Origin of the sequence: uncultured Sanguibacteroides sp. (assembly GCF_900543425.1) — a bacterium.
In the GTDB taxonomy this organism is placed as follows: Bacteria; Bacteroidota; Bacteroidia; order Bacteroidales; family Marinifilaceae; genus Gabonibacter.
The window spans coordinates 1-115,343 of the sequence record NZ_UQRQ01000003.1 but is presented as its reverse complement, the minus strand read 5'-3'; the positions used below and the strand labels follow the sequence as shown (position 1 = coordinate 115,343).

The 115,343-nt window shown below is 41.3% G+C and carries 105 protein-coding genes, 3 tRNA genes and 1 riboswitch (1 of these 109 running past the window's edge); of the genes, 50 read left to right on the top strand and 58 right to left on the bottom strand.

Annotation, left to right across the window (positions count from 1 at the left end; all coding sequences use genetic code 11):
* The 9 genes from QZR76_RS02550 to QZR76_RS02510 form a co-directional block, all read left to right on the top strand.
* Positions 1–466, top strand: partial view of a DUF4292 domain-containing protein gene (locus QZR76_RS02550; RefSeq protein ID WP_294140091.1) — the 3' portion only. 389 nt of this gene lie to the left of the window's left edge; 466 of the gene's 855 nt are visible here — the last part of the coding sequence; its start codon lies off the left edge, out of view; the stop codon is at positions 464–466.
* Between the two features lie 197 nt (positions 467–663).
* Positions 664–1,656, top strand: a complete 993-nt coding sequence (locus tag QZR76_RS02545; RefSeq protein WP_294140088.1) for a peptidoglycan DD-metalloendopeptidase family protein — start codon at positions 664–666, stop codon at positions 1,654–1,656.
* A gap of 180 nt (positions 1,657–1,836) precedes the next feature.
* Positions 1,837–2,235, top strand: coding sequence for an ATP-binding protein (locus QZR76_RS02540; RefSeq protein ID WP_294140087.1), 399 nt, complete (start codon positions 1,837–1,839; stop codon positions 2,233–2,235).
* 6 nt (positions 2,236–2,241) lie between these two features.
* Positions 2,242–2,670: an rRNA maturation RNase YbeY gene (ybeY, locus tag QZR76_RS02535; protein WP_294140085.1), complete on the top strand. Its 429-nt coding sequence runs from the start codon at positions 2,242–2,244 to the stop codon at positions 2,668–2,670.
* A 1-nt stretch (position 2,671) separates the two neighbouring features.
* Complete coding sequence (mnmG, locus tag QZR76_RS02530) at positions 2,672–4,558, top strand: tRNA uridine-5-carboxymethylaminomethyl(34) synthesis enzyme MnmG (protein ID WP_294140083.1); 1,887 nt, start codon at positions 2,672–2,674, stop codon at positions 4,556–4,558.
* 76 nt (positions 4,559–4,634) lie between these two features.
* Entirely contained in the window at positions 4,635–6,251 is a 1,617-nt protein-coding gene (gene ade / locus QZR76_RS02525; protein WP_294140081.1) for an adenine deaminase, read from the top strand.
* Positions 6,251–8,050 carry an excinuclease ABC subunit UvrC gene (uvrC, locus tag QZR76_RS02520; RefSeq protein WP_294140220.1) on the top strand — a complete coding sequence of 600 codons (1,800 nt, stop codon included), beginning with the start codon at positions 6,251–6,253 and terminating at the stop codon, positions 8,048–8,050. The genes ade and uvrC overlap by 1 nt, the downstream gene beginning before the upstream one ends.
* 169 nt (positions 8,051–8,219) lie before the next feature.
* Positions 8,220–9,155, top strand: coding sequence for a cysteine synthase A (gene cysK, locus QZR76_RS02515; RefSeq protein ID WP_294140079.1), 936 nt, complete (start codon positions 8,220–8,222; stop codon positions 9,153–9,155).
* 2 nt (positions 9,156–9,157) lie between these two features.
* On the top strand, positions 9,158–10,063 hold the full coding sequence (locus tag QZR76_RS02510; RefSeq protein ID WP_294140076.1) for a serine acetyltransferase: 906 nt from the start codon (positions 9,158–9,160) through the stop codon (positions 10,061–10,063).
* Here the strand turns inward: QZR76_RS02510 and QZR76_RS02505 are convergent.
* Positions 10,060–10,719 (bottom strand): response regulator transcription factor, encoded by a 660-nt coding sequence (locus QZR76_RS02505; RefSeq protein ID WP_294140075.1) that lies wholly within the window; start codon positions 10,717–10,719, stop codon positions 10,060–10,062. The genes QZR76_RS02510 and QZR76_RS02505 overlap by 4 nt on opposite strands.
* A 17-nt stretch (positions 10,720–10,736) precedes the next feature.
* Positions 10,737–11,828: a bifunctional 3-deoxy-7-phosphoheptulonate synthase/chorismate mutase type II gene (locus QZR76_RS02500; RefSeq protein ID WP_294140073.1), complete on the bottom strand. Its 1,092-nt coding sequence runs from the start codon at positions 11,826–11,828 to the stop codon at positions 10,737–10,739.
* A 157-nt stretch (positions 11,829–11,985) separates the two neighbouring features.
* On the opposite strand from QZR76_RS02500, the gene polA reads away from it, so the two are divergent.
* From polA to QZR76_RS02465, 7 genes are all read left to right on the top strand, one after another.
* The gene (gene polA / locus QZR76_RS02495) at positions 11,986–14,682 is read left to right on the top strand and encodes a DNA polymerase I (RefSeq protein ID WP_294140218.1); all 2,697 of its coding nucleotides are present in this window, start codon (positions 11,986–11,988) and stop codon (positions 14,680–14,682) included.
* 26 nt (positions 14,683–14,708) lie between these two features.
* Positions 14,709–15,539: a DUF4271 domain-containing protein gene (locus tag QZR76_RS02490; protein ID WP_294140071.1), complete on the top strand. Its 831-nt coding sequence runs from the start codon at positions 14,709–14,711 to the stop codon at positions 15,537–15,539.
* A gap of 12 nt (positions 15,540–15,551) precedes the next feature.
* Positions 15,552–16,313: a uroporphyrinogen-III synthase gene (locus QZR76_RS02485; protein ID WP_294140068.1), complete on the top strand. Its 762-nt coding sequence runs from the start codon at positions 15,552–15,554 to the stop codon at positions 16,311–16,313.
* 42 nt (positions 16,314–16,355) lie between these two features.
* On the top strand, positions 16,356–16,787 hold the full coding sequence (gene rnpA / locus QZR76_RS02480; RefSeq protein WP_294140066.1) for a ribonuclease P protein component: 432 nt from the start codon (positions 16,356–16,358) through the stop codon (positions 16,785–16,787).
* On the top strand, positions 16,744–16,968 hold the full coding sequence (yidD, locus tag QZR76_RS02475) for a membrane protein insertion efficiency factor YidD (protein ID WP_294140216.1): 225 nt from the start codon (positions 16,744–16,746) through the stop codon (positions 16,966–16,968). The genes rnpA and yidD overlap by 44 nt, the downstream gene beginning before the upstream one ends.
* Positions 16,969–17,024: 56 nt before the next feature.
* Complete coding sequence (locus tag QZR76_RS02470; protein ID WP_294140065.1) at positions 17,025–18,674, top strand: S41 family peptidase; 1,650 nt, start codon at positions 17,025–17,027, stop codon at positions 18,672–18,674.
* Between the two features lie 52 nt (positions 18,675–18,726).
* A tRNA-Gln gene (locus QZR76_RS02465) sits at positions 18,727–18,797 on the top strand.
* A 226-nt stretch (positions 18,798–19,023) separates the two neighbouring features.
* Here the strand turns inward: QZR76_RS02465 and QZR76_RS02460 are convergent.
* The 4 genes from QZR76_RS02460 to QZR76_RS02445 form a co-directional block, all read right to left on the bottom strand.
* Positions 19,024–20,655 carry a Zn-dependent hydrolase gene (locus QZR76_RS02460; RefSeq protein ID WP_294140063.1) on the bottom strand — a complete coding sequence of 544 codons (1,632 nt, stop codon included), beginning with the start codon at positions 20,653–20,655 and terminating at the stop codon, positions 19,024–19,026.
* Between the two features lie 137 nt (positions 20,656–20,792).
* Positions 20,793–21,566: a hypothetical protein gene (locus tag QZR76_RS02455; RefSeq protein ID WP_294140061.1), complete on the bottom strand. Its 774-nt coding sequence runs from the start codon at positions 21,564–21,566 to the stop codon at positions 20,793–20,795.
* 253 nt (positions 21,567–21,819) lie between these two features.
* Entirely contained in the window at positions 21,820–22,641 is an 822-nt protein-coding gene (locus QZR76_RS02450) for an outer membrane beta-barrel protein (protein WP_294140059.1), read from the bottom strand.
* Positions 22,642–22,695: 54 nt separating this feature from the next.
* The gene (locus tag QZR76_RS02445; protein ID WP_294140057.1) at positions 22,696–23,214 is read right to left on the bottom strand and encodes a hypothetical protein; all 519 of its coding nucleotides are present in this window, start codon (positions 23,212–23,214) and stop codon (positions 22,696–22,698) included.
* Between the two features lie 92 nt (positions 23,215–23,306).
* On the opposite strand from QZR76_RS02445, the gene dusB reads away from it, so the two are divergent.
* A complete protein-coding gene (gene dusB / locus QZR76_RS02440) occupies positions 23,307–24,338 on the top strand; it encodes a tRNA dihydrouridine synthase DusB (RefSeq protein ID WP_294140055.1) in 1,032 nt (343 codons plus the stop codon).
* Here dusB and QZR76_RS02435 read toward each other — a convergent pair.
* Together QZR76_RS02435 and glpK are read right to left on the bottom strand one after the other, a co-directional pair.
* A complete protein-coding gene (locus QZR76_RS02435; protein ID WP_294140051.1) occupies positions 24,288–25,028 on the bottom strand; it encodes an MIP/aquaporin family protein in 741 nt (246 codons plus the stop codon). The genes dusB and QZR76_RS02435 overlap by 51 nt on opposite strands.
* Positions 25,029–25,160: 132 nt before the next feature.
* The gene (gene glpK / locus QZR76_RS02430) at positions 25,161–26,657 is read right to left on the bottom strand and encodes a glycerol kinase GlpK (protein ID WP_294140049.1); all 1,497 of its coding nucleotides are present in this window, start codon (positions 26,655–26,657) and stop codon (positions 25,161–25,163) included.
* Between the two features lie 230 nt (positions 26,658–26,887).
* On the opposite strand from glpK, the gene QZR76_RS02425 reads away from it, so the two are divergent.
* Positions 26,888–27,427, top strand: coding sequence for a nitroreductase family protein (locus QZR76_RS02425; RefSeq protein WP_294140212.1), 540 nt, complete (start codon positions 26,888–26,890; stop codon positions 27,425–27,427).
* 38 nt (positions 27,428–27,465) lie between these two features.
* Here the strand turns inward: QZR76_RS02425 and gltX are convergent, their stop codons facing one another.
* The 8 genes from gltX to pyrH all read right to left on the bottom strand — a co-directional run bounded on the left by gltX (position 27,466) and on the right by pyrH (position 35,565).
* Positions 27,466–28,986 carry a glutamate--tRNA ligase gene (gltX, locus tag QZR76_RS02420; protein WP_294140047.1) on the bottom strand — a complete coding sequence of 507 codons (1,521 nt, stop codon included), beginning with the start codon at positions 28,984–28,986 and terminating at the stop codon, positions 27,466–27,468.
* Between the two features lie 15 nt (positions 28,987–29,001).
* Positions 29,002–29,286 carry a hypothetical protein gene (locus tag QZR76_RS02415; protein ID WP_294140045.1) on the bottom strand — a complete coding sequence of 95 codons (285 nt, stop codon included), beginning with the start codon at positions 29,284–29,286 and terminating at the stop codon, positions 29,002–29,004.
* Complete coding sequence (locus QZR76_RS02410) at positions 29,286–29,465, bottom strand: hypothetical protein (protein ID WP_294140043.1); 180 nt, start codon at positions 29,463–29,465, stop codon at positions 29,286–29,288. Before QZR76_RS02410 ends, QZR76_RS02415 begins: the two co-directional genes overlap by 1 nt.
* A gap of 10 nt (positions 29,466–29,475) precedes the next feature.
* Positions 29,476–30,615: a 1-acyl-sn-glycerol-3-phosphate acyltransferase gene (locus QZR76_RS02405; protein ID WP_294140041.1), complete on the bottom strand. Its 1,140-nt coding sequence runs from the start codon at positions 30,613–30,615 to the stop codon at positions 29,476–29,478.
* 179 nt (positions 30,616–30,794) lie between these two features.
* A complete protein-coding gene (locus QZR76_RS02400; protein WP_294140037.1) occupies positions 30,795–31,994 on the bottom strand; it encodes a pyridoxal phosphate-dependent aminotransferase in 1,200 nt (399 codons plus the stop codon).
* A gap of 213 nt (positions 31,995–32,207) precedes the next feature.
* Positions 32,208–32,906, bottom strand: a complete 699-nt coding sequence (locus tag QZR76_RS02395; RefSeq protein WP_294140035.1) for a Crp/Fnr family transcriptional regulator — start codon at positions 32,904–32,906, stop codon at positions 32,208–32,210.
* A gap of 18 nt (positions 32,907–32,924) precedes the next feature.
* On the bottom strand, positions 32,925–34,808 hold the full coding sequence (dxs, locus tag QZR76_RS02390; RefSeq protein ID WP_294140033.1) for a 1-deoxy-D-xylulose-5-phosphate synthase: 1,884 nt from the start codon (positions 34,806–34,808) through the stop codon (positions 32,925–32,927).
* A 52-nt stretch (positions 34,809–34,860) separates the two neighbouring features.
* Positions 34,861–35,565: a UMP kinase gene (gene pyrH, locus QZR76_RS02385; protein WP_294140032.1), complete on the bottom strand. Its 705-nt coding sequence runs from the start codon at positions 35,563–35,565 to the stop codon at positions 34,861–34,863.
* A gap of 140 nt (positions 35,566–35,705) precedes the next feature.
* On the opposite strand from pyrH, the gene QZR76_RS02380 reads away from it, so the two are divergent.
* Both QZR76_RS02380 and QZR76_RS02375 read left to right on the top strand, forming a co-directional pair.
* Positions 35,706–36,434, top strand: a complete 729-nt coding sequence (locus QZR76_RS02380) for a glycosyltransferase family 2 protein (protein ID WP_294140030.1) — start codon at positions 35,706–35,708, stop codon at positions 36,432–36,434.
* 40 nt (positions 36,435–36,474) lie between these two features.
* Complete coding sequence (locus tag QZR76_RS02375; protein ID WP_294140028.1) at positions 36,475–37,089, top strand: lipid-A-disaccharide synthase N-terminal domain-containing protein; 615 nt, start codon at positions 36,475–36,477, stop codon at positions 37,087–37,089.
* A 4-nt stretch (positions 37,090–37,093) separates the two neighbouring features.
* Here QZR76_RS02375 and QZR76_RS02370 read toward each other — a convergent pair whose 3' ends face one another.
* The gene (locus tag QZR76_RS02370) at positions 37,094–38,635 is read right to left on the bottom strand and encodes a glycosyltransferase family 39 protein (RefSeq protein ID WP_294140027.1); all 1,542 of its coding nucleotides are present in this window, start codon (positions 38,633–38,635) and stop codon (positions 37,094–37,096) included.
* A gap of 188 nt (positions 38,636–38,823) precedes the next feature.
* Between QZR76_RS02370 and QZR76_RS02365 the strand changes: the two genes are divergently transcribed.
* Positions 38,824–40,461: a glycosyltransferase family 39 protein gene (locus QZR76_RS02365; RefSeq protein ID WP_294140026.1), complete on the top strand. Its 1,638-nt coding sequence runs from the start codon at positions 38,824–38,826 to the stop codon at positions 40,459–40,461.
* Positions 40,462–40,463: 2 nt separating this feature from the next.
* Here the strand turns inward: QZR76_RS02365 and QZR76_RS02360 are convergent, their stop codons facing one another.
* The 8 genes from QZR76_RS02360 to QZR76_RS02325 all read right to left on the bottom strand — a co-directional run bounded on the left by QZR76_RS02360 (position 40,464) and on the right by QZR76_RS02325 (position 47,834).
* On the bottom strand, positions 40,464–41,084 hold the full coding sequence (locus QZR76_RS02360) for an HAD family phosphatase (protein ID WP_294140025.1): 621 nt from the start codon (positions 41,082–41,084) through the stop codon (positions 40,464–40,466).
* Positions 41,085–41,170: 86 nt separating this feature from the next.
* Positions 41,171–41,848 (bottom strand): HAD family hydrolase, encoded by a 678-nt coding sequence (locus tag QZR76_RS02355; protein WP_294140023.1) that lies wholly within the window; start codon positions 41,846–41,848, stop codon positions 41,171–41,173.
* 53 nt (positions 41,849–41,901) lie between these two features.
* Positions 41,902–42,720, bottom strand: a complete 819-nt coding sequence (gene tsf, locus QZR76_RS02350) for a translation elongation factor Ts (RefSeq protein WP_294140021.1) — start codon at positions 42,718–42,720, stop codon at positions 41,902–41,904.
* A gap of 81 nt (positions 42,721–42,801) precedes the next feature.
* Positions 42,802–43,602 carry a 30S ribosomal protein S2 gene (rpsB, locus tag QZR76_RS02345; protein WP_294140019.1) on the bottom strand — a complete coding sequence of 267 codons (801 nt, stop codon included), beginning with the start codon at positions 43,600–43,602 and terminating at the stop codon, positions 42,802–42,804.
* 93 nt (positions 43,603–43,695) lie between these two features.
* The gene (gene rpsI, locus QZR76_RS02340; protein ID WP_294140017.1) at positions 43,696–44,082 is read right to left on the bottom strand and encodes a 30S ribosomal protein S9; all 387 of its coding nucleotides are present in this window, start codon (positions 44,080–44,082) and stop codon (positions 43,696–43,698) included.
* Between the two features lie 6 nt (positions 44,083–44,088).
* Positions 44,089–44,544 carry a 50S ribosomal protein L13 gene (gene rplM / locus QZR76_RS02335; protein WP_294140014.1) on the bottom strand — a complete coding sequence of 152 codons (456 nt, stop codon included), beginning with the start codon at positions 44,542–44,544 and terminating at the stop codon, positions 44,089–44,091.
* Between the two features lie 259 nt (positions 44,545–44,803).
* Positions 44,804–45,595: a DUF4249 family protein gene (locus QZR76_RS02330; protein ID WP_294140012.1), complete on the bottom strand. Its 792-nt coding sequence runs from the start codon at positions 45,593–45,595 to the stop codon at positions 44,804–44,806.
* 1 nt (position 45,596) lies between these two features.
* Positions 45,597–47,834: a TonB-dependent receptor gene (locus QZR76_RS02325; protein ID WP_294140010.1), complete on the bottom strand. Its 2,238-nt coding sequence runs from the start codon at positions 47,832–47,834 to the stop codon at positions 45,597–45,599.
* Between the two features lie 108 nt (positions 47,835–47,942).
* On the opposite strand from QZR76_RS02325, the gene hemW reads away from it, so the two are divergent.
* The 4 genes from hemW (at position 47,943) to QZR76_RS02305 (ending at position 52,883) form a co-directional block, all read left to right on the top strand.
* Positions 47,943–49,073: a radical SAM family heme chaperone HemW gene (gene hemW / locus QZR76_RS02320; RefSeq protein ID WP_294140009.1), complete on the top strand. Its 1,131-nt coding sequence runs from the start codon at positions 47,943–47,945 to the stop codon at positions 49,071–49,073.
* A gap of 190 nt (positions 49,074–49,263) precedes the next feature.
* Positions 49,264–50,709, top strand: coding sequence for an asparagine--tRNA ligase (asnS, locus tag QZR76_RS02315; protein ID WP_294140008.1), 1,446 nt, complete (start codon positions 49,264–49,266; stop codon positions 50,707–50,709).
* Between the two features lie 61 nt (positions 50,710–50,770).
* Positions 50,771–52,264 carry an RNA polymerase factor sigma-54 gene (gene rpoN, locus QZR76_RS02310; RefSeq protein ID WP_294140006.1) on the top strand — a complete coding sequence of 498 codons (1,494 nt, stop codon included), beginning with the start codon at positions 50,771–50,773 and terminating at the stop codon, positions 52,262–52,264.
* Positions 52,265–52,283: 19 nt separating this feature from the next.
* On the top strand, positions 52,284–52,883 hold the full coding sequence (locus tag QZR76_RS02305; RefSeq protein ID WP_294140004.1) for a PAP2 family protein: 600 nt from the start codon (positions 52,284–52,286) through the stop codon (positions 52,881–52,883).
* Here the strand turns inward: QZR76_RS02305 and QZR76_RS02300 are convergent.
* On the bottom strand, positions 52,880–53,341 hold the full coding sequence (locus QZR76_RS02300; protein ID WP_294140002.1) for an SPOR domain-containing protein: 462 nt from the start codon (positions 53,339–53,341) through the stop codon (positions 52,880–52,882). The two genes, QZR76_RS02305 and QZR76_RS02300, sit on opposite strands and share 4 nt — an antisense overlap.
* A 9-nt stretch (positions 53,342–53,350) precedes the next feature.
* On the bottom strand, positions 53,351–53,758 hold the full coding sequence (locus QZR76_RS02295) for an SPOR domain-containing protein (protein ID WP_294140000.1): 408 nt from the start codon (positions 53,756–53,758) through the stop codon (positions 53,351–53,353).
* A gap of 111 nt (positions 53,759–53,869) precedes the next feature.
* On the opposite strand from QZR76_RS02295, the gene QZR76_RS02290 reads away from it, so the two are divergent.
* Positions 53,870–54,673, top strand: coding sequence for a peptidylprolyl isomerase (locus tag QZR76_RS02290; RefSeq protein WP_294139998.1), 804 nt, complete (start codon positions 53,870–53,872; stop codon positions 54,671–54,673).
* A 183-nt stretch (positions 54,674–54,856) separates the two neighbouring features.
* Here the strand turns inward: QZR76_RS02290 and mutS are convergent, their stop codons facing one another.
* Positions 54,857–57,472 carry a DNA mismatch repair protein MutS gene (mutS, locus tag QZR76_RS02285; RefSeq protein WP_294139996.1) on the bottom strand — a complete coding sequence of 872 codons (2,616 nt, stop codon included), beginning with the start codon at positions 57,470–57,472 and terminating at the stop codon, positions 54,857–54,859.
* A gap of 228 nt (positions 57,473–57,700) precedes the next feature.
* Between mutS and deoC the strand changes: the two genes are divergently transcribed.
* Complete coding sequence (gene deoC / locus QZR76_RS02280; protein WP_294139994.1) at positions 57,701–58,561, top strand: deoxyribose-phosphate aldolase; 861 nt, start codon at positions 57,701–57,703, stop codon at positions 58,559–58,561.
* 76 nt (positions 58,562–58,637) lie between these two features.
* On the opposite strand, the gene QZR76_RS02275 is transcribed toward deoC, so the two are convergent.
* From QZR76_RS02275 to QZR76_RS02260, 4 genes are all read right to left on the bottom strand, one after another.
* The gene (locus QZR76_RS02275) at positions 58,638–61,013 is read right to left on the bottom strand and encodes an MMPL family transporter (RefSeq protein WP_294139992.1); all 2,376 of its coding nucleotides are present in this window, start codon (positions 61,011–61,013) and stop codon (positions 58,638–58,640) included.
* Between the two features lie 43 nt (positions 61,014–61,056).
* Entirely contained in the window at positions 61,057–61,386 is a 330-nt protein-coding gene (locus tag QZR76_RS02270; protein WP_294139990.1) for a nucleotide pyrophosphohydrolase, read from the bottom strand.
* Between the two features lie 90 nt (positions 61,387–61,476).
* Positions 61,477–61,929: a D-aminoacyl-tRNA deacylase gene (gene dtd, locus QZR76_RS02265; protein WP_294139988.1), complete on the bottom strand. Its 453-nt coding sequence runs from the start codon at positions 61,927–61,929 to the stop codon at positions 61,477–61,479.
* A gap of 97 nt (positions 61,930–62,026) precedes the next feature.
* Entirely contained in the window at positions 62,027–63,247 is a 1,221-nt protein-coding gene (locus tag QZR76_RS02260) for a PLP-dependent aminotransferase family protein (protein ID WP_294139986.1), read from the bottom strand.
* Between the two features lie 352 nt (positions 63,248–63,599).
* Here QZR76_RS02260 and QZR76_RS02255 point away from each other — a divergent pair.
* The 5 genes from QZR76_RS02255 (at position 63,600) to QZR76_RS02235 (ending at position 67,640) form a co-directional block, all read left to right on the top strand.
* Positions 63,600–63,671 (top strand) — tRNA-Arg (locus QZR76_RS02255).
* Between the two features lie 203 nt (positions 63,672–63,874).
* On the top strand, positions 63,875–64,849 hold the full coding sequence (locus QZR76_RS02250) for a polyprenyl synthetase family protein (RefSeq protein ID WP_294139984.1): 975 nt from the start codon (positions 63,875–63,877) through the stop codon (positions 64,847–64,849).
* 4 nt (positions 64,850–64,853) lie between these two features.
* Positions 64,854–65,279 (top strand): dCMP deaminase family protein, encoded by a 426-nt coding sequence (locus QZR76_RS02245; protein WP_294139982.1) that lies wholly within the window; start codon positions 64,854–64,856, stop codon positions 65,277–65,279.
* Positions 65,280–65,293: 14 nt separating this feature from the next.
* Complete coding sequence (locus QZR76_RS02240; protein WP_294139981.1) at positions 65,294–66,892, top strand: S41 family peptidase; 1,599 nt, start codon at positions 65,294–65,296, stop codon at positions 66,890–66,892.
* A gap of 1 nt (position 66,893) precedes the next feature.
* Positions 66,894–67,640 carry a DNA/RNA non-specific endonuclease gene (locus QZR76_RS02235; protein WP_294139980.1) on the top strand — a complete coding sequence of 249 codons (747 nt, stop codon included), beginning with the start codon at positions 66,894–66,896 and terminating at the stop codon, positions 67,638–67,640.
* A 355-nt stretch (positions 67,641–67,995) separates the two neighbouring features.
* Here the strand turns inward: QZR76_RS02235 and QZR76_RS02230 are convergent, their stop codons facing one another.
* Complete coding sequence (locus QZR76_RS02230; protein ID WP_294139979.1) at positions 67,996–68,520, bottom strand: TlpA disulfide reductase family protein; 525 nt, start codon at positions 68,518–68,520, stop codon at positions 67,996–67,998.
* A gap of 24 nt (positions 68,521–68,544) precedes the next feature.
* Positions 68,545–68,751, bottom strand: coding sequence for a hypothetical protein (locus QZR76_RS02225; protein ID WP_294139978.1), 207 nt, complete (start codon positions 68,749–68,751; stop codon positions 68,545–68,547).
* Positions 68,752–68,831: 80 nt separating this feature from the next.
* On the opposite strand from QZR76_RS02225, the gene QZR76_RS02220 reads away from it, so the two are divergent.
* Positions 68,832–69,794 (top strand): tRNA-dihydrouridine synthase family protein, encoded by a 963-nt coding sequence (locus QZR76_RS02220; RefSeq protein WP_294139977.1) that lies wholly within the window; start codon positions 68,832–68,834, stop codon positions 69,792–69,794.
* Between the two features lie 4 nt (positions 69,795–69,798).
* Positions 69,799–70,182, top strand: a complete 384-nt coding sequence (locus QZR76_RS02215) for a YbaN family protein (protein WP_294139976.1) — start codon at positions 69,799–69,801, stop codon at positions 70,180–70,182.
* Positions 70,183–70,375: 193 nt separating this feature from the next.
* On the opposite strand, the gene leuS is transcribed toward QZR76_RS02215, so the two are convergent.
* Positions 70,376–73,147 carry a leucine--tRNA ligase gene (gene leuS, locus QZR76_RS02210; protein WP_294139975.1) on the bottom strand — a complete coding sequence of 924 codons (2,772 nt, stop codon included), beginning with the start codon at positions 73,145–73,147 and terminating at the stop codon, positions 70,376–70,378.
* A 148-nt stretch (positions 73,148–73,295) separates the two neighbouring features.
* Between leuS and QZR76_RS02205 the strand changes: the two genes are divergently transcribed.
* Positions 73,296–74,762: a sodium:solute symporter gene (locus tag QZR76_RS02205; RefSeq protein WP_294139974.1), complete on the top strand. Its 1,467-nt coding sequence runs from the start codon at positions 73,296–73,298 to the stop codon at positions 74,760–74,762.
* Here the strand turns inward: QZR76_RS02205 and QZR76_RS02200 are convergent.
* Both QZR76_RS02200 and QZR76_RS02195 read right to left on the bottom strand, forming a co-directional pair.
* Entirely contained in the window at positions 74,726–75,589 is an 864-nt protein-coding gene (locus QZR76_RS02200) for a VIT1/CCC1 transporter family protein (RefSeq protein WP_294139973.1), read from the bottom strand. The genes QZR76_RS02205 and QZR76_RS02200 overlap by 37 nt on opposite strands.
* Positions 75,590–75,812: 223 nt before the next feature.
* On the bottom strand, positions 75,813–76,532 hold the full coding sequence (locus QZR76_RS02195) for a pirin family protein (protein ID WP_294139972.1): 720 nt from the start codon (positions 76,530–76,532) through the stop codon (positions 75,813–75,815).
* Positions 76,533–76,659: 127 nt separating this feature from the next.
* Between QZR76_RS02195 and QZR76_RS02190 the strand changes: the two genes are divergently transcribed.
* Positions 76,660–77,301: an ElyC/SanA/YdcF family protein gene (locus QZR76_RS02190; RefSeq protein ID WP_294139971.1), complete on the top strand. Its 642-nt coding sequence runs from the start codon at positions 76,660–76,662 to the stop codon at positions 77,299–77,301.
* A gap of 73 nt (positions 77,302–77,374) precedes the next feature.
* Here the strand turns inward: QZR76_RS02190 and QZR76_RS02185 are convergent, their stop codons facing one another.
* Positions 77,375–78,313, bottom strand: a complete 939-nt coding sequence (locus QZR76_RS02185) for a ribose-phosphate pyrophosphokinase (RefSeq protein WP_294139970.1) — start codon at positions 78,311–78,313, stop codon at positions 77,375–77,377.
* A gap of 163 nt (positions 78,314–78,476) precedes the next feature.
* Between QZR76_RS02185 and QZR76_RS02180 the strand changes: the two genes are divergently transcribed.
* Positions 78,477–79,850, top strand: a complete 1,374-nt coding sequence (locus tag QZR76_RS02180; protein ID WP_294139965.1) for a dipeptidase — start codon at positions 78,477–78,479, stop codon at positions 79,848–79,850.
* Between the two features lie 100 nt (positions 79,851–79,950).
* Here QZR76_RS02180 and QZR76_RS02175 read toward each other — a convergent pair whose 3' ends face one another.
* The 6 genes from QZR76_RS02175 to QZR76_RS02150 all read right to left on the bottom strand — a co-directional run bounded on the left by QZR76_RS02175 (position 79,951) and on the right by QZR76_RS02150 (position 85,129).
* Entirely contained in the window at positions 79,951–81,405 is a 1,455-nt protein-coding gene (locus QZR76_RS02175; RefSeq protein ID WP_294139963.1) for a hypothetical protein, read from the bottom strand.
* Positions 81,406–81,430: 25 nt separating this feature from the next.
* Positions 81,431–82,027, bottom strand: a complete 597-nt coding sequence (locus QZR76_RS02170; RefSeq protein ID WP_294139961.1) for a penicillin-binding protein activator LpoB — start codon at positions 82,025–82,027, stop codon at positions 81,431–81,433.
* Positions 82,028–82,179: 152 nt separating this feature from the next.
* The gene (locus QZR76_RS02165) at positions 82,180–83,028 is read right to left on the bottom strand and encodes an N-acetylmuramoyl-L-alanine amidase-like domain-containing protein (RefSeq protein WP_294139959.1); all 849 of its coding nucleotides are present in this window, start codon (positions 83,026–83,028) and stop codon (positions 82,180–82,182) included.
* 87 nt (positions 83,029–83,115) lie between these two features.
* Complete coding sequence (gene pheS / locus QZR76_RS02160) at positions 83,116–84,138, bottom strand: phenylalanine--tRNA ligase subunit alpha (RefSeq protein ID WP_294139955.1); 1,023 nt, start codon at positions 84,136–84,138, stop codon at positions 83,116–83,118.
* Between the two features lie 95 nt (positions 84,139–84,233).
* The gene (locus QZR76_RS02155; RefSeq protein ID WP_294139953.1) at positions 84,234–84,818 is read right to left on the bottom strand and encodes a sugar O-acetyltransferase; all 585 of its coding nucleotides are present in this window, start codon (positions 84,816–84,818) and stop codon (positions 84,234–84,236) included.
* Positions 84,819–84,829: 11 nt separating this feature from the next.
* Positions 84,830–85,129, bottom strand: coding sequence for an MGMT family protein (locus QZR76_RS02150; RefSeq protein ID WP_294140210.1), 300 nt, complete (start codon positions 85,127–85,129; stop codon positions 84,830–84,832).
* Between the two features lie 240 nt (positions 85,130–85,369).
* On the opposite strand from QZR76_RS02150, the gene QZR76_RS02145 reads away from it, so the two are divergent.
* Entirely contained in the window at positions 85,370–86,293 is a 924-nt protein-coding gene (locus tag QZR76_RS02145; RefSeq protein WP_294139951.1) for a DMT family transporter, read from the top strand.
* Positions 86,294–86,296: 3 nt separating this feature from the next.
* On the opposite strand, the gene QZR76_RS02140 is transcribed toward QZR76_RS02145, so the two are convergent.
* From QZR76_RS02140 to rbfA, 4 genes are all read right to left on the bottom strand, one after another.
* Positions 86,297–86,704, bottom strand: coding sequence for a VanZ family protein (locus tag QZR76_RS02140; protein ID WP_294139950.1), 408 nt, complete (start codon positions 86,702–86,704; stop codon positions 86,297–86,299).
* Positions 86,701–87,528, bottom strand: a complete 828-nt coding sequence (locus QZR76_RS02135; protein ID WP_294139948.1) for a peptidylprolyl isomerase — start codon at positions 87,526–87,528, stop codon at positions 86,701–86,703. Before QZR76_RS02135 ends, QZR76_RS02140 begins: the two co-directional genes overlap by 4 nt.
* 4 nt (positions 87,529–87,532) lie before the next feature.
* Positions 87,533–88,741 carry an ABC transporter permease gene (locus tag QZR76_RS02130; protein WP_294139946.1) on the bottom strand — a complete coding sequence of 403 codons (1,209 nt, stop codon included), beginning with the start codon at positions 88,739–88,741 and terminating at the stop codon, positions 87,533–87,535.
* 67 nt (positions 88,742–88,808) lie between these two features.
* Positions 88,809–89,144, bottom strand: coding sequence for a 30S ribosome-binding factor RbfA (gene rbfA / locus QZR76_RS02125; RefSeq protein WP_294139945.1), 336 nt, complete (start codon positions 89,142–89,144; stop codon positions 88,809–88,811).
* Positions 89,145–89,235: 91 nt separating this feature from the next.
* On the opposite strand from rbfA, the gene QZR76_RS02120 reads away from it, so the two are divergent.
* Positions 89,236–89,311: transfer RNA gene (locus QZR76_RS02120), tRNA-Pro, on the top strand.
* 329 nt (positions 89,312–89,640) lie between these two features.
* Positions 89,641–91,533, top strand: coding sequence for a biosynthetic arginine decarboxylase (gene speA / locus QZR76_RS02115; RefSeq protein ID WP_294139944.1), 1,893 nt, complete (start codon positions 89,641–89,643; stop codon positions 91,531–91,533).
* A gap of 211 nt (positions 91,534–91,744) precedes the next feature.
* Here the strand turns inward: speA and dinB are convergent, their stop codons facing one another.
* The 4 genes from dinB to QZR76_RS02095 form a co-directional block, all read right to left on the bottom strand.
* Positions 91,745–92,821 (bottom strand): DNA polymerase IV, encoded by a 1,077-nt coding sequence (gene dinB, locus QZR76_RS02110; protein WP_294140208.1) that lies wholly within the window; start codon positions 92,819–92,821, stop codon positions 91,745–91,747.
* Positions 92,822–93,103: 282 nt separating this feature from the next.
* Entirely contained in the window at positions 93,104–94,126 is a 1,023-nt protein-coding gene (locus tag QZR76_RS02105; protein ID WP_294139943.1) for a deoxyhypusine synthase, read from the bottom strand.
* A gap of 140 nt (positions 94,127–94,266) precedes the next feature.
* Positions 94,267–95,130, bottom strand: coding sequence for an agmatinase (gene speB, locus QZR76_RS02100; RefSeq protein WP_294139942.1), 864 nt, complete (start codon positions 95,128–95,130; stop codon positions 94,267–94,269).
* Between the two features lie 180 nt (positions 95,131–95,310).
* Positions 95,311–96,612, bottom strand: coding sequence for an amidohydrolase (locus QZR76_RS02095; protein ID WP_294139941.1), 1,302 nt, complete (start codon positions 96,610–96,612; stop codon positions 95,311–95,313).
* Positions 96,613–96,850: 238 nt separating this feature from the next.
* On the opposite strand from QZR76_RS02095, the gene QZR76_RS02090 reads away from it, so the two are divergent.
* Positions 96,851–97,117: a hypothetical protein gene (locus QZR76_RS02090; protein WP_294139940.1), complete on the top strand. Its 267-nt coding sequence runs from the start codon at positions 96,851–96,853 to the stop codon at positions 97,115–97,117.
* On the opposite strand, the gene lepA is transcribed toward QZR76_RS02090, so the two are convergent.
* On the bottom strand, positions 97,114–98,901 hold the full coding sequence (gene lepA / locus QZR76_RS02085; RefSeq protein ID WP_294139939.1) for a translation elongation factor 4: 1,788 nt from the start codon (positions 98,899–98,901) through the stop codon (positions 97,114–97,116). The genes QZR76_RS02090 and lepA overlap by 4 nt on opposite strands.
* Positions 98,902–99,068: 167 nt before the next feature.
* Here lepA and QZR76_RS02080 point away from each other — a divergent pair, with 167 nt between their 5' ends.
* The 8 genes from QZR76_RS02080 (at position 99,069) to QZR76_RS02045 (ending at position 106,189) form a co-directional block, all read left to right on the top strand.
* A complete protein-coding gene (locus QZR76_RS02080) occupies positions 99,069–99,554 on the top strand; it encodes a sigma-70 family RNA polymerase sigma factor (protein WP_294139938.1) in 486 nt (161 codons plus the stop codon).
* 11 nt (positions 99,555–99,565) lie between these two features.
* Positions 99,566–100,168, top strand: coding sequence for a hypothetical protein (locus QZR76_RS02075; RefSeq protein WP_294139937.1), 603 nt, complete (start codon positions 99,566–99,568; stop codon positions 100,166–100,168).
* 138 nt (positions 100,169–100,306) lie between these two features.
* On the top strand, positions 100,307–101,068 hold the full coding sequence (locus QZR76_RS02070) for a hypothetical protein (RefSeq protein WP_294139936.1): 762 nt from the start codon (positions 100,307–100,309) through the stop codon (positions 101,066–101,068).
* Positions 101,069–101,159: 91 nt separating this feature from the next.
* Positions 101,160–102,038 carry a YicC/YloC family endoribonuclease gene (locus tag QZR76_RS02065; RefSeq protein WP_294139935.1) on the top strand — a complete coding sequence of 293 codons (879 nt, stop codon included), beginning with the start codon at positions 101,160–101,162 and terminating at the stop codon, positions 102,036–102,038.
* A 233-nt stretch (positions 102,039–102,271) separates the two neighbouring features.
* Positions 102,272–102,874 (top strand): nicotinate (nicotinamide) nucleotide adenylyltransferase, encoded by a 603-nt coding sequence (nadD, locus tag QZR76_RS02060; protein ID WP_294139934.1) that lies wholly within the window; start codon positions 102,272–102,274, stop codon positions 102,872–102,874.
* Positions 102,875–103,034: 160 nt separating this feature from the next.
* Positions 103,035–103,228, bottom strand: a riboswitch (cobalamin riboswitch).
* Positions 103,229–103,500: 272 nt separating this feature from the next.
* Positions 103,501–104,412: a YitT family protein gene (locus QZR76_RS02055; RefSeq protein WP_294139933.1), complete on the top strand. Its 912-nt coding sequence runs from the start codon at positions 103,501–103,503 to the stop codon at positions 104,410–104,412.
* Positions 104,413–104,660: 248 nt separating this feature from the next.
* The gene (locus tag QZR76_RS02050; RefSeq protein WP_294139931.1) at positions 104,661–105,398 is read left to right on the top strand and encodes a DUF5668 domain-containing protein; all 738 of its coding nucleotides are present in this window, start codon (positions 104,661–104,663) and stop codon (positions 105,396–105,398) included.
* 2 nt (positions 105,399–105,400) lie between these two features.
* Positions 105,401–106,189, top strand: a complete 789-nt coding sequence (locus QZR76_RS02045; RefSeq protein ID WP_294139930.1) for a LytTR family DNA-binding domain-containing protein — start codon at positions 105,401–105,403, stop codon at positions 106,187–106,189.
* Between the two features lie 217 nt (positions 106,190–106,406).
* On the opposite strand, the gene QZR76_RS02040 is transcribed toward QZR76_RS02045, so the two are convergent.
* The 5 genes from QZR76_RS02040 to QZR76_RS02020 all read right to left on the bottom strand — a co-directional run bounded on the left by QZR76_RS02040 (position 106,407) and on the right by QZR76_RS02020 (position 113,113).
* Entirely contained in the window at positions 106,407–106,700 is a 294-nt protein-coding gene (locus tag QZR76_RS02040) for a PG0541 family transporter-associated protein (RefSeq protein WP_041503278.1), read from the bottom strand.
* A 59-nt stretch (positions 106,701–106,759) separates the two neighbouring features.
* On the bottom strand, positions 106,760–109,924 hold the full coding sequence (locus QZR76_RS02035) for an efflux RND transporter permease subunit (RefSeq protein ID WP_294139928.1): 3,165 nt from the start codon (positions 109,922–109,924) through the stop codon (positions 106,760–106,762).
* Positions 109,925–110,022: 98 nt separating this feature from the next.
* The gene (locus QZR76_RS02030) at positions 110,023–111,069 is read right to left on the bottom strand and encodes an efflux RND transporter periplasmic adaptor subunit (protein ID WP_294139926.1); all 1,047 of its coding nucleotides are present in this window, start codon (positions 111,067–111,069) and stop codon (positions 110,023–110,025) included.
* Between the two features lie 28 nt (positions 111,070–111,097).
* Positions 111,098–112,384, bottom strand: a complete 1,287-nt coding sequence (locus QZR76_RS02025) for a TolC family protein (RefSeq protein WP_294139924.1) — start codon at positions 112,382–112,384, stop codon at positions 111,098–111,100.
* Positions 112,385–112,492: 108 nt separating this feature from the next.
* The gene (locus tag QZR76_RS02020; RefSeq protein WP_294139922.1) at positions 112,493–113,113 is read right to left on the bottom strand and encodes a TetR/AcrR family transcriptional regulator; all 621 of its coding nucleotides are present in this window, start codon (positions 113,111–113,113) and stop codon (positions 112,493–112,495) included.
* Positions 113,114–113,326: 213 nt separating this feature from the next.
* On the opposite strand from QZR76_RS02020, the gene dnaG reads away from it, so the two are divergent.
* Entirely contained in the window at positions 113,327–115,258 is a 1,932-nt protein-coding gene (dnaG, locus tag QZR76_RS02015) for a DNA primase (RefSeq protein ID WP_294139920.1), read from the top strand.
* The last annotated feature ends 85 nt before the right edge of the window (positions 115,259–115,343 follow it).

The window sequence follows — 115,343 nt, the reverse complement described above, 5'->3', positions numbered from 1 at the left end:
AAGTTTTGATTGTTTTCAGCGGATTCTTTCAAATTACTTTTTTAATTTTGAATCCTGCACTTCTTTGAATGATAGGACTAAACGATATAAATTCGATAAGTCTGGAAATAATTATTTACTTTATACTTTGGAAGAAAAAGCATTGGGTAGAAAATTAAAGAAATTATATAAGAAAAGAAGGAAAAACAAGGAGTACTCTTTAATTTTGCAAGAGATTCAAATAGATCCTGATTATTTCAGACCTTGTTTCGTTTCTATTAAAGATATAGAAGAACAGATAGGATTGAACGTAAAGTATGATGATTTTAAGGATTTCGGTGGGTATTTGTATCCTGGAAAAATTCTTTTTAATCTTTATATGGAATCGGATCCGATTGAAGTTAAAATTGTTTTTGACAGATTGGAGTTTGATGTAAAAGTAGAACCAAATTTTAAAATATCCAGTAAATACAAACGAATTTATTGATGGTGGTTGTGCGGTATATATTGATTTTTTTGATTCTGCATGTTTCAATTTTTTCTTTTTCTCAATCTATAAATGAGGTAAAGAAAAAGAAAGAACAGGCAGAAAAGGAGATTTCATATTTAAATAAATTGTTGAGTTCTACCCGGAATAATCGTATGACCACTTTGCAAAAGCTTACTATAATCAATCAAAAAATTGTGAAGGGCAAGGAAATTATTCAAGGATTGAATGATGAAGTTTCTTATCTTGAAAAATTAATTACCGATAATGAACGAGTAAAGACCCATTTGGAGTCAAATAGACAAAAAATGTTGGATTTTTATGCAAAGATGGTTTATGAAACTTGGAAGAAGAGAAATCAATCGGATAAATTAGCCTTTATTTTTTCTTCTACGACTCTTATGCAAGCCTATGCGCGTTATAAATACTTCGATCAGGTACAGGACTATTCCAAACGACAAATAGAGCTTATAAAAGTGACTAACGATTCTTTGACGACAGTTAATAATAAATTGAATCTTTTGGTTTCGGAAAAGAACGAAAAGCAAAGCCTTATTGTTGCTAAAAATGCAGAATTGACAAAAGAACAAAATCAGGCTAATAGCTATGTTAATGAGTTAAAGAAGAAAGAGAGAGAATTAGATAAAAAATTGAAGGCCGAAATCAAGAAAAGAGAAGTTTTGGCTAACAAGCTGAAGTCTTTGATCGCCGCACAGGCTAAAAAATCAGGTAGTAAAAATTCTAACTATAAATTAACGCCTGAAGAGAAACTTATTTCGGATGATTTCGCTAAAAATAGAGGAAAATTACCTTGGCCTGTTGAAGAAGGATTCGTATCGGAGAAATTTGGAGTTAATGTTCACCCTCTTTTCAAGCAGGTAAAGTTGACAAACGATGGAATAACCGTTACGACATCAGCCGGTGCGGATGTCAGATCGGTTTTTACGGGTACTGTCGTCGAAATCATGTTTATACCGGGTTATAATAATGTAGTCATGATCAGACACGGTAATTATTTGACACTTTATTCGAATATGATAAAAGTTTACATCAGGAAAGGAGATGTAATTAAGCTGAAACAAAAAATAGGTAAGTTGGCTTCTGACAATGAAAGTAGCAGTACTTTAAATTTTCAGATATGGAGGGATAAGGAAAAACTGGATCCTCAGTTATGGTTGTCTCCCTGGTAGGTTTTATAGAGGCAGACTTTAAAATTTTTATCTATTTGATGAATTGATATTTAATTTTTTTTTGTTTAAATTCGCTATACGTTAAGCTGTGTATATGCGGTTTAAGTTGTGATCGAGATTTGAGTGGATATTGTTATTGTGTTGGTAAATTTAATATGAACTATTTCATTTTAGTTGGTGATGGACAAATTAGAATTTTCAATTACTTCAGAGATTGGAAACATCGTTAAAGTAGAAAATTTCATTGATTACTTTGTCGATGTGTATCATGTTGAACCTGAGGTATTCGGTAAAATCAGTCTGTGTGTTATAGAAGCGGTTAATAATGCTATTTTATATGGAAATAAGCTTGATCCTTCTAAGCATGTAAAATTTTTTGTACGCGAAGATGACAGTAAGCTTTGCGTAACGGTAAAAGATGAAGGAGAAGGATTTGATTACAATTATATTCCGGATCCTACTTTACCGGATAACATCGAAAAAGATGCCGGACGCGGACTTTATTTAATGAAAACCTTGTCGGATGATTTGATTTTTGAAGATAACGGTTCGAAGGTAACATTGGTTTTCAATTTATAAATTGTAATGAGTGAGATTTTCTTTTTTAATGAAGGGTGTGAACTGCCGCCTTTTCTATTGGCGGAAAAGATAAAGAAATGGTTGGATTTAGTGGCTTCCGATTATTCTTGCTGTATAGGGACTATTTCTTTTATTTTTTGTGATGATTCTTATATATTAAACGTGAATCAAAAATATTTGAATCACGATTATTATACCGATGTGATCACCTTTGATTATAGAGAAAACGACATACTTTCAGGCGACGTTTTTATTAGTTTGGATACTGTACGGTCCAACGCATCGGAGTTTAATACGACTTTTGAAAACGAGCTGAATCGTGTTATAGTACATTCGGTTCTTCATTTAATAGGTTTTAAGGATAAAACGGATGAAGATGCTAAGTTGATGAGAAAGAATGAAGATCATTGTTTAGAATTGCTTAAAACACTATAATATGTCGTCTTTATTTCCTCTATATGATGTTATAGTTGTGGGGGCTGGTCATGCAGGATGCGAAGCAGCATGTGCTGCTGCTAATTTAGGCTCTAAAACGCTACTTATTACATTGGATATGAATAAGATAGCTCAGATGTCATGTAATCCTGCCATTGGAGGAATAGCTAAAGGACAGATTGTTAGAGAGATAGATGCATTAGGGGGATATACAGGTATTGTGACGGACAGGAGTTCCATTCAATTTAGAATGCTAAATCTTTCGAAAGGGCCGGCCATGTGGAGTCCGAGATCTCAGTGCGATCGGATCTCTTTTTCTCAAAATTGGAGAAGTATCGTTGAAAACACGATTAATTTGGATATTTGGCAAGATCATGTGAATGAGTTGTTGTTGGATGCTGAAGGGAATGTAAGCGGTGTAAAGACAGCTTTGGGGGTTTATTTCTCTGCCAAGAAAGTTATTTTGACTAATGGAACCTTTCTCAATGGATTGATGCATGTCGGAAGAGTGAGTTTCCCGGGTGGAAGAATTTCGGAACAAGCTTCTTTCGGGTTGTCGGAGCAATTGATAAGTTTGGGTTTTACGATAGGGAGGATGAAGACAGGTACTCCTGTACGAATTGATGGCCGAAGTATTGATTTTTCTAAATTGACTCGTCAGGATGGAGATAATGATTTTCATAAATTTTCTTTTCTCCACTTTGATTATGAAAATGACTTGAAAAAGCGTCCGTGTTATATTGCGTACACGAATAAAAAGGTACACGATATATTGCGTACGGGTTTTGATGATAGTCCTTTGTTTAACGGCACGATTAAGAGTATAGGTCCTCGTTATTGTCCCAGTATTGAAACGAAATTAGATACTTTTTCCGATAAAGAGAGCCATCATCTTTTTTTGGAACCGGAAGGAGAAACGACTACTGAATATTATTTGAATGGTTTCTCTTCTTCTTTGCCTTTGGATATACAATTGAAAGCTCTGCGTTCTGTAGAGGGTTTCGAGCATGTTAAAATATTCCGGCCGGGTTATGCTATAGAGTATGATTTTTTCCCACCGACCCAGTTGTTTTCAACCTTGGAAACGAAATTGGTTCCGGGGCTCTATTTCGCGGGTCAAATCAATGGCACTACCGGTTATGAGGAAGCTGCGGCACAAGGTTTGATGGCTGGTATAAATGCTCATTTATCGCTTCATGAAAACAAAACTTTCGTGTTGAATCGTGATCAGGCTTATATTGGTGTTTTGATCGATGATTTAGTAACGAAGGGAGTAGATGAACCTTATCGTATGTTTACTTCCAGGGCGGAGTATCGTATTCTCTTACGCCAGGATGATGCCGATGTAAGGTTAACTCCTTTAGGATACGAAATGGGTTTGGTATCAGAAGAACGAAATCTTATATTTCGGGATAAAATGGTAAAAAGGGATCGTTTAATAGATTTTGTTCGAAATTATAGTATTTCTCCTGAAGAAATTAACGGAGTTCTCGAGACTTTGAATTCATCTCCGATCAAACAAAAAATAAAGTTGGTTGACTTAATTTCTCGGCCTCAAATCAACTTAATGAATATTATTGATTTTATACCTTCTTTAAAATCATTTGTTTCCGATCATTTTATTCGTGAGGAGATCATTGAGGCAGCCGAAGTTTTGGTGAAGTATTCGGGTTATATAGAGAGAGAAAGATTGATGGCGGATAAATTGAATCGTTTGGAAAATTTAATTATTGCCGATAAATTCAATTATATGGAGATAGCTGCACTTTCTATTGAAGCCCGTGAAAAACTTACAAAAATTAAGCCTAAAACAATTGGTCAGGCTTCTCGTATTATTGGAGTATCTCCTTCTGATATTAATGTTTTACTCATTTTAATGGGGAGATAAAGGAAGATGTTTCACGTGGAACATCTTAAAATGATGCGAAGGGTTGATATGCGGTTAATCGTTTAAAAAATGCATTATGAAAACAATAGAAGGTAATTTAGTGGATATCATCAATAGAGAAATTTATCCTTCTACTATTAAAATTTCGGGGGGAAGGATTGTATCTATTGAAAGGAATTCTAATTCCTACGATCGGTATATTATGCCTGGTTTTGTCGATGCTCATGTGCACGTTGAAAGTTCTATGCTTTTACCTGTTGAGTTTTCAAATATAGTTACTCAATTCGGTACGGTTGCAGTCGTCAATGACCCGCACGAAATAGCAAATGTGTTAGGGGTAGAAGGGGTGAAAAAAATGATGGAAAATAGTGAAGGAGCCGCTTTGAAATTTTATTACGGAATCCCTTCTTGTGTACCTGCAACTTCATTTGATCGGATAGCGAAAAGAATAGATGCTAAAGATGTAGAGGAGATGGCTGCTACGGGAAGATTTGTTGCATTGTCGGAAATGATGAACATACCCGGAGTTTTGAATAATGATCCAGAGGTGGTAGCAAAATTGTCTATTGCGAAAAAATATAATTTGAAAATAGACGGTCATGCGCCTGCGTTAAGGGGAGACAGTTTAAGCTTGTATATAGGACATGGGATAGAGACAGATCATGAATGCGTGGCTTTGGATGAAGCGGAAGAAAAAATCATGAAAGGAATGAAAATTATTATTCGGGAAGGTAGTGCCGCAAAAAATTACGATGCATTGAAATCCTTGATCGGAACACATACGGATGATGTTATGTTTTGTACGGATGACGCTCATCCCGACGATCTTCTGCAGTTCGGGCATATCAATTATATGGTGAAAAAGGCTTTATCGGATGGGTTTAGTATTTTTGATGTGTTACAAGTTGCTTGTTTGAATCCGGTTTATTTTTATCATTTGGATGTGGGGACTTTAAATATAGGAGATAAAGCTGATTTTATTATTACGGATGATATAGAGAAAATGAATATTATTTCTACTTTTATCGATGGGGAGGACGTTTTTAAAAAGAGATCTCTTCCTGATCTAAAAGAGAAATGGAACTTATTTAATTTTTTCCATCATGAAAAATTGAATGTTTCGGATATAGAAACGACAATATCGAATCAAGTGGCTTGTATTAAAATCACGCCGGATGAACTTGTAACCGAAAAAATGATTTATTCACTCGACAATGAAAAGGATAAATTTGAATCTGATCTTTCAGCTGATGTATTGAAGATTGTTTATTTAAATCGTTATTTGAACGGAAAACCTCAGGTCGGATTTATTTCCGGATTCGGTATAAAGCAAGGTGCTTTTGCTTCTTGCATTTCTCATGATTCACATAATATAATTGCTATCGGTTGTACAGACGAAGATTTAGTCACCTCCATTAATGCCGTGATTGAACAAAAAGGAGGTTTGTCGGTTAAAAACAAGGGTAAACTTTTAACTTTACCCCTACCCATAGGGGGAATTGTTAGCGATCTGTCTTGTGAAGAAGTTGCCGGTCGATACTTGAAATTGAACGATGAGATAAGAACGATGGGATCACCTCTGAAATCTCCGTTCATGACTCTTTCATTTATGTCGTTGATTGTAATTCCTTATTTTAAAATAGGAGAAAAAGGAATGTTTGATTATAGTAAGTTTGATTTTGTACAAGAATGATGGAAGATGATCTTCTGAAAGAAAAAGTAAGCAAACTGCCTACTAATCCCGGTGTTTATCAATTTTTAGATGCCAATGGTACCATTATATACATTGGGAAGGCTAAAAGTTTGAAAAACAGGGTTTCATCTTACTTTATCAAAACGAATCAATCATCTAAGACTATGGTTTTGGTGAAAAAGATCCGGGATTTAAGGTATGTAGTCGTTGATAGCGAGCAAGATGCACTTCTTTTGGAGAATAATTTGATCAAAAAATACAAACCCCGCTATAATATTTTATTGAAGGACGATAAGACTTATCCGTGGATTTGTATTACCAATGAACCTTTTCCTAGGGTTTTCATTACTCGAAAATTCGTACGAAACGGTTCGGAATATTTTGGTCCTTATACTTCGGTGAAATTCGCACATACTTTAATTACACTGATCAAATCACTTTATAAACTGCGTACATGTAATTTATCTATCAATAAATCAAATATTTATGATGGAAAATATAAGGTTTGTTTGGAGTATCATCTGGGAAATTGTTTAGCTCCTTGCGTGGGGAAAGTGTCGGAAGAGGAATATTTGGATTTTATCGTTCAAATTCGTTCTATCCTGAAAGGGAATATCTCTACAGTTCTGGATACCATGAATAGCAAAATGAGAGAATTTTCTATTTCCATGCAATTTGAAAAAGCTCAGGAATTGAAAGAGGCAATAGAAGCGTTGAAGACTCATCAGACGAAATCGACGATTGTGCGTACTTCTATCAATGACATGGATGTTTTTTCTTATATAGAAGAGGATAAATACGCTTATATAAATTATTTACGAATTATACATGGAGCTGTAAATCAGGTTCATACTATTGAATTGGAACGTAAGTTAGATGAATCGAGAGAATCCCTTCTCTCTTTTGCCATTCTGGAAATCAGACAATTGGTCAATAGTCATTCGAGGGAGGTTTTGGTTCCTTTTTATCCCGATGTTTTGATGGATGGAATTAATTATTTTATTCCGCAGCGAGGAGAAAAAAAACAGTTACTGGAACTTTCCGAGCGAAATGCCAAATTCTTTAAAATGGATAGGGAGAGACAAAGAGGAGTTTTTCGGAAGGAAGATAGTAAATTCACGGTGTTGAACACGATAAAAACGGAATTGAAATTACCTCGTATTCCGCATCGGATGGAATGTTTTGATAATTCGAATATACAGGGAACTAATCCTGTGGCTTCCTGTGTCGTTTTTATAGACGGTAAGCCTGCTAAACGGGAGTATAGGCATTTTCACGTGAAAACGGTAGAGGGACCTGATGATTTTGCCTCTATGGAGGAGATTATTTATCGGCGATATCACCGGGTTTTAGACGAAGGGAAAGAGCTTCCGGATCTAATTGTAATCGATGGAGGCAAAGGACAGTTGCACGCTGCTTTGAATAGTTTGGAAAAATTAGGTATTCAGGGACAAATTCCCATTATAGGTTTGGCAAAACGGATGGAAGAGATCTATTATCCCGGAGATACGGACCCTTATTTATTGGCTAAAAACTCCCTTGCCCTAAAAACCCTGATGCACATCCGTGACGAGGCTCACCGTTTTGGTATCACATTTCATCGGAAGTTAAGGGAAAAAGGACAGATCAATAGTGTTTTAAGTGAAATTGAAGGTATTGGAGAAAAGACTGAAATTACTTTGTTTCAATATTTTAAGACAATAGATATGATAGCAAAAGCTTCTTTGGAAGAGCTATCCGGGGTTATCGGAAAAGCAAAGGCTAAAATCATACGGAATTATTTCAATTCCATGGTATAAACCGTTATTTCTATCTGTTTACGAAGCATTTAATATAATTTGTTTTTTAAGAAACTTTTTTGCAGTTAAAAACGAATACCATAAATAGGGTATGGAAATACCTTATTTATGTGATTTTTGTTTAAAAAATAAACTTATAGTTTTGATACGATTTAATTAGACAGGCATTATGGGAAAAATAGCAAAACGATTAACGGATTTAGTAGGGCATACCCCTCTATTGGAATTATCTAATTTCAACCGAAATAAGAAGTTGAAAGCTAAAATTATAGCTAAGTTGGAATACTTTAATCCGGCCGGAAGTGTGAAAGATCGTATTGCTCTGGCAATGATCGAGGATGCGGAACGGGCAGGTCTATTGAAACCGGGTTCGGAAATTATTGAGCCTACAAGTGGAAATACCGGAGTCGGATTGGCCATGGTTGCCGCTTCCAGAGGTTATAGGCTCACTTTGACCATGCCGGAGACGATGAGTGTGGAGCGGAGAAATTTATTGAAGGCTTTAGGGGCGAATTTAATATTGACCCCGGGATCTGAAGGCATGCGGGGGGCTATTGCCAAGGCGGAGGAATTGCAGCAGGCCAATCCGAATTCAACCATACTGCAACAGTTTGAGAATCCTGCGAACCCTGCAATTCATGAACGGACAACGGCAGAAGAGATTTGGGAAGATACGGATGGTAACGTAGATATTTTTATTGCCGGAGTAGGAACCGGAGGAACAATCACTGGGGTTGGTCGTCGCTTAAAACAATTGAAGCCGGGGATAAGAATTATTGCCGTGGAACCGAGTGATTCTCCTGTTTTATCCGGAGGAATAGCCGGTCCTCATCAAATTCAGGGAATCGGTGCTGGATTTGTTCCCCGAGTTTTTTCAAATGAGGTGGTGGATAGTATCGTGCAGGTTGAGACGGAGAAGGCTTTTGAAACGGCACGGGAATTGGCCAAAACGGAAGGCGTGTTGACCGGGATTTCCTCCGGGGCAGCTCTGCATGCGGCTGTTATGGTTGCTAAACATCCCGATAATCAAGGGAAAAATATAGTGGTATTGTTACCGGATACCGGGGAAAGATACCTTTCGACACCTTTGTATAATTATGAATAGACATGAAACGAACCGATACTTTTGATATCTTACAGAAAAACGTGGAGAAGCTTTCCCTCCCTTTGGGAGAGGACGAATACATATTGCAACATGAGATGCCACTTCCTTCTATCGAAAAATTGAAGGAGGTGGTCAATTTGTTGCGTTCTGTCATTTTTTACGGTTACTACGGGGAACCTTGTGTGCATCCGGAAACTATTCGATATCATATAGGAGTGAAAATGGAACGTTTGTACCATTTGTTATCCGAACAAATCTTGTATGGGAGTTGTTTTAATATCCAGGGGCATTGTAGTGCTTCGTCGGAATGTGCGGAAGATCTGGCTTTGTTATTCATTAACCGGATACCGGAAATAAAACGTCTGTTGCATACCGATGTCCGGGCAATTCTGGAAGGGGATCCGGCAGCTAAAAGTTACGGGGAGGTTATCTTTTGTTATCCGGCAGTACGGGCTTTATTGAATCATCGGGTAGCCCACGAGTTGTTATTACTGGGAGTTCCTATATTGCCGCGTATTATTTCTGAGATGGCTCATTCCGAGACAGGTATTGATATACATCCCGGTGCAAAGATCGGGGAATCTTTTAGTATCGATCACGGAACCGGAGTTGTAATCGGAGAAACTTGTATTATCGGTAATCGGGTTCGCTTGTATCAGGGGGTGACTCTCGGTGCCAAACGTTTTGTATTGGATGAAGAAGGAAGCCCGATGAATATTCCTCGTCACCCGATTTTGGAAGATAACGTAGTAGTTTATGCTAATACGAGTATTTTGGGGAGAGTGACGATTGGCAGAGATTCCGTTATCGGAGGTAACGTTTGGTTAACGGTTAGCGTTCCCCCCGGTTCTCACGTTTTACAACAGAAGGCGTTATCCAATACTTTTTCCGATGGTCTCGGCATTTAATCTTCTTTTTCACCCAGGTATTCGTTGGGGTAAATAATACGTGTACGTATAGCGTATTTTGTCGCTTCATAAGCATTGCGTACCCCGATTTTCCTGAAGATATTCTTCCGATGGGTCAGTATCGTATGAAAACTTAGATTTCGTTCATGTGCAATCTCTTTTGTCGTTTTACCGGAAGCGATCTCTTTCAGAATGTCCCGCTCCGCGGGAGTAAGCTTGTTTTGTGTATGAAGCCCGGGATTGTTAATCGTAAGTAATTTGTTACATATGCGATTGCATATAAAACGCTCCCCGCATGTTGAACATTTTAAAGCACAAGTAATCTCTTCGTTGGAACAGCTTTTTAAAATAGCGCTGAAAGAGTGGGTGTTGAAAATCAATTTATTTAGAATATCGTCGTTCAAATTCTCTGAAAATAAAATCCATTTGGCTTGTTGAAAGCGTTCTTTTATTTCCAATAGTTCTTCTATATCAACGAAATCGAATAATATATAATCTATAACGACAACAGCCTCTGGATCCAAGGTGAGCCGTTGAATCAATTCTTCTTTGTTTTTTACTTCTGAAATGGTTTTGAATCCATTCAGTTTTTGCGATAAGAAGAGAAGTCCCGCTTTAGTAATATCTTGTTTGTCTGCTATGATTAATTCACTCATGGAAAAAGTCAATCTGTTTATTCATTCATGATTTCAGTCTGCCGGTCTATGGAGGCTTGGTGGATAGCCTTAAACACTTTTTCTACCAGTTCGGGGTTCAATCCGTTTTGCCTGGCTTCCGCCATGACCCGGTTCAGTATCTTTTCCCATCGGTCGGGTTGTAAGATCGTGATATTGTTTTGTTTTTTATACTGCCCGATTTCTTCTATGATTTTCATCCGGTTGGTTAACGTTTCCAGTATCATATTATCCAGGTTATCGATTTTTTCTCTAAGTTCTTCAATTATATATTGATAGTCGGAATTTAAGGATTGCTCTGCCCGAATAATTAATTTTGATAAAATATGTTTAAGTATTTGCGGGGTAACTTGTTGTTCCGCATCACTTAATGCTGAAGCCGGACAAATGTGGGATTCGATAATTAATCCGTCAAATCCGAGATCCATGGATTTTTGAGCTATTTCCTGAATGTATTCGGAATGTCCGCTGATATGACTGGGATCACAAAATAGGGGTAAATTTTTAATCCTTCGTTTTAATTCAATCGGGATCTGCCATTGCGGAGAATTTCGGTAGATTAAATTATTGTACGAAGAAAATCCCCGGTGAATGGCCCCTAATCGGGTTAAGCCACATAAACTCAAACGTTCGAAAGCCCCGACCCATAATTCGATATCCGGGTTAATCGGATTTTTTATTAGTACGGGGATATCCACTCCTCTTAATGCTTCCGCAATCTCTTGGACTGCAAAAGGATTAGCCGTCGTACGTGCTCCGATCCATAATAAATCGATCCCGGCAGAGAGCGCCATCTCCACGTGGTGAACGTTGGCGACCTCGGTAGAGACCTTCATGTCCAACTCTTCCTGAATACGTTTCAGCCAGGAAAGGCCCTTGCTTCCGACTCCCTCGAAACAGTTGGGACGTGTACGCGGTTTCCAAAGCCCGGCTCGTAAAATATCGATACCGTTATTTTTTAATTCTTGTGCAGTCTGAAATAATTGAAATTCGCTTTCCGCACTACAAGGACCTGCGATAATCAATGGCCGACGGGTGTCGGAGAAGAAATTCCATTCCGTGTATGGATATATATCCGGTTTGGATAACATATTATAATTGTTTTGTAATCAATATTTTGTATACCAGATGTATTTGATTTTATTCGTTAGAAAGAAATCACTCAAAGATATTCTTTTCTTTTTTAATAGATGCCGAATTGCATATTATTTCTAACTTTGTAAAAACTAATTTGAAAAGGAAACGATGATGAATGAAGAAAAAAAGTTGTATTTGTTGGATGCTTACGCGTTGATTTATCGCTCGTATTATGCGTTTATTAATAATCCGAGGATAACAACAACAGGGATAAATACTTCGGCAACTTTTGGTTTTTGTAATTTTTTGTTGGAACTGTTGGAAGAGGAAAGACCGACTCATTTGGCTGTCGTTTTTGATCCGGAAGGACCCACCTTCCGGCATGAAATGTATCCTCAATATAAAGCTCAGCGTCCTCCTATGCCGGAGGATTTAAAAAAATCGGTCCCTTATATAAAAAGAATCATTCAAGGATTAGGAATCGGTTTGATTGCCGTGGATGGTTTTGAGGCGGATGATGTTATCGGAACCTTAGCCAAAATCGCCGAAAAAGAGAATTTTCAGGTCTATATGATCACTCCGGATAAAGATTATGCCCAGTTGGTGAGCGAGCGGGTGTTTATGTATAAGCCGGGACGGGCTGGAAATAAATCGGAGGTGTGGGGAATCGCGGAAGTTTTGGATCATTTCGGAATAGAGCGGGTGGAACAGGTCATCGATATTTTAGGATTGATGGGGGATTCTGCCGATAATGTTCCGGGATGTTCCGGGGTAGGGCCGAAAAGCGCTTCTTCTTTGATTTATAAATACGGGAGTATTGAAGGTATATACCAGCATATAGAAGAGTTAAAAGGGAAACAAAAAGAAAATTTACTGGCTTGTCAATCTACGGTGTTTTTATCGAAAGAGTTGGTTACGATCAATAGTGAGGTTCCGGTAGATATCTCTATAAAGGATTTAACTCGGAAAGAGATAAAAGAGGAAGTGTTGGAACCGATATTTAAGGAGTTAGAGCTCTTTTCCTTGTCTAAACGGATATTTTCGATCGAGCATACTGAATCCCTGGTTGAATCTCTGCATGAAGAAGAGGTTGCTTATCAGGAAATTCAAAGTGAAAAAGAGTTGAATGAATTGATCGAAGTGTTGGAAAAGGCTCCGGAGTATGTTTTGAATTCGGTATTTGGGGATGGGACTCTTTATAATTCTTACCCGGCTTACCTTGCTTTTTCGGTTCGGGCCTATCGGGTGCGTTACCTGCGTTTACCTTTAGAAAAAGGGGCTGCCGAGAAAATGATCGGAAGGCTGAAATCCGTCTTTGAAAATTCGGATAAGATTTTGATATCTAATGATGTGAAAAATGATATCATCTGGTTACGACGGGCGGGTATTGAAATAAAAAACCGGATTTTTGATATAAAGATTGCACATTACGTGTTGCAACCGGATAGCTCTCATGAGTTGGAACGAATTGCGCTGGAATTGTTGAATTATCGGTTGATTAAGGGAGGAGACGGTGAGAGTCAACAGCTTACGTTGTTGTTTGAGGATGATACCGTTCAAAATAAAGATTTTGAAGAGAGAACCGATATCCTTTTCCGGTTGAAAGGGAAACTTAAGGAAGCTTTGGAGCAGGTCGGCTTATATACACTTTTCGAGCAGTTGGAGATGCCTTTGGTTTTTGTTTTGGCGGACATGGAGTATGAAGGTGTCGCGATTGACAAAGAGGCATTGAAAGAGTTGTCTGAGGAGTTGAAGTTAAAGATTGCGGGGTCCGAAAAGATTATTTATCAGATGGCAGGAAAGGAGTTCAACATCAGTTCGCCCAAACAACTGGGAGAGGTGTTGTTCGACGATATGAATATCGGGGGGACAAATAAAAAGACCAAAACGGGTCAATACAGTACGTCCGAACAAGTTTTATCCAAGTTGGAGGGAGAGCATCCGATCATAGAACATATATTGACTTACCGGGGATTGAAGAAATTGTTGACGACTTATGCAGAGGCTTTACCGACCTATATTGATCCCGGTACCGGAAAAATTCATACGCGTTTTAACCAGGCAGAAGCGGCTACCGGTCGTTTAAGTAGTTTGAATCCCAATTTGCAGAATATCCCCGTCCGGACCGAAGAGGGAAGAAATATTCGGAAAGCTTTTATTACCGGGGATCCTGATTATTGCTTCTTTTCGGCCGACTATTCTCAGGTCGAACTTCGTTTGATGGCTCATTTAAGCGGAACGAAGGAGTTGATAGATGCTTTTTTGAACGGGGAAGACGTACATGCTGAAACGGCCGCAAAAATTTATCACGTACCTTTGAACGAGGTTACACCGGAGATGAGACGTCGGGCTAAGACGGCTAATTTCGGTATTATATACGGTATTTCGGCTTGGGGACTAGCCGAACGATTAAAGATACCGAGAAAAGAAGGAAAAGAGTTAATAGACGGTTATTTTGATCTTTATCCCGGGGTGAAGCAATATATGGAGAAATCTGTCGAAAAAGCCAGAAAACAAGGATATGTGGAGACCATCATGGGACGGCGGCGTTATTTGCGAGATATTAACTCCCGGAATGCCGTGGTTCGCGGGGTTGCGGAACGAAACGCAGTGAATGCCCCGATTCAGGGGTCTGCTGCCGATATCATTAAAAAAGCGATGATCTGTATCCATCAGGAGATCATACGGAGAGGGTTAAAGTCCAAAATGATATTACAGGTACATGACGAGTTGAATTTCAAATGTTACAAGGAGGAGTTGGAAGAGTTAAAAGGATTGGTCGTGGATTGCATGGAGAATGTGGTTAAACTTGCTGTCCCCTTGACCGTGAGTACCGGGTACGGAGAGAACTGGTATGAAGCCCATTAAATGTTGTATACGAAATAATTTTATTCATGCGTGGAGAACAAGTTGATACGTTGCATTTGCCATTAACAGGAACATCGGCAGATTCTATTATCCGGCCTGTTTCTCTTTTTGAAAAAAAGGTGTCCGTAAGGGAAGAGTTTCTGTTTGATACCATTACTCCCGCAACGGGTTATACCGATTTATGGAAAGATATTCCTTTAAAAGGACAACAGGATGTAGATTTTATGTCCGGGGTGTTGTTGTATACGATTATTTTTTTAGGCTTGCTTGCTTTTATCCGGTTGAGGGGGAAAGGGATGTTCTCCAGTTTATTCAGCTTCTTTTTTAAACAGAAAAATCAGGAGAAGATATATACGGAAGGGCTACGTCCCAATTATTTTTTTCTGTTTCTGACATTTTGTCTTTCCGCTTCCGTTCTTTCTATATTTTTTGTTTACGTGATTCGTCGCGATGTTATTTTTGACGATACTGTTCTTGTCTTTACTTTATTTGCGGGATATCATTTGTTTCTAATCGGTTTTATTCGTCTTTTAGGCTGGACCTTTAATGCCCGTCATTGTGCCAAAGAGATGGTTACAAACTTGTGGGTTTACAATACGGTGATTGGATTAATGATCTCTCCTTTCGTTATCGCTTTATTTTATGTTCGGCCTACTTCCGTTCAACCCTTAATTTATTTCATTTTCACAATATTTTCTATCTATTTGATTTTTAGATTTATAAGATTGATTAAAATATTATTTGAATATAGAGTTTCAATTTTATATATGATTTTGTACCTTTGTGCGCTCGAAATATTGCCATTTCTTGTATTATACAAGATGTTGGAAGAAATTATAGAAGCAAGTGTTAATTAAAAACCTACAGCATTGAGGATCAAGAAAATATTAGTTTCGCAGCCTAAGCCAACAACAGAAAAATCTCCCTATTTTGATTTGGCTGAGGAGTATGGTTTGAAATTAGAGTTCAAATCTTTTATTAAAGTGGAAGGTGTCTCCGGGAAAGAATTTCGGCAACAACGAATCAACATACTTGATTATACGGCGATTGTTTTTACAAGTCGGACGGCCATCGATCATTTTTTTAGAATTTGTAACGAACTGAGAGTTGTCGTACCGGACACGATGAAATATTTTTGTATTTCCGAATCGGTGGCTTTCTACCTGCAGAAGTATATCGTATACCGGAAAAGGAAAATTTTCTATGGCGATAAGAAGGTGGAGGATATGACCAAGATCTTGTTAAAGCATAAGACGGAAAACTTTTTCGTTCCTCTCTCCGATGTGCATAAAGAAAATGTGCCGGGATTATTAGACGAATTGCATTTAAAATACACGAAGGCTGTTTTATATAAAACGGTTGCCAACGATCTTGTAGATGAAATTCCGGATTTAAAGGAGTTCGATATCATTGTGTTCTATACTCCGGCAGGAATAAAATCTTTATTTCATAACTATCCCAATTTCGAACAGGGTACGACCGTGATTGCCGCTTTCGGTCCGGCGACGACCGAAGCCGTGGAAGAGGCGGGCTTAAGACTGGATATTAAGGCTCCCACGGAAAAGGCGCCATCTATGACGATGGCTTTGGAACAGTTCATTAAAGCTTATAATAAAGAGAATAAAAAGTAATGAGATGGACATCAAACGATGTCCATTTTTATTCTGTTTGTGATGATGAAGCAAGAGACTATAGGATATACGTTTTGCAAGGCCGAGCGCTTGTGTAGTAGAAGTCGTTTCGAACGTCTCCTATCGTCTGGTTTTAGTTTCGTTTCTTATCCTTTGCGGGTGGTGGTATACGTGTCGGAACGGCAAGAAGAGGAATTTCCCGCACAGATGGCAGTTAGTGTTTCTAAAAAACGTTTTAAAAGAGCGGTGAAGCGGAATCGGGTAAAACGTTTGGTACGGGAAGCCTATCGATTGAATAAGTTTCGTTTGTATGAAAATATTCCGGAAAACGAGGCATGGAATATGCTGTTTATTTATCTGAATGATTCGATTGTAAAATACGATAAAATTGAAAAAGCAATAATAGGTGCCTTTAAAAAAATGGAAACTCATATTAAAAAGGATCGTGATAGGAATATTGTTGATACCCATTAAGTTTTATCAGTATTGTTTATCGCCGTTGAAGCCTCCCACTTGTCGTTATACACCCACGTGTTCCCAATACGCGATAGAGGCCCTGCGAAAGCATGGTCCTATAAAAGGGTTATGGTTGGCCATCAAACGGATATGTTCCTGTCATCCTTGGGGAGGTTCGGGATACGATCCTGTCCCGTGAATTTGTAATATTCCGGAATATATATTATTTTCGTTCTTACGTAATAAAATAAAGTTATGAATAAAAATACACGTATTGTCCTGATCATTCTCGGTGTTTTCATCTTGACATTGGGGATTTTAAGTTTAAAGGAAGATGAAAAACGTTTTGAGGTTAGTAAGGGTTTGAATATTTTTGCGACCCTTTTTCGGGATGTGAATCTTTTCTATGTCGATGAAATAGAACCGGAAAAATTAGTGCAGACGGGAATTGATGCTATGTTGAAGTCTCTGGATCCTTATACGGTCTATTATCCGGAATCGAAAATGGATGAGTTTAAGATGATGACGACGGGAGCTTACGCGGGTATCGGTTCGATTATCAGTATGAAAAACGATTATGTGGTAATTCGGGAGCCTTATCGAAACTCTCCGGCCGATAGGGCCGGGTTATTACCGGGAGATTTGATTCTTGCCATAGACGGCATGGATATGAAGGGAAAGAATACGGAATTTGTTAGTCAGCACTTGAAAGGACAGCCGGGGAAAGAGGTTACGATAAAGATCAAACGTTTGGGAGTAGAAAAGCCCATGGAGTTAAAGGTGGTTCGGGAGAATGTTCAGTTACCGAGTGTTCCTTATTACGGTATGTTTAACGATAAGATCGGTTATATCTATTTTACCAGCTTTACGGACAAGTCGGCAGAAGATGTACGCCGGGCTATTATGGATTTGAAGCAAAAGGGAGCCGAATCTTTGGTCTTGGATCTCCGCGGAAATGGAGGAGGTTTATTGGATCAGGCCGTTGAAATTGCTAACTATTTCTTGCCTCGCAACACGTTGGTAGTAAACACGAAAGGGAAGATCAAACAATGGGATAAGGAGTATTTTACTTCCAATAATCCGATTGTTCCCGATATGAAATTAGCTGTTTTGATCGACCGTTCTTCTGCTTCTGCCTCCGAGATCCTTTCGGGTTCGTTACAGGATTACGACCGGGCGGTGATTGTCGGGGAACGTTCTTTCGGTAAAGGATTGGTTCAGACGACGCGAGATCTGGTGTATAATACGAAATTAAAGGTAACCACGGCGAAATATTATATTCCGAGCGGACGTTGTATTCAGGCGGTGGATTACGCTCACCGGAATCCGGACGGGAGCGTGGGAACCATACCCGATTCTTTGATTACGGCTTTTAAAACGAAGGCGGGACGAACCGTATATGACGGGGGAGGAATTACTCCGGATATAAAAATAGAACCGGAAAAATACGCTAAAATTACGCAGGAGCTGGTCATTAAGGATATGATTTTCGATTTTGTCAATGAGTATGCGTTGACACATCCCTCTATTCCTGCTCCGGCGACCTTTGAGTTAACGGATGATATCTATAATGACTTTAAAAAGTACCTGAAGGAACATCAATTCGAGTATGAGACCGCTTCTCAAGCCGTTTTGGAGAAGTTAGCGGAGACGGCTAAAGCCGAGAAATATTATGACCAGGTAAAAGGTCAGATCGATCGCTTAAAATTGGAATTGGGTCATTCGGTAGACCGGGATCTGGATTTGTTCCGGAAAGAGATCAGCGAAATCCTTTCCGACCAGTTGATGAGCCGTTATTACATGCAAGAGGGAGTGGTCGAGTTCAGGATGCGGCATGACTCCGATGTGGCAAAAGCGGTCGATGTGCTCTCCGACGAGGAGGTGTACCGGAAAATTTTAAAATAAAACGGGTAGTAGTTTTTGGTTTTTCAAAAAACTACTATATTTGCAGCGCAATTGCCCTATGGTGTAACGGTAGCACTCCAGATTCTGGTTCTGTCTGTCTGGGTTCGAATCCTAGTGGGGCAACAAGCTGAAAAATATCCCTTGTAACGTCAAAGTTACAAGGGATATTTTTATACTCGGAACGATTTTCATGTTTATTTTTTGCTTATAAATTGAAATTTGAATGGCTAAAATTATGGCCGTAATTTATCTGCTTGATGGTTGTAGTGTAGAATAAAAGAGGATATGAAAATGAAAGCGCTATCCCGACGGACAGCGCTTTATAAGTTAAGTAGCCTTAGAGCGACTGTTATTCCAACCCCAAAACGGTTTTACCTTGTTTGAAGAAGATATCTTTCGGTATTCCGGCTCCGGCGATTTTATCCAAATCTTTTTGGAGGGAAGGAGGGATAACTCCTTTGGCTGCAATCAAGGCTTGTGCTCCGGCGATGTCTCCGTTACCTTGCAAGGTGATGTATTCCCCGGCAATAACCCCGATATCCTTCTTCATTTTTTCGAAATCGATGGTGTAATATCCGGTAGTTTCGTCTTTCGTGATGGCTCCGCTTTCCATGAAATGGTTAAATTGAAGCATGTTGGCCTTTCCGTGTGCGCTGGCAGCACCGAACCGCACGGAACGGAAAATACCGGCCACGAAAGTAACATAGTTATCCATCAGATCTTTGTCTTTCAGAATGCCCCAATCGGCTAATTGCGTGAGGCAATATAGTCCGAGGATATCGGCTTTGGCTTCTTCGATGGAGGTATAGGTGTTCTGCAAGACGGCCCGAACCTCCTGTTTGTCTTTGATCGTGTAATTGACACCGAGACCGTGAGCCACTTCATGGAACATGGTATTTTCGAAGAAAGCATCTCCTTTCACGTGTTTTTGTTGTTCCGGGGTGATCACCAATTTGGAGATGGGAACCACCATGGTCTGGAATTTGGCATCCATAGAGTTTTTTAATTGCAATTTGCGGCTTCCTTTTGCGGCATGTACCCTCGGATCGTTCGGGAGGTTGATGGCTATATTTTTACTGCCTGCATTGCAATCTCCTGCATAGTAGATTACGTCATAAGCATTCAGGTCTGCATTGGCATTTGCTTTTTCTTGTTTGTAGGCAGCCTCTACCGGAAGGTTTTCCTGTAGTTTCGGTAGATATTGAGCGTATAAAGAGAGTTTTTTGCTCCACTCTTTGTCTTTTACCAGAATCTGACCGGAATGGGAGGCTTTATAACCGAATAGTTGGTCTTCATAAGTTTCTATCGGGCCGACAACGAAATCCAGCGTGTTGTTTTGCATATCCATCCATGCCAAATCACTGGCGAGATAATCATCGGTCAATAAGGCTTGAGACCGTAATTCCAGGTATTTTTTCAATCCCGGATCTTCTGCCAGTTCTGCTGCTTGTTTCAATAGTTCTGCTGCTTTGGCAATCTCTTCCGGATAGGCTTCGTGGAAGGGGACAACGATCAGTTGACCGGAAGTGTCCCGCCTGATAACGCTATACCAATCCGTCTTCCGGGGATCTTTCAATGCCTGAAACTCTTCTTTGGTCATATCGGCCGGATAGAAGTTAGCTCCTAAGGGTTTGGGGCCGACGCCTTCGATAAAAGGTTTATTGTCGTTTAGCCTGTCCCACGGACCATAGTTGATCTTAATGTATTTCTGGGCGTAGGGATCGGGATTTTGGGCGAGTAATTCTTCTTTATCTCCATAAGCATTTTGCCAGAAAATTTCTTCCATGATGTCCGCTACTTCAATAAAGATGGGAATCATTTTTTTCTCGTTTTCAGTTAGCTTGCTCATATCTGTCGTGAGTGTAAACTCAGCGTATTGGTCGGCAAGCGGCTTATAAGGGCTTTCTTTGGCTTCTTTTTTTGCCTCTTTACAAGAGAACATAAAAGAACCTAAAAGTAAAAATAGGAATAGTTTTCTCATTTCGGACTGTGTTTTTAAGTTATGTTGGCGAATTTATAAAAAGGAGGGGATTAATTATTATAAAATGAGAAAAAATTACTTTTTGAAAATCCTCAGAAAATGGGAAAAAGTAGCGGATTATGTTGTTACAAACGTACTTAAAAGAGGATAGAGGCTCCGAAACTGAGTTGATGGAGCTCCGGCCCTTTATCTTTTTTAAAGAGAGGCGTCAAACCGTAACGACTCCACACGGCAAAATGATTACCTCCCATTTGGGCCATCAGGTCGAATTTGAACCGGGATAGATTGATCGATTGGGTACTTTTCATTGTTTTGACCGGGTGAGGGAATTGGTCTTCGACCAGCTTTATTTTGGTTTGGGAAAAGAAGTTGTAAGAACAGACTGTTCCGAAAGCCATATGGAAGCGGCTTTTTACCCGGGACGGCATCTGGAATTCTAACATTACCGGTATGTTGGCCGTGGCGAGCATCAAGCGGCTGGATTTGATTTTACCTTCTGTCGGGGTAAGGGGAGCGGTCCTGCCACTTTTCTCTTTTTGAACCGAGATTTTATGATCCAGTTCCATATTTTGAAATTCGGCTCCGATTCCGGCAACGATCCCGATATTATTCTTTACTTTTTGTAGTCCGATATTGATTTCTATCAGATTCAAGGCCAGGGTGTAAGAGTGGGTTATTTTCAATTTCATGAAATCTTTCTCCTTATAAGCGGAATAATCCGTTTGAATGAAATGAATAAATCCGGCGTAGATTCCTGCCACATGTCCGTTGAAACGAATCTTCTCGCCTTTTTCGTTTACGTACGGACTTTGAACAGAATCCGAGGGATGACTCACCCGAAGGGTGTCCTGTGCTTTGAGACTATTTATTCCGATAAAGGAGATAAATAGAATGAATAATGTCGTTTTCATACGATTAAAACTTATTGGTTGATGTATAACATAAATAGGTTATTCTATTCGTCCGTAAAGAGTAGAGCGACAAGATCAACCCATTTTGATCTTGTCGAGTTTGTGAATGTAGGATCAACCTGCAAGTCTCTGAAGGGGAAATGTATTTACGTTATCGACAATAGGAAGTTGTCGTATAAGGAATTAATAAATATGAAAACAAAGTATCAAAAGTTATTTCCGGTAGTGGCCTATTTTTAGATTGAACGGCGGATCAGAAGGTGAGGCCTAATCCTATGCCGTAAGGGTGTACTTCCGGTCCTTTATTGGTTTTAAACATCCGGTTCAGGGAATAACTTCCCCATACGGCGACATGTCCGTATCCGGCACGAAGGGTGGCGTCTACCTTGACCGGGACCGTACTGAAATTCCCGGAATCTTTTAAACGGCGATTTTTCCCATCGTCTTTTTTATAGGCGACCTTTGTTTTCGTATGTAAACGCAGGCCTCCCATGAATCCGCCGGATACAAAGGCCTTGGTTTTGCTTTCACCGGGGAATTGTGCTTCTAACAGCAAAGGGACGGTAAGGTATAGATTTTTGAAAGAGCTTTTTTTCACGTGTAAATCGGTTAGCGGATCGGAATGAATCACTCCGTGTTCGTCTTTTACAATGGTATTTTTATGTTTGAAACGAAAACGCTGATACTCCAAACCAAGTCCGGTTACCAACCCGATAGTGTTGGATGGATTCAAACGTATGCCCTTCTGAATGAGATTAAATTGCATAACCCATGAATTTCTCTTGTCCAGCTCCATGTAATCCTTGTCTCCGAGCTCGGTGTAGTTTGTATTAAAATTAACGAATCCGAAGAAGAAACCGCTCCAATGACCTTTGAAATAGAGGTAATTGTTATTTTGATAGGAGTGACGATGTAACGGATCGCTTAATATTTCCGTCGTATTGACTCTTCTTTTTTTCCGTTTTTCCTGTAAATAGATTTGTTTAAATTGCCCTTTCACCGTGTCGGATTTGGTGTTTTGAGCCCATGCGGGACAGGCGATAAGGAGGATCATAAAGAAAAGTATTGTTTTCATGGCGATGAATGATAGTTTATGTTGCTGTATTTTTCGTTTTGTTTGATATAAAGGTTACAATTCCGGATTAAAGGAGATAGAATTGAAAAATTTTTCTTTTTGGACAAGGATTTCATTCAGAAGTTTTGACTTTCCCCCGATGACGATTTGGTACATGCAATTATTTCTGAATATAAATCGTTTATAGTAAGTCATATTATCCTTGTCTTTAGTTATCGTGTAACAAATTTCTTTTATCTCCATGTCTTTATGCGGAATGTTTTTTTCTTCTTTTAGAATGGCCGATTCCATCGCCAGCGTCTCTTTTTTCATTTGTTGATACAATTGCGCTGTCGTCAGGTCTTTGAACGCTCCTTTTTCTGTATTCAATTTCGTGCATACGACGCCGAAGACACTGGTTAAGTTTTTCGTCTGAAAAATCCACGATTGAGCGCCTTCTGTCTCTTTTTTCAAACGTTGGGCATGGTTGGGAAATAGAAACGAGAGATGATCCGGACCTTTAATCCGTATCCACTCGTCATTTGCTGAACTAAAAGTGAGTAAGCCTGCCAGAAGAATATGAAGTATATGCATATGAATCTTTTTATTTTGAAAGTTAAAGATATTAATTATTATTTTTGTGGCCAAACTTATAAATAAGAGATCTCTAAAATTACGAATATCTTATGATTATTGGAGGAAAAGACGTGGGAGAAAGGCCATTGATTTTGGCACCGATGGAGGAGGTTACGAATCCCCCCTTCCGTAAATTTTGTAAGCGTTATGGCGCAGACTGGTTGTATTCCGAGTTTGTTTCGGCAGATGCTTTGGTACGCTCTGTGAATAAGACCGTAAAAAAACTGACGATAGAGGATAGCGAACGACCGGTTACCATACAGATATATGGTCGCTTCATCGATTCGATGGTAGAGGCGGCTAAGATTGTAGAGACCGTACGACCGGATTTTATCGATATTAATTTTGGATGTCCGGTGAAGCGGGTTGCCGCAAAGGGTGCAGGGGCGGGCATGTTACGGGATATACCCTTAATGGTAGAGATGACCCGGCAGATCGTACGGGCGGTAAACATTCCGGTGACGGTAAAAACCCGTTTGGGATGGGATTGTGATCATATTATTATCGATGAGGTGGCGGAGCGGTTGCAGGATGTCGGAATTAGTGCTTTGGCCATTCACGGAAGGACCCGCTCTCAGATGTACAAGGGAGAGGCCGATTGGGAGCCTATCGCTCGGGTTAAAAATAATCCCCGGATAAAAATTCCTGTTATCGGAAATGGGGATGTGGATTCTCCTCAAAAGGTGAAGGAAGCTTTTGAACGTTACGGCGTCGATGGCGTGATGATCGGGCGGGCGACTATTGGAAAACCCTGGATTTTCAAACAGATAAAACATTATCTCTCCACGGGGGAAGTATTACCCGAGTTGACGGTAGCAGAACAAATCGAGATCATTAAAGAACAGATACTCTTGTCTATGGAGTGGCTGGACGAGGTTCGCGGACTATTTCATATGCGTCGGCATATGGCCTGTATGTTTAAGGGCTTGTCTCATTTCAGGGATTTAAGGATAGAAATGCTACAAGCCCCTAACATAAAAGTTTTATGGGAAGTCTTTGACCGAATCAACGAGAGATACGGTTCCGGAGTATTAAACGGAGAGAATAGCATAAACGAGAGCGGCGATTCCGCTTCCGATTAAAGGCCCGAAGACCGGAATCCACGCGTAGTCCCAATGGCTGCTACCTTTCCCCGAAATAGGTAAGATGGCATGCATGATTCTGGGAGCAAGATCTCTTGCCGGATTAATCGCGTACCCTGTAACTCCTCCTAACGAAAGACCGATGGCCCATACGATAAAGGCAACGGGGATGGCCCCGATAGAACCTAAGCCTATGGGAGTGGTCGTATCCACGTCAGCGATGAGTTCTGCTCCGGTAATGTAAAAGACGGAAAACATCAGGACAAAAGTACCGATTATCTCACAAGAAAAATTGATGATGTTATGTCGTATTTCCGGGGCTGTACAGAATACACCCAATTTTGTACCCGGATTGTCCGTTACGTTAAAATGGTCGTAATAGATAATCCAGACAAGTAGGGCTCCGAGAGCGGCGCCGATCATTTGGGCAATGATGTAAAACGGTACGTCACTCCAGGGAAATTTTTCCGTAATGGCAAAGCCGATCGTGATGGCCGGATTCAGGTGAGCCCCGCTATAAGGTCCTGCAATTACGACTCCGGTGAATACGGCCAATGCCCAAGCCGTGGTAATGGTAATCCAACCCGCACCGAATCCTTTGGTTTTGTTCAGTACTACATTGGCAACCACTCCATCTCCGAGGAGAATCATGACCATTGTTCCGATAAGTTCAGCTGCAAAAGGAGACATGATAATTTGATTTTAGATTATGAATATTCAAAGTAAAAAGATCCAAAATGGATCAGAGATTAGGTGATTCCGTGATGAAGTATTCAAATCAATGATAGAATCACTTCGTCACGGAAATTTAGTCGTTTTGCATCACTCTTCCCAGTTTCTTACCCGTTCTACGGCTTTATGCCACATGTGCAGAAGTCGCTCTACATGTTCCTCGGTATCTTGAGGCTCGAAGACCCGGTCGATACTCCATTGTTCTTGAAGTTCTTCTGTGTTTTCCCAGTAGCCGGTTGCCAATCCTGCCAGATAGGCGGCTCCGAGAGCTGTTGTTTCCAGCACTCTCGGACGTACGACGTTAGCTTTGCAGATATTACTTTGGAATTGCATCAGGAAATTATTGGCGACAGCACCTCCGTCTACCCTTAATTCCGTCGATGCCTGTTTCATATCGTGTCCCATGGCTCGAATCACATCGTACACTTCGAAAGCAATACCCTCCAGGGCGGCTCTTGCGATATGTTCGGGCGTGGTTCCCCGGGTAATGCCTATGATACCCCCTCGGGCGTATTGGTCCCAATAAGGAGCTCCTAAGCCTGTCAGAGCCGGGACAAAATATACGCCTCCGTTATCGGACAGGGAGGTGGCCATTGCCTCGCTAAGGGAGGCAGAAGAGATGAGTTTGATACCGTCTCTCAGCCATTGAATAACAGCTCCTCCTACAAATACGCTACCTTCGAGAGCATAAGTAACTTCTCCCTTAATTTTCCAAGCGATTGTGCTCAGTAGGTTATTCTCCGATTTAACCACCTTATTGCCGGTATTCATCACCATAAAACACCCTGTTCCGTAAGTCGTTTTCGTCATTCCGGGCGTAAGGCAGAGTTGACCGAAAAGAGCCGCCTGTTGATCTCCGGCAATTCCTGCAATCGGTATTTTGGTGGAGAACAAAGTCGTCGCCGTTTCGGAATAGATCTCGCTACTGGCTTTTACTTCCGGTAATAAGGATTCGGGGATATGAAATAACTCCAATAACTCTTTATCCCATTCCAGCGTGTGAATATTGAATAACATGGTTCGGGAAGCGTTGCTGACGTCTGTAACGTGTACTTTCCCGTGGGTGAATTTCCAGACGAGCCAGCTGTCGACCGTACCGAAACAAAGTTTCCCTTTCTCTGCGCGTTCCCGTACTCCTTCGACATTATCTAATATCCATTTGATTTTTGTGGCAGAAAAATAAGCATCGATAATTAAACCTGTTTTTTCCCGGATCATGTCGCCGTATCCGTTTTCCTGTAACTCTTTACAAACATCGGCCGTCCGCCGGTCCTGCCATACGATGGCGCGATAGACGGGAATAGAAGTTTCGCGATCCCATATGATCGTCGTTTCCCGTTGATTGGTTATCCCGATACAGGCAATATCCAATCCGGTCAGGTTGGCTTTGGCGATAACCTCGGCGGCAACTGAGGATTGGGAATACCAAATTTCCGTGGGGTCATGCTCCACCCATCCGGGTTTCGGAAAGTGTTGTTCGATCGGTTTTTGTGACATGGCAATGACATTCCCGTTGTGATTGAAAAGCATTGCCCGGGAAGAAGTTGTTCCCTGATCTAAGGCCAATACGTATTTCTCGGTTTTCATAATTTTATTTGTTTTATCATTATGACTTGTTTTTTTTCTACGGGATTTAGGATTTATCGTTACAAATTTTATTATGGAAAGCGAATTTAACAAAAACATAAGCCATATGGAAGAAAAATTTGTTCTATCTTAGAATCGTTTTATAAAAGAATATAGAGATGAATAAACGAAGTGTTTTTTATATTTTATTGGTCATCGTATTACTTATTGTAGTTTTTAAAACATGGCATATGAAAGAGGTAAAGGGAAATGATCCTGTACTCCGGGAAAAGGGAGTACTGGAGACTATATTGGAACGAAAAAGTGTGAGGAAGTATTTGGATAAACCTGTGGAGGAAGAAAAGATAATGACTCTTTTAAAAGCCGGAATGGCCGCTCCTTCCGGAAAAGATGTTCGTCCGTGGGAATTCATTGTCGTGACGGACCGGGCGAAACTGGACTCGATGGCAGTTGGATTACCTTATGCGAAAATGTTGTCTCATGCTCCGATGGCGATTGTGGTTTGCGGGGATTCGGTAGCTTCCTCTTACTGGTATTTGGATTGTTCGGCCGCAACTCAAAACATTCTATTGGCAGCGGAAGCGTTGGGGTTGGGAGCTGTTTGGACTGCGGCCTATCCTTATGAAGAACGAATCGACGTTGTTCGTCGTAATACGGATATACCCCGAAATATCATTCCTTTATGTGTTATTCCGGTTGGATATCCCGACGGACCTCAAAAGGTGAAAGATAAATTTGACGAGAAAAAGATTCACCGGAATAAATATTAAAAAAATCCCCAAAGTCTTTAAGATTTTGGGGATTCTTTTTAAAGTGTATTTAGAATTCGATGTAATCGGGCTAATGTCTCTTCTTTTCCGAGGATTTCGATAATGTCAAACATATGCGGGCCGTCGGACGATCCGATAATAGCTAAGCGGAATGGATTCATGACTTTCCCGAATCCTATCTCTTTTGTCGTGATCCAAGCTTTAACGGCCTCTTCTGTCTCTGAAGAGGTAAAGTGTTCTACTTTTTCCAAGACATCAATAAGTTCCCGTATGAGGGCAGGCGTCTCTTCTTTCCAACTTTTTTTCACCCCTTTTTCGTCATATGTCTCCGGAGCTTTGTAGAAATATCCGGATGACTGGTATATGTCGGATATGAAATCGGCTCTCTCTTTTAATAGACGACAAATCTTTTCCAGCTTTTCCATATTGTACGTAATCCCGTTACTTACAAGTATTTCATTCAATTGGATGGCCAAATCTTTATCGCTTTTCTGTACCAGGTATTTGTGGTTAAACCATTTGGCTTTGTCAGGATTGAAACGAGCTCCCGATTTATTAACCCGCTCCAGCGAGAATTGTTCACAAAGTTCCTGTAAGGAGAAAATTTCCTGCTCCGTTCCCGGATTCCATCCCAGTAAAGCCAGCATATTGATAAAGGCCTCCGGCAGATAACCGTCCTCTTTATAACCATGCCATTTTTCACCTGTCTCCGGATCGGTAAATTCCATGGGAAACACGGGGAAACCCATTTTATTACCGTCTCTTTTGCTCAATTTTCCGTTACCGACAGGTTTCAAAATTAAGGGGAGGTGGGCAAATTCCGGCATAGTCTCTTCCCAACCGAAAGCCCGGTATAAGAGTACGTGAAGAGGTAGAGAGGGTAACCACTCTTCTCCCCGGATCACGTGAGATATTTTCATTAAATGATCGTCGACGATATTGGCCAAGTGATAAGTCGGCATACCGTCGGACTTAAACAAAACTTTATCGTCCAGAAGCGAGGTGTTGAAATGTACGTCTCCCCGGATGATATCGTGTAAATACAGATCTTCGTTTTCAGGCATTTTAAAACGAATCACGTAATGGATGTCGTTTTCCAACAATCTCTTAACCTCGTCGTCTTGCATGTTCAGCGAGTTCTTGAGATTTTTTCGACTGGCGGCATTATACATGAACGTTTCTCCTTTGGCCTCACTTGCGGCTCGTAGTTCGTTTAGTTCTTCCGCGCTATCGAAAGAGTAATAAGCATTGCCGGATTCTACTAATTGTAAGGCGTATTGTTTATACAGGGATTTGCGTTCGCTTTGACGATAGGGACCGAATTCTCCGCCAACGCCGACACCTTCGTCTACGGTCAATCCGCACCATTTTAATGATTCTATAATATATTCTTCAGCTCCGGGTACATACCGATTTTGATCCGTATCTTCTATTCTTAAAAGGAAATCACCGCCGTGATGGCGAGCAAATAAATAATTGAATAGGGCCGTCCTGACACCTCCTAAATGGAGTGCACCCGTGGGGCTGGGAGCAAATCTTACTCTAACTTTTCTGTCCATTTTTCAGTTTATTTATTATAGTTGATTGTTATCGTCTTCTTCTTTTTCTTTTGGTTCTTTCTCCCGATCCAATAAATTTCGGAAGAGCTCTTTCGCGTATTGAATGGCAAAACGTTCGGCGTCGGCCTTTGCGTGAAAGCCACTTCCGATTTGTTCCGCGTAACTAAAGGGTGAATCGGGATTCTCTGTTAAGAGAAACAAGGTAAAATTCGAATGATGATCCCGGCTTTTACTGGTTAATCCAAACCAAAATTCCATGCTTTTTTCTCCGACATAGATTCGACGTCTGAATTTGTACATTACAGGTTACGTTTATTAGGGTTTTTAAAGCTTATGATCGATACGGCAATAGCGATGGATGCCATTGCGGCGATGTTAACGTAAACGGCGGTACGATCTCCTCCGTGAAACAGAGAGAGGACACTTGAGATCATAATTAGAAATGCTGCAAGTATCAATAGATATCGAGATATACGCATAGGATCGGGGTTATTGTTTATTTTCTGTTGTGGCGTTTTTAACCGGATTGGCATAAATTTCCAGAAAAATGTTATTTAAAACAGAGCGATTTCCGTTAAGACGTTCCATCTTTTCCGTCATCACTTGAATAAATTTTTCCTTTTCTTCAGTAGAATATTTCGAGGAAAAACGTGTTGTCCCGTGGAGAAGATCGTAAGCGATATAGTTATTCGGCCATAATTTGAATCCGGAATGGATTTTAGAGTCGATGTAAGTTGCCAATTCCGCTATCCGATCTCCATTATTCGATTGAGCATCGAGTTCATCGAGTTCATGCTGAATAGGAGGACAGACCGTAAAATGTACTCTTCCTTTATAGCCCGAAAGTCCCTGTTGCATACTTCGCATATCTGCTGCCGGGGTCTTCACGTAATCACCGATACTTTTTTGATAAAGTTCATCGGTTTTCAGATCGTCACAAGGTTCCCATTCATAAGAGATCGCAATCGGAACAATACGTAGTTCTTTGAAGTTGTCGACGAACTCTTTGGGACCACTCATCTTAAACATTTTGAGTAAACTATGTTGTGTCCGGTCGTCTCCGTTCTTTGTTCTTCCCTCTTTCTGGGCGATCCACACGGAGTATTCATTTTCATGAATAATATCCCGGATGTAATGAGAACGTAAGGAAGCACTTGAAATCATATCCCTGACCGGTAATCCCCGTTCAATAATAAAGCAGGCATTCAACTTTACCAGGTCCGTGACCCATTTATTTATTAACAGGTTGCTCCCGATCGCTGCTTCACAGTAATGGTCTCCCCGTTTCCTTAATAGCACATTAAGGATAGCGGAATCGAGGATAATGTCCCTGTGATTGGTCACAAATAGATAGGATTTATCTTTTTCTATATGTTCCAGACCTACAGCTGTAACACCGTCTGTTGTGCCGGCGATGAGCCTTTCCATTACCGGCCCGAAGAACCGGGCTTGGAATTCGTCTCTGGTCGTAATGCCTTCAAGTTGTTTTGCGATAAGATTTTTATCGACTTTGGTCATATGAGAAAAAAGTTGCAAAAATTCTTCTGCTTGGCTGAGACGTTCAACGGCTTCCGGAATCTCTGATCCTATATATGGCCTGATGCTATCAAATTGGGGATCTGAAGTCATGTCTTGATCTTAAATTTAGAAATCTTTGGACAAAGATAGATAAAATGTTTGATAAACGAGTATTTGGTTTGCGATATTAAACGAAATGGACATTCGTTTTACCGGATTTCTAAAGGAGAAAATAAAAAATAATCCTGAAAGACCGGAGTCATCCAGGATTAATATCGTATAGAAAAATGTTATTTTACTCTTCCGGGGTATACCTCTAACGCTTTGGCCAAGGTTTCCATCGCTCCTTTCAGTTCGGAAATCTTTAAAACATAAGCGATCCTTACCTCGTCTTTACCTAATCCGGGAGTGGAATAGAAGCCGCTGGCAGGAGCGACCATTACGGTTTGCTTGTTGTATTCAAAATCTTCCAGCAACCATTGAGCAAATTTATCCGCGTCGTCTACGGGAAGTTTTACTACCGCGTAAAAAGCTCCTTTCGGTTTGGGACAAACGACTCCCGGCATTTTATTTAAAGCCTCTACCATGAAGTCTCGTCTTTCGATATACTCGTTGTAAACATCTTTAAAATATTCTTCCGGGGTATCCAAAGAAGCTTCCGCCAGGATCTGACCGATAGCGGGGGCACACAAACGAGCCATTCCGAATTTTAGTGCGGCAGCCAGAACTTCTTTGTTCCGGGTAATCAGAGCTCCTACGCGTAAACCACATTCGCTGTATCTTTTGGAAACAGAGTCCAATAATATGACATTTTGCTCTATTCCTTTCAATTGCATCGTGGAGAAATGTTTGTGTCCGTCGTAACAAAACTCCCTGTATACTTCATCGGAATAAAGATAGAGGTCGTATTTTTTCACGATGGAAGCCAGTTGCTCCAGCTCTTCCTGTGAATATAAGTAACCCGTGGGGTTATTCGGATTCACGATAACGATACCTTTGGTACGGGGAGTGATTAGCTTTTCAAACTCGCTAACGGGAGGTAAGGCAAAATTGGTTTCGATACTGGATGTGATCGCTTTTACTTTTACACCGCACATCAGCGCAAAAGCCGTGTAATTGGCATAGAATGGTTCCGGAATAATAATCTCATCTCCGGGATTTAAGGTAGACATAAAAGCAATGGTGATCGCTTCCGAACCTCCTGTTGTAATCATGATATTGGTTTCGTCGATCTGGATACCAATATTTTGATAATATTTAGCTAATTTTTTCCGGTAAGAGAGATTTCCGGCGGAATTCGTATAAGCAATGACCTTTTCCGTGCAATGTTTTAGTGCGTCTAACGCAACATCCGGGGTTTGAATATCCGGTTGTCCGATATTCAGGTGGTATACTTTTATTCCTCTTTCTTTAGCTTTATCCGCAAAGGGAACTAATTTCCGTATGGGCGAAGACGGCATCGCCATTCCTTTTTCTGATATTTGTGGCATAGATTCGTATTTTAAGATGTTAAGTTTTGTGCACAAATATAACGCTTAATAATTAGAATTATCCAAAAGATGGAGATTTTAAATTGATGATTTTAGGTTGTGCGATTCGGATATTTTGGCATTCTGATTTGCAATTGTCGAGGAATAGCACATTGTACCCGTCCCCGGGTGCTATAATTTTTAATTATGATGGGAGGGTAGGTTTGGTAAAGGTTATTCTGCCAATTTTTTTAATTTATCGATATTCAGTAATTTAATTTTTCGTCCTTTGGATTCAAGGAGTCCTTCGTTTTTCAGATCCGAAAGCAGCCGGATAAGGGTTTCTGTTGCCGTGCCTACAAAATTGCTTAAATCTTCCCGGGTAACGCTTAGTTTTAATGTTCCGTCGTCCTCCATGCCGAAATCTCCGGCAATTAATAGCAAGATTTCTGACAGTCTTGATTTCACGGATTTTTGAGCGATATCTTTGATGTAGCGATTTGCGTCACCTAATTCTTTACAGGCTATTTGCATCATCTCGTAGGCAAAGTTAGGGCTATTGGTGATCATATGTACCAAGGACGCATCCGGTATATAACATAAGATACAGTCCGATAGTGTCTCTACGGAAGTACAAGCTGACTCTTTACGGATAACGGACCGGAACCCGAAGATGTCTCCTTCTTTCCCGAACCGAATGATCTGATCCTTTCCTTCGTTACCGGTCTGGAAAATCTTTACGATTCCGGAATACAGGAAATAACAACCCTTTATTCGAGAGCCTTCGTTGTAGATAAATTCACCCTTTTTATAGTGTTTGATTACGTTATCTGCAAGTAACTTTTCAATTTCCTGATCGGCCACATTCTTAAATGTCTTCTTGAATTTGGCAATACATTCGATGTTGTCCGGTAATAAGATTTCTGCTTTCATGGCCTGGTTGAATAAACGCTATATCGAACAAATATAATTATAAATTGTTTCCGCGTCAAATCCGCACTCGTGATATAATTGCTGTTGACTACCGTGTTCTATAAAATGATCGGGGATACCTAATCGAATTACTTTGGCCGAATACCCGTGGTCGGCCATAAATTCGAGAATAGCACTGCCTAAACCGCCGATGGTTGTTCCGTCTTCCAACGTGATGATTTTGGAAAATTTTTTGAAAACCGAATGCAGTAGCTCCGTATCTAAGGGTTTAAGAAAGCGCATATCGTATAATGCAACCGACCGGGAGGGATTTTTTTCTATTGCCTTTATAGCTTCTCGCCCGATGGCACCGATAGACAGTATGGCTATGTCGTCTCCTTCGATGAGGCATCTTCCTTTTCCTATTTCGAGCTCTTTGAACGGAGTCTTCCAATGAAGCATGGAACCGTTACCGCGCGGATAACGGATCGAAAAAGGACCTTTATCCGGAAGTTGAGCCGTGTACATCATATTGCGCAACTCTTCCTCGTCGAACGGGGCGGCAATCGTCATATTCGGGATGCAACGGAAGTAAGCCAAGTCATAGGCCCCGTGGTGCGTGGCTCCGTCTGCTCCGACCAGCCCTCCCCTGTCAAGACAAAAAATAACGTGTAACTTTTGTAACGCCACGTCATGAATAACCTGATCGTACGCTCTCTGCATGAAAGAGGAGTAAATATTACAAAAGGGGATATATCCCTGTGTGGCAAGTCCGGCAGAAAAAGTTACGGCATGTTGCTCGGCAATACCGACATCAAAACAACGGTCCGGCATCTCTTTCATCATAATGTTGAGAGAACAACCCGTAGGCATGGCCGGTGTAATGCCCACGATTTTTTCATTGTTCCGGGCCAGTTCTAAAATAGTATGTCCGAATACATCCTGAAATTTGGGGGGTGTATCGGGTTTGTTTTCTTTGATCAGTTCACCTGTTTCCTTGTTGAATTTTCCGGGGGCGTGCCAGGTTGTTTGATCCAATTCGGCTTGCTTGAACCCTTTGCCTTTAACGGTAATGCAATGTAATAATTTGGGTCCCTGAATCTCTTTCAGATCCCGGAGTACTTTAATCAGGTGATTTACATCGTGACCGTCTACCGGCCCGAAGTACCTGAATCCTAAAGCTTCAAACAGATTACTTTGTTTAAGTAAGAGCGATTTTACGCTATTGTCAACTTTTTGGATAAAATTACGCGCTCCCGGACTGATTTTATTCAATCGCCCTAAAATTCGCCAAACGTCTTCTTTTAGCTTATTGTAAGCTTTAGATGTGGAGATATCCAATAAATATTCATTCATACCACCGACATTCGGATCGATGGCCATATTATTGTCGTTTAAAATAACCAAAAGGTTGGCATTGTTTATTCCCGCGTTATTCAATGCTTCAAAAGCCATTCCTCCGGTCATGGCCCCGTCTCCGATTACGGCCACGGAAAGTCTGTCTTTTTCCCCGTTTAATTTGGCTGCTACAGCCATACCTAATGCGGCGGAAATAGAGGTCGAAGAGTGCCCGGTCCCGAAAGAATCGTATTCGCTTTCACTTCGTTTCGGGAATCCGCTAATTCCTTTATATTGACGGTTCGTGTCGAAATTTTCTCTCCGCCCGGTTAATATTTTATGAGGATAAGCCTGATGTCCGACGTCCCATATCAGGTTGTCGTAGGGGGTGTCGAAAACATAATGTAAAGCTACCGTAAGCTCAACAACCCCCAGACCTGCACCGAAATGGCCGGGGTGTTCGGAACATTCGTCGATAATTTTCTGACGGAGTTCCTGGCAAAGTTGAATTAAATCGTCTTCTGGGACTTTCTTTAAGTCGGCAGGCGAGTTGATAGTTTCTAATATATTTTTATTCACGATCAAATAGTCTCTAAAGCAGGAAAAGAATGCTCTCTTTTCCGTTTAAACTCTTAATTTAATAAACGATAGTTCCGATGTTTTCACCTGTCATGACCTTCTTCAGATTACCGGGGACATCCATATTGAAAACGATGATAGGGAGATGATTCTCTTTACACATGGTCGTTGCCGTTAAATCCATTACCTTCAATCCCCGGGTGTAAATTTCATCGTACGTGATTTTGTCGAATTTTACGGCAGTCGGATCCTTCTCCGGGTCTGCGGTATAGATGCCGTCTACCCGCGTTCCTTTTAACATGGCATCGGCTTCGATTTCAATAGCCCGGAGACTGCTTGCCGTATCTGTGGTGAAATAAGGATTACCCGTGCCGCCGCTGATAATCGTGACGTAACCTTCTTGCAGATATTCCACGGCTTTTGCTTTTGAATAATATTCTCCGATTGGTTCCATACGTATAGCCGTAAGCACCTTATTTTTACAACCTTCGTTTTCTAAGGCGGAGCTCAAGGCAAGACTGTTGATAACGGTGGCCAACATGCCCATGCTGTCGCCTTTTACCCGATCGAACCCCTTGTTTGTACCGCTTAAACCCCGAAAAATATTTCCTCCTCCGATGACAATCCCAATCTGAATGCCTAAACTTGCTATTTCATGAATTTGGCGAGCATAGCTTTCTAAACAAGCGGTATCTATGCCGTATTTTTGTTCTCCCATTAAAGATTCTCCGCTGAGTTTTAATAAAATTCGGTTATATTGCATATCTTTGTCCGTTTAGTTTTGAAAACAAAATAATCTGAATATAGTAATATTACGATATTGAATGACCGTAAAACAAACAACAAAGCTAAACAATTTTGTCGTAACTATAATTTAATTCGAGCATTTAAATTTTTGAGCTTATGAATAAAACCGCAAACTATCAGTTAACCATTATCGTTCCGGTATATAATGAGGAGGGAAATATTTTGCGATTGGAAGAAGAGTTGGGTGATTTTTTGAAAACGGCGAAAGTTTCTTCTTGTGTTTTATTTGTTAATGACGGCTCGAAAGATGATAGTGAGCGGCTGATTCGTGAAGTATGTTCCAGGAATGCGAATTTCTTTTTTATGAACTTGGCTCGTAACGGAGGGTTAAGTGCGGCTATGAAAGCGGGAATCGATCACTCTTTTTCACCGTGGGTCGGTTATATTGATGCTGATTTACAAACGACACCTGCCGATTTCAACCGTTTATTGGAATATGCGGATGAGTACGAGATGGTAATGGGAATTCGGACCGGAAGAAAGGATAGTCTGGTAAAAAACATGTCTTCGAAAATTGCCAATGGCTTTCGCCGGATGATGACTCATGACGGAGTGGAGGATACCGGATGTCCTTTGAAGATTTTACGTGCGGATTACGCGAAAAGGATTCCTTTTTTCACAGGGATGCACCGCTTCCTTCCGGCTTTGATTCAACTTCAAAACGGGAAAGTAAAACAGGTTCCCGTGAAACATTTTCCTCGAATTGCGGGTAAATCTAAATATAATTTGGCAAATCGCCTGGTAGGACCTTTTAAGGATTGTTTTGCTTACCGTTGGATGAAAAAGCGTTACATCAATTACCAAATGGCGGAAAATAATTTGTAATCAAAAGGTAAATTAAAGGTTTAATTTAAAGCGTAACGGCATGGTGTATGTCATCGGTTTTTTGGCCCAACTGTTTTTTTCAGCCCGCATATTACTGCAATGGATTTTATCGGAAAGGGCGAAACGGGTTATTTCTCCGACTATTTTCTGGCAGCTTAGTTTAGTAGGCTCCTATCTTTTGTTTATTTACGGATGGATTAGAAATGATTTTGCCATTATACTCGGGCAGTTTGTTGCTTATTACATCTATATCTGGAACCTGGATAAAAAGGATCAATGGAAAAAATGGCCTGGGATCGTCCGAATGCTTTTATTGGTAACGCCCGTTGTGGCCGTTCTTTATCTATTAAAGGATGCACAGGCGTTTGTAGAACAGTTTTTCAGAAATGATTCTATTCCGTTATGGTTGTTGATATTTGGATCGTTAGGACAAATTATTTTTACCTTACGGTTTGTTTACCAATGGTTTTATTCCAGACACAAAGACGAGTCTTTGCTTCCTTTGGGATTTTGGGTAATCAGCCTGGTAGGGTCGCTCATCATTGTCGCTTATGCTATTTATCGACGTGATCCCGTGTTAATTCTGGGGCAATCAACAGGTTTTATCGCTTATAGCCGAAATATTTACCTCTCTTTTTCTTGTAAAGAGAATTGATTTCTCAGTTCGGTTTTTCGATGATGTAAAATTTTCCGATGGCTGTATAGCGCGTACGAGATAACCATTCTCTTAATTCCGGAGATTTTTGAACATCCCATATCTTAATGAAGATGAGATTTTTTCCTTTATCGTAAACGCGGAACATCTCCTCTTTTTCTTTTATTTTAAAAAGGGGACGGTGAAGGTAAACATCCATGTTTTCTCCGCTTCGGAAGCGGTAAAAATAAAGGTCTTCAATCGAGCCTTTGTTAATGATTTCTAAGGCTTTTTGGGTTAAAGCAGAAAAACCGAGAGTCGGGTTCAGCTTCGGAAAAGCAAAAGAGCTGACAAAAATAGAGATCAATAATCCTAAGGCTGCCGCTTGAATTGCCCGAAGAATGTTATGTCGACGTAAATAAACAAAGGCAAACAGGGCACTAACGGATAAAATTCCGATACCCAGGCGAATACAAAAAGGCCTGATAAATTCGATTTGATCGGTTAGGAAAAAGGAGACCGGAAGAGCAAGAATAAATAAGATAATGGGAATATACAGGGTGAAACGGATCCATTTCTCTTTTATTTTGGGAAAAAGCAGTATGGAAAGATAGGCGACAAAAGGATATATCGGCAGTAAGTAGATGTCTAATTTAGAGCTGAATAACGATAATATAATGAATGTTGTGGCGATAACGGAAAAGAAAAATTTTTCTTTGTCGGTTGTGATGAGTCTTTTCCAAATACCCGTGACAAGAATCAGGATATAGAAGAGAGACCAGGGGGCTAAGGCATACCATATGGTTATACCGTAGTACCAAAGGGGTTCTTTATGTTGGAAAGAATCTACGGCCCGGTTTATGGTTTGGTGAAACAGCAGGTCGTATAGATATTCATATCCCCCTTCCCGGAATACACATCCGAACCATACAAGGCACAATGTTGCTAATACGGTAAATTCTTTCCATCCTAAAAATTTTCCGAATTGGCGAATCTCCTTTTTTAGTATTAAAAAAACGACGATGGAGCATACGGGAACGATAATGCCTATAGGGCCTTTTGAAAAAAGAGCCATAAATATGCAGAAGGGTAACCAGAAATGATTGGGTTTCCGCTCCTGATCCGTGTATCGCTTGTAAAAAATATAGAGAGATAACGTGATAAACATACACATCATCATGTCCATTCTTAACACGAGGGCAGATCCTAGGAAAAGTCCGCTGGTAAATAATAGTAATGCTACGCTCCAACGGGATGATAAGGAACACTCCCGAGTCCAGCGATCCATTATGCCTATGGTTACAAGAGCTGGAATAACCGAAAACAGGGAGAGAAGGAACATGGAATGTTTGCCCCACAAGATTTTGCAAAGCATGATAATCCAGAAATACAAGGGAGGTTTATCCGCGTAAATCGTTCCGTGATTATAGAAGGTAAGCCAATCTCCGTTTCGAATGGCTTCATCCGCGATGCTTAAGTATTTTAATTCATTATTCGGTGTAAAGTCTCGTAATAATAAGGCCGGTAAAACCAATATGAACAGAAGAAAATACCGTTCGATCTTCATATTTTCCTTTTTTTGTCAGATTTAAAAACGAAGTACAAATTTATATACTAAAACATTCCTTTTTTGTTACATGGATTAATTTTTTTGCAAAAAAATATTTGCGTTCATTTCTTCCCTCATTCTATCGCTTCTCTATTTAATTTATTTTAAATTTGCGCTCTGGCTCAAACAAATAATTATTTGGTGTTATGCAAAAAAGAAATTTGATTCATATATTATTTATTCTTGTTGTTTGCTGGTTTGCTTTTTTTGTGAACAATGATGCGATATTCGTCGATATAATGGAATCGCGCAACCTCGTAACGGCTCATGAGATGGAAACCTACGATAATTGGTTAGTGCCTACCATGAACGGAGAACTTCGTCTGGAAAAGCCTCCTTTACCTACTTGGATAGCAGCAGGTATTAATATGATAAGCCCGGATAATATTGCGTTACAACGGGGGGCTGCCGGACTCATGGCAACGATAATGGTCTTTTTCCTTTATTTTTTTGCTTCTGCATTGACTCAAAATAAATTATTCGGATTACTGTCGGCCTTGGTACTTGCGACGTCATTTAATGTGATCATGCAGGGAAGGGTTGCGACGTGGGATATCTACTGTCATAGTTTTATGTTAGGAGCCATATTCTTTTTTTACCGCGGAATGGCGGCGATACGGACGAGGTGGTGGGATTTTTGTGTGGCCGGGATATTACTGGGATTATCTTTTTTAGGCAAAGGGCCGGTTTCGTTTTATGCGCTTCTTTTACCTTTCCTGATATCCTATTTCTTTATTTATCGTCCGAAATTCGGACATAAATTATGGCCTGTATTACTGATGGTTCTGATTTGTATTCTGATCAGCTTCTGGTGGCCGCTCTATTTATATGTTTTCCATAAAGATATGGCTTTATTCGTGATGGCTAAAGAGTCCACGGCCTGGATAGAACGGAATGTTCGTCCCTGGTATTATTATTGGAAATTCTTTACGGAGTCCGGTATTTGGTCCTTGTTTTTATTGACAGGACTATGTTGGCCTTGGTTAAAGCGTAAGATTATCTTAAAGAAAGAGTATAAGCTGGCTATTGTTTGGACGCTGCTCTCTTTGGTTTTGCTTTCTTGTTTTCCGGAAAAGAAAACGCGCTACTTATTACCGTTGCTTATACCTTCCGCTATGGTGGTTGCACATTATGTGATGTATATTTTTATGGCCGTCAAGGGAAAGAGTTTGACGAAGAGCGACAAGATCGTGTTCCGGATAAATGCTTTCCTGCCTGCGGTCATTGCATTGGGGATGCCCGTTGCATTGTATGTATTGTTTTTTCAAACCCGGCAAATCGGTTGGGTTTACTATATCGTGGTCTCTTTTTTCTTTTTGTTAGTCTCTTATTCTATTTTTGTGGGAGGAATAAGGTTAAAGCCTTTGAAAGTTTTTACGGGAATGGTCATTTTGTTGATTCTTGTGGAGACCTTGTTGATGAATTCGGTGGCGACGATGTTTAATAATGAGGAGATAAAAAGTATACGTGCAGTCAGGGAGATCGAAAGTATTAATAAGTTACCTTTTTATTATCCTCAGGATGAAGAATTGCGAATGGAGTTGGTATACGAAGCCGGTCGCCGGATTTTACCGTGGGATGCCGGGAAGGATACGACTCTTCTGGATTCGCTTCCTATCGTACTTGTTTCCGGCCGTCCTGCCGAAGATGTATTGCCCGGATCCGTACGGGAACGGGTGAACCTTCGATTGGTAGACGTATATGACAATAACGCCAGAAAGAAAAACACGAAATGGCATTCTCCGAAATTTGTACGTTACGTTACGGTTATTGAAAAGAGATAAGCCTACTTGTTGAATAGGAACCGAAAGTCTTCGTGTGGTTGAACCAGATAGGTTTTAAGCCCGAAAGATTTTCCGGCTTCTATATTTTGGGGGGAATCATCCAGGTAGAGGGTGGTTTCGGGATGAATCCCGGAGCGACGGATTACCTCCTTAAAGATAGCGGGATCCGGTTTGGTCATTTTTAGTTCGTAAGAAAGAAATAAGTTGTCGAAATAATATTTCCAGCTTAACCCTTCGTCCTTAAAGTAGGTATCCCGGACATAATTCATCATGATCGGATTCGTGTTGCTTAACAATAATATTTGATACTGTTCCTTTAATTGTCTCAACATCTCCATTTTGTATTCCGGTATGCCAGCCAGCATCTCCCGGTAAGCATGGTCTATACTTTCGTCTGTTACCGATCTGCCGATAAGTTCTCGGACTCCTTCATGAAATTCATCGATGCCGATTTGCCCTTGTTCTAACTGTTTAAAGACACCTTCCTTGGGAACATAAATATCTAAATATTCATCTATATTTTTAAAGCCTATAGCTTGAAATGCCCGTATACAAGCATTTTTATCCAAGTCCATCAATACCCCTCCCAGGTCGAAAATTATCGTTGCAATCTCTTTTATCATTTTCTTTCATTATAATGTGAATGAAAGTTATACGGATTACGATTCCTTTCAGATACAAAGAGAGGATGTTTTTCTCTTGGAATGATTTATCTTTCGTTTAACAGTAAATAAGAAAGTTCTTTGATATCCTGTACGATATAGTTAGCTCCGGCCAGACTCAGTTCTTGCCGGTCTCCGTATCCGTATAGAACTCCCACGGAGTCAAGTCCCGTTTTTTTTGCTCCTTCTATATCGTGTTTTCGGTCTCCCACCATAACGGCTTTATTTTTGTCGTTTATCTTATTTCTTTCCAGAACAAGGTGGATGACCTGATCTTTTTGAGAGATGGAGCCGTCGAGACTACTTCCTCCGATAAATGTAAAATAGGGGGTAAGATGAAAGTAATCCAGTATTTGCCGGGCATAGATTTCCGGCTTGGAAGTGGCTAACATCACTTTCTTTTTTGCTTTGTTTAACTCCTTCAGTAAAGATTCTATGCTCGGATATACGCTATTTTCATATATCCCGATTTTTTCAAATCGTTTTCTGTAAGCCTCAATAGCCTTCATGGCCATCTTTTCGCTGAAGTGATAGTATTCCATGAAGGATTCTTTCAGGGGTGGGCCTACAAATTTTTGTAGGGTGTTGATATCCGTTACCTGAATATCGAAACAGGATAAAGCATATTGTACGGATCTGGTGATGCCTGGCATGGAATCCGTGACGGTTCCGTCTAAATCTAATAATATGTAAGTGTAATTTTTCTGTGACACGGCGTTTTTCATGAAAAAAACAGGCCTATGCAGCCTGTTTTTATATGGATTAATCTGACCTGAGATTAAGCGTTCAGTGTGAAACGTAAAAATCCGGTTGCAGTTAAATCTTTGTCGATACTCTTCAAGTATTCTCTCACGGACATTTTTCCGTCCTGTTCGTAAACTTGATTTAATAGAGTTGATTCCTGGAAGAATTTGTTCAGACGTCCTTGTGCGATTTTATCCAACATAGCTTCTGGTTTTCCTTCTTCCCGAGCTTTCTCGCGACCGATTTCCACTTCGTGATCGATCACGCTCTGAGGAATATCTTCTTTATCCAATGCGACAGGGGCCATTGCCGCTACCTGCATGGCGATGTTTCTCATCGCTTGCATGTCGGCCTCTTTGTTGAAGCCTACTACCGTAGCCAATTTGTTTCCCGGGTGAATATATACGACGGAAGCTTCGGCTTCTAATTTTCCGTAATAGCTCAGCTCTAACTTTTCTCCGATAACACCTGTTTGCTCGGCAATCTGTTCTGCAATCGTTCTTCCGTCTAATGGGATGTTTAACAGGGCTTCCAGATTTTCCGGCATATTAGCAAGAGCTGCTTCCAGAATACGGGTTGTAAAAGCGATGAAACCTTCATTCTTAGCCACAAAGTCCGTTTCACAATTTAGTGAAACAATCACGGCTTTTTTTCCGTTGGTTTTAGCTAATACACATCCTTCTTTAGCATCTCTGTCAGCACGTTTGCTGGCAATAACCAGACCTTTTTTACGGATGATGTCTACTGCTTTGTCAAAATCACCTTCAGCTTCCTGAAGAGCGTGTTTACAGTCCATCATTCCGGCGTTTGTTGCTTTACGCAACTTCATTACGTCTGCTGCTTTTATTTCCATTTGTCTCCTTTTTTTAATTTGTAAATGAACATTTACAGAGGCAGACTTACGATATTAATCGTAAGTCTGTAAGATCGTAAATTAATTTTCTTCTTCAGAAGCTGATTCTTCTACCTCTACTTCCTCCTGATCTTCTACTTTCTCTGCTTTTTCTACCACCGCTTTTTTATCTCCGCCTTCTTTTTCCCGCTCTACTTTTCTTTCGGTTAATCCTTCTTTAATGGCAGAAGCAACTTTGTCAATGATCAATGAGATAGAAGTCGAAGCATCGTCATTACAAGGTATTACGAAGTCGATTCCGTCCGGATTTGAATTCGTGTCAACCATCGCAAATACCGGAATTCCGAGAGTATTTGCCTCTTTAACGGCGATGTATTCTTTCATAACATCAACAACAAAAAGGGCTGCCGGAAGACGGGTAAGATCAGCGATACTACCCAGGTTCTTCTCTAATTTAGCTCTTTGACGAGAGATCTGGAGTTTTTCCCGTTTTGAAAGATGATCGAAAGTTCCGTCTTTTTCCATTTTGTCAATGGTCGTCATTTTTTTCACGGCTTTCCGGATTGTCGGGAAGTTGGTTAACATTCCACCCGGCCATCTTTCCGTTACATACGGCATGTTGATATTAGAAATTTTTTCAGCAACAATGTCCTTAGCCTGTTTTTTTGTTGCTACAAACAGAATTTTTCTACCTGATTTAGCGATTTGTCTTAAAGCGGCACTTGCTTTATCCAACATAATAGCTGTTTTGTTCAGGTCGATGATGTGGATATCATTACGCTCCATAAAAATATACGGAGCCATTTTGGGATTCCATTTACGGGTAAGGTGTCCGAAGTGACAACCTGCATTTAATAATTCGTCGAAATTTGTATTTGACATTTTTGTTTTTTTATAAAGTTTACATTCTTAAATTGAATCAATTGCCGGGTAGTTCGCGTTAGAAGTCCCGCCAATTTAGATACTAAACCTCCATTAACGTTTAGAGAACTGGAATCTCTTACGAGCACCCGGACGACCTGGTTTCTTACGCTCCACTTCGCGCGGATCTCTGGTCATGAATCCTGCTGCTCTTAATTTTGATTTGTCTTCTGCATTGATTTTCACCAATGCTCTGGCAATTCCTAAACGTAATGCTTCTGCCTGACCGTTAAAGCCACCTCCATCAAGATTTACTTTGATATCATATTGTCCGGTTACTCCTAACAATTCAAGCGGTTGTTTTACGATATATTGAAGGGTCGGCAAGGTAAAATACTCTTCCAAATTTCTTTTGTTGATCGTAATATTGCCTTTTCCTTCGCTGAGATAAACACGTGCTACCGCTGTTTTTCTTCTACCGATTGCGTTAATTACTTCCATACCTTGTTATTTAAGTGAGTTTAAATCAATTACTTTCGGCTGTTGAGCCTCTTGCTTGTGTTCCGTACCGGCGTACAAGTAAAGGTTTTTCATAACAGCTCTGCCAAGGCGACTTTTCGGAAGCATTCCTTTAACGGCGTGCTCGATGATTCTTTCCGGGTGTTTTGCCAGCAACTGTTGCGGCGTTGAAATTCGTTGTCCACCGGGGTACTGGGTGTGTCTGATGTACTGTTTGTCGGTCATTTTTTTACCGGTTAACTGTACTTTTTCTACGTTGATAATGATTACGTTGTCTCCGCAATCCACGTGAGGTGTGTAGCTGGGTTTATACTTGCCTCTTAAAAGTTTCGCAACTTTTGAAGCAAGACGTCCCAAAACCTCATTTTCCGCGTCAATTAAAACCCACTCTTTTTTTGCGGTGGCTTTATTGACGGAAACTGTTTTGTAACTAATCTGATCCACTTCTTTTTTAATTAAAATTATACTTCTGTTTGTCTTTTCTTTGTGGTTTATTGTAGCATCTCCTTTCGGTGAAAACAAACGAGGTTAGTCGGGCGACTGTTGAACGTTTTCATCCTCGGATCTGTGATGCAAGGTAAATGGCTAAGGTTCACTCCTGCATTCTTTTTGAATAGACCACTCCAAAATGAGGGGCAAAATTACATAAAATTTCCGGTATTCAAAAAGTTTGCGGTAAAAAGTTTGAATATGAAGTGTTTGTTTATTTGAGGACGACACTTTGAGTGTCTTCCGTGTAACAGGTGAAGATCCCCAGAGCACCCTTGATATTTCCCTCTAAGGGAACCGGAGTAGTGATACTTCCCTGATTCGCACTATTGGCTTCATTTAAGGATATCTGATAGTTGTAACAATCTTTCGTGATGCGCATCAAACTGATAAAGGCTACATCCGCATCCGCGATTTGTGAACAGACGATACGACGTTTTATGGTGGAAGCCGATTTGTAATGACTGAGATTCAGGTAGGAAACCTCTTTTCTGAATATCGAATCGTTGGCAGAAAGTTGAAGCGTATAGATATAGTAATTTTGTGTCGGGTCTTCCGAAGTAAAAAAACGGATGCTGGCAACGTTATCTTTAATTTGATATGAATTTATTTTGATCGGTTCCGGGACGGCTGTTTGAGCTGTTATCTGATTTTTTTCGGGTGTTATTATTTTTAAATAAAGGGTGTCGTTACCGGGCGCCAGTCTTTTTTCACTCCCGTAATTGTAAATGAAATCAGAGCCCGGGAGAGTGAATATAACGTGTTCCATTTTGATCAGCTCGTTTGCCTGTATGGAGACATCGAATTCTATCGAAAAATCCGGAGCCAGATTGCCCGATATGGGTAAAACGGGAATAGCACTTAAAGAGAAGGCTTCTTCCGGTTTACAATAACACTCGATAAAGTAGCCGGAAACACTTCCCATATTTTTTATGGGGAGGTCTTCTTCCGGGATACAAGCGTAAACGGAGAATAAAATTCCTAACAGTATACTTTTTTTCATCATGTTACCATCTTAAACGTAGCGAAATATACGGAATAAACGGCAACATTACCTTGGATTTGGGTACAAATTTTGTCCCCGTCTGTCCCGTACGTTCCGGTCTGAAATAAATAAATGAGGGATTGGACTGATTGTATATATTATAGGCACCTAATGTCAGTTTGAAAAAGAGACTCCGGAAATTGAACTTGTAATTAATATCCGCGTCTAATCGATGATTGTTCGGGAGTTTATAATTATAACGATCTGTATAGACCGGGATAAGAACAGGATGATCCAGAATATCCGTAATATTATGTGCGATAACCGCTCCGACGGGGAAAGTGGTGTAAACACCAGAGGAGAAAGACCAGAGCGCATTCAATGTGATGCGCGGCGAGAGGTTGTAGGAGAAGTTGATAATGATATTGTGTTTAACATCGTAAGGAGGGTAAAAAGATCTGCCGTTATTGATCTCCTTAAATTGCCTTTTGGATTCCGATAAGGTGTAGTTGGCGTGAGCATAAAAGGCTCTGTTACTCAAGGTGAAATCTATTTCGAATCCTTTCGCGTGCCCTTTCCCTTCGATCTGATTGTCCGTTAATGCCGTGTATTCCGTTTTTATATCGGAAGCGAAATCTTTTACGTGGCGCATGTCTTTATAAAAGACTCCGGCGTAGATGGAGAAAATTTGACTAATGGCCTGATTTATTCCGATGGAATATTGATGGCAGATCGCCGGTTTCGAGTCTTTTTCCAGCGGATACCAGATGTCGATGGGGGTCTTCACCGTAAAATAGGGGTAAAGACTCAAATATTGAGCGGTCTTGGCATAATCCATCCAAAGGGTAAAACCTCCTTGGGTATAGCTGATTTTGAAACGGGGAGAGATTGTATGTTGACGGGTCGCCCCTTGGTAAAATTGATAATTAACCCCTCCGTTCATGCTAAAGTAAGAGTTTATCTGGTAGTTTATATCTGTATATAACTCATATAGATTAAATGATTTATCCGAACTTTTAATTAATACGTTGTGGTAATCATCCATTTTGTTTGCCGTTTCAAAGCGGGAATACTCGAATTTACTTCCGGCATTGAATTGTACCCGTTCTGAAAAGGAACGGGAATAGGAGAGCTTCGAAAGAAAGGAGTAATGTTGATTACCTCCTCCCATCGGGATGCTGCCGGTTGCATCCCCTTTGCTGTAAGCTGTATTCATTCCGACCTGCAAACTCCAAAGTCGGTCGGAGGATGGGGCATAAGTTGTGTTTACGATACCGGATAAAGTATGCCAATTGAATTTGTATTGGATATGGTCGCTTAGCTTCATTTTTAAATTATCAATGGTGAACAATCCGAATGCATTCATTCGCCATTTGTCGGAAATCCTGGAATCCAGACTGACGGTTGCATCGCTGAAACCATATTCCGGCATATAGTTGGGCTCTTGTTGGTCTTTAATGGTTTGATTATATACGTTAGCAATGTGCTCAAGATAGGATGTCCTGAGAGATACGGCGAAAGAGGTCTTGTTTTTTATAATCGGTCCCTGAGCCTTTATAGATGAAGAGACTAATCCTAACGTGATTTCTCCTTCGTAATTTTGTTTGTTTCCTTGTTCCGGCCTCATGTTGATATAAGACGAGAGGAAGCTGTTGTATCGGGCCGGAAACCCGCTTTTATACAGGGTCGAGTTGTTGATGATGTAAGGGTCGAAAGTGGAAAGGATGCCGGTCAGGTGATCCGGATTGGCAATAGGCATATCATTAATTAGAAATCCGTTTTCGTTGCTGTTGCCTCCCCGGACGTATATCCCTGAATTTAAGGCGTTGGTAGTAATGATACCCGGTAAGGTTGCCAGGTATTTCAGGATGTCTTGTTCTCCGAGGATGGCCGGGATTCGTTCTATGTTGTTCGATGAGGCGAAAATTTTACCGCTGGCCGGAAAGCCGGTCACGATGACCTCTTTTAAATTGTTGTGTTTATTTCGTAAGACAATCACGAAGGAAGTACGGTTGTTTAGAAGTTTATAGGTCTCTTTTTGGTAATTCACATGCGATAATTCGAGGGTACATGGCAGTTCGCATTCCAGTCGGAAATGTCCGGTTGAGTCTGTCGTCGTTCCTGTTTTTCCTTCCACGTAATAGATATTTACCCCACGGACGGCTTCTCCCGAATTGGACACCACTCTTCCCAGAATTATGGTTTGTGCCTGAAGATAGATAGGGCTTAATAAAAATAAGAAGGTGATAAACTTGAACATGATTATAATTTTAACTTACACATCCCCCAGAATTTTACAAATGTAGCAAACAATTCATAATTCAATGTGAGAGATACGCAATAATTGTTGTTAAATTTGTCGGCAATAATGGTTTCATTCATGGGAATATACGTGCATATACCTTTTTGCCGGAGTAAGTGTTTTTATTGTGGTTTTTACTCCGTGGCTTCTCTGCAACTGAAAGAAGGATATATTCGGGCTTTGTGCCGGGAGGTTGAACTGAGGAGGGAGTATTTACCGTCTCGACAGACTGATACGCTTTACTTCGGAGGGGGTACTCCCTCTTATCTGGAGGTAGAAGAATTGGAAATAATAGTAAGGGAAATAGAGTCCGGTTGGGAATTTTCTCCCGACTCCGAGCGTACATTGGAGGTGAATCCCGAAGATGTCACGGTTGAAAAATTGAGGTTTTGGAAAGAGATGGATTTTAATCGTCTGAGTATCGGTGTGCAGTCATTCGACGATAGAGTACTGAAGCAAATTAATCGGACTCACTCGGCTCGTCAGGCAGAAGAGGCGGTATGCCGGGCTGCTGATTCCGGATTTGAAAATATCGGAATTGATTTGATTATCGGCCTCCCCGGGAGCACCTCTTCAAATGTGGAGCATCACTTGAAAATACTTGAAAAATTGCCGGTGTCCCATGTTTCGGTTTATCTGCTGAGTATCGATTCGAATACCGTTTTCGAGCGTTTGATGACCCAGGGAAAGTTTATTCCGTTAGATGACGACCTCCTGGCGGAACAATACCTATTAGTTTCCGATTACTTGAAACATATCGGTTTCGAGCATTATGAAATATCTAACTTTGCCAAAGAGCGTAAGTATTCAAAACATAATACTTCTTATTGGATGCAACGTCCCTATCTTGGCTTGGGAGCTGCGGCCCATTCTTACGACGGGGTATCCAGGCAATGGAATGTAGCTCATTTGAAAAAGTACATGGATGCTCTGCGGGAAAATCGGCTATGTTTCGAACGGGAAGAACTAAGCGATAGGGATAAGTATAACGAATGGATAATGACGCATCTGCGTACAATGTGGGGGCTGGATGTAAAGCAACTTGAACGGGAGTATGCCGTTTATTGGAGCAAGGTGAAGCATAAGTTGCCTGTTTGGATGGAAAACGGACTTTTAGAGGTTGAGAATGATACGATTCGATTGTCTCCCCGGGGATGGTTGGTTTCTGACGGAATTTTTAGTGAACTATTTGTTTGAAATCGGAAAAGATTCCTTTCGTTAAAGTGAATTTTCAGAGCTTATAAAGGGTTTTAGAACAGAACTTTTTTAGGACATGAATCTATGAGGCTTCTATTTGTGAATTGATACTTAATTTATTATTTTTGCCCATCCGTGTTTTAGGTAGAACACGGTGTATATAAAATGATAATGGTGTAAATGTAAAATGATGGACACAAAAAAAAGGTTAATCAAAGAGCTGTTACAGTCTAAGGATTGTGACAAAGAGGTTGAGGTAAGTGGTTGGGTCAGAACCAAACGCGGTAATAAGCAAGTTAATTTTATTGCCTTGAATGATGGCTCTACGATAAATAATATACAGATCGTCGTGGAAATGAATAACTTCCCGGAGGAGTTAATGAAAAAAGTGACCACGGGAGCTGCCGTTCATGTAAAGGGTATGCTGGTGGAAAGTAGCGGAAGCGGTCAATCTCACGAGATACAGGCAAAAGAAATTGTTGTTTTAGGAGAAGCGGATCCGGATAAATTCCCGATTCAGCCCAAGAAGCATTCGTTGGAATTTTTGCGCGAGGTTGCCCATTTACGCTTCCGGACTAATATTTTCGGTGCTGTTTTTCGCATTCGTCATGCAATGGCTTTCGCGATACATCAGTATTTTAATGACAACGGTTTTTATTATTTACATACCCCTTTGATTACCGCATCGGATTGCGAAGGTGCCGGTGAGATGTTCCGGGTAACGACACTTGATCCGAAAAATCCGCCTTTGACCGAGGAGGGAGAAGTCGATTTTAAGCAGGATTTTTTCGGGAAATCGACAAATTTAACCGTGAGCGGACAGTTGGAGGGAGAATTGGGGGCTATGGCTTTGGGAAAAATATACACGTTCGGACCGACATTCCGGGCTGAAAACTCCAATACAACCCGCCATTTGGCTGAATTTTGGATGGTTGAGCCGGAAGCCGCTTTCTATGACCTGAAAGATAACATGGATCTGGCAGAAGATTTCTTGAAATATTTGATTCGTTATGCTTTGGAACATTGTATGGATGATCTTCAATTCTTGAGTAAGCGTCTTCAAGACGAAGAAAAAGATAAAAAAGCAGAAGACCGTTCTATGGAGCTGATTGAAAAATTGCAATTCGTACTGAATCATGATTTCGAACGGGTTACTTACACGGAAGCCATCGATATATTGAAAAATAGCAAGCAAAACAAGAATGGTAAATTCCAGTATCCGATAACAGGTTGGGGTGTGGATTTGCAAAGCGAACACGAACGTTATTTGGTTGAAAAACACTTCAAACGTCCGGTTATTCTGACCGGCTATCCGAAGGAGATAAAGGCTTTTTATATGAAGCAGAATCCGGATGGCAAAACCGTGGCGGCAATGGATGTGCTCTTTCCGCAAATCGGAGAGATCATTGGCGGATCTCAACGGGAAGAAGATTATGATAAATTGGTGAAAAGAATGAAAGAGGTGGAGATTCCCGTGGAAAGTATGAGTTGGTATTTGGATACCCGCCGTTTCGGGTCTGCTGTTCATAGCGGTTTTGGTTTGGGATTCGAACGTCTATTACTGTTTGTGACCGGAATGGGGAATATTCGCGACGTGATACCCTTCCCGCGGACGCCGAAAAATGCAGAATTTTAATTATAGGAAGAGATTCAAATAACGATTGAATCTCTTTCATTATAAATCACGATTAAGAAAGATGCTAAAGCAGAGTTTACAACAAAAATTAGGATTGAAAATAAATCCGTTGCAGATTCAGTTGATAAAACTGCTGGAGCTTCCTACCTATCAATTAGAACAAAGAATAAAGGAGGAATTGGAATCGAATCCCTTGCTGGATCTGGGAGAAGAAGAGCAACAGGATCATGAGGAGGATTATCGGGAAGAGGGTGAAGAGGAAGAGTACGATCATACCTCGGAAGAGGAGGAAGACCATAATACGGTTGAAGATGAGTTTTCTTTAGATGATTACCTGACTGACGATGATGATATACCTGATTATAAACTGTCGGCTTCAAATGTTTCCAAAGACGACGACGGGAGGGATTTTGTTTTGTCCGGAGGTATCTCTTTTCGGGAGAACTTAATCGCTCAATTGGGGGTAAAGCCATTGAGCGAGATGGATCGTAAGATCGCAGAATACATCATCGGTAATATGGATGAGGACGGTTATTTACGGCGGGATATCGAAAATATCGTGGATGATCTGGCCTTTGGTGCCGGCATAGAGATAGATGAGGAGAAAGTGTTGCGTTTATTGCATATTGTGCAGGAATTTGAACCGGCAGGAGTGGGAGCAAGGGATTTGCGGGAGTGTTTATTGTTACAAATAAAACGTCGTTTGGCAGGGAATCCGACACCTTCTTTACGTCATGCACAGATGATTCTGGAAAACTTCTTCGAAGAGTTCTCCAAGAAGCATTACGAGAAGATAACCAAGCGTATGCGGCTTTCGGATAAAGAGTTGAGAGAGGCTATCGATGAGATATTGAAGTTAAATCCCAAACCGGGAGGACAAGTTTCGGATTCGGTTAATTCCGGTTCCGAAAAAATTATTCCGGATTTTAATTTGGATATTGTAGATGGAGAATTGCAGTTAAGTCTTAATTCAGGAGATGTTCCGGAGTTGAGATTGAATAAGTCTTACCTGAATCTGTTGGAGAAATATCAGAAAAGTGCTACTTCAAAAGAAAAAAAGGATGTGGTTTCTTTTGTGAAATATAAGTTGAATTCCGCTCGTTCGTTTATCGATGCCGTAGAGCAGCGTAACAATACCCTGATGTTGACCATGACTGCTATTGTCCAGTTTCAGAAGCAATTCTTTTTGACCGGTGATGAAAGTCGTTTGAAACCCATGATTTTGCGGGACATCGCGGATATTACAGGGTTAGATGTTTCGACGATTTCCAGGGTTTCCAATTCGAAGTATGTACAAACGTGGTTCGGAATATACTCGTTGAAACAATTCTTTTCAGGGAGTATGCCTACCAGTAGCGGAGAAGAGGTAAGTACCGGAGAGATTAAAAATGTATTGAAGGAGATTGTCGACCAGGAAAACAAACGTAAACCGTTTACGGATGATGAATTGGTTGAATTAATGAATAAGAAAGGATATCAGATAGCCAGACGTACGGTTGCGAAATACAGGCAATTATTGGATATTCCGGTAGCTCGTTTAAGACGGGAAGTATAATTTAACGAAGTGTTTGATTATGAAAAATGTTGCTTATCTTATGTCCTTATTGGTTCATCCTGTGGTGATTCCTTTGTATGCCTTATTTATTATCTTTCATTCGGGTACTATTTTTTCCTTTATCCCTTCGCAGACTCAATACATGGTTTATTTACTGACGATTACAGGCCCCATTCTTATCCCTTTGGCTTGTTTGCCCTTATTAAAATATTTGCGATTAATCGATAGTTATGCCATGTGGGAAAAACAGGAGCGTATTTTTCCGATTCTGATAACGATTGTCTGTTTCTTTATCGTTGTTTATTTGCTTCGGGAGTTACCCTATGTCCATATCGTACGTCAGTTTTATCTGCTTATCATTATTTTATTGTCCGGCTTCTTGTTTGTCACGATCTGTTGGAAAATGAGTATCCATATGATGGCGATAGGGGCTTTATGCGGTTTCGTTTTTATTTTGGGAACCAAATATTTCGGGGATGTATTGAATACACTATCCTTTCTGATTCTATTATCAGGGATTCTCGGAAGTTGCAGGCTGTATTTGAAATGTCATACTCCAGCCCAAGTCTACCTGGGATTTTTATACGGAGCTGTCTTTATCGTAGTCGCACTTTATTAATACCGAATTACCCAGAGATCGTCCCGGTTAAGGCGTTTTTTCCAATCATTTGTCTGACGAATGGCCTCTTCTTTATCCTTATAATGAGCGACACTCACGCGGAAACGATTATTTTTGGTGATAATCCGGGACTCTGTGTATCCTTGTTCTACTAAACGATTCAATCTCTTTTCGGCTGATGATTGTTCCGGATAACTGGCTATGATAATGTAATAATTTTCCGTGGGAGAAGTGATAATTCGATCTGTCCGAGACGGGATTTCCGTTTGTAAGGGATTGACGCTATCCTCTTTTCGTATGGCAGTCGTATCCTCTTTCCGCGTAGCTATACTGTCTTTCAAAACGGCAGACAAATCTCTGATGACACTTGCCGTTGTCAATTCTTTAGGGTCTAATTTATTATGCTGGCAATGACTGAAAAGGAAGAGTATTGCCAGAAATAATAAGATTTTTATCATTCTTCTTTATTATTTTACGTGGTATAACCAGGTTTTTTGCTTACTGGCCTCCTTTTGTATATTCTTTAAAGCTACAAGAGCATCTGTTTTTTGAGCGTATCCCTCATAGGTAACTAAATAGAGATTCTCAAAATAGTTTAATACTTCTGCATCGGAGAAACCTTCTTTTTGGAGGCTTTGACACAGTTTGTCAGCGTTACTTTTATATTCAAAACATCCGGCAACCAGGAAATAGTGTTTTTTTTCTTTTACTACCGGTTTTACATCTTTCGGTTTTTCTACCTCTACCTTAGGCGGGGTCGTGTTTTCCGTTTTAACAACTTGTACCGATGTCTCTTTTTTCGGAGTTTGTTTTTCTTTACAAGCCGATAAGAGAACAAATATTAAAGCGGTTGTAAAAATTAAAACAGTTTTCATAATCGTCTATTTTTATATGTTAGCCAAGATGAGTACAAAAATATTGTAAATAAAACAAATTCCTCTATTTTTGTCGATGAAATTATTCGTTTTAATTTAAAAATCAGGTTTATGAATAAATGTTTTTTAATAATACTCTTGTTTTGTGGCAGTATCTCCTGTAGTAATCAGAAAGAACAGGTAGTGAAAATATCCACAACACTGGGAGATATGAAAGTTAAGCTATATAACGAAACACCTAAACATCGGGATAATTTTTTGAAATTAGTGAAAGAACAATTTTACGATAGCGTTTTGTTCCATCGCGTCATTCAAAATTTTATGATACAGGCTGGGGATCCTGATTCGAAGAGAGCGGTATCGGGAGCTTTATTAGGAGAAGGCGATAACGGGTATACGATTGATGCGGAGTTTCAACCTCGGTATTTTCATAAAAAAGGCGTACTTGCTGCAGCTCGGGAAGGAGATGAGGTAAATCCTCTGCGAAAGTCCAGCGGTTCACATTTCTATATAGTCCAAGGAGTCGTTTATTCACCGGAAAAGCTGGATAACACCGTGAAGCGGATTAATGAACGTAGAAAGATCGCTTTATATAACCGTATCAAATCAGGTTATGAAACCGAATATGCCCGCTTGCAAAAGGCCGAAGATCAGGAGGGGATGGATCGGTTGACGGAAGAGATATCTCATGCCTGCGACAGTCTTTTTGTTCAAGAAGAGTTGGTATTAACGCCTGAACAGAAGGAAATATATACTACGATAGGCGGGACCCCTCATTTGGACGGTCAATATACCGTATTCGGGGAAGTCGTCGAAGGCTTGGATGTTATGGATAAAATAGCTGCCGTAAAGACCGATACGAATGATCGTCCTCTGGAAAACGTCGTAATCCTGCATATGGAAATTGTCAAATGACCGTTTTCAATTGACGATTAAGAGATGAATTGATTCTGTGATTGGGAATTTAGGGTGTTAAACTAATTTAAGATTGAAGAGAGAAGGGATAAAAACGGAACATTATTATCCCCGGAGAGTTTATCCCCCCTCAATTGTAAATTGGGATCCACTAATTCTCTAATATTTTAATTTTCAATAGTTTTATATCCCGGTAATCTTCTTGATCTCATTTAATTTATTCAATGCTTCAAGAGGAGTCAGGCTGTTGATATCCAGTCCGGCGATTTCGTCTCGAATCTGAAGAAGAACGGGGTCTTCCAGCTGGAAAAAACTGAGCTGAACACCTTCTCTCTCATTGGCAATCTGGCTTACGTTCTTTTGTAGGGTTCCGCTTTTGTTTTTATCATTCTCCAATTGTTTTAAGATCTCAGAAGCCCGCAATACGACGGATTGTGGTAAGCCTGCCATTTTAGCTACCTGAATTCCGAAAGAGTGATTTGAACCTCCTTTGATCAGTTTACGCAAAAAGACGATTTTGTTATTTACTTCTTTTACCGAAACATTGTAGTTCTTGATTTTCGGGAATGAATGTTCCATTTCATTTAATTCGTGATAATGGGTGGCGAACAGGGTCTTTGTCCGGTATTTGACATGCTCGTGTAAAAATTCCACGATGGCCCAGGCAATGGAGATTCCGTCATAAGTTGAGGTCCCTCTTCCTAATTCGTCGAATAGTACAAGGCTTCGATCGGATATGTTGTTTAATATATTGGCTGCTTCATTCATTTCTACCATGAAAGTGGATTCTCCCAGGGAGATGTTATCGGAAGCTCCGACTCTTGTAAATACTTTATCGATATACCCGATTGTTGCGGAAGCTGCCGGAACGAAACAGCCGGCTTGTGCCATAATCACGATGAGTGCCGTTTGACGTAACAAAGCCGATTTCCCGGCCATATTAGGCCCCGTGATAATGATGATTTGTTGTTTTTCATTATCCAGAAACAGGTCGTTGTGGATATAGCTTTCTCCGGGGGGAAGTTGCTTTTCAATGACCGGATGGCGTCCTGCTTTTATGTCGATGGAATAAGAGTCGTTGATTTCGGGACGATGGTATTGGTTTGCGATGGATACATTGGAAAACGAAATTAAAGCATCGATTCGGGAAATGATATGAGCATTAATTTGTATGGCTTTGATATAAGAAGAGGCAACGAGTAGCAATTCGTTATAAATACTACTTTCCAACTCCTGGATACGATCTTCTGCTCCTAAAATCTTTTCTTCATACTCCTTTAATTCAGGAGTGATATAGCGTTCTGCATTAACTAATGTTTGTTTTCTGATCCAGGTATCGGGGGCTTTACTGTTGTGAGTTTTAGTCACCTCGATATAATAGCCGTATACATTATTAAAACCTATTTTTAATGAAGGGATACCTGTTTTTTCTATTTCGCGTTGTTGCATTTGAAGCAGAAGTTCTTTTCCATGAGAAGAGATTTCTCTTAACTCGTCCAACTCCGTGTTAACCCCGGGGGCAATGACATTTCCCTTGTTCAGTTGAGCGGGGGCCTCTTCCTGTATTTGTTGTGCTATCCTTTGGTGAAGAGCTTCGCACTCGTCTAATTGCTCTATCCATTGCGTCAGTTTCGGATTGTTGATGTTTTGGCAATGTTTTTTTAACGGAATCAACGTTTGCAGGGCAACTTTCAATTGCACCATTTCTCTCGGGGAGATCCGGCATACGGCAATTTTAGAAGCTAACCGTTCCAAATCTCCGATGATCCGTAACAATTGTTCCAACTCGAGCCGTTCGGTTTCATGTTGGATGAAGCTTTCTACGATATCCAACCGTTCGTTGATTTCTACCGGAGATTTCAATGGCATACAAATCCAACGGCGAAGCATTCGGCTTCCCATGGGAGTAATTGTTCTGTCGATGATATCGGCCAACGAACAGCCTCCTTCGTGAAGCGACTCCAGGATCTCCAGATTGCGTAGCGTGAAACGGTCTAACAGTACACAGGTGGATTCGTCGATTCGTCCGATAGAGGTAATATGGCCTACCAGCTCGTGTTTGGTCATATCCAGGTAGTAGAGAATCGCCCCGGAAGCGGCAATTCCGCATTCCAGCTTATCGATTCCAAAACCTTTCAGGGAAGAGACGTCGAAATGTTTTTTCAGTCGGTCTTCAGAAGATCCCGGTTCGAAAAACCAAGCTTCTACCGGGTAAGTATAGTATTTATTTCCGAAGAGTTCATGGAATAAAGCTTCAGAGCCTTTAGGATATAAGACTTCTTTCGGTTGAAAGCTATTCAATAGTTTGTCTACCGTGGAAGGGGTTCCCTCTGTCGTTAAAAATTCGCCCGTGGAAAGATCCAGCAGCGAAATCCCTGCTTTGTTTTTGGTAAAATAGACGGAGGCCAGAAATACGTTATTTTTATTGTCAATGGTATTCTCGTTATACGAAACACCCGGAGTTACCAGTTCGATGACTCCCCGTTTAACCAGTTTGTTGGTTTTTTTCGGGTCTTCCAGTTGTTCGCAGATTGCAACTCTCTGACCGGCACGAACTAATTTAGGAAGGTAAGTGTCTATGGCATGATAGGGGAAACCCGCCAATTCTACGTCTCCCGGGGAGCCATGAGATCGCTTCGTGAGGGTAATCCCTAAAATCTTTGAGGTGGTGATGGCATCTTCTCCGAATGTTTCATAAAAATCTCCCATTCTATAGAGAAGTAGAGCATCAGGATATTGAGCCTTAGCTGCATAGTATTGTTGCATCAAAGGTGTTTGTATTTCTGATTTTGTTGCCATTTGGTTTTGATTATAAATTGATAGATTGTGTGAGTGTTTACGCATCCCAAAAATAAATATTTTGCATGATATTTGTTTAAAAATCTCGGAAGTATTATGTAATTTTGTCGAACTGAAAATAAACAAGCAGAAGTTTGTTAGTAAAAATTAGAGAAGAATAAACCTGGCACGGGGAAATTACGTATAGGTATTTTCAGTCGCTTTGTAAGGGAAATAATATTGAATTTTATGGAAAATATATCGGGAATATTAGCTACTTATAATTTTTCAAATTTAGAAGATCGGATAGAATTTGAGCTGGATGGAGTTATCGAGAAAGAGATAGCTCAGGCCTACTGTATGGAGAACTTCGAGCTATGTATAACCTGTATGGATTATACGACATTGAAAGTGACCGATACGGAAAAGTCCGTAACGGAATTTGTTGCGGAGTTACTGAAAAAAACCAAAAAGAATGCATTACCTGATGTAGCTTCGGTATGCGTGTTCCCCAAATATGCTTCGATTGTAAAAAGCGGGTTGAGTGGAACATCCATTAAAACGACGGTCGTGGGGGCCTGTTTCCCTTCTTCCCAATCTTTTATGGAAGTAAAAATTGCAGAGTGTAAAGCGGCAATTGCGGCTGGAGCGGATGAAGTGGATGTAGTCCTTTCCGTGGGAGATATTCTGGAAAGGAATTACGAAAGAGTATACGAGGAGCTTGTTGCTATCCGGGAAACTTGCAAGGGTGTTTTGTTGAAGGTGATATTGGAAACCGGTGAGTTGAAAGATATAGAGAGCATATTTAACGCTACATTGATTAGTGCATACGCGGGAGCTGACTTTGTAAAAACGTCCACGGGGAAGGTGCCTGTAAATGCCACTCCCGAGTCTGTTTATGTGATGTGTGAAGCCGTTCGCCAGTATCATGCTCAAACGGGTAAAATGGTGGGGGTAAAAGTGGCCGGAGGTGTTTCTAAAGTACAAAATGCTATTCGTTACCTGACTATTGTCAATCATGTTTTGGGAAAAGAATGGGTAACTCCCCGTTATTTTCGAATCGGGACATCCCAATTGATGGATGATATTCTGAAAGAGATGAAAAAATAATTGAAGACCGGCACAAGCCGGTTTTTTTTATTAAAAAATTCGCCGTAGAATAAGCAAATGACTCGCGAATGAAAAATCAGGAAGATTTATCTAACTTCTCTCTTTCATCCTCTTCATCAAAAATTTGAATAACCGGTTCTTTAAAGGTCTTGTTTGTCGTATGCTTATCTAATGTCAGCAAAAGGGAGGGCAATATGATGAGGTTGGAGAGCATGGCAGCCAATAAGGTAATGGAAACGAGGATTCCCAAAGCAACAGTTCCGCCGAAATCCGACAAGGCGAAGATTCCGAAACCGAAGAAAAGAATAATGGCATTATAGATCATACTTTGTCCCGTCTCTTTCAAAGCCAGAACGGCAGACGACCGAATACTCCAGTTTGTTCCTTGTAATTCTTGCCTGTATTTGGCCAGGTAATGGATCGTTCCGTCAACCGAGATACCAAAAGCAATACTGAATACTAATATCGTCGAGGCCTTGATCGGGATGCCGCAATATCCCATAATGGCGGCCGTGATGATTTGTGGAATAAGGTTGGGCAAAAGGGCAACGATCACCATGCGTTTGCTCCGGAACATCCATGCCATGAAAATGGCGATAAGGATAATGGCTAATAACAGGGAGGTAAATAGATTCGTGACTAAATATTGTGTTCCTTTAAAGAAAATAATACTTGATCCGGTTACCTTTACGACATATCGGTCCCCGGGGAAATATTTCTCGATGATCTCGTATAATTTATTCTCTTTTTTCTGCATTTTTTGGGTGCCGATGTCCTTTATGCGGTAACTCATCCGGACATTTCTCAGGGTGGAGTCAACGAATGAATTTGCTTTTCCCCCGATACTCCCCGTGGATTGGGAGGCGTATTTTAAAATGAAATTTTTCGTTTGGTTGCTCGGTAGTTTATAATAGGCCGATTTCCCGTTGTAAAAAGCCTGATTGGCGAATTTAATAACTTCCACGATGGAAATAGGCTTTGAAATATCCTCGTCTTGGGAGAGTTCTTTGGCTAATAAATCTAATTTCTCCAAGTTGGATAACTTCATAACTTGATTCGGTTTTTTGAAGTCAATCGTGATTTCTAAAGGCATTAAACCGTCAAAATTATCTTCGAAAAATGCGAGGTCTTGTCGAATCGGATCGGTCTCTTTCAAATCGTCCACCATGTATCCTGTGGATTTCATCAGGGAGATACCGATAAAACCTAAAACAACTACAATTGAAGCAATAATATAGACATTATTTCTATGATTAATAATGATTTCAATGACTTTATTTAAAGTCTTGTTTATAAATTTATTGTGTAAGTGCTTGATCTGTTTGCTGTCAGGGTCCGGTAGAAAGCTGAATACGCAGGGAATCATGATTAGACAAATCAAATAGACAAAGCTAATACCGATGGAAGCGGTGATACCGAACTCAACAAGTATCTGGCTGGAAGTGACGATAAATGTGGCAAAGCCGGCAGCCGTGGTCAGATTACTAAGGAAAGAGGCGTTCCCGATCTTTTGGATCATTCTCTGTAAAGCCTTGATTTTGTTTCCGTGGCGGTCGTATTCGGCGTGAAATTTATTAATCATGAATACCATATTGGGAATACAGATCACGATTAATAAAGGAGGTAACATGGCTGTTAAAAGCGTGATTTTTATTCCGAGCATAGCCATTACTCCTACCGTCCAACAAACGCATATAAGTACGATTAATAAACAAAATCCGATGATTCGGAAAGAACGGAAAAACAGGTAAAGGATAAAAGTTGAGATCAGTAAAGAGAGGATAATGAACATATACATCTCTCCCTTAATATTTTCTGCGTTTACGACCCGGATGTAGGGTAAACCGGAATAATGCATTTTAAGCTCGTGTCTGGCTGAAAAAGCTTCCGTGATTTTTAAGACCTCCTTGACCAATCCTACGCGGGCCGGAGAGTTCATTACCTCGGCCGAAACGGAAACCATCATGCCGTAGATTGCTTTTTGCTTGTTGAAAAGCGTTCCGTCGTAAAAAGGCAGATTCTCTACAATTCGGGACAGGCTATCGGCCTCCGCTTGGCTTTTGATTTGATGTGGAAATATGGGTCTAATATCGAATTTGCGGTTAGCCGTATCTTTACAGAGATTGAACGAGTGGGTGATGTCTACTAAGGCGATAACTCCTTGTAAAGCTTTTAAGTTATCGCACATTTGTATCCAGTCGTTGAGTTTATTTACTTCATAAAAGGAGGTGTCCTGAATGGCGAAAACCATAACATTCCCTTCCTGTCCGAATTTTTCATGGAAATCGATATAATCGAGGAAGGCACTGTCTGTTGACGGGAGAAGATTGGCATATTCATACGACATTTCTACCTTTCTGATTTGTGAGGCCAGAAAGATGGTAATAATGGAAACGCCAATAATAAAAGCTACCCGGTTTCTAAGAAGAATGCCGGCAATCTTAATCCACATATTTCACACTTTATATATTGTCGCAAAAGTAGGATAAATGCGTTTAATCTTTAAACAGTTTCGGATTTTTTTTATGTCGATTCACATCTCTTGCTGTTTTTTTGGCAAAATTATTACTTATGGCAGAGTTTAAATCTACCCCTGTTTGATTGGCTAAACATACTAACACCCAAAGTACGTCCGCCATTTCGTCGGCTAAATTGTCTTTTTCACCCTCTTTGAAGGATTGGTCTCCGTATTTTCGGGCCATGACCCTTGCCAATTCCCCGACCTCTTCCGTTAGGATAGCCATATTGGTGAGTTCTCCGAAATACCTTACCCCGTAAGTCTTGATCCATGTATCGACGGCTGTTTGTAATTCTGTCAAGTCCATAATTTAGAATTTGTCGTTCTTTTACTCTTTTATTTCTTTTTAAGAGCTATATTTTTCATTCGTTAAAGGCCTGTTTATCGATCAGCTGTTTTATAATTTGTTCTTGCTGTCAATGATGATGGTTACCGGTCCGTCATTGAGGAGTTCTACTTCCATTTCAGCCCCGAATTGACCGGTTTTTATCTCTTTTTGTAACTCTTTTTGCAGTGTGGAGACAAATTGTTCGTAAAGAGGAATCGAGATGGATGGAGGTGCCGCATCGATGTAGGAAGGGCGATTCCCTTTTTTAGTGCGGGCCATTAAAGTGAATTGACTCACGGCTAAAATCTCTCCTCCGGTTTCCGAAATGGATTTATTCATTATTCCGTTCTCATCGTCAAAGATGCGAAGGTTGGTGATTTTTGAGGCTAACCAATCGATATCTTCTTTCGTGTCGTCCGATTGTATCCCGACAAGTATCAGCATTCCTTTGTTTATGGTAGAAAAGAGTTGCTGCTTTATGGTGACGCTGGCATGAGAAACTCGTTGAATAACTACTTTCATAATGGATAAGATTTAAAAATCATACAAGGGATCTATTATAAAAACTAAAAGTCGGAGTTTCCCCCAACTTTTAGTTTTAAATATATCGTGTATCATTTTATTTTTTTGCATACAACTCTTTAATTGCTTCGGCCAACCTTTTCACTCCCTCTATATTTTGTTCCTCACTCATATAAGAGAAGTTGATACGCATGGTATTTTTGCCTTTCCCGTTACAGAAGAAAACGGTACCTAATACGAATGCAACGTTCTTTTCGATTGCAATCTTGAAAAGATCTTCGGCATCGTATTGCTCCGGTAAGGTTAAAAACAGGAAAAGTCCTCCTTCCGGATGTGTCCAGCTAACGCCTTCCGGCATGTATTTTTCGAATGCCCCTATCATTGCATTTAACTTGCTGCGATAGAGTTCGACAATTTTTTTCACGTTGGCATCGAAATAGTTCTTTTGGAAGAATTTCACGGTAATCTTCTGTAAGAATGCAGAAGTACAAAGATCCGTATTTTGTTTTGCCTTTACGAAATTGTCGATGATCGTCGGATGTGCCAATACCCATCCCATGCGGAATCCCGGCATAAATATTTTAGAGAAAGTTCCTAACGTGATAACATTACCTTCGCCGTTATCCAGTTCGTATAACATGTGTTGCGGCTTCCCGGAAAAACGTAATTCCCGGTAAGGACTATCTTCAATAATTAAGATCTCGTATTTTTTAGCGATGGACAAGATCTCTTTTCTTCTGGCATCCGGCATGGTCATTCCGGCAGGATTCTGGAAGTCGGGGATCAGATAGATAAATTTAGGTTTCTCGCCTTTAGCCTTCATGTCGGCCAATGTTTTTTCCAGTTCAACGGCATTCATTCCCTGTTCGTCCTGAGGGATTCCGACAGCTACACCGCCATAGGAATTGAAAGCGCCAAGAGCTCCCAGATAAGAAGGTAGTTCGCAAATATATTTATCCCCCCGGTTAAGGAAAATCTTACCTACAGTATCCAAACCTTGTTGGGAAGAGGTAATGATAGTGATATTCTCTTTTGTAACATAACTTAATCCTTGATTCCGGTAACGCTGGGCCAAGATCTCCAATAATTCGGGAACTCCTTCGGTAGAACCGTATTGACAAGCTGCTGCTCCGTCGGTAGCAATTACCTCGGCACAAATTTCTTGCAATTGTTCTAATGGGAAAGATTCTTTCGCGGGAAGACCACCGGCAAATGAAATGATTTCCGGTTTCTGAGTTAATTTCAATAACTCTCTGATTGCAGAGCGCTTCATCCCTTTGGCGCTGTCTGATAAAATTTCTTTGTAATCGCTAACCATGTTTATCTTAATTAAATGAATAGACGCTTAATGCTATTTGTGTTGCGAAGTTAATAATAACTTTTTGAAATAAAATTTTTTGTATCAAATTTTTATTAATGCGGGTAGTCTCGCTTTCATTTTTTATGTTTGAAGTCTTTTTTGGTAATAATTTGGTTTCGGAGTTCGGGATAAATGACTCGTACGCCGTGTTTTTAAGGATTTGACGGAAAACATAGGAGATTAAAAAGAGAGGATATATTCCGTTGTCGGTTTCACAAAAGAAATAGTTTAGAAAGTTTTCTCTTCGATATTACCGTCTAAATAATATTTGGAACTGCCATTTTTTTCAATTACTTTTGCAAACCGTAAAGGTCCCATAGTTCAATGGATAGAACGGAAGTTTCCTAAACTTTAAATCCAAGTTCGATTCTTGGTGGGATCACAACTTCTTATTGATGGTGAATTTTAAATTGCAGGTTGTAAATTAGCAGGATAGAGTATTTTTAATGACGCCCCTCAATCACTTAATCTCTTAATCACCTAATCTTTTAATCCTTTAATCTCTCAATTCTTTTAGTCGTCAATTGCCAATATATATGGTTTTTTTTATACTTTAGCCGAATTAAATGTGTAAAATCTGGGATTATGTATACGATAGATGAACTTCGTGAAATTGTAAAGAATGAAATGGCGAAACAGGAGTATATTGAAAAGCCTTATTCGTTATTCGAACCGATTAAGTATATTTTGGAAGACGGTGGAAAACGGTTAAGACCGATCTTGACCTTGTTGGCTTATAATTTATATCGGGAAGATATCGAAAGGGTGCTGAAATCTGCCATTGGTATAGAAATTTTTCATAACTATACGTTGTTGCATGATGATGTGATGGACGATGCGGAGTTAAGACGGGGGAGGCAAACCGTACATAAAAAGTGGAATAACAATGTGGCTATTTTGAGTGGAGATGCTGCTGCGATTACAGCCTATAAATACATTGAGCATTGCGAAGATCCGTACTTGCGGCGGGCTATCGACGGTTTTAATCAGGTTGCGATGGATGTTTGCAAAGGACAGCAGTATGACATGGAGTTCGAGACCAGGAATGATGTGACGGAGGAAGAGTACATTCATATGATTTATTTGAAAACTTCTGTTCTTATTGCGGGAAGTTTGCGACATGGAGCCTTGATAGCAGGAGCTCCCGAACATGAATATAAAGCGTTATATGATTTTGGCGGATTCCTGGGATTGGCTTTTCAACTGCAGGATGATTATCTGGATGTTTACGGCGATGTTTCGGAGTTCGGAAAGAATATAGGAGGGGATATTGTTTCCAATAAAAAGACTTATATGTTGATTCGGGCCTTTGAATTGGCCGACGAAGCGACTAAAAAGGAATTAACAAACTGGATCGAGAAGAAAGACTTCTGTCCGGAAGAAAAAATTAAAGCGATAACGGAAATATATAACCGATTAGGAATCAAACAGGTAACTTTGGATGCTATTAACAAGTATTTGAAGAAAAGCCGGGAGATATTGGCGCAAATAGAAGTTCCGGAAGAACGCAAACAGGTGCTTTATGAGGAAATAGATGCGTTGTGTGACCGTAAGAAATAATACGATGGAAAAATCTAAACAGAGATTACTGGATGAACGCTATTTGAGGATGGCCCGCATATGGGCGGAAAATTCTTATTGCGTACGCCGTCAGGTCGGGGCATTAATCGTGAGAGGAAATGCTATTATTTCCGATGGATATAACGGAACTCCGTCCGGATTTGAAAACATCTGTGAAGATGATATGAACAGGACAAAGCCTTATGTCTTACATGCAGAGGCAAACGCTATTACGAAAGTCGCAAAGTCGAATAATAGTAGTTTGGGGGCCACGCTTTACGTGACGGCATCCCCTTGTATCGAGTGTGCTAAATTGATTATTCAGGCTGGAATTAAGCGTGTGGTGTATTCTGAAGATTATCGTTCGGCGGATGGTGTGGAGTTGTTGCGGAAAGCCGATATTGACGTGGAATTGATAGAGATAGAGTAATAAAACAGATAAAAATGAATAGAGAAAATTTAAGGGCCGTTTTAACTCCGATTGTATTGGCGTTGGCGGTTGTGTTTGGGATGATGATTAATCATTTTATACCGACAAAGGGGAATGATGCGGCTACTTCTAACATATTTCTGCCGGTTAACGGTAGTAAGATGGACGTGATTATCAATATGATCCAACATTCATATGTGGATACGGTTAACACGAATGAATTGGTGGAAAAAGCCATTTCTATGTTGTTGCGAGATCTGGATCCTCATACGGTTTATATTCCGGCTAAGGATATGCAACGGGCCAATGAAGGTATTGTAGGAAATTTCGGAGGTATCGGAGTACAATTCTACCAATACTTGGATACGGTACTGGTAGTGAAGGTCGTTCCGGGAGGGCCTTCGGAGAAGGCTGGAGTACAAGATGGAGATCGTATCATACGGGTAGACGATTCGCTTATTGCCGGGAAAAATATGAAGTCGGAAAAGATCATGAGTATGCTGCGCGGAGAGATGGGAACGGATGTCAAATTGACGATTCTTCGTAAAGGAGAATCTCAACCGTTGACCAAAAACGTTACGCGGGGGAGTATCCCTGTAAAAAGTATAGATGTGGCTTATATGCTGAATGATACAACGGGCTATGTAAAAGTGAGAACATTCGGTATGCATACTTACGGAGAGTTTATGCGAGCGTTGGCAAATCTGAGTCAAAAAGGAATGAAGAAGGTGATCGTGGATTTGAGAGATAACGAGGGAGGGGTTCTCCCGATAGCAATCCAGATGATTAATGAGTTTTTGAAAGAGGGTCAGTTGATTTTATACACTCAGGGACAAGCTTCTCCTCGTAGTGATTTTAACGCGAACGGGAAAGGGAATTACAAAGATTTGAAATTGAATGTGCTGATTAACGAATTTAGCGCATCCGCAAGTGAGATTTTTGCGGGGGCAATTCAGGACAATGATCGGGGAACGATCGTCGGTCGTCGTTCTTTTGGAAAAGGATTGGTGCAGGAACAACGGATGTTACCGGATGGTTCCGCTCTTCGCTTGACGGTAGCCCGTTATTATATTCCTTCCGGTAGATCGATACAAAAACCTTATAATGAGGGGAAAGAGAAATATTATAATGATATATATAACCGATTGAAGCACGGCGAATTTTCTCAAAAAGACAGTATTATATTTGATGAAAAACTGAAATTCCAGACGGTTGGCGGGCGTACGGTTTACGGAGGAGGAGGTGTGATGCCGGATATTTTTGTGCCTGCGGACACGACTGGCGCTTCGAGATATTTGGCTGTCTTGACGGAATATCAATTGTTGTATGATTATACGTTTGATTTTATGGATCGCCACCGGGCCAAGATGAAGGATTTGAAAGATTATAAATCGATCCAGAAATACTTGAAGCAATTTGATTTAGTAGGTGATATGGCTGATTATGCGGCAAAGCGGGGGTTGAAAAAGGATAAGAAAGGAATAAAGGATTCGTATGAAATCCTTCGGGTTCGTTTGGAAGCCTATATTGCCCGTCACCTGATCGACGATGATGGTTTCTATCCTATATTGGGCGAAAAAGATATAACGATACAAAAAGCAATAGAGGAATAATATGTTCTTAATAAAATTAGGATACGGGAGGCTGTTAAGCCTCCTATTTCTATTTCTGATCGGTACGGGTCAAATCTCTTTTTCCCAAAAATATATTCCTTCCGGCGCAGGAATAAAGGTGAAATACGCATTTTATTCCTTGGGGTTTGATACGGTTCACAAACAGGCCGATTGGGTGTATTACGAACTCAAAAACCGGGGAAATAAAATTGTTAGCCGTAAAAATGATTTCCGGGTAGACCCCGAATTGAGATTATTTTCGGCTACTCCCGATGACTACAAACATAGCGGTTACGACCGGGGACATTTGTGTCCGGCGGCCGATATGGCTTTTGATAGAAAAGCGATGAGTGAAACGTTTTATATGTCGAACATGTCTCCTCAGGTTCCCGCTTTTAATCGTGGAATCTGGAAACAATTGGAGGAGTTGTTGCGAAAACGGGGAAAGAAAGAATTACTTTATGTGGTTACCGGTCCGGTTTTTAAAGAAAACAAAGGACATATAGGTAAAAATAAGGTTACGGTTCCGGGATATTACTATAAACTATTTTATGCTCCTGCTTCTCAACAGATGATTGCTTATTTGCTTCCCAATGCGGGAAGTAATCGACCCTTAAAAGATTTTGCCGTGCCGGTGGATCGGATAGAAACTTTGACGGGAATCGTTTTTTTCCGCAATTACCGGATGAGATCGAAAAGATACTGGAGGCTGATACGGCCGCTCATCCCGAATGGGTTCCCGGTTTAAAAAGAGGAAGTAAACCGGGAGAACGCGAGCAGGTTATTTTAGTGATTGTGACGATTGTTCTTTTTGTTGTTGTACAATTTTTTATCCGGAAAAAAGGCCGAAAGAAAAAAAGCAGAGGAAAGAGAAGAAAGAAGTGATTTTTGAGTTTATTTTTACTATAAAGAATTTTGAAAGAGTGAATACCGTTTCTTTTACGTGTGTATCGCTCTCCTTTTTTCTCCAAAAATCTTCGGTAAATAAAATCACGAATACGCTATAAATGATGGAGTTAAATCCAACGCCATGATAGATAATCGGCTAAGACAATAATAGGACGTCTTTTCAAGCGTCCCATGGTGATCTTTTTTATGTGAGTCTACTTCTTTTTTAGTAACTGATTGATAACCTTTACCATTTCATCGAACTCCTTTTGGTCATAAAGGCGGGTCATAAAAACAATCTTTCCGTTTTCATCGATAATGACATTTCGGGTAACTCCTGCTCCTTTAGCGGCAAAAGCATAGAATGCTTTACCCTCCGGATCGAGTAAAAGGGGATAGGTGATTTTGGTCTCTTTAGCGAATTTTTCAACAATCTCTTTGGACTCTTTCAAGTCGATACCAAAGAGAACAAACTTAGAGTTTTCCTTTAATTTTAGCCATATATCTTTTTCTATAAAAGGCATTTCCTGACGACATACGCCACACCAGCTGGCGGTGAACTGTAACATAACGATTTTTCCCCGTAAATCTTTCAATTGTTTTTTGGTCCCGTCCGGGAAAAGAAGTTCTATGTTAGGAGCTTCATCCCCTACTTTGACGATATAACCTCTGTCTTCCGATTGTGCCTTGGCAAAAGAACAAGCGAGCACAACAAGTAGTAATCCTATAAGTCTTTTCATTTTATCTTTTATTTTGTTTTGGACTTAATATTTTTTCAAACGTTTGACGCTTCCGCTCCAGGAACAACCTAAACAATAAACAATTTCCGTGTTGAAACCTTCCAGCGAATCTCCTTCATTCACGGGTACGACCTCGTATGTTGTGGTAATCTGGACAAGACATTGATTCCCCTCACTGTCTTTCACGTAAAAGCGTCGGATTCCGCATTGCGGGCAAAGTAAAAATCTCATGTATCTCTATTTTGTTTTCAAAGATAAGAAACTTTCAGTTGAAAACGGAAGTGTATTCGGGGTAAAATAATACTTTTGCAATGGTAATAGGATTTATTATGGAATTGAAAGATTACAAAATACATTTTGCTCCGGTACAGGGCCATACCGATTGGATATATCGGAATTTGCATGAAAAACATTTTGGAGGTATAAATGCTTATTATACGCCTTTTATCCGGGTTGAAAAGAGGAATGAGTTTCGGATGAAAGACCTGAGAGATATCGCACCGGAAATGAATCATGTCGGGAGATTGATTCCTCAGGTACTCGGCGGAGATCCCGATGAATTGCGGGTCATGCTTACTATGCTTACGGATAAGGGATACGATCAAGTCGATCTGAATCTGGGGTGTCCTTTTTCCATGATTGCACGGAAAGGAAAGGGAGCGGGAATTTTGCCCTATCCGGAGAAAGTTGCGGCCTTAATGGAGGTAGTCGGTACTTTTCCCGCTTTGCATTGTTCCGTGAAAATGCGTTTGGGATGGGAGAAACCCGAAGAGGGAATGAAACTATTGCCCCTGCTGAATGAGGCTCCGTTGAAAACGGTTATTTTACATGCCCGGGTTGGGATTCAGGAGTATGGAGGAGAAGTGAACCGGGAGGCTTTCCGGGCTTTTTATGAAGCATCCCGCCATCCGCTTTATTATAATGGCGATATTCGTACCCTTGAAGATATACGGAAAGTTATGGAGTGCTTTCCTCGGTTGGAAGGTGTAATGATCGGAAGAGGGTTGTTGGCGAATCCGGCTTTGGCGAAGGAGTTCCGGGAAAATCGGGAAATGTCTCGGGGTGAACGTTTGCAAAAGTTTAAGGAGTTTCATGATGAGTTGTTTGAACTTAACGGGGAACGTTTGCAGGGAGATCACCAGTTGTTGATGAAGATGAAAACTTTTTGGGAGTATTTTTTACCCGAAACTGATCGAAAAATTTTGAAAAAGATAAAAAAAGCCAACAAGGTGACGCAATATAACGATGCCGTAGCAGAAGCTTTTAAGGTGTAAATTCATGGGACAGGTTCGAAAGATTATCTATATTCTGGTCGGTTGTATTTCTATCGTTTTAGGGGTTATCGGTATCTTTGTCCCGGGATTGCCTACAACTCCGTTTTTATTATTGAGTTCCTGGCTTTTTTATAAAAGCTCCAAACGAATGCACGATGCGTTGCATCGTTCCCGGTGGCTTGGTCCCTACTTAAGACGATTTCAGGAGCGGCAAGGTGTCAGCTGGAAGACGAAATGGGTCTCTATCGCCTGTATGTGGACGATGATCTCTATTTCGGCCTTTGTCTTTATCGAAAATTTGCACCTTCGCTTGTTATTGCTGGGATTGGGAGTGATCGGGACTTGTAGTGTCCTGTTTATCGTTCCGGGAGAGAAAAAAGACCATTAAGTGATTCTGAGATTGGGGTGAAAACGAAGGGATATAAATAGTGACCGACAAGAACATCCTCTTCCCGAGAGTTTATCCCTTTCAATTGTAGGTAAAAAAATTAGAAATAAAGTATTCTGTGATCAGGAAATTTACAATTGAAATTGTTCCCTAATCACAGAATACCTTAGACGGATAAAAGCATTCGGGTATTTTAGCCTAAAACGATGTTAATGATCTTTTTAGGTACGATGATTAATTTTTTTATCTCTTTCCCATCTGACCATTTGGCAAATTCCGGGGTAGCTTTCACGGCAGTCTCTATCTCCGAATTACTTGCAGATAGGGACATGGGTAATTTGAATCTTACTTTTCCGTTAAAAGATACGGGATATTCGAATTCGTTTTCCACCAAATATTTCTCCTCCCATTGCGGGAATTTTTCCATGGTTATGCTATCCGTATGTCCTAATAGCTGCCATAGCTCTTCTGCCATATGCGGGGCATAAGGGGCGATGGTAATGACCAGAGGTTCCAGGATAGCTCTTTTATTACATTTTAAGGCCGTCAACTCGTTCACGCATATCATAAAGGCCGGGATAGAAGTATTGAATGAAAAATTCTCTACGTCGAACTCGATTTTTTTTATGGTTTTGTGTAGGATTTTTAACTCTTCGGGAGAGGGGGTTTCATCGCTGACCCGGAAATCTTCCCCGTTTTGGAACAGACGCCAGAACTTACGCAGGAATTTGTATACCCCGTCAATCCCTTGGGTGTCCCAAGGTTTACTGGCTTCAAGCGGTCCCAAAAACATTTCGTACAGACGTAATGTATCAGCTCCGTACTCTTCGATGATCGTGTCCGGATTTACCACGTTGAACATGGATTTCGACATTTTTTCGATAGCCCAGCCACAGACGTATTTCTCGTTCTCGAGAATAAATTCGGCATTGGCATACTCCGGCATCCATTGCTTGAAAGCTTCGATGTCCAGAATATCGTTTTTCACGATATTTACATCCACGTGGATTTCCGTCGTTTCGTACCGATCTTTCAGTCCGACGGAGACAAAGGTATTCGTTCCCTGGATGCGATACACGAAGTTGGATCGCCCCTGTATCATTCCCTGATTGATTAGCTTCTTAAAGGGTTCCGGTTCGCATACTATTCCCAGATCGTATAGGAACATGTTCCAGAAACGGGAATAGACGAGATGTCCGGTAGCGTGTTCCGATCCTCCCAGGTATAGGTCCACGTTGCGCCAATATTCGTCGGCCTCTTTGCTTACCAGAGCCTGATCGTTGTGGGGATCCATATAACGAAGGTAATAAGCCGATGAGCCTGCGAATCCGGGCATCGTGTTCAATTCTAACGGGTAGCCCTCCTCGGTTTCCCAGTTCTGGGCCCGTCCAAGGGGTGGCTCTCCTGTTTCCGTCGGGAGATATTTGTCGATTTCCGGCAATTCCAAAGGCAGTTTCGACTCGTCCAGCATGTAAGGCATATCTTCTTTGTAATATACCGGGAACGGTTCTCCCCAGTAGCGTTGACGGCTGAAAATGGCATCTCTCAGGCGGTAGTTTATTTTACTCTTACCGATATCCCGCTTTTCAACCTCTTCGGCAATATAACGAATGGCGTCTTTAACCTCCATGCCGTTGATAATGTCGCTATTGATCATTTTCCCGGCTTTGGCATCGTAAGAGCCTTCACTCGTATCGTGGCCTTCTCCGTCATCGACTACCGGAATAATAGGCAAATTGAAATGTTTCGCGAAAGCATGGTCCCGGCTGTCGTGGCCCGGAACTGCCATAATTGCTCCCGTTCCGTAACCGGATAAAACATATTCGCTGATCCAAACAGGAATGGCTTTGTTCGTGAACGGATTGATGGCATAGGAGCCTGTAAATACACCTGTTACTTTTTTTACTTCCGTTTGGCGTTCCCGTTCCGTCCGTTTGGCAACGTAATCCAGATACTCTTTAACGGCTTGCGCCTGTCCGGGAGTGGTCAGTTGCTGTACGTAATCCGATTCCGGGGCCAGTACCATAAAACTGACTCCGAATATGGTATCGGGACGAGTGGTAAAAATTTCCAGTTTTATATCGGAATCTTTCACGTCAAATCGTACGTCCGCTCCCTGCGAACGTCCGATCCAGTTACGTTGAATATCTTTCAAAGAATCGGACCACGCGATCGTATCCAGTCCGTCTAATAATCTTTGGGCATAGGCAGATACCCTTAAAGACCATTGTCTCATTTTTTTCTGGACAACAGGATAACCTCCCCGGAGGGACAGTCCTTCTTTTACTTCGTCGTTTGCCAAAACCGTTCCCAATTGGGGGCACCAGTTAACCATCGTATCCGCGAGGTAGGCAAGGCGATAATTCAACAGGATCTCCTGTTGCTCTCTTTCCGATTTGTTTTTCCACTCTTCGGCCGTGAAGTGTAAGTCTTCGCTACATGCCACGTTCAGTCCTTTTGTCCCGGAGGTTTCAAATGCCTTTACCAGTTTGCTGATCGGCATGGCTTTCTGTTCGTCATGACAATAAAAGCTATTGAACATCTGAATAAAGGTCCATTGGGTCCATTTGTAATATCCGGGATCACAAGTACGTATTTCCCGGTCCCAATCGTAAGAGAAACCGATTTTATCCATTTGCTCCCGGTAACGATTGATGTTTTTTTCCGTTGTGATTGCCGGGTGTTGTCCTGTTTGAATAGCGTATTGTTCTGCCGGAAGCCCGTAAGCGTCGTATCCCATAGGGTGCAGAACATTGAATCCTTTCAGGTGTTTATAGCGGGAAAAGATATCGGATGCAATATAACCAAGAGGATGTCCCACGTGCAAACCTGCCCCGGAAGGGTAAGGGAACATATCCAACACGTAATATTTGGGTCTGGTGTGATCCACTTCGACCCGATATGTTTTATGCTCTCGCCAGTAGCTTTGCCACTTTTTTTCTACCTCTTTAAAATTATATTCCATATCTGTATGAATGATTTAAGATTTACGATTTTTGATTAGCAGGCAAAGATATAAAACTTACAAGAATAAATTTTCAATTTTCAACTTTCAATTTTTAATTATTTCGTAGTTTTGTCAAAATACAAATTTATTTCAAATGACGTCGGGTGTGATATTGACAATTCTCTTGTCCTATTTCGTTTTGTTGATTATTATCGGTTTTTTTACGACCCGTAAATTAAATAGCGAATCTTTTTTTACGGCAAACCGGAACTCTCCCTGGTATCTGGTGGCTTTCGGCATGGTCGGGACTTCTCTGTCCGGAGTTACGTTTATCTCCATTCCGGGAGAAGTGGGTAATAGCGATTGGACTTATTTGACGTTGGTAATGGGAAATTGCGTGGGATATGTTATTATCGGGATTGTGCTTTTACCCCTGTTTTATCGCTTGAACCTGATCTCTATTTATTCTTGGTTAGGAGACCGTTTTGGAGAAAAGGCCCGATTGACGGGATCTTTTTTCTTCATCATATCCCAGCTTTTAGGAGCCTCTTTCCGTTTATTTCTCGTGGTCGGGGTATTGCAGCTGGCGCTTTTCAACGCGATGGGTATCCCCTTTTCGGTGACCGTGTTTATTACGATCGGATTGGTATGGATATACACGGTGCGGGGAGGGATAAAGACGATTGTCTGGACGGATACGTTACAGACTGTTTTTATGTTGGTGTCCGTGGTTTTAACTATTTGTGTCATTAACCGGGCTTTGGATTTTAGCTTTTTGACTGCTGTCGAAAGAGTGAAAGAGAGCTCTTTCTCCCGGGTCTTCGATTGGGATTGGAGGTCGAGCCATAATGTTTGGAAACAGTTTCTGGCGGGGATAGCGATCACTGTATCTATTAATGGATTAGATCAGAATATGATGCAAAAAAGCTTGACGTGCAAAACATTACGGGATTGTAAAATCAATATGTTTTCTTTCTCCTTTTTGTTTTTGATCACGAATCTTCTTTTTCTCTTTTTGGGCGCTTTGCTTTATCTGTATGCCGGTATAAACGGAATCGGCCTCCCTGAAAAATCGGATGATCTTTTCCCGTTTTTGTCTTTGAATTATTTCGGGGCAATTGCCGCTTTGTTTTTTCTGTTGGGGATCACGGCTGCCGCTTATTCCTCCGTCGATTCTTCGTTAACGGCGCTGACGACCTCCTTTTGTATCGATTTCTTAAAGCTGACGCCTCAGGACACGACCCAACGACGTAAACGGATGACGGTACACGTGTTTTTTTCTTTACTGATGTGCTTGGTCGTGATCCTTTTCAGGGAGTTGAACAACAGTAGCGTGGTTTCGGCGGTGTTAAAAGCCGTGGGGTATACCTACGGTCCCATATTGGGGTTGTTTACTTTCGGGTTAACAACGAAATACGCCGTGAAAGAGGCCTGTTTGCCCTGGGTCTGTCTGCTCTCTCCGCTGCTCTCCTATGGAATCAATTGTTACTCCGAACAACTTCTTTTCGGGTATCGTTTCGGGTTTGAAATACTTTTGCTTAACGGTTTATTGTGCTACATCGGGTTATGGCTGATCCGGAAGAGGAAATCAGAGACTTATAATTCTATTCCGGTAAATACCCGTAAGGCATAGCCGATGCCGAAACTAATAGCGGCGATACCGAGGCTGATGATTGCCATTTCTGCAAACCGATGCCGAAACTTTTCGGAACGGACAATAGAGTAATAATAATTGAACACGGCAATGATCATTAGAGCACTGAGTAAGCAGACTCCTAATGCCCAGTAAACATTCTGCATGAGAACGAATGGAAGAATCAACGCTATGACCGTGACGATGTAAGCAATACCGGTATAAACGGAAGCTTTAATAGCATTCTTTCCGTCGTTATCGGCCCGGGTAGAGAGATACTCCGAGGCTGCCATGGAGAGAGCGGCGGCAATACCCGTGATCCCTCCGGTAAGGGCAACCAGCTTGGGGTGTTGCAAGGCAAAGGTGTAACCGGCTAATGCTCCCGTGAATTCCACCAGGGCATCGTTTAAGCCTAAAACGACGGCACTCATATAGTTGAGTCCCTCTTCGTCGATTAAGGAAATCAACTTGTTTTCATGTTCTTCTTCCTCCTTTGCCATGACCTGTAAGTCTTCGATCTCTTCCCATTGGCGGTAGGAGAGTTGGGCGTGGACTTCTCCTTTTTCCATTAGCTTGATTCCGAAGGTTAAGCCAAACAGACGTGCGATGGTCACGTACCAGAATATTCGCCAACGATTGGGGCCGGGAGTTCTGTTGGTAAATTTTTGGAGGGTATGGTAATGCCTTGCTTCTTCTTGAGAAAGTCCTTCCAATACATTTCGGTTGTGTTCTTTTTTCTGATTTTTTGCTAAACGTCGGTAGATGATATTTTCTGTCGCCTCATTGACCTGAAAGGCGATTAACTGTTTTATTTCTTTCGGAGTCATACCGGAATAAATTTATAAGTTTTTAGACAGCAAAAGTAGGATGTTTTATTAAAAAATGGAGGGAATGACCCGGTATTTTTGAATGGTAAATGATCTTATTGCGGTTTGAAAATTTAAGATTCTGTAATTAAAAATTTAGTGATCCGAATCAATCTCCCGATCACTAAATTTCTTCATTACAGAATACAAAGTCCTAATCGTAAGCCTAAAATTTACAGTTTGTTTAGTTGTATGGCGGAACCTCTATGAGCAGGATTCTGGTATGTTCGTTTGCTTTGATTTCAAAGCTCTCCGTGTCGTATATGCCCAATCCGTCCCGTTTGTCCAGTTCTTGCCCCGCGACCGTGGCTTTCCCTTCGATGATGAAGGCATAAACACCTAAACTGTTGGGCGATTTTAATTTATAACCTTGTAATGTATTTTTCTCCAACTCCCCGATGGAAAACCAGGCTTGTTGATGTATCCATAATCCTTTACCATTGCCGGGATAGGGAGAAACGATTTCCGTGATTTCGTTTTTCTTGAGTAAATCGGCAATAATGGCGTTTTCATATCTCGGGGACACGTTCATTCGATCCGGAATAACCCATATCTGTAAGAATTCAGTGGGGGTATCGCTGTTTTTATTGTATTCGCTATGACGAATGCCGGTCCCGGCACTCATCGCCTGAATCTCTCCTTCCTTTATGACGGAGGTGTGTCCCAGACTGTCTTTGTGTTCCAAGGCTCCTTTCAAAGGAATGGAAACAACTTCCATGTTCTGGTGTGGATGCAAACCGAAACCGGTTCCTCCCGCAATTTTATCGTCATTCAAAACCCGCAGAGCTCCGAAATTGACTCTTTCCGGATCGTAGTAATCTGCGAAACTGAATGTATGATGAGTTTTCAACCAACCATGGTCGAAATAACCTCTTGTTGCTGCTTTGTGTAATATTGTTTTCATAATTTATAATTATTATAATTGTTTATACGGAAAAAGGAGAATATAAGTTTTATATAACCTTTGTTTCGTGAAAATATATGTTTAATTTTGGTCGGGATAGACAAATATTGTTCGTAAACTTTGTACTATGAGCTGGACTAAACGATTGGGATTTTGTTTTTTGATAGTACTCTTATTGATAACGGGTAGTATTCTTGCGTGTAATTGGATCATCGAAAAGTCGGCAAAAGGGCGGGTATACGGGAATGTCATAGAGATTCCGGCGAATCGAGTGGGGTTGTTATTGGGGACTTCCCCGAAACTTAAGGGAGGAAAGGCAAACCGGTATTTTGATTATCGTATTGAAGCAGCCGTTTCTTTGTATCTCCATGGAAAAATCGAGCGTGTTTTGGTGAGCGGAGACAATAGGCAACTGAATTATAATGAACCGATAGAGATGCGGAAAGCTCTATTGGCAAAAGGAGTTCCGGATAGTGTCATCGTGATGGATTTTGCGGGGATTCGTACGTTGGACTCCGTCGTAAGGGCTAAAAAAGTATTCGGGCAAACTCGTATTACGATTATTTCTCAACGTTTTCATAATGAACGGGCTCTGTATATAGCCAAATATAACGGTATAGAGGCTGTCGGGTTTAACGCTACGGACGTGGATGCCTATAGCGGATTAAAAACCAATACGCGTGAACTTTTAGCCCGGGTAAAAGTGTTTGTCGACCTTTTGTTCGGTAAAGAACCCCGCCATTTGGGAGAACCTATAACAATTTCCTGACAGGTACGAGGATATCAATAACAAAACTGCCCGGTCATAAACCGGGCAGTTTTTATTTTTGTTTTCAGACAACTTACATGATAAAACTGTCGCTGATGGATTTATGTTCGTAGATGTTGCGGATCGTGTCGGCAAACATCGGGGCGATCGGTAAAACCCTAATTTTGGAGCAGGCTTGTTTTTGCGGAATAGAATCCGTGAAAATGATCTCCGTCAGTTTGGATTTTTCGATGTTTTCATATGCCTTACCGGAAAGTACCGCGTGGGTTGCGACAGCGCGTACGCTGGCAGCACCTTTGTCAACCAACATATCGGCGGCTTTACAGATAGTTCCTGCCGTATCGATCATGTCATCGACCACGATAATGTTTTTGCCCTCTACGTCTCCGATTACCTTCATATCGGCAACTTCGTTGGCTCTGATCCGGGTTTTGTGACAGATGATCAGGCCCGAATCAAAATGTTTTGCCCAAGAGTTAGCTCTTTTGGCACCCCCGATGTCGGGAGAAGCGATGGACAGATCTCTTAACCCCAATGATTTGATGTATGGAACCAGAACGGTAGAACCGTACAGGTGATCTACCGGGATGTCGAAGAAACCTTGAATCTGATCCGCGTGGAGGTCCATCGTGATGATTCGATCTACACCGGCAGCCTGGAGCATATTGGCTACTAATTTAGCTCCGATCGCTACACGCGGTTTGTCTTTTCGATCCTGACGGGCAAAACCGAAGTAAGGAATTACCGCAATAACCTTGTAAGCTGACGCCCTCTTGGCTGCATCGATCATTAAAAGTAATTCCATGAGATTATCACTTGGCGGGAAGGTAGATTGAACGATATATACATGCTCACCTCTCACCGTTTCATCGAAAGAAGTGACGAATTCTCCGTCACTGAATTTCGTAAAACTCTTTTTACCAAGTTCAAGCCCTAAAGAATGAGCGATGCTATCGGCGAGATAGGTACTCTGTTCTCCGGCGAAAACTTTAATTTCGGGAAAATTTGGCATAGATTTTAATTCTTAGTTGAAACACTTGGCAAAAGTATGAAATTAATCGAAAACTAAGTATTGATTTTGGAAATTATTCATTCCTTTCTTTTCATTTGTTTTTGTTATATTTACCACCGTAAAGTGATAAATCAATCAATTATTAATATAATATGTAAATTAAATGGAAGCTATCAAAAATTACATCGAGGAAAACAAAGAGCGTTTTTTAAATGAACTTTTTGAATTGATTCGTATCCCGTCAATCTCTTCATTGGCAGAACATAAACCGGACATGTATCGCTGTGCTGAACAATGGACGAAGTTGATGCTGGCAGCCGGAGCGGACCGGGCAGAAGTGTATGAAACCGAAGGAAATCCGGTAGCCTATGGCGAAAAGATAATAGATCCCTCCCTTCCCACGGTATTAGTGTATGGGCATATGGATGTTATGCCGGTAGATCCCATTGATTTATGGAATACGAAACCTTTTGAGCCGGTAATTAAGGACGGGAAGATTTGGGCTCGCGGATCGGATGACGACAAAGGGCAATCTTTCATGCATGCCAAGGCATTCGAATATATGGTGAAGACCGGAAAGTTGAAATGTAACGTGAAATTTATGATCGAGGGAGAAGAGGAGATCGGTTCCCCGAGTTTGCCTAAGTTCTGCCGGGAGCATAAGGATATGTTGAAAGCCGACGTTATCCTGGTTTCCGATACAAGTATGATTGCCAGGGATATCCCTTCTATCACGACCGGCTTACGGGGATTGGCTTATTGGCAGGTGGAGGTTACCGGACCGAATGCCGATTTGCATTCCGGAATCTTCGGTGGGGCCGTGGCAAATCCGATTAACGTGCTTTGTAAGATGATAGCCGATATGCAGGACGACAAAGGGCATATTACGATTCCGGGATTCTATGACGATGTACTGGAAGTGAGTGCCGAGGAGAGAGCTAAGATGGCGAAAGCCCCGTTTGACCTGGAAAAATATAAGGAGTCCTTGGGAATCAGAGAGGTGAAAGGTGAAGAGGGATACACGACCAACGAACGTACGGGAATCCGTCCTACTTTCGACGTGTGCGGTATCTGGGGAGGTTACACGGGAGAAGGAGCCAAAACGGTATTGCCTTCCAAAGCTTATGCTAAAATCAGTTGTCGTTTGGTACCCAATCAAAAACATGAAAAGATCGCCAAGCTTTTCAAAGAGTATTTTGAATCGATCGCTCCGGATTATGTAACGGTGAAGGTGGAATACCTGCACGGAGGACCTTCTTATGTATGTCCGATAGACCTTCCGGCTTATAAAGCTGCCGAAAAAGCTTATGAGCAGGTGTACGGTAAAATGCCGGTTCCGGTACGTTCAGGTGGTAGTATTCCGATTATTGCCACTTTTGAAGAAGTGTTGGGTATAAAGTCCGTTTTGATGGGATTCGGTCTCGGATCGGATGCTATTCATTCTCCGAATGAAAACTATCCTTTGGAACAATTCTTTAACGGGATTACCACCATTCCTCTGTTCTACGACTATTTTGTAGAGATCATGAAGAAATAATTTTTCGAATTTATACGAAAATGGGGTAAGGCTGTCTGATGTTTTACCCCATTTTTAATTTAGAAAATAATATTTATCGTAATAATTCTATGCAGTATCTTTAATAGTTGTTCTGTATATCCATGGTTTGGAATACGCGAAAATGGGTTTTTCGGGAATGGCTTTCGATTGTTATCGGTTGAATAAGGGGGGCTGCTTTATTGGAGGTGAAGCGGAGGTCGATTCGGTTTTCTCCCGAGGAGAGAGGAACACGGGTATAATAGATGGAATAGGGAAGTGTCTGCCAGTTACGGGTATCTGCTTTTTCCGTGATCGCGTTGGCCAATCCGACGGCAAAGCCCAACCATTCATTTTGTTTTCGTGCCGCGTATTCAATGCCCTTTTTAGTGGCTACTCGCAACAGGGAGTTGGAGAGTTCCCGAACCATGCGATCGTGTAAGGTCTTGAAAGCGATTTCATTAATATCTTCTGCCAGTTCGAAGGAGTAATTTTGTCCGGAAAGGCTAATAGATCCTTTGGAATAGAGTGGATTACGTTTCATGTATTTGGGAAACACGACCCGCAAAACCTGAAGGTCGGCTAAAGATTGCTTTTCGTTATCGTTCAGGTTACCGATAAAAAAGGGAAAAGTGAGTCCGAGTTCTTGATTGTAAAAGACTATGGCCCCGTCCCCCCGCTTTTGTTTCGCAAAATTGATACTCCATTCTGATTTTACGGGACCGAATCCGTTAAGCCAGAAAAAGACTAATTCGCCATAAGCCGGATCCGCCGAAGGCGTATAAGCCGTATTAAATGTCTCTTCGTATTTTCGCAATTCATCCGTAAAACCGCATCGATAAGCCGTCCGGAGGAGGTCTTTTTTCAACTGTTCGGGAGGATATACCCCGAAATTTTTCACGTAGTCGGATTGATATACCTCGTAGGCATTCCGGTAAGCGATAAAGGCATTGTTAACGTCCCCCGCGGCATCATAAATCAGTCCCATCAATAGGTGAGCAAAAGCATCTTGCTGGTAACGATTTTTGTTGTCCGGATATTTATCGTTTAATTGATTGAGTTTTATATTGATTTTCCGGACTTCCACCAAAGCCCCCTCCATGTCGTTCATCTCGAGGTAATTCAATGCTTTGTAGTAGTTGATCATGATTACCTCGAAGTCCTCGGGATGATAAGGTCTGGCTTCCGGGTTAGTGACCAGAACGGCCGCTTCGTTGAATAGGTTTTTGGTTTGTTCGTCTGTAAGTATTTCGGCCGTCTCGAAGGCTTGATTGCTGGCTTCGTGGTTGCCCAGCATAAATTCCGTATAACCCTTGTTCAGGTAATAGAGTATGCGGTTTTTACCGTTGGCTTGCTTTTTGTCTTTTGCCAGCAGTTTGTTTGCTTTCTCAAAATTGCCGCTTGTAACGGCAGATTGAAATTCGGCCGTCCGCTGGTACCATGTCGCACAACCTGTTGGTAGCAAGAAAAGGAATATACACGTAAAAAAGCTAAGTTGGCGTAACAAGTACCCCAACTTTTGCTTTTGAATATCTTTTGTGTATTCTGCTCTTTGCATGAATAAACCCTAACGAGTATAGTTTTTAAAGTACCCGGTCTTTGATCTGTTTTTTGATTTTCTTATCACCCATCCAGACCACTTCGTTTGTTTCGATATTGGTCAGTTGCAGGTCTATTTGATACATCACGACCTTTTGTTTTTTATAGGAATCGACGATGCTGTTGATGGTTCCCTGAAGAATAAAATCAGCTCCTAATTCGCGTCCCCATTTTTTAATGGTTTCGGGAGCTGAATAGTCCTGCTGTTCTGCCCGTTCTTTCCGGAGTTCGTTTCGTTTCTCTCCGGCAACGACAAGACGGATATTACCGTCCCGGATAATGGCTTTTTCAATGTCTTTGATAAAGGTTTCGGAATTGATATGTTCGTGACTCTTGTTTTCGATCAATCCAACGACAATGACCGGGCGTTTTCCCGTATCTTTCGTGTATTTGGCAGGCCAAGAGGCTGTAAGTAGGTCGGCAACCATTGCTTCCGATACTAACCGGGAATCCGAGTCATTCCATCTTCCGCTTAAATCGATGGTTTCATTTGAATTTACACGGGTGATGTTTCTGCTTCCGCATCCGCTTAATAAAGCAAACGTTACTAAAAGAAATGTTCCGATAAGTAGTTTTTTCATATTTTCTTTTTTTAGGTTATACATGTTGGGAAAACCTCCCGGTTTATCAGTAATATGGGATAATTACGTGAAAACCTCCCGTTTGGTTGACTCTTTGAAAATTTTATTACAATAATCCGACCAAATATAAAGTTTGTTCGGGTGTAATGGTGTTAATTTTGGTTAATATCTGACGGGCGGGCGATTATAATTCCCGTGTGGGAAGAAATTTGATTTAAATAGGTGGCGAGAGGGACATCGGATACGATGACTTTCTTGGCTGTAAGAGAAGCATGTAAAAGATAGATGCTTCCGTTTTTTTCAATGGCAATTCCCACGTGCGAAGTATCGAGTCCTTTTCGGTTTGTCGTAATCAGAATGATGTCCCCGTTTCGAACTTGTCCGGCTTTTTCATTCACCTTCTTTTTAGGGATATAAAAATAGTTTCTTGCATTGATGTCTCGTTCGATTCGTGAAATTTCGGAGATCAGTGTGGAATCTTTTACCAATGCCGGATATCTTCGGTGATTTTGAGAGATAAAACCGACTTTGTTCGGAAAGGGTGTGCCCCCGCTCGATTCCGTTACGTCTGAAACGAATCCGATCCGTTGCATTTCGTAAAGCCAATCCGTTGAATAGTGTAACCGGGAGGTATAATTCGATATTTTACAGTTTCTGTATCTGATCTTTTGCAGGTTGGATAAAAATTCCTTGTAAGCTTCGGTATCGTATCGTTTTAGTAAGGCGAGGGCCATGACGTTGTCTACGAAGGTGACACAGTCCAACTGCCGCAGATTCACCACCAATTGCTCTTTTTCGTTTCCTTCAAGTGTACCTCCCCGGTAAGGGGTGTTCAGGAAAAATTCACCTGTTTTTACGATCCGTTCTTGAAAAGAAAGATGCGAGAGTTGATTTTTTTCCGCGTATTTAAAAAAACGATCCAATATAGCCTGATCCTCCGGTTGCAACGGATTACATGGCTGACAGCAAAAGAAAAAAATGATACAAAAAAGTATGTTCATATATTTTACGATTAAAGAATTAAGCGATTCGGCGATTGTAGAAGTTTCAATCACAGAATCCCTTAATCACAACATCATAGAATAGAATTAGATTCCCGCTGCAGAGAACTGTTCCAGGAATCGGATATCGTTTTCAAAGAAAAGACGTAGATCTTTGATGCCGTACTTTAACATGGAGATGCGTTCGATCCCCATTCCTAAAGCGAATCCGGTGTATTTGTCTTTATCTATTCCGTTTAATTCCAATACATTGGGATCGACCATTCCGCAACCCATGATTTCCAGCCAGCCGGTTCCCTTACATACGTTGCATCCTTTCCCATGACAAAGGGTACAGGAGACATCCATCTCGGCAGAAGGCTCCGTGAACGGAAAATAAGAGGGTCTCAACCGGATTTCGGTTTCCGGTCCGAAAAACTCTTTTGCAAAATAGGTTAGGGTTTGTTTCAGGTCGGCAAACGATACGTTTTCGTCGATGTAGAGGGCTTCGATTTGATGAAATATACAATGTGCCCGAGCGGAAATCGCTTCGTTGCGGAATACGCGTCCGGGTGTCACCAAACGGATCGGTAATTCGTGGGTCTCCATATCCCGTACCTGAACGGACGAGGTATGGGTATGTAATACCAAATCCGGATTTTTTTGGATGAAGAAGGTATCCTGCATATCGCGTGCGGGGTGTTCTTCCGGGAAATTCAGAGCTGAAAAATTGTGCCAGTCGTCTTCGATTTCCGGTCCTTCGGATATGGTAAAACCTAATTTGTTAAAGATAGACAGAATTTCATTTTTCACGATAGAGAGCGGATGACGGGTTCCTAATTTAAGAGGATCTCCCGGCATGGTCAGATCGATGTCGCTTTTGCCGTCCTGAACGTTGGAAAGCATTTCTTTCAACTCGTTCACCTTGGTCAATGCGGTTGTTTTTAATTCGTTCAATGCCTGTCCGATCGCCTTCTTCTGTTCTACAGGTACATTTTTAAAGTCATCAAAAAGAGCTGCAATCGTTCCCTTCTTACTCAAATGTTTAATCCTGAATTCCTCCACCTCTTCAAGGTGGTTTGCCTTAAAACTGCCGATTTCGGCACAGAGTTGTTTAATCTTATCTAACATCTTCTCTAATTTTGAAATCCTTGGAGGGCAAAGTTAAAAAAAAGAGTGTTCTATTTTCTACTATTGCGGGTTATTTTTATGAAGAACATCCGCTTTTACCGTGATTGCGTTTTATCGTCTTCGTTATTATCGAGTTTTCGGATGATCCTGCAAGGATTACCTGCAGCGACTACATTTGCCGGAATATCTTTGGTAACGATACTGCCTGATCCGATGATGCTGTTGTCTCCGATCGTAATGCCCGGATTAATAATGGTTCCTCCTCCGATCCATACGTTATTGCCGATCGTGATGGGATAAGCGTATTCCAACCCTTTGATCCTTTCATCTGCCTCTAACGGATGTCCGGCTGTAAAAAGAGATACATTGGGACCCAAAAGGACATGATCTCCTATCTCTATTTTGGCACAGTCCAGGATCGTACAGTTGTAATTGGCATAAAAGTTTTTTCCGATGGTAATGTTATAACCGTAATCACATCGGAAAGGCGGTTCTATGTAATATTGTGCTTCGGTCTTGCCCAGTAACTGCTTCAAAATAACGTTTCGCCTTTCCTGTTCACTGGGAGGTAGAGCGTTGAATTCGGATAAAAGTTCTTTGGCATGTAGTCGTTCGGCTGTCAACTCTTCTCCCGAGGCGATGTACATCTTACCGGTCAGCATTTTTTCTTTTTCTGTCATGGTTCGTGTTCTTAAAATAATCTCCAAAGATGTCTTTTTAAATCGACACAACCGTTCGATTTAAACGTGATATTTTCCGCGAGAAGTAGTTCTTTTTGTTCTGTCCATCCCGGAACCGTACGTCCCTGACTGTTTACAACCCGGTGGCAGGGTAAATTTAAGGAGGTCGGGGCGAGAGACATTGCCCGTCCTACCAATCTGGAGTATTGCGGTTGCCCGGACAGACGGGCAATCTGTCCGTAGGTACTGACAAAACCGGAAGGTATCTCTTTTACGATTTGATATACATCCAGGTAGAAGTCTTTTTTTATTACGATCTTTTTCACGGCTATGAATTTAAAACGACAAACAAATTTATCCGAATAAGGGAGAAGTTCAAATTTGTTTCGGGTGCTTTTCATAGAATAAGGAATGAATAGAATGTAATGTATTGATCGTCAATGTAAAATCGAAGAATGAAAAATAGTATAATCTTTTCGACAGAAGAATAACGGCACCGAAAATGTATTATTTTCGCGAAGGAAATTTTATAGAAGCGTAAAGGAGGAGTTATGAGTAAAACAAAGGGGTTTATTTATGGAAGTGTTTCGGCTGCGACGTTTGGATTAATACCCTTGTTCTCTTTGCCGATTATGGCAAAAGGGGTACATTTTGACTCTATCCTTTGTTATCGTTTTCTGATTGCAGCGATAGCTATCGGAGGATTGATGTGGGTTCGGGGAGAGTCTTTTCGGGTTACCCCTAAAGAGTTGTTGACGTTGATAGGCTTAGGCATTTTTTATTCGGCATCCGCCATGTTCCTGTTCTGGAGCTACCGGTTGATGGCCGCGGGAATTGCTGCTACGATTTTATTTCTTTACCCGGTGTTTGTCGCCGTGTTGATGCGTACTTTGTTTCGTGAAAAGATTTCATGGATTACGAATCTTGCTATCGGGGTGGCGATTATCGGGGTGGCTTTGTTGTATATGGGGGACGGAGACGGATCCTTAAGTATTGCCGGTATCATCGTCGTATTATTGTCCGCGTTGAGCTATGCCCTTTACATTGTAGGAGTAAACAAGTCCGGGGTACAGCATATGAACGGGACTAAAATTACATTTTATTCGTTGCTTGTCGGCATGGTGCTCTTTTTTACAAAGGCTCAATGTGCGGAGGGAATGCAAATATTGCCCGATTGGGAGTCTTGGCTTAATGTGGTATTATTGGCCGTAATACCTACTATGGTCTCTTGTATCACCATGGTGTGGTCCGTACAATACATCGGCTCTACCTATACTTCCGTTCTGGGAGCCATGGAACCTTTAACGGCCGTATGCGTAGGGGTGTTTGTTTTCGGGGAACCCTTTACTCCTAACCTGGCCGCAGGAATTCTGTTGATTATTTTATCGGTGACTTTAATTATTCTATCTAAGGTGATTCAGAGGAGTATGGAAGGAATCAGGCATATGCTTCATGTTCTTTTACTGAGGAGATAGCTATTAAAACTTGTTTTTGATTCGGGATAATAATTTGTCTTTTTGTCTTTTAACTGCGGGATAGAGGAGACAGCCGACAATGGCTCCCAGTACATCGGCCAGCAGGTCGCCCCATTCTCCTCCGCGCTGGAAATAGGTCGCCTGTAAAATCTCGATCAATCCGCCGTAAATAAAGCTGAAGACCACGGTTACCCAAAAAATGGTATTGATACGTAGTCGGGTTTGATAATGCAATTCGCTGCATAAAAAGATGGCCATGATAAAAAACATACCGAAATGTACGACCTTGTCCAGGTGCGGGATGTTTAAATGCGGATCGGGGACCGATTCGGAAGGCATGGCACACAGGATAAAAATGACGAGAGCCCAAATGATATTTCTGAGTAAGAGAGTTTGTTTGCGTGGTATCATTGTTCGATAATTTTTACACGGATGATTTTTACGTCTGTAAGCGGCCGGTCTTGTTTATCTGTTTTTAAATCAGCAATACGATCGATAATCTCCAAGCCTTCGATTACTTCCCCGAATACCGTATACTCCTTATCCAAGTGATGAACACCTCCTAAGGTCGTATAAGCCTCGATCTTATCTTCCGGCATATGGATCTTGTCGGTATTCAGATTCCACTCGAATGCAATATCCGTTTTTATTTTTTCTGCGATCTCACGAAACTCAGCCACTTTTTTTTGTGCACGTAACGTGTCCAGAATGGCTTTTTTTTCTTTCGTGAAATATTTGTGTTGGATGGCTTTTTTTATCGGAACATTCACGGCGTTTTCAATTTTCTTTAACTCTTCGGGAGTGTATTTTTTCCCTTGTACGATATAAAATTGGGAAATATCCGATTCTTTGAAAAAATTGACCCGATCCGGTTGGCGGGGAGCTGCCAAAGCTCCTTTTTTATGGTAATGATTCGGTTTTATTTCTGCGTCGATAATAACTCCCTTACCGAAACCGATAACTTGTCCGGGAACGGCATTCCTGCTGTCGGAAGAACCGCCTTGGATGATAAAATTTTTAATGGTTCTGTAAAAGAGAGTCCCGTCGTAATGTCCGGCTTTGGCTAATTTGATGAAATTATCCCGGTGAATGGGAGTATCATTGTATAATTTGGCTTTCATCGTGCCCATATTAGTCTCGATCAGGACGAGCGTCTCTTTTGTTTGTCCGGAGCTATGAACGGGTGCGATAGCGAATAAGAAAAAAAGTAAACCGATAAAGAAATAAGGTCTCATGAAATTAATTTTTAACGATTTTACGAATAAGGTATTTTACGGGAAAATGCGATGCCAGATAGCCAATGGCAATCACCGAGATCAAGATGATCAATATATCGTGACCTATCAATTTAACGGGATAGGCATCGATCATGTAATTTCCTTCTCCCAAAGTGATCCATCCGAAATATTCCTGCCCCAAACAGAGTAAGGAACCCACGACGAGCCCGATAAGGGCGCCGATACCGGTAATCAAATTCCCTTCTAATTTAAATATGGAAATGATTTTTTCCCTGCTCATTCCAAGAGCTTGATATATGCCGATATCCTCTTTTTTATCGATGATCAGCATGGATACGGATCCGATAATATTGAACGAGGCGATCAAAAGAATAAAGAGCAATATCAGGAAAATAGCTAATTTTTCCGATTTCATCATGGCATAGAAAGAACGGTTGGTGTCGTATTTGTCTTCTACCCTGTATTGCTGTTGGTCGATGGCGTTTTTGAGTTCCGTTTTGATACTTGAAATCTGGTCCGGGTCGTTTAATTTGATCTCGATTTGAGAGATTTCTCCCGGTACCATAAAAAGAGTACGGGCAAAATCGATGTCCGTAATGACGTATTTGCCGTCAATGTCCTGTTGGGCCGAGAACAGGGCTGTCGGAAAAATATTTTCATTATTCAGGGCCGATGCCGTCGAGGAGGAGTTTTTATCCGGGTAATAAAAGATCATGGGAGTCGTTAACCCGAGTCGGAGCTTTAAGGTTGCTGCAATCGAATATCCGACAATAGCCGTGTATTTGTCTTCTTCTTTTAAAGAATACTTTCCGTTGACAATCGTGTGGGCTATCCCGGCGTGCTCTTCGTAATGCTTATCTACTCCCTTTACCGTTACGGGAATAAGTTTTTTTCCATACTTTACCAGGGCCTTTTCTTCAATGACGGGATCGTAGGATCGAATCCCCTCTGTGCGTTTCAAGGTCTCGATCAGTAAGGAGTCTGTTTTAAAAAACTTCCCTTTTGCCGGGGATACGGTTATGTCGGGGGTAAAACTATCGGTAGCGTCGGTTAGAAGCAAGTCGATTCCGTTGAATACGGAAAGGACGACAATTAGGGCCGTCGTGCCGATAGCAACCCCGATCATGCTGATAATCGAGATGATGTTAATGGCATTCTGCTTCTTTTTTGAAAACAAGTATCGCCGTGCGATGAAAACCGATAAATTCATGAAATGGGAGCTTAGGATTTCAGCTTCACTAACTATTTGGTAAAACCGGACTCGAAGATATCGAAAATTATTTTAAAAGTTCATCGATTTTTTCAATATAATCGAGACTATCGTCCACGAAAAATTTCAATTCGGGAATAATCCGGATCTGTTTACCGATTTTTTTCCCAAGAATAAAACGGATGTTCTTGTTTTTTTCCGTTAAGCTGGTCAGAACTTTTTCCGTTAGTTCGGATGGGAATATACTCAGATATACTCTCGCGTAAGATAAATCCGGGCTGACCCTCACGGCTGTAACGGATAAAATAGCCCCTACGGTATACTCTTTACACTCCTTCTGAAACATTTCGCTTAAGTCTTTTTGAATTAAGCGTCCCACCTTATTTTGTCTGATTGAGTCCATTGCAAGAAAAATTGATGATTCGGTAAAAATTTCTACAAAGATAGCGATTTTAATTTAGACTTTTATTATCTTTGCCCTCGCAAAACGAAAACGGGATGTAGCGCAGTTGGTAGCGCGCCACGTTCGGGACGTGGAGGCCGCTGGTTCGAGTCCAGTCATCCCGACCAACAAAAGAAAAACACTCTAATTATCAGAGTGTTTTTTCTTTTGTTAGCACTTTAGCCCCGTCCCTGAGTGCTCTCGAATCTCTTAATTTTAAATTGTAGATTTTAAATTGATTTCTGATCAATCTACAATTAATAGCACTTTAGCCCCGTCCCTAAGTGCTACTTTTATCAGCGTTTTATACTTTCGTTTGTAAATTACAGAATAGTCGCGAATAAATTTGAGATTTGTAACTAATATTCTATTGACAATCTGTCTGAAAAGTATATTAATATTGAAAATATATTGTAGATTTGCGCAAACAATCAATCTTAAAAGGTCTTACATAGAAATGAGAAAATGGAGTATTGACGATTCGGCCGAACTGTACAATGTCAACGGTTGGGGGCTGAACTATTTTTCAATCAACGAGAAAGGACATGTTACGGTGACACCTAAGACGGGTGGCCCGAGTATTGACTTGAAAGAACTGATGGAAGAACTTCAGGTACGTGATGTGTCGGCTCCAGTATTATTAAGATTTCCGGATATTTTGGATAACCGGATCGAGAAAATCTCGAATTGTTTCGAGGCTGCGGCGAAAGAGTACGGTTATACGGGAAAGAACTTTATTATTTATCCGATAAAAGTGAACCAGATGCGTCCGGTGGTAGAGGAGATCGTGAGTCACGGGACCAAGTATAATATCGGATTGGAGGCGGGCTCGAAACCGGAATTGCATGCGGTATTGTCTATTGATATCGACGATGATGCCATGATCATTTGCAATGGTTATAAGGATGAGAATTACATTGAACTGGCTCTTTTGGCCCAGAAAATGGGGCGGAATATATTTCTGGTGGTTGAAAAGTTAAACGAGCTTAGAAATATTGCCACCATAGCCAAACGTTTGAAAATACGTCCCAATATCGGGATCCGGATCAAATTGGCGAGTTCCGGGAGTGGAAAATGGGAAGAGTCCGGGGGGGATGTCAGTAAGTTCGGCGTAAATTCGAGTGAATTGCTCGAAGCTTTGGATATTTTGGAAAAGAATAAGTTGATGGATAGTCTTAAACTGATTCATTTTCATATCGGTAGTCAGGTAACCAATATCCGTCGGATAAAGACGGCTTTAAAGGAGGCTTCTCAATTTTACGTACAATTGCAAGCCATGGGATACGATATCGATTTTGTGGATATCGGCGGAGGTTTGGGAGTGGACTATGACGGAACCCGTTCGGCTACGAGTGGAAACAGCATGAACTATTCGATTCAAGAGTATGTGAACGATGCGGTTTCGGCAATCGTCGATGCCTGTGAGAAAAACGAACTGAAGCAACCCAATGTCATCACGGAGTCCGGTCGTTCTTTGACGGCTCATCATTCGGTTTTGGTCTTTGAAGCATTGGCCAGCACCAGTCTGCCTGAATTTGACGAGAATGAGGAGATAACGGAGGATGCTCATGAATTGGTAAAAGAGCTTTACGATTTATGGGAAAACCTGAACCAACCCCGTTTGATCGAAACCTGGCATGATGCCATGCAGATCCGGGAGGATGCCTTGGGGCTTTTTAACTTGGGATTAATAGATTTACGGACGAGGGCACAGGTGGAACGTCTTTTTTGGTCGGTAGCCCGCGATGTATATGACATGGCTGTCAATACGAAGCATGCTCCGGATGAACTGAAGAAGATCTCCAAGCTTTTACCGGATAAATATTTTTGTAACTTCTCCTTGTTTCAGTCCTTACCGGACTCTTGGGCCATCGATCAGATATTTCCGATTATTCCGATTACCCGTTTAAACGAGCAACCGACCAAGTCGGCCACGATACAGGATATTACTTGCGATTCGGACGGGAAAATCGATAATTTTATCTCTACCCGTAATTTCTCCTATCATTTGCCTGTGCATGAGTTGAACGGGAAAGAGCCTTACTATCTGGGAGTATTCCTCGTGGGGGCTTACCAGGAAATATTGGGCGATTTGCATAATCTTTTTGGGGATACCAATGCCGTGCATATTAAGGTAAAGGGGGATGAGTATGTGATCGATAAGATCATTGAGGGAGAAACGGTAGCCGACGTGCTTGAATATGTACAATTTATGCCGAAGCGAATGGCCCGGACGGTGGAGGTTTGGGTAACCAGTTCCGTGAAAAAAGGGATTATCTCGGCGGAAGAGGGACGGGAATTTTTATCTAATTACCGTTCAGGTTTGTATGGATATACTTATTTGGAATAGATACGGACGATAAAAAAGGTCCGTGCTGTCACAGCAGGGACCTTGCAGTATCAATAACAAATTTATGAAAAAAAACGTCCAAGTTCAGTTTGGAATCCACTGCAAGTGTAGTGGATTCTGTTTTTATAAATAAGACAACTCTATTACATTTCGGTTAATGAGTAGTTGTTTCTTGTATTTTTACGGATATACGGCCTAAATGTTTTCGTAATTATCTGAAATTAAAGCTAAGTTGTGTAGGCTGATGAGGAGATGAACCGTCGAAAGGGTTGGAAACGGATAAACCCAGTAGGCGAATGCGGTAATTCTCCAATTTTAATTCGTGCAATAAGTTTTTCGCTAAGGGGAGAATCTCTTGTAAGGTGGTCAATTCGTTGCTTAAACTGATACTGCGGGTTTTCTGTGTAAAATCGTGGAATTTCACTTTTAAGGTTAGCGTATGCCCTTTGAACTTGTTTTTTTCCAACCGGCGTATAAGCTCTTTTGTGATGTGATAAAGTTCGATGATAAGAGCGGTATGGGTTGTCAGGTCTTTATCGTAAGTTTGTTCACATCCTACCGATTTGCGGATTCTGAGCGGTTCCACGGGACGGGGGTCGATGCCGTGGGCGAAATCGTGGTAGAGCGTTCCCGCTTTTCCGAAATTACGTGTTAGAAATTCCGGGGAGCAATGTTGCAAATCCTGTCCCGTGTGTACTCCCAGCTCATGCATTTTTCGGGCTGTGACTCTCCCGATTCCCCAAAAAGCTTCAATGGGAAGCTTTGCGATAAACGAGAGAGCTTTGTCCGGGTGAATCGTGTATAGACCGTCCGGCTTCCGGTAGTCGGAAGCAATTTTTGCTAAAAATTTGTTGTAAGAGACTCCGGCCGAAGCGATGAGTCCCAATTTTTCTTTGATCTCTTTTTTAATCGCTTTGGCGACATCGACGGCCCAAGGAATTCCTTTCTTGTTTTCGGTCACATCCAGAAAAGCTTCGTCGATGGAGAGCGGTTCGATCAGGTCCGTGTATTCCCTGAATATTTGATGGATCTCCCGGGAAACAGCCTTATATACCTCCATGCGGGAGGAAATAAAGATCAGGTCCGGGCAAAGTTTCAGGGCCTTCATGGAAGACATGGCCGAATGAATGCCGTATCGGCGGGCTTCGTAGCTGGCGGCAGCGATAACTCCCCGGGCTTCCGGACGGCCGACTACAACGGGTTTTCCCCGGTATTCCGGATGGTCTCGTTGTTCGATGGATGCATAAAAGGCATCCATGTCGATATGGATGATTTTTCGGTTATACATGTTGGTCATTACGAAGGTAACCGATTAAACGTTATTCCGGAAAGAGAGACGAAGATTTCGTTTTTATTCGATTATTTTTTATAATAATAGCATAAAAGTAATATGGAAAAGAGGAAGATCGGCCCGTAAGTTGGAGTGAGGTTATGCTTTTTTACGGTTTTGCTTATTTTTCATAAACGATCGATTACCGTGATCCGCCTTAGCAAGAAAAATACCTGATAAAATAAAAACTGCCCCAAATTTATTTTTGGGACAGTTCTATACGATAAAAACCGGAGTTACTTATTGAACGAAAAGTTTGTTCCAATTTTTGTATTCTCTTGCTTTCCAGGCGTTACTGTGGTATATGTAGCTGGCGATCAACGGAATCACCGTCGTGCCTTCCGCATATACCATTTGTTCGTAGGTCACATCCACCTTACCCCAGGAACAAGCCTCTTTTAAGGTAGATGAAGAACAAGCTCCATCCCGGACGTCAGCCACGGTGATTTGGATGGCGTATTTATGCATGGGTACTTCATAACCTAAAATTTCGGCACATACAACCGTATCTTGCGCGAAGTTTTTCGGAGTTCCCCCGCCTACCATAAACAAACCGGTGGTACCTGCCTCGATCTTAATTTTCGTCAGCTCGATAAAATCTTTCACGGAGTCGATGGAAACATGTTTATCCGGATGTTCCCATTGATGCTTCCCGATACCGAATCCGGCGCTACAATCGGAGAAAGCCGGGCAAAAGATGGGCACTCCGCATTCGTAACAGGTTTGAATTAAACTGTCTTTCTTCACGGCATGTCCCTCGTGTAACCATTTTCCGATTTCCCAGATAAACTCGCGGGAAGAGTAAGGACGGGGCTCCAAGTTGTTGGCAATCTCGTAAGTCGTGTGATCGCAAGCCTGAAGCTCTTCTTCGTCGATAAACGTGTCGTAAATACGATCGATGTAAAGTTCGCGTAATTGCATGTCCGGCACATCCTGGCTGCCTTTGTAGTGTTTAAAGCCAAGAGCTTCGAAAAGGTCCATATCGATAATGGAGGCCCCGGTAGAAACCACGACGTCGACCATTTTGTTACGAACCATGTCCACGTATACCTGCATACATCCGGCGGCACTGGTGCTACCGGCAATGGTAAGAATATTAGTACACTCTTTCTCTTTCACCATCTTCATCAAGATATCGGCAGCCCGGGCGGTATCGCGAGAGGTGAATGACATATCGCGCATCGCGTCGATTAATTGCGTTGAGTCATACGACTTGATGTCGATGTGTTTGATGGTGTCTTTTAATAAATCTTTCTTTTCCATTTTTGTTAATCTTAAAAATATAAAGGTGCAATTATGAGGACCTTATAGACTCAATATTTTTAATTAGGAGATTCGGTGATTAGATGATTGGGTGATTTTTTTAATCGTTAAATCACGGAATCACTTAATCATAAAATCTTTTATTGGTTATTGTATTTCATGCTCAGTATCTGATAAATCAGCTTGCTGGCCAAAAAATCAGGGGCTTTATTCGATTTGTTCGGGCATAACTCTACGACATCCATACCGATGATATTGTGTCTCTCGTTAATCAGTTTTAAGAAATTCAGTACTTCCCGGTAATAAAGTCCGTCTGGTTCCGGAGTTCCGGTAGACGGCATAATGGCCGGGTCGAACACGTCGAGATCGATGGTGATATATACGTTGTCGTGTAATTTTTGAGAAACCATATACATCCAGTTACTGCCTTCTTTTGCATCATGCAGATCATGGGCATAGAAAATGCGGTCCGGCATAATGTTTTCTTTCTCTTCGATGGCAGAACTTCTGATTCCTACCTGTGCAATGGTAGCGACTTCTTTTGCCCGAGCCATAACACAGGCGTGGTTGTGGGTGGAACCTTCATATTCGCTACGCATGTCCGAATGGGCATCGAGTTGCAGAACCGAAAATTTGTCAAAATGTTTGGCAAAAGCCCGGAAAGCCCCGATACTTACGGAGTGTTCTCCTCCTAAGAGGACAGGAAATTTTTTGTCGTTTAGTATCGCATCGATCCGGCGTTCAACCTCCTGAGACATCGCTTCAGGGGAAGAAGCCTCTGTTACCGGCTCTACGGTTGCAATGCCTTTTGTATATACTTCGGAATCTGTTTCGATATCATAAAGCTCCATATTGGCAGAAGCTTCCAAAAGTGCGTCCGGCCCCTTGTCGGCCCCTTTTATCCAGGTACTTGTCCCGTCATAGGGCACCGGTAATACTACGATCTCGGCTTTATCATAAGCTGCATACTCTTCTTCCAGTCCGCCATAATTTAAATTTTCCATATCTTCTTGTGTTTATAGTGTTTATAAACTTTTCCTTCTATAAATAAGGATTGCAAAGCTAAACTATTTAATTGAGAATTGAAAGATGAAGATTGAAAATTACTTGTTTCTGTTCTATCTTTTTGCAGGTAGAACAGGAACATAGCTAAAGAAACCGATTTTTAATTCAATACAAACTTTTTACGAGAGATGGAACGAGTGGGCAATTTGTTTTACAGACTCTAAAGTCTCTTCTTTGTCTATATGTAACACCTCCCGGTTTTTCATGATCCATTTTCCGTTTACCATGGAATAACGGATGTTTTTGCTGTTCATGGCGTAAACGATGGCTGAGTATTCGTCATAAACGGGAGTCATATTGCTGGCATCGGCGTGCACGAGTATCAGGTCGGCTCTTTTCCCTACTTCCAGAGAACCGGTGATCTCATTTAATCCTAATGCTTTCGCTCCGTTGATGGTTGCCATTCGTAAAGCCGTACGAGCTTGGACTGCCTCCGGGTTGTAGTGGACGACTTTAGGCAATAGAGCGGCGAAGCGCATCTCTTCCACCATGTCCAAAGTATTGTTACTGGCGGTTCCGTCAGTTCCTATGCCGACGGTGATTCCCGCCTTCTGGTAAGTATCCGTATCGGCGATGCCGCTGGCTAATTTCAGGTTACTTTTGGGACAATGTCCGATGGAAGTTTGAGTGGCCGCAAACAATTCTACTTCTTTGGGAGTCAACCATACGCCGTGAGCCGCAATGACATTTTTGTCCAATAATCCGATGGAATGAAGATATTCTCCCGGGGTTTTTCCGGTTTGGGTTTTAATATCTTCCACCTCTTTTCGTGTTTCGGAAACATGAATCTGCAAGAGCGTATTGTATTTGTCTGCCAATTGTTTGGTACTTTTCAACGTTTTTTCGGAGCAGGTATAAGGAGAGTGAGCACAAACGGAAGGATGAATCAGGTCGTCGTTTTGCCACTTTTGTATCAATCGCTCGCAAAGAGAGAGTCCCTCTTCTGCGGTTTTAAAACTGGCTGTCGGAAAATCGATAAGTGATTCTCCCACGACACCACGAATCCCCGCTTTTTGGGCCTCTTCTGCAATAATATCTTCGAAAAAGTACATGTCGTTAAAGCAGGTCGTTCCCGATTTGATCATTTCGATAAAGGCCAATCGACTGGCAATCCGGACATTTTCGGGAGTAACGAGGCGAGCCTCTGCCGGAAAAATATGTTCCGTCAACCACTCGTGTAAAGGAAGATCGTCCGCAAATCCGCGCAGAAGAGTCATAGGAACATGAGTATGGGTATTAACGAAACCGGGCATAACAATCATTCCTGCCGCATCTAAATATTCAGTTTCGGGTTGTTCGATTTTTCCGGAACGGATCTCTTTGATTCTATCGTTTTCGATCAGTATGGAACCATTTTTAATCACCTCCATCTTCTTGTTCATGGTGATGATACAAGCGTTAAATATAATCGTATTTGTCATGACCTATTTTTACGGACAAAAATAGTGATTATTCTTACGATGTTTTGCTACCGGACGCAAAAGATATTCGATTTCGGGAAAAATAAAAGAAATGGATCTCTTGTGAAGACAGGTAGTTGTAAATTCGAATCTGTTTTTATGAACAAGATGTTTGATATTCTTGTATAACGAGGAAAAGAGATATACTTCATTCGAAAGAGTATCGGTTTTCCATTTTGTTCGTTTCCTCTCTTAAAACATGTATTTTTTATTCGTCAATAGCTCATTTTTTTACGGACAGGATGACGATATGGAAAAAGGGGAAGAAATTTTGACTCGAATAGAGCGAATGGTGGAAATGTCTCCCCTAATTGCACGAATAGACAAAGAGAAGGCTATTGTTCGATTACAGGTTAGATTGGACCGGATGGTTCGGCAGAGAAAAGTCCTCCGGCGATGCTTGTTCGTTGTAACGTCCGTAGCTTCGGTTGTGATTTTCTCTTCGAGCAAGGCCAGAGTCGGTTAATCCAGTTTCAGTACGGCAAGGAATGCTTTTTGCGGGACTTCTACGTTTCCGATCTGCTTCATCCGTTTCTTTCCTTTTTTCTGTTTTTCCAATAATTTGCGTTTCCGGGAGATGTCTCCCCCGTAACATTTGGCCGTCACGTCTTTCCGGACGGCTTTTATGGTCTCTCTGGAGATGATTTTGGCCCCGATGGCGGCCTGAATGGCAATATCGAATTGTTGCCGGGGAATCAGTTCTTTCAGTTTCTCACAAATCCGTTTCCCGAACGAGTAAGCGTTGTCGAAATGAATGAGTGCGGAAAGGGCATCCACAGACTCCCCATTCAACAGAATGTCCAGTTTGACAAGGTTAGCCTGCCGGTAGCCGATCTGAAAATAGTCGAAAGAGGCATATCCCTTGGTAATGCTCTTCAGTTTGTCGTAGAAATCGAACACGATCTCGGCAAGCGGCATTTCGTAGTTTAATTCGATACGGTTACCTGTCAGGTAGTGTTGTTTGATTAAGGTTCCCCGTTTTCCGAGACAAAGGGTCATGATCGGACCGATGTATTCGGTCGGGGTAATGATTTGTGCTTTTATATAGGGTTCTTCGATGTAATCCAGTGTGGTCGGGGAGGGCATATCGGAGGGATTATGCATCTCGTATACTTCTCCTTTGGTGGTATGAGCGATGTACATCACGTTAGGAACCGTCGTGATCACGTTCATGTCGAATTCGCGATCCAGCCGTTCCTGAATGATCTCCATATGAAGCATTCCCAAGAAACCGCAACGAAAACCGAAGCCTAAGGCCGCGGAAGATTCCGGTTCAAAAGTCAGGGAGGCATCGTTGAGTTGCAATTTCTCTATGGAGGTCCGTAAGTCTTCATAATCTTCGGAATCGATGGGGTATATACCCGCGAAGACCATGGGCTTAACCTCTTCAAACCCTTCGATCGCCTTGTCGCAGGGGCGGTTGACATGGGTAATCGTATCACCGACTTTTACCTCCGAGGAAGTTTTGATTCCGGAAATAATATAACCTACATCCCCCGTCGGTAATTCGGCCCGGGGTTCCTGGTTCAGGCGTAAAACACCGATCTCGTCTGCCGTGTATTCTTTTCCCGTGTTTACGAATTTTACCTTATCACCGCTTTTTAAGGAGCCGTTCATGATACGACAATAGGTGATGATCCCGCGGAAGGAGTTAAACTCGGAATCGAAGATCAAGGCTTGTAACGGGGCTTCAGGATCTCCCGTGGGGGCCGGAATTCTTTCCACAACGGCTTCCAGAATCCGGTCGACGCCCATTCCGGTTTTACCGCTGGCTTCCAGAATATCTTCCCTTTTACAACCTAAAAGTTCTTCGATCTGGTCTTTTACCTCTTCGGGCATGGCATTAGGCATATCCATCTTATTCAATACCGGAATGACTTCCAGGTTATTGTCTATTGCCAAGTAAAGATTGGATATTGTCTGGGCTTGAATACCCTGTGTGGCATCCACGATCAGTAATGCCCCTTCGCAAGCGGCAATGGAACGGGATACTTCATAAGAGAAGTCCACGTGTCCCGGGGTATCGATGAGGTTTAGGACGTATTTCTTGCCTTTGTAATTATAATCCATTTGAATGGCATGGCTTTTAATCGTTATCCCTCTCTCTCTCTCCAGTTCCATGTCATCGAGAACCTGAGCTTGCAGATCTTTGCCTGTTACTGTTCCCGTGTATTCCAGTAGTCTGTCAGCCAATGTGCTCTTCCCGTGGTCAATATGTGCGATAATACAGAAATTCCTAATGTGCTCCATGTATGAAATTTGCAATTAATGATTTGGAGTGCAAAGATAGTGATTTTCCGTGAATATGAAATGTCGGATTTTGAAAATGAAGCGGGTTAACCGACGGAATTATATAAAATATTTTTTAGTTTGCTGTGATTTTTGTTTCTTGTTTGCGTCTTATAAGAAAAAAATCAATGGATCAGGAGATAGAAAAAGAGTTTATCGGTTTTATTCAGGATCACCAACGGATCATTTATAAGGTTTGCTATATGTATTCCCGGGACGCAGAGCATTTAAACGATTTGTATCAGGAGACGGTGATTAACCTCTGGCAGGGATTTCCTGAATTCCGGAAAGAGGCAAAGCCTTCTACTTGGGTGTACCGGATTGCATTGAATACCTCTATCTCCTATTTCCGGCGTTTTTTAAAGAAGTCGAAAACGGTACCTATCATGACCGTGTCGGATCTGCCGGTTGATGAGCGAAATATCGGCAAGGAGATAGAAGAGCTGCACGTTTTAATCAATCGGTTGGGGCAATTGGAAAAAGCATTGATTTTACTTTACCTGGAAGAAAAACCGTATCAGGAGATAGCGGTGATTACCGGGTTGTCGGTAAGCAATGTGGCCACCAAACTCAGTAGAATCAAAGAGAAATTGAAAAAGATGTCTAATGACTAATTTGAAATGTTATGGAACTGGATCGAATAAAAGATAATTGGAATGCTTGGGGGGAGTCTCTTAAAAGAAAGGAACTTCTGAATGAACGGATGATTAGAAAGATCATCGAAAAAAAACGGGATAATGCTATTAGCAGACTGATCAATTATATCATACGGGTGATCGTATTTTTTGTAATATCGATGCTGTCCTGTATTCTTATTTGGAGTACTCCTATCCTGAGAAATAGGATAGAACAATGGTTTTTGTGGGAGTGTGGTGTTATTTTACTGGTAGGAATTATTTTGTTGATTAGAGAATTGCAATTCCTGTATAAAATAGATGTTGTAAAAAAGGATATGAAAGAGTTGGCTTTGTTGATGAATAATTATAAAAGAAAAAAACAGAAAGGATGGATATATACTCCTTTTATCGGTTTCGCTTATGCATATTCCTTTATTGCTTCGCTTAAATTATTTAATGATGTTGCTTATAGCTTAATTGTTATTACTGTTGTAGTGGGGATGTTGTTTACTCTCTTCATAACTTGGGTCCTATACCGACGGGTTCTTTTAAAGAATATCGAGGAGATAGAAGAGAGTGTGACGGAGTGGGAAGAGATAGAACAAGGGTAGTAGCGTTTACATACTAAGAAATGACCGAAGCGGTAATCTGTCGTGCCGGTCATTTATTTTGTTGTATGTGTCAAATAATTTTTTAAGTTTGTGCGCCTAAAAAAAGCGTCAGGCCGGAAATTTTTATTAGTTGAAAACATGGAGACAAAATTTTATAAAGAGAAGATCATCGACCTTATGACTTTGCTGTTCGGTCCTTTTTCAGGCGGCTTGTTGATGAGCGTGAACTATTTTCACATGGGGCGTAAAAAGGCGGCCTGGCTTACCTTGACGATGTCTTTATTCTTGACGCTTTTGGTCGTACTTATCTTGTGTTACCTGCCGGATGAACAGGCTGATCGGGTCCCTCGTTTTCTGATACCGGGATTGAGTGTAATTATTATCGGTTTTATCGTTTATAAGACACAAAAAGATCGCTTGAATGAACACGCCCGAAACGGAGGTACTTTCTATTCCGTTTGGCGGGCTTTGGGAGTTAGCCTGTTGGGGCTTTTGGTTTTACTTCTGTTCCTGTTCGCCTCTCTGTTTCTTACGGATATGGGAAACGTATGGCCGGAAGAGTTAGATCGTTATGAAGAAAAAGCGTTGAAGGTTTACGAAATGATTGAACGGGACGAAGATCCGGAAGTTGTTCGTGCATATGTGGATACGGTCTCTTTCGTTTGTTGGAAAAAATATCAGGATGCATTGCAGACGATAGAGCGTTCCCGGAATTTAGAAAAGGAGAGTCGTTTAGAACTTTCTTTCCTGAAAAAATACGTGGAGTTACGGCTTCAAGAGTGTTCCCGGATGTTGATCTGGTTGGAAAATCCCCTGTATTGGGATGAGGAGTTGAATCGTATTCAGGAGGAGATAGATAAGGTATTGGCGGAGTACCGGCAGAAGATGTTGGGGAAGTAGTAGCCGTTGTTTTATTTTATGGAGACCTCTTATTTCTAAAATAAAAGCCCTACTTTTGCAGGGAATTGTAACCTAACAAAAGTTGAAAATTATGGTAAAATCAATGACCGGCTTCGGAAAAGCAACTGTCGAAAGTGGTGATAAGAAGATTGTGATTGAAGTAAAAAGCCTGAACTCAAAACAATTGGATATTAATTTGAAGACGCCGAATCTATATAAGGAGAAAGATATAGAGATTCGGAATATGATAAAAAATGACCTGGAACGGGGTAAAGTGGATATGTTTATCTATTTTGACGGTACTGATGCGGACAAAGAAGTAGCTGTAAATAGATCGGTCGTTTCCCAATATTATCAACAAATGCTTGATGTCGCTTCTTCTCTGGGAGTAGAACCGGATAAGGGGGAGTTGTTACAAACGATCATGCGTTTCCCGGATACCCTTCAGGTAAAATCCGAAGAGCTGGATGAAGAGGAGTGGAATCATTTGAAAGCCGGAATCGTGAAAGCCTTGGAAGAGGTTAATAAGTTTAGAGTGCAGGAGGGAGCCGTATTGATAAAAGATATATTGAATCGCATAGAGCTGATTAAAGATTTATCGGCAGAGGTTCCTCGGTTTGAAGCCCAGCGTGTTGTAGCAATAAAACAGCGTTTGCAGGAAAAGATGAAGGAATGGGGTGAAATCAAGAATATAGATGAAAACCGTTTGGAGCAGGAGATTATCTATTATCTGGAGAAACTGGATATCACGGAAGAAAAAGTACGTTTGGCCAATCATTGTAAATACTTTATAGAAACGGCCGAGAAAGAAGAAGCTCCGGGACGTAAATTGGGTTTTATCGCCCAGGAGATAGGCCGCGAAATCAATACGATGGGATCGAAAGCAAACGATCACGATATACAGAAATTAGTGGTGCGAATGAAAGATGAACTGGAAAAAATTAAGGAACAAAGCCTTAACGTTTTATAGGTCGGAGATGAACCGAAATAGTATGAAATAATTGACGATCAAAGAACGCTGTGACTAAGATTCTGTGATTAAGTAGATTCGGCGATTGGGGATAAAAACAGAAGGACTTTTACTTGGTGATCGTAGATTAAAGGATGTTGGAATTTCGGATTCGGCGAAGAAGCGATTAAGTGACGGATAATCATGGAATAGTCTAATCGCTAAATTACAGAATAAATTGGATTCTTGAAAAAATGAATCGTAATAATCAAATACCTTTGCGAATAGGATTGTTTTTCGGGTCTTTTAATCCGATTCATAATGGTCATATCGGTATTGCCCGCTATCTCCTTGATAAAGGATATTGTGATAAGTTGTGGTTTGTTATTAGCCCTTGTAATCCTTTTAAGGTAAATCAGGCATTATTATCGGAACAAGATCGGTTAGAGATGGTAAAAACAGCCATTGCCGACGACGGACGAATGTATGCTTGCGATATCGAATTTTCCATGCCTAAACCTTCTTATACGGTAGATACCTTAAGGTTACTTTCCTCTCGTTATCCGGACTTCCTGTTTCGATTAGTCATAGGAGGGGATAACCTGTGTAGTTTTCATTTATGGAAAGATTATCAATGGATTCGCACGCATTATCCCCTACTCGTTTATCCTCGTAAAGGGTTTGAGTATTCCGGGGAAGACTATCCGGACGTATTTTTTGTCGATGCCCCTCTGTTTCCTTATTCGTCAACGGAAATAAGAGATAAAGTCCGGTCCGGGGAGAATATCGCAAAATGGGTTCCTTCTGGCATATTGCCTCTTGTCATAAAGAAATACGAGCTGTCTAAAAAAGAATAAGTGAGCTTGTATTTTTATTATAGAATTAAATTGGCAGAGAAATTCTATAAAAAAATATCTGCTCACCTATTCGGCAGAACAACGCTTATTGGAAAATGGGGTAGAAGAAAATTGTGGCAGGCACAATAAACATCTTACCAGCTTCTTTTCCCGAAAGCTACAGTAAAAACTAATGTTTGGCAGGTTTTCTGACTTGCTCCCTTTTTGTCGCCTTCCCATTTTTGTTAAACAGTGGCAGTAGAGACTAAAGTTAATGAAGCTTACAGCTGCGGGTACAGTTCACGATTTTCACATGATTCCCTCGGAACATTCGAAGAACATTCACTATCCAAAACCAAGACAAATATAAACAAATAAATGAAAATTAGAACGGGATAACTAATAATTTTAAAAGATAGATTTTCTTTTTATTTCGGAAGAGATGAGTTGATACGGCCTTTTTCGTTTTTTGTATAAATATGTGGTCTTTTGTATAAATATGCATGCTTGTTATCATGTAAGTTGCTGTTTGTGAATATAATACATATTTTTCGATTACCTCGAAAACGTTGTGGGAAATCGAAAACAAGTTGTACTTTTGTGCGTCTGAAAAAGTGGAATTAATAACTCAATAAATAAATTTAAACATGGGATTTGTAACGAAGGAGAAATTATTCTCTAAGGATTTCTTTATTACCTATTCTTGGTTGATAGGTGGTTGTTTTGTGTTTGCGTTGGGAGCCGTAATGTTTGCCGAACCCTATGGATTTGCGCCGGGAGGGACGTATGGTCTTTCTATGGTTTTCCATCATTTGTTAGGTTGGAGAACAGAAGCAACAGCTCTATGTATGGATGTGCCTTTGTTGTTGCTTGGTATCTATTTCTTAGGAGCTAAGTTCGGTATTAAAACCGTGATTTGTACTTTTGCTATTCCGGGTTTTATGTGGTTGATTCACCAGTCTTATGGCTTTGATGCTTTGTTGGAACCGGGAGTGGAGAATCGGGCCGACTTGCAGGAGCAGTTGTTGTCCTCTATCTTCGGAGGTATCGTATATGGTATCGGAATAGGAATGATTTTTAAATCCAGGGCTACTTCAGGAGGATCGGATATTATTGCGATGATTTTAAATAAATACACGCATATCTCTTTGGGAACCTTGGTGATTATCGTGGATTGTACGATTACCTTAACGACCGTTTTGGCCTTCGGGGATTGGAAATTACCGATGTATTCCTGGATTATCGTGTTTATCGAGGGCAAGGTGATCGACCTGATCGTGGAAGGAGCTTCCGTACACAAGACCTTGATGATTGTGACGAAAGAGGTTGAGTCTGTAAAAAATATTATATTGAACGATATTAACCGCGGAGCTACCATGCTGCCGGCCGTCGGAGCCTATAAGGGAGAATCTCGGGAAATTATTTATACGATTCTTACCCGTCGCGAGATGATGATATTGCGTCATCGTATCCGGGAGATAGATCCGGAAGCTTTTATCAACGTGATCGATTCCCGGGAGATATTGGGTCGAGGATTCAAATCCTTAAAGGAGGATTAAGAAAAACAGATGGAAATTTTCAGGTTCGATCCGGACAAGATTTTTTTTGTAAAAAACAGATGAGGTGCCTAAAATAAGGCACCTTTTTTTAATTTTGTTCCTGAAGGATATGATCTTTTAAAATAGAAAGAGGGACTTGTCGGGATTTATCGGTTGTTTATCGATTATATCTCCCGAATAAAAGAATAGTGCTTTACGGAAACTGGGTATTCCCTTATGTTTGCAGCGTAATTAAAAATGAAAAAACTATGAAAACAGAAGAGTTAAGTCGAAACGATAAAAAGAGAGTATCCGTTCGTTATTTTATGTCGGCTGTTTGTATTGGAATCGGTTTATTGATGATCGGAAAGAATACCGGTTATATCGATGAAAAAGTATATCATGCCCTTTTATCTTGGCCGATGCTTTTTATTTTGTGGAGTATAAAGTTGTTTATCGACCGAAACTTTTTAGGTGGCGGAATATTTGCGGCGATAGGCCTCTATTTTATACTTCCTAAATGGGGATGTGTCGACTATAATTTAAATCATCAGGTCGTTTGGCCGACCTTTTTTATTGCGGTGGGACTGGTTTTGTTATTTACGGCGAAAAAAAGTGTCAAAAAATGGAAAAGAAGAAGAGATTCATCCAGTAATATCTATGATTCGTCCGATGGATATGTCCGTTCTGAAAATGTGTTCGGAAGTGTACAGCGAATCGTTATGGATGAAGCATTTATGGGGGCTACGATAAAAAATTCGTTCGGGGGGACGATTCTGGATTTGCGAAGGACGGTGCTTGCCGCCGAAGAGGTGTACGTCGATGTCGATTGCAATTTCGGAGGGATAGAGATTTATGCTCCTTCTCATTGGAATATAAGAATGGAAGTACACCCTTTCGTGGGAGGCTGTGATGATTCCCGGTTGATGGTGAATAATATCGATACGGCTCGTACGTTAGTTATCCGCGGGAAGGTTTCTTTTGGCGGTCTTGAAATAAAAGGTTGATTATGTACGTCCATCCTTTTATCCAATCGAAGCTTCGGGTCACCGCAATAATCGGAGTTGCCCTGCTAACTGCGGTAATACAAGGTTTGCTCCTGATGTTGTATTGCCGGGCAGAGTTGATCCCGGCTTTGATTGACGGAGTGGTCTCCACCGGTTTGTTATTGCTACTCGGTTTTCTGCTTTGGTACACGGTCGGTTTTTGGCAGGTATTTCAAGCTCAACTGGTGTTGACGCTATTGGTTATGCTGATATGGGTCATGGGTTCTTACGCCGGACAATACATAGGAGACGGGATAGTCGGTATTTCCGATTCTCTTTTCGTCCGGACGATACCTCTCCGACTGATGGTCGGTATCCCTTGCTGGATTATGTTGTTTCAATGGTATCGGCTTCAACGGTTAAAGGAGTGGAAGGAGGAACGTGTGGCTGCTGAAAACTTACAGCGGATGCAAGCCGATGATCTCCCGGGTAGGATCGCCGTCAAAGACGGGACCCGTATCCACGTTATCCGTTTATGTGATTTGTGGTATGTACAGGCAAGCGGTGATTACGTCACGTTGTTTACTTCTTCCGGTTCCTACTTAAAAGAACAGACGATGAAGTTCCTGGAAACACATCTGCCTTCCGGCGAGTTCGTGCGTATACACCGTTCCTATTTGGTAAACGTCGAACAAATTCAACGGGTGGAGCTCTACGGAAAAGAGACCTATCACGTTTTCCTTAAAAACGGGATCCAGTTGAGGGCAAGTAGTACCGGATATAAATTGTTGAAGGAAAAACTCTCGATATGAATAAGAGATATTTAATTGATAAGAGCCTATCTAACTGGTTTCATTGTTAGACAGGCTCTTTTAGAATCCCAAATATTGATTTTTTTATTCCATGATGTCGTGATGCGCCGATTAGAAAATTAATTTTTGATCACCTAATCGTAAATCAAAAATTCGAAATCATAAATCTTTTTAATCACCTAATCTCAGAATCATTTTAATCTACAATTTACAATCGTCAATACGTTTGCGTAATATCCCAGACAAAGGCTCTGATACCGTTTTCTCTGTTTACGTTGTCTAATTTTTCCACGTATTTTAGGATCAAAGGAACTTTATGATCCTCCACGATGGTAAGGATGGCCGAGTTCATCTCCGGCCAGGTGTGAGTTCCCATACGGGGTTCTCCCGTGTTCGTTCCCCTACCGTTTACTAAGGGGAATTGGGTCCAACCCCGTACTTGTAACTGGTCGAGCAAATAATCCACCCGTTCCGTTAAGGCTTGGTTATAGGATATAAATACAGCTTTCATATGAATTTGGTTATAATCCGGGATTAGCTGAAGTCATAGACTAATCCCGGATTGTAAATTTATTTTTGTTCTAACTCTTTCGGATCGAAGTCCCGCATAAACTTAAATTGCTTGCTTATCGCTTTTTTCTTGTCGCGGCTACCGCTCTTGTCCATGGCGGCATAGATGACCGGAACGATAATCATGGTAATGATGGTAGAGAAAACCAAACCTCCGATTACGGCAACACCCATCGGGCGCCATGTTTCGGAACCTTCTCCCGTACTCAATGCCATCGGTAGCATACCTAAGATGGTAGTTAAGGCTGTCATCAATACCGGACGAAGACGAGACCGGCAAGCTTGTGCGATGGCATCGTATAGCCGGATACCTCTTTCCCGCATCAAATTGATGAAGTCGATCAGTACGATACCGTTCTTCGTTACGATACCTACCAGCATGACGGCACCCAAGGCGGCGATCACACTCATGGTCGTATTCGTCAATAGCAAAGCCAGAATCACTCCGGAGAACGCGAACGGAATAGACAACATGATGATGAACGGCATTTTGAATGATTCGAACTCGGAAGCCATTACAATGTATACCAGTAACATGGCTAACACCATCAACATAGCTAACGAACTGAACGATTCTTGCTGGTCTTCGTAGCTACCTCCAACGTACACGGATATCTCTTGAGGAATTTCATGCTTCATATCGTCGATCACTTTTTGAGCGGCAACAGCAATGTCTCCCAACGAAACTCCCCTGGAAGGAGTAACGGATACTTTTACCAAACGTTGTTTACTTTTCCGTTCAATGTTTGGTGGTGACCAATATTCTTTGATCTCTCCTAACTCTTTCAACCGGATTTTTTCTCCCGCGGCAGTCGTAATCAGTATATTTTCTATTTCGGTAATAGAACTCCGGTATTTTTCCTGTAAGCGGACGATCACGTCATACTCTTCTCCGTCTTCCTTGTATTTCGTGGGTTTATACCCGTATACCCGGTTACGTAGAGCGCTGGCCACCTCCGTGGTGGTGAGGCCGTGCCGTGAAAGTTTATCCTGGTTTAAGAATAGCTGAAGTTCCGGTTTGTCGTCGTCTCGGCTGATATTGATATCTTCAGCACCGGGCACTTCTCCCATCTTTTGTTTGATGATAGCGGCCAGCTTATTGGTTTGTTCAAAATCAAACCCGGAGATTTCAATGTCTACGTTGTTGCTCGACATGGAGCCTCCGCTGGAAGTACTAACCGTGTATACCAAGACATCCGGCAGCTCTTTCAAACGAGAACGAAGATCATCGGCAATAGTAAATACACTACGTTTTCTATCTTTCAAATCTACTAATCTGGCTCTGATATTCAAGATATTACTACCCGTTTTATTAAACAGGGAGGAGAATCCGGCATCTTCATCTTCACTACCGTAAGAGAGGTTGATCTGTCTGATTTCCGGGTAATTCGTCCTCATAATCGAGTCGATTTGCAGGGCAACCCGTTTGGTCTCTTCCACCCTTTGTCCGGTTTGCATCTTCACGTATACGTTCATAGAACCCTGGTCGTTCTGGGGCATAAAATCCGTACTGATGTATTTCGCCAGGAACATGGAAGCGACGAAGATTACCACGGCTGTCAGCGTGATAGTTGTTTTGTGGTACAAAGACCAACGGATTAATTTCTCGTACCAGGCATCCAACTTATCCAATAAACGCATAACGGTACTGTTATAGCTGAACTTGCTTTCTTTTTGCCGTGCATCCTTATCCTGAAGGCGCAATAACTGAGAAGAGAGCATAGGGGTCAAACTGATGGCCGTTACGGTAGAGGTACATACGGTAATACATACGATATAACCCAACTGTTTAAACAGAATTCCGGTCATACCCGTCACCAGGGTCAACGGGAAGAATACGGCCACGGTTACCAGGGTCGTTACGATAACCGATAACCACACCTCGTTTGTTCCGTATTTAGCCGCTTCACGCGGAGCACTTCCCCGTTCGATGTGTTTCGTGATGTTTTCCAGCACTACGATAGCGTCGTCCACAACCATACCGATAGCGATCGAAAGGGAGGATAGAGAAATAACGTTTAGCGATTCGTTCGTGATAAAGAGGTAGATGAATGCCACGATCAACGAGATCGGGATAGTCAATGCAATAATAAACGTAGCCCTCCATCGCCCGAGGAACAGCAATACGACCAAAACCACGAAGATCAAAGCGTACATCAACGTTTCCGACAGATTATTGATGGATTGAACGATAAAGTCGGATGAGTCGACCAAGACATCGATTTTAATATCGGGAGGTAGCTCCTTCATGATCTGAGCCATCTCCTTCTTAACGGTTTTGGCAATGGCTACCGTGTTGGCATCAGATTGCTTGGTGACTAACAGAATCGCTCCCTGTTGCCGATTGATTAATTGCTCCAGTGTGATGTCTTTGATCGTATCCTTAACGATAGCGATGTCTTTTAACAGGATGGATTTACCGTTCTTCGTTGCGACTACGATATTCTTGATTTTTTCGCTGTCGTCAAATTCTCCTTCTACCCGGACCTGATAGTCCATGATACCCATTTTTAAATTACCGGCCGGAAGATTTTTGTTTTCGGCGGCAATCAGGTTTCCAAGGCTCTCTACGGTCATGTTGTAGGCATCTAACTTGTTCGGATCGAGATCCACGTAGATCACCCGTTTGGGAGAACCCGCGATGGTTACCGAAGCAACCCCGTCTACCCGGTTTAACCGGTTGATCACCTTATCGTCGACGATCTTCTCGATTCCGGGATAAGAGGCATCTGCCGTTAAAGAGTAAATGATTACCGGCATCATGGAGGTGTTGAACTTGAACAAAGAGGGGCGATCGATATCGTCCGGCAGATTATCCATGGCCTTGTCGATAGCGTCACGAACGTCATTGGCGGCTTCGTCCAGGTTGGCTTCCCATTCGAACTCCAATTGGATAACGGAAAGATTATCGTATGAGGTAGAGTTCAGCTCTTTCAAATCCTCCACGGAATTCAACTGATCCTCTAATATTTTCGTAATATTGGTCTCTATATCCGCGGCATTCGCTCCCGGATAACTTGTCATTACCGATAGATAGGGAGGGTCCATCTTGGGATACTGGTCAATGGGGAGTTGAACCAGCGAGAAAACTCCCAGCACGATGATACCGACGAAAATCATCAATGTCGTAATCGGTTTTTCTACGGCTGTATTAAATATACTCATCTTTTTTGTTTTAGATTTATGATTTGGATTTATGACGGTTACTTGTGGTACCCTCTCTTCGCATGATGATGCTTAAATCTTAAATCCTGTATTTACTATTATTTTGTAATCTGAACCGTGGCTCCATCCACCAACCGGGCTTGTCCTACGGTAATTAATTCGTCTCCTTCTTTGATATCATCGGAGATCAATTCTACTTGATCGTCGAAACGTTTTCCCAAGATGACTTCTACCCGCTTGGCTTTGCCGTTGTCGTTCAGGAACACGTAACGGTTATTGGCTCCTTGCAATTTCAAAACTGCCAGGGCCGGGACAACCATGGTCTCCGTTTCTCCGATAAAGAAGGTAATCGTACCGAACATACCCGGACGTAACGTCAGGTCGTTATTCGGGATTTTTACCTCAACTGTAAAGGTACGGGAGTCCTTGTCTATTGTCGGATATACGATACTTACCTTTCCGGGGAAGGTACGGTCCGGATAAATGGCGCTCTTTAATTCGACACGGGTACCTTGTTTGATGAGCGGGAAATATTGTTCCGTCATACTTACCTTGGCTTTTAACGGGTTGATCTGCTCGATGGAGATCACGGAAGCTTTGGCGGCACCTCCGGTAGGAGAACTGGAATACATTTCACCGTTCTCGTAGAATTTTCCGGTTACCACCCCATTGAAGGGGGCTAAAAGTTTCGTGTTTTCCCGTAGAAATTCCACGTTGGATTTAGCTACCTCGTATTGGGTAACGGCCGCATCGTAAGCTTGTTGTGAAATACTTTCCGTCTTTTTCAACATGACGGCCCGGTTGTATTCCGTTTCCAAGTTTTTCAATTGGACTTCAGCCTGGTGTAATTGGGTTCTATCCATCTCGACTAATAATTGTCCTTTTTTAATCGGGTCGCCTATTTCCACGTGAATTTTTTCAATTCTTCCTGGAGAAGAAGGAGCGTAATAAACTTGTTCCTCGGCTTCTAAGTTCGCCGTGTAATCTATCGTTTTAGCAATCTTTTTCTTTTCAAGTTTCATAACCTTCACGGGTACGGCTTGAACAGTTGCATTCGATGTGTCTGCTGCTGCTTTGTCTTTTTTACTGGAGCAGCTGGTAAGTATAGCTAACGCTATAATCGATAAAATGAAATTCTTTACCATTGTATTTCTTTTTTTGTTATTCCAAATATTAACGGGGAAGTTGATTATACAGTCTTTCGATATTCAATTGGGCTTGTAATAAAGTCAAAACGGCGTTTGTATAATTATTTTCCGCTTGCAAATAGTTATTATTGGCTTGAGTCAAATCCAGGCTGGAAACGGCTCCGAACTCGTATTTCCGTTGATAATTGGCCAATACCCGTCCGGCTACATCGATATTTTCCTTTTGCAGATTGTAGTTTTCAATCGCATTTCTCAATTCGAATTTTAATTGTTCATCCTGTAAGTTCAGTTGATCTTCCAATAAGCTTTTGTTTATATTGCTTTGATCCAATTGAATTTTGGCCTGTGCTACCTTAGACTTCCTTTCGAAACCTGAAAAGATGGGAATGGTCATCGTTAAACCTGCCGAATGTTTAGCGCTCATGTCGAATTCCGGCTTTAACAGTTTGTGATTAAAAGTATAAGAACCGGAAATTGTCGGAGCATAGCTCCATTTCTCTAATCCCAACATTTTTTTGTTCAATTCCGTTTGTGTCTGCATGATCTGGAATTCGGGGTTCTTCTGGATATCAAATGTCGTCCCTGCCAGTTGTTGGGCTTTGTTTTCATCAAGAAAAACAGCTAAGTCGTCCGTCAGGTTGACATCCGTACCGGCTACTAATCCCAATTGAAGGCGTAGTAAATTGTAATTGACCTCCACAGTCCTTTCCATAGAGAGTAAACTGTTTTTCAGTTGGCCGACAGTAATCCGGATCTGATCGACATCCGTGACCTCTACGGTTCCTGCTTTATGCATATTATCGGTGTGTTTATAAATCTTGTTCATGTTCTCGAGATTCCGGCGCAGGATGTCCAGCATCCGCTCGCTTACCAAAATCGTGTAATAAGAATTACAAATGTTTTCGACAATATCCAGTTCGGTGATTTCTACCTGTTGCTCGGTCAGACGCTCGGCAATCTTACTGGTTTGTATTCCTAAAATCCATTGTCCGCTAAAGATCAATTGTTGCAAACTCGCTTTTACGTTGGATTGATCTTTCATCTTCATGGAATTACCTCCGAAATCCATTTTGTAACCGAAATTTGTGTTGTAATCCAAAGAGCCGTTGATTTGCGGCAACCCTTGGGAAACAGATTCCCGTACCTTCTGTCTGTACAGGTCTATTTCCAGTTGTGAAGATTGTAATTCTTTGTTGTGCTTAATAGCATACTCGATTGCCTGCCTTAAGGAGAGTGTTTGAGGAACTTCCTGCGCGCGAAGTAGCCAAGGCACGAGTAAAAAAATAAGAAAGAATGGAACTCCTTTTTTCATGATTTATAGATTAAATTGTTATTATTCTTGGGGAATTTTGAATATAATACGCTTTACAAAAACGATACCGCTTATTTCGTTGTGTCTATTTATTATACTTTCTTTACTCTATTTTGCATTGTTTCGTTTTTCGACCTCTTTTATTCCTTTCTCTGTACATATTGCAATTAAAAAATTATTAATGATGGTTTCTATTACCGTTTCTATCGGATAAGCGATTTGGCTAAAAACTTCCGGCTCCCGTAAAAAGCTTAATTGTTTTCCTAACAGGTAAACTTGTAATTCCGCATCGATCTCCGATCTGAAATATTTTTGATTGATACCCGCTTTTATCAAATCGGTTAAAAAAATTTTTGTAGAACTTTCGTCATTTTTCATGATTTTTTGATACACATTCGGATGGTATTTTTTAATGTCGAAATAATTTGCGGGGATTCGCCGGGAGAGATCGTGAATCATGTATGTTTTGATTTTGTTCATGACTTCGATCGGATTCATCTTTTGGACACCTTCCATATCGGCTTGCTTGCTTCTGGTTAATCTTCGATGGACTAAGACCTGTTCGACAACATCGTCTTTGTTGTTAAATAGCTGGTAAAGAGTTTTTTTCGAGATCTTTAGATGATTGGCGATATCATCCATGGAAGTGCTCCGGAGACCGTATTTCAGAAATAACTCAGAAATATTCTCCAATAATTCCTCTTTTTGTTGTGGGTTATTGTAATCCATCGTTTTTTATATTAGTTTCCCATGGAAACGAAACACCTTTAAAACGTTTCCGAGTGCAAAGGTATATAATAATTGAAATTATACGAATGCTTCATAGTTAATTTTCTGTTAATTTGCAAGTGGGGTGAGGAATGCGGATTATTGGATTTTCTTCTGCATATTTTTCAAATTTCAATATTCTGTTTTCCGTGGTATAATGTTTATCTTTGTCGCATGATTGATCAGGCTACGATACAGAAAATTTTTGATGCGGCGGACATATACGAAGTAGTTTCCGATTTTGTGAGTTTGAAAAAGCGGGGAGTGAATTATTTGGGGTTATGTCCTTTCCATAATGAAAAGACCGGTTCTTTTACCGTTTCTCCGGCCAAAGGCATTTATAAATGTTTCGGTTGCGGGAAAGGGGGAAATGCCGTTAATTTCATCATGGAACACGAACAGATGTCTTACGTGGAAGCATTGAAGTATCTGGCGGCCAAGTACCATATTCCGATCGAAGAGAAGGAGCTTACGGAAGAGCAGAAAAAGGAAAAAACGGAGCGGGAGAGTATGTTGGTGGTTACGGCTTACGCTCAGGAGTATTTTAAATACCAGTTGCATCATACGGACGAAGGGCGTTCTGTCGGGTTAGGCTATTTGCGTCAGCGGGGAATTAGTGACGAGATGATTGAAAAATTCGGATTGGGATATAATCCGGAAGAGTGGGGAGCTTTCAGCAATACGGCGATCAATAAGGGTTATAAAAAGGAGTATCTGGTAAAAACCGGGTTGTCAATAGAAAACGAACGGGGAGTTTTCGATCGTTTTCGGTCCAGGGTGATGTTTCCCGTGTTGGATCTGGCGGGAAAAGTGATTGCCTTCGGCGGACGTACCATGACGACCGATAAAAAAATAGCCAAATACGTGAATTCTCCCGAATCGGAGATTTACCATAAGAGTAAAACCCTGTATGGAATTTATTTCGCTAAAAAAAGCATCGTACAACAGGATCGTTGTATTTTGGTAGAGGGATACACGGACGTAATTTCATTTCATGCCAAAGGGATCGAAAATGTCGTAGCCTCTTCCGGAACCTCCTTGACGATAGAACAAATTCGTCTGATTCGTCGGTTAACGCCTAACGTGACCATCATTTATGACGGGGATGCAGCCGGAATCAAGGCCTCTTTGCGGGGAATCGATTTGGTATTGGAGGAGGGATTGAATGTACGGGTATTGTTGTTGCCGGACGGAGAAGATCCCGATTCGTTTGCCCGAAACCACTCTTCGCATGAATTAACAGAGTTTATTACCAACAATGAAACTGATTTTATCAGCTTTAAAACGAAGTTATTACTTGGAACAACGGGAGATGATCCGGTGGAGAAAGCCCGTCTGATTAGCGATATCGTCCGCAGTATTTCCAAGATTCCCGATAATATTACTCGTTCCGTTTATGTACGGGAGACAGCCCATCAATTGGAGGTGGAAGAACGCATCCTCTATACGGAGATAGCTAAAATCCGGCAAAAAAGCGAGGAAGATGTCAGTAAGAAAACGACGAACCAATTGGCGGAGATCTCCGGAGACGGGAAGGTCGTGAGGAGTGTCACTCCTTGTGATCTGGAAGAGACCATGTTGATCCGATATCTTATCCTGTATGGAACCAATGATTTGTACGAAGAGGAGGAGAACGGTATCCGGCGTACGATTTCCGTGGGAGAATTTATCATTCGGGAGTTGGCGGATGATGATCTGGAGTTATTGAATCCGGTCTTTAATACGATCCGGGAGGAGTATAAACGGGAATATCAATCGGGTTCTTTCATTCCTGCTCGTCATTTTATTGCCCATGCGGATATTAAAGTCAGTACGGTCGTTGCGGATATCTTAAGCGAACCTTATGAATTGAGTAAGATCTGGAATAAAATGGATAATTTCGTGCAGACCGAACAGATGAAATTAATGGAGTTATTGCCTAAAATCTTAGATAATTACAAAATGCGAAGAATCGAAATGCTTACCCGTGAAGCCGACAATCGCATATTGGAACTGCAAAACAGCGGAGATACCGCACAAGTCTTGGAATGGATTAAACGGAAGAATGCGATCAACAAGATTCGGGCTAAGATCAATGAAAAACTCGGACGCACGGGAATACGCTAATAGCACCTGTCCCCGGGTGCAATGCTATTTTAATTGTAGATTAAAAGGATTCTGGGATTAAGAGATTTGGTGATTCCGGGATTGG

Bases quoted from the DNA above. Each gene is read 5' to 3' on its own strand.
- QZR76_RS02540 (WP_294140087.1), top strand. From the start codon at position 1,837: ATGGACAAATTAGAATTTTCAATTACTTCAGAGATTGGAAACATCGTT.
- ybeY (WP_294140085.1), top strand. From the start codon at position 2,242: ATGAGTGAGATTTTCTTTTTTAATGAAGGGTGTGAACTGCCGCCTTTT.
- mnmG (WP_294140083.1), top strand. From the start codon at position 2,672: ATGTCGTCTTTATTTCCTCTATATGATGTTATAGTTGTGGGGGCTGGT.
- ade (WP_294140081.1), top strand. From the start codon at position 4,635: ATGAAAACAATAGAAGGTAATTTAGTGGATATCATCAATAGAGAAATT.
- uvrC (WP_294140220.1), top strand. From the start codon at position 6,251: ATGGAAGATGATCTTCTGAAAGAAAAAGTAAGCAAACTGCCTACTAAT.
- cysK (WP_294140079.1), top strand. From the start codon at position 8,220: ATGGGAAAAATAGCAAAACGATTAACGGATTTAGTAGGGCATACCCCT.
- QZR76_RS02510 (WP_294140076.1), top strand. From the start codon at position 9,158: ATGAAACGAACCGATACTTTTGATATCTTACAGAAAAACGTGGAGAAG.
- QZR76_RS02505 (WP_294140075.1), bottom strand. From the start codon at position 10,719: ATGAGTGAATTAATCATAGCAGACAAACAAGATATTACTAAAGCGGGA.
- QZR76_RS02500 (WP_294140073.1), bottom strand. From the start codon at position 11,828: ATGTTATCCAAACCGGATATATATCCATACACGGAATGGAATTTCTTC.
- polA (WP_294140218.1), top strand. From the start codon at position 11,986: ATGAATGAAGAAAAAAAGTTGTATTTGTTGGATGCTTACGCGTTGATT.
- QZR76_RS02490 (WP_294140071.1), top strand. From the start codon at position 14,709: ATGCGTGGAGAACAAGTTGATACGTTGCATTTGCCATTAACAGGAACA.
- rnpA (WP_294140066.1), top strand. From the start codon at position 16,356: ATGATGAAGCAAGAGACTATAGGATATACGTTTTGCAAGGCCGAGCGC.
- QZR76_RS02470 (WP_294140065.1), top strand. From the start codon at position 17,025: ATGAATAAAAATACACGTATTGTCCTGATCATTCTCGGTGTTTTCATC.
- QZR76_RS02460 (WP_294140063.1), bottom strand. From the start codon at position 20,655: ATGAGAAAACTATTCCTATTTTTACTTTTAGGTTCTTTTATGTTCTCT.
- QZR76_RS02455 (WP_294140061.1), bottom strand. From the start codon at position 21,566: ATGAAAACGACATTATTCATTCTATTTATCTCCTTTATCGGAATAAAT.
- QZR76_RS02450 (WP_294140059.1), bottom strand. From the start codon at position 22,641: ATGAAAACAATACTTTTCTTTATGATCCTCCTTATCGCCTGTCCCGCA.
- QZR76_RS02445 (WP_294140057.1), bottom strand. From the start codon at position 23,214: ATGCATATACTTCATATTCTTCTGGCAGGCTTACTCACTTTTAGTTCA.
- dusB (WP_294140055.1), top strand. From the start codon at position 23,307: ATGATTATTGGAGGAAAAGACGTGGGAGAAAGGCCATTGATTTTGGCA.
- QZR76_RS02435 (WP_294140051.1), bottom strand. From the start codon at position 25,028: ATGTCTCCTTTTGCAGCTGAACTTATCGGAACAATGGTCATGATTCTC.
- glpK (WP_294140049.1), bottom strand. From the start codon at position 26,657: ATGAAAACCGAGAAATACGTATTGGCCTTAGATCAGGGAACAACTTCT.
- QZR76_RS02425 (WP_294140212.1), top strand. From the start codon at position 26,888: ATGAAAGAGGTAAAGGGAAATGATCCTGTACTCCGGGAAAAGGGAGTA.
- gltX (WP_294140047.1), bottom strand. From the start codon at position 28,986: ATGGACAGAAAAGTTAGAGTAAGATTTGCTCCCAGCCCCACGGGTGCA.
- QZR76_RS02415 (WP_294140045.1), bottom strand. From the start codon at position 29,286: ATGTACAAATTCAGACGTCGAATCTATGTCGGAGAAAAAAGCATGGAA.
- QZR76_RS02410 (WP_294140043.1), bottom strand. From the start codon at position 29,465: ATGCGTATATCTCGATATCTATTGATACTTGCAGCATTTCTAATTATG.
- QZR76_RS02405 (WP_294140041.1), bottom strand. From the start codon at position 30,615: ATGACTTCAGATCCCCAATTTGATAGCATCAGGCCATATATAGGATCA.
- QZR76_RS02400 (WP_294140037.1), bottom strand. From the start codon at position 31,994: ATGCCACAAATATCAGAAAAAGGAATGGCGATGCCGTCTTCGCCCATA.
- QZR76_RS02395 (WP_294140035.1), bottom strand. From the start codon at position 32,906: ATGAAAGCAGAAATCTTATTACCGGACAACATCGAATGTATTGCCAAA.
- pyrH (WP_294140032.1), bottom strand. From the start codon at position 35,565: ATGCAATATAACCGAATTTTATTAAAACTCAGCGGAGAATCTTTAATG.
- QZR76_RS02380 (WP_294140030.1), top strand. From the start codon at position 35,706: ATGAATAAAACCGCAAACTATCAGTTAACCATTATCGTTCCGGTATAT.
- QZR76_RS02375 (WP_294140028.1), top strand. From the start codon at position 36,475: ATGGTGTATGTCATCGGTTTTTTGGCCCAACTGTTTTTTTCAGCCCGC.
- QZR76_RS02370 (WP_294140027.1), bottom strand. From the start codon at position 38,635: ATGAAGATCGAACGGTATTTTCTTCTGTTCATATTGGTTTTACCGGCC.
- QZR76_RS02365 (WP_294140026.1), top strand. From the start codon at position 38,824: ATGCAAAAAAGAAATTTGATTCATATATTATTTATTCTTGTTGTTTGC.
- QZR76_RS02360 (WP_294140025.1), bottom strand. From the start codon at position 41,084: ATGATAAAAGAGATTGCAACGATAATTTTCGACCTGGGAGGGGTATTG.
- QZR76_RS02355 (WP_294140023.1), bottom strand. From the start codon at position 41,848: ATGAAAAACGCCGTGTCACAGAAAAATTACACTTACATATTATTAGAT.
- tsf (WP_294140021.1), bottom strand. From the start codon at position 42,720: ATGGAAATAAAAGCAGCAGACGTAATGAAGTTGCGTAAAGCAACAAAC.
- rpsB (WP_294140019.1), bottom strand. From the start codon at position 43,602: ATGTCAAATACAAATTTCGACGAATTATTAAATGCAGGTTGTCACTTC.
- rpsI (WP_294140017.1), bottom strand. From the start codon at position 44,082: ATGGAAGTAATTAACGCAATCGGTAGAAGAAAAACAGCGGTAGCACGT.
- QZR76_RS02330 (WP_294140012.1), bottom strand. From the start codon at position 45,595: ATGATGAAAAAAAGTATACTGTTAGGAATTTTATTCTCCGTTTACGCT.
- QZR76_RS02325 (WP_294140010.1), bottom strand. From the start codon at position 47,834: ATGTTCAAGTTTATCACCTTCTTATTTTTATTAAGCCCTATCTATCTT.
- hemW (WP_294140009.1), top strand. From the start codon at position 47,943: ATGGTTTCATTCATGGGAATATACGTGCATATACCTTTTTGCCGGAGT.
- asnS (WP_294140008.1), top strand. From the start codon at position 49,264: ATGGACACAAAAAAAAGGTTAATCAAAGAGCTGTTACAGTCTAAGGAT.
- rpoN (WP_294140006.1), top strand. From the start codon at position 50,771: ATGCTAAAGCAGAGTTTACAACAAAAATTAGGATTGAAAATAAATCCG.
- QZR76_RS02305 (WP_294140004.1), top strand. From the start codon at position 52,284: ATGAAAAATGTTGCTTATCTTATGTCCTTATTGGTTCATCCTGTGGTG.
- QZR76_RS02300 (WP_294140002.1), bottom strand. From the start codon at position 53,341: ATGATAAAAATCTTATTATTTCTGGCAATACTCTTCCTTTTCAGTCAT.
- QZR76_RS02295 (WP_294140000.1), bottom strand. From the start codon at position 53,758: ATGAAAACTGTTTTAATTTTTACAACCGCTTTAATATTTGTTCTCTTA.
- QZR76_RS02290 (WP_294139998.1), top strand. From the start codon at position 53,870: ATGAATAAATGTTTTTTAATAATACTCTTGTTTTGTGGCAGTATCTCC.
- mutS (WP_294139996.1), bottom strand. From the start codon at position 57,472: ATGGCAACAAAATCAGAAATACAAACACCTTTGATGCAACAATACTAT.
- deoC (WP_294139994.1), top strand. From the start codon at position 57,701: ATGGAAAATATATCGGGAATATTAGCTACTTATAATTTTTCAAATTTA.
- QZR76_RS02275 (WP_294139992.1), bottom strand. From the start codon at position 61,013: ATGTGGATTAAGATTGCCGGCATTCTTCTTAGAAACCGGGTAGCTTTT.
- QZR76_RS02270 (WP_294139990.1), bottom strand. From the start codon at position 61,386: ATGGACTTGACAGAATTACAAACAGCCGTCGATACATGGATCAAGACT.
- dtd (WP_294139988.1), bottom strand. From the start codon at position 61,929: ATGAAAGTAGTTATTCAACGAGTTTCTCATGCCAGCGTCACCATAAAG.
- QZR76_RS02260 (WP_294139986.1), bottom strand. From the start codon at position 63,247: ATGGTTAGCGATTACAAAGAAATTTTATCAGACAGCGCCAAAGGGATG.
- QZR76_RS02250 (WP_294139984.1), top strand. From the start codon at position 63,875: ATGTATACGATAGATGAACTTCGTGAAATTGTAAAGAATGAAATGGCG.
- QZR76_RS02245 (WP_294139982.1), top strand. From the start codon at position 64,854: ATGGAAAAATCTAAACAGAGATTACTGGATGAACGCTATTTGAGGATG.
- QZR76_RS02240 (WP_294139981.1), top strand. From the start codon at position 65,294: ATGAATAGAGAAAATTTAAGGGCCGTTTTAACTCCGATTGTATTGGCG.
- QZR76_RS02235 (WP_294139980.1), top strand. From the start codon at position 66,894: ATGTTCTTAATAAAATTAGGATACGGGAGGCTGTTAAGCCTCCTATTT.
- QZR76_RS02230 (WP_294139979.1), bottom strand. From the start codon at position 68,520: ATGAAAAGACTTATAGGATTACTACTTGTTGTGCTCGCTTGTTCTTTT.
- QZR76_RS02225 (WP_294139978.1), bottom strand. From the start codon at position 68,751: ATGAGATTTTTACTTTGCCCGCAATGCGGAATCCGACGCTTTTACGTG.
- QZR76_RS02220 (WP_294139977.1), top strand. From the start codon at position 68,832: ATGGTAATAGGATTTATTATGGAATTGAAAGATTACAAAATACATTTT.
- QZR76_RS02215 (WP_294139976.1), top strand. From the start codon at position 69,799: ATGGGACAGGTTCGAAAGATTATCTATATTCTGGTCGGTTGTATTTCT.
- leuS (WP_294139975.1), bottom strand. From the start codon at position 73,147: ATGGAATATAATTTTAAAGAGGTAGAAAAAAAGTGGCAAAGCTACTGG.
- QZR76_RS02200 (WP_294139973.1), bottom strand. From the start codon at position 75,589: ATGACTCCGAAAGAAATAAAACAGTTAATCGCCTTTCAGGTCAATGAG.
- QZR76_RS02195 (WP_294139972.1), bottom strand. From the start codon at position 76,532: ATGAAAACAATATTACACAAAGCAGCAACAAGAGGTTATTTCGACCAT.
- QZR76_RS02190 (WP_294139971.1), top strand. From the start codon at position 76,660: ATGAGCTGGACTAAACGATTGGGATTTTGTTTTTTGATAGTACTCTTA.
- QZR76_RS02185 (WP_294139970.1), bottom strand. From the start codon at position 78,313: ATGCCAAATTTTCCCGAAATTAAAGTTTTCGCCGGAGAACAGAGTACC.
- QZR76_RS02180 (WP_294139965.1), top strand. From the start codon at position 78,477: ATGGAAGCTATCAAAAATTACATCGAGGAAAACAAAGAGCGTTTTTTA.
- QZR76_RS02175 (WP_294139963.1), bottom strand. From the start codon at position 81,405: ATGCAAAGAGCAGAATACACAAAAGATATTCAAAAGCAAAAGTTGGGG.
- QZR76_RS02170 (WP_294139961.1), bottom strand. From the start codon at position 82,027: ATGAAAAAACTACTTATCGGAACATTTCTTTTAGTAACGTTTGCTTTA.
- QZR76_RS02165 (WP_294139959.1), bottom strand. From the start codon at position 83,028: ATGAACATACTTTTTTGTATCATTTTTTTCTTTTGCTGTCAGCCATGT.
- pheS (WP_294139955.1), bottom strand. From the start codon at position 84,138: ATGTTAGATAAGATTAAACAACTCTGTGCCGAAATCGGCAGTTTTAAG.
- QZR76_RS02155 (WP_294139953.1), bottom strand. From the start codon at position 84,818: ATGACAGAAAAAGAAAAAATGCTGACCGGTAAGATGTACATCGCCTCG.
- QZR76_RS02145 (WP_294139951.1), top strand. From the start codon at position 85,370: ATGAGTAAAACAAAGGGGTTTATTTATGGAAGTGTTTCGGCTGCGACG.
- QZR76_RS02140 (WP_294139950.1), bottom strand. From the start codon at position 86,704: ATGATACCACGCAAACAAACTCTCTTACTCAGAAATATCATTTGGGCT.
- QZR76_RS02135 (WP_294139948.1), bottom strand. From the start codon at position 87,528: ATGAGACCTTATTTCTTTATCGGTTTACTTTTTTTCTTATTCGCTATC.
- QZR76_RS02130 (WP_294139946.1), bottom strand. From the start codon at position 88,741: ATGAATTTATCGGTTTTCATCGCACGGCGATACTTGTTTTCAAAAAAG.
- rbfA (WP_294139945.1), bottom strand. From the start codon at position 89,144: ATGGACTCAATCAGACAAAATAAGGTGGGACGCTTAATTCAAAAAGAC.
- speA (WP_294139944.1), top strand. From the start codon at position 89,641: ATGAGAAAATGGAGTATTGACGATTCGGCCGAACTGTACAATGTCAAC.
- dinB (WP_294140208.1), bottom strand. From the start codon at position 92,821: ATGTATAACCGAAAAATCATCCATATCGACATGGATGCCTTTTATGCA.
- QZR76_RS02105 (WP_294139943.1), bottom strand. From the start codon at position 94,126: ATGGAAAAGAAAGATTTATTAAAAGACACCATCAAACACATCGACATC.
- speB (WP_294139942.1), bottom strand. From the start codon at position 95,130: ATGGAAAATTTAAATTATGGCGGACTGGAAGAAGAGTATGCAGCTTAT.
- QZR76_RS02095 (WP_294139941.1), bottom strand. From the start codon at position 96,612: ATGACAAATACGATTATATTTAACGCTTGTATCATCACCATGAACAAG.
- QZR76_RS02090 (WP_294139940.1), top strand. From the start codon at position 96,851: ATGTATTTTTTATTCGTCAATAGCTCATTTTTTTACGGACAGGATGAC.
- lepA (WP_294139939.1), bottom strand. From the start codon at position 98,901: ATGGAGCACATTAGGAATTTCTGTATTATCGCACATATTGACCACGGG.
- QZR76_RS02080 (WP_294139938.1), top strand. From the start codon at position 99,069: ATGGATCAGGAGATAGAAAAAGAGTTTATCGGTTTTATTCAGGATCAC.
- QZR76_RS02075 (WP_294139937.1), top strand. From the start codon at position 99,566: ATGGAACTGGATCGAATAAAAGATAATTGGAATGCTTGGGGGGAGTCT.
- QZR76_RS02070 (WP_294139936.1), top strand. From the start codon at position 100,307: ATGGAGACAAAATTTTATAAAGAGAAGATCATCGACCTTATGACTTTG.
- QZR76_RS02065 (WP_294139935.1), top strand. From the start codon at position 101,160: ATGGTAAAATCAATGACCGGCTTCGGAAAAGCAACTGTCGAAAGTGGT.
- nadD (WP_294139934.1), top strand. From the start codon at position 102,272: ATGAATCGTAATAATCAAATACCTTTGCGAATAGGATTGTTTTTCGGG.
- QZR76_RS02055 (WP_294139933.1), top strand. From the start codon at position 103,501: ATGGGATTTGTAACGAAGGAGAAATTATTCTCTAAGGATTTCTTTATT.
- QZR76_RS02050 (WP_294139931.1), top strand. From the start codon at position 104,661: ATGAAAACAGAAGAGTTAAGTCGAAACGATAAAAAGAGAGTATCCGTT.
- QZR76_RS02045 (WP_294139930.1), top strand. From the start codon at position 105,401: ATGTACGTCCATCCTTTTATCCAATCGAAGCTTCGGGTCACCGCAATA.
- QZR76_RS02040 (WP_041503278.1), bottom strand. From the start codon at position 106,700: ATGAAAGCTGTATTTATATCCTATAACCAAGCCTTAACGGAACGGGTG.
- QZR76_RS02035 (WP_294139928.1), bottom strand. From the start codon at position 109,924: ATGAGTATATTTAATACAGCCGTAGAAAAACCGATTACGACATTGATG.
- QZR76_RS02030 (WP_294139926.1), bottom strand. From the start codon at position 111,069: ATGGTAAAGAATTTCATTTTATCGATTATAGCGTTAGCTATACTTACC.
- QZR76_RS02025 (WP_294139924.1), bottom strand. From the start codon at position 112,384: ATGAAAAAAGGAGTTCCATTCTTTCTTATTTTTTTACTCGTGCCTTGG.
- QZR76_RS02020 (WP_294139922.1), bottom strand. From the start codon at position 113,113: ATGGATTACAATAACCCACAACAAAAAGAGGAATTATTGGAGAATATT.
- dnaG (WP_294139920.1), top strand. From the start codon at position 113,327: ATGATTGATCAGGCTACGATACAGAAAATTTTTGATGCGGCGGACATA.